The sequence below is a fragment of the Vogesella mureinivorans genome, assembly GCF_007644035.1.
GTDB lineage: Bacteria > Pseudomonadota > Gammaproteobacteria > Burkholderiales > Chromobacteriaceae > Vogesella > Vogesella mureinivorans.
This window is the reverse complement of sequence record NZ_VMTV02000291.1, coordinates 161,552-271,976: the sequence shown is the minus strand read 5'-3', so window position 1 is coordinate 271,976 and position 110,425 is coordinate 161,552. Positions and strand designations below refer to the sequence as shown.

The window sequence follows — 110,425 nt, the reverse complement described above, 5'->3', positions numbered from 1 at the left end:
CCACCTGATCCGCAGCAGCGCACCGGCTGCCTGAGCCCATACCGAATCAAGCCTCCTTGGGCGCCCTGTGGTCTTGTGACCCAGGGCGTTTTTTTTATTGCCAACGGCTATAGTGCAACGTTGGCCGCAGCGTGGCCGTGCTGGCCGGCACGCTGTGGCTGAAAGGTGTCAGCCGCTAAAAAGCGCTTCAATTTGCGGCCAACTTCAGGTAAAAAGAGCCATCACGTCATACCCGCCCGCCGGGTATGACGCTTTTTGTTTCTGGCCCGCCGCCGTATGCCGTTTTGCTGCTGCGGGCGCCACATTTTCACGAGAGGAGACCCCGTGTCCCACGGCGATACCCCATCCGATGTATTCCACCTGGGCCTGACCCGCGCCCAGCTCGAGGGCGCTACCCTGGCCATTATTCCGGGCGACCCGGCACGCGTAGAGCGCATCGCCCGCAAGCTCGACAACCCGCGCCACCTGTCTACCCAGCGCGAATTCACCACCTGGCTGGCCTATATCGATGGTAAGCCCATCGTGGTGTGTTCCACCGGTATCGGCGGCCCGTCCACGTCCATTGCGGTAGAGGAGCTGGCGCAGCTGGGCGTGCGCACCTTCTTGCGCGTAGGCACCACAGGCGCCATCCAGCCGCACATCAATGTGGGCGATGTGCTGGTGACCACCGGCGCGGTACGCCTGGACGGCGCCAGCCAGCACTTTGCACCGCTGGCCTACCCAGCCGTGGCCGACTTTGCCTGCACCACCGCGCTGGTGAACGCCGCACGCGAAGCCGGCCAGGCCGTGCACGTGGGCATTACCGCCTCGTCCGATACCTTCTACCCGGGGCAGGAACGCTACGACACCTACAGCGGCCGCGTGGTGCAGCAGTTTGCCGGTAGCATGAAAGAGTGGCAGGCCATGGGCGTGATGAACTACGAAATGGAATCGGCCACGCTGCTGACCATGTGCGCCACCATGGGCCTGCGCGCCGGCATGGTAGCGGGCGTGCTGGTGAACCGCACGCAGCAGGAAATCCCCGATAGCACGCAGATCAAGGCGTCGGAAACCACGGCGGTGGATATCGTCATCGCCGCGGCACGCCAGCTGGTGTAAGCCGCGCACGGCGGCCAACCCTGGCTGCTGCTGCAAAAAGCCCTGTCTCTGTCGAGGCAGGGCTTTTGTTTTGCGCGTGGGTTCAGCGCGGTAGTAGCCGCAGCAGCCGGCCTTGCGGCGCGTCGGTCAGCAGGTAGAGCAGGCCGTCCGGCCCCTGGCGTACGTCGCGCACGCGCTGGCCGTCGCTTACCGCCAGTTTTTCTTCCGCCACCACGCGCTGGCCTTGCAGCGTTAGCCGCGCCAGGTAGCCGAATTTCAGCGAGCCGGTAAACAGGCTGCCTTGCCATGCTGTGCCGTAGCGGGCACTGGTCAGCCACGCCAGGCCGGACGGCGCGATGGACGGCACCCAGTAGTGCAGTGGCTGCGCCATGCCCTGCTGCCGGGTGTGGCCCGCACCGATTGGCCCGCCGCCGTATTGTTGGCCGTAGGTAATTACCGGCCAGCCCTGGTTGCTACCGGCTGCCGGGCGGTTCAGCTCGTCGCCGCCTTGCGGGCCGTGCTCTACCAGCCACAGCTGGCCATCTTGGCCCAGCGTGGCGCCCTGCGGGTTGCGGTGCCCCAGGCTCCAGATGGCCGGTAGCGCGTCACTGCGGCCAATGTAGGGGTTGTCCGGCGGGATGCTGCCGTCGGGGCGTAGCCGCACCACCTTGCCCAGCGTGTTGTCCAGCCGCTGGGCGTCCTGCATGCGGCTGAAACGCTCGCCCAGGGTGAGCCATAGCGTGTTGTCGCTTTGCTGCGCGATGCGGCAGCCAAAGTGCAGGCGGCTGGCTACCGCCGGCTGTTGGCGAAAGATCACCGCGACATCCTGCAACTGCTGGCCATCGGGGCTGAGCCGGGCACGCGCCAGCGCCGTGCGGTTGCCGCCGTCGCCGGCCTCGCTGTAGCAAAAATACAGCTGGCGGTTGTCGGCAAAGCGGCGGTCGGCAACGATATCCAGCAGCCCGCCCTGGCCGCCGGCATCCACCGTCGGCACGCCCGCCACGCTTGCCACGCTACGGCCGCTGGCGTCCAACAGCCAGAGTTGGCCGCGCCGCTCGCTTACCAGCATGCGGCCCTGGTCGATAAACGCCAGCGCCCACGGGTGGTGCAGGCTGTTGTTCAGCACCTCGGTGCGTACTGGGGGTGTCTGCGCGCAGGCGAAAATCGGCAAGGCAAGCAAGGGCAGGGCGAGGCGATACATGGCGGGCTCCATTGGGCATGGCGGGCTTGTTGGACGCGATGGCCGTGCCAAAGTGCCATGGGCAAGCTGCACGGTAGTGGCCAGGCGACCGGGCCGATAGCGCGGCTGGCAAGCTTGTGAATCTGTTTGATTTTATAGAATTATTGCCGGGCTTTTAATCATGCTGATACGGCGGAACCAGTGTGCCAAAGTCATACTCTACATGGACAGAGGCTTGCCTGCTGGTGTGGTAGCCCGCTGCTGTGTGTTGGCCGTCCAGGCCGTTTTCAGGGAGAGTGATGAGCATGAACGAAGTCGTGAGTGTTGGTACGCCGTGGTTGTATGCCGGCTTTAGCGTGCTGGTGGTGGTCTTGCTGGCGGCTGATTTTCTGTTGTTGCGTACCCAGGGCAGCCACAAGGTTTCGGTAAAGGAGGCCGCGTGGTGGTCGGTGGTGTGGTTTGCCGCAGCCGCTGCTTTTGGTGCCTGGTTCTGGTGGCACCTCAACGGCCAGTTCGGCACGGCGGTGGCCAATCAGAAGACGCTGGAATACGCCACCGGCTATTTGATAGAAAAAGGCCTGGCCATTGAAAACGTGTTTGTGTGGATTACCATTTTCACCTATTTCGCCATTCCGCCAGAGTTCCAGAAGCGCGTGCTGTTATGGGGGGTGATAGGCGCCATTCTGATGCGGGCGGTGCTGATCTATCTGGGGGCGGTGCTGATACAGCAGTTTGACTGGATCTTCTACGTGTTCGGCCTGTTCCTGGTGGTAACCGGTATCAAGATGTTCCTGTTTACCGGCAAACAAAGCGACCTGGGTACCAACCCCCTGCTGCGCTGGTTACGCCAGCGCGTGCCAATGACTGACACCCTGCACGGCGAGCGCTTCATGGTGCTGGAGCGCGGGGTGAAGGTGTTCACCCCCTTGTTCGTGGTGCTGATTTTGGTGGAGGTGAGCGACCTGATCTTTGCCATCGATAGTATCCCGGCCATTTTTGCCGTGACCAAAGACCCGTTCATCGTGTTTACCGCCAACACCTTTGCCATTCTTGGCTTGCGCGCGATGTACTTCCTGCTGGCCGATGTTGCCGACCGTTTCCACCTGCTGGGTTACGGTCTGGCGGTGATTGTGACCCTGGTCGGCGTGAAAATGCTGCTGATGGATGTGTACAAGGTGCCTATCCTGTGGATGCTGGGCACGGTAGCCGTGGTGCTCGCGCTGTCCATCATTGGCAGCCTGCTGTCGCCGCGCCCGCAAGGCGATGGCAATAAGGGCAGTGCCTGAGGCCGGCCAGGCAGCCCGGTAGTGCCGCTTAAATGAGCAACCCGGCTTGCGCTGCAAGCCGGGTTTTCTATTCAGGGTTGGCCGTGGCGGTGCTGTTTGGCGTAGCTGGCGCGGGCGATCTGCTGGATCTCGCACGACACCTGCACGTCCTGCGCCGGGTCGGCGGGGCAGTGCACCAGCAGCGCGTCCAGCACCAGCTGGGCCAGGGTTTGCTGTACTGCCTCGCTGCGGCCTTCCAGGATGGCCAGCCGGGCGTGGATGAAGGCGCGCTGCGGGTCGCGGGCGGTGCCTACCTGATAGCAGCTCACCATGCTGGCGCGGCTTTTGATGTCGATTTCGCTGAACTGGCCGCTGGCTTCCAGCGCCAGGTTGGCTTGCTGCAGGGCGGTGGCGGCGTCGAAGCCGGCCAGGTTGTCGCTGTATTCCAGGTAAAGATGGGGCATGGCGTGTCGCATCGGCTAAGGGCTTGGGGTGGCCATGATACCGCAGCTGCCGCATGCGCCCGCAACTGGCCAAAACATGCGACAATCGCGCCAGTTTTTGCGGGCAGCCACGGCTGCCCGCCTTCGTTTGTTACCGGAAGCCCGCCATGTCCCAGATCGCCAGTGTGCGCGTGTTATCGCTGATCCCGCCGATGACGCAGCTGAATACGCCTTACCCGTCCACCGCCTATATCACCGGCTTTTTGCGCTCGCGCGGGGTAACGGCGGTGCAGGAAGACCTGGCGCTGGCGCTGGTGTTGCAGCTGTTTTCTACCGATGGCCTGCAGGCCATCCGCCAGCGCATCGACGCCATTGCACCGAAGAAACGCAGCGCGCAGGTACGCTTTTTTGTCGATAACTTCGACCAGTACCTGGCCACCATCGACCGCGTGATTGCCTTTTTGCAGGGGCGCGACAGCACGCTGGCGCACCGCATCTGCAGCCGTGGCCTGCTGCCCGAGGGCGCGCGCTTTGCCGCGCTGGAAAACTATGTCGACCCGGACGACCCGTACGGTGGCGACCCGCTGGCCTGGGCCTTTGGCGCGCTGGGCAGCTACGACCGCGCCCGCCACCTGGCCACGCTGTACCTGAACGACCTGGCCGATGTGGTGCGCGACGCCGCCGATAGCCGCTTCGAGTTCGTGCGCTACGCCGAATCGCTGGCCATGAGCCAGCCCACCTTCGACCCGCTGGCTGCCGGCTTGGCCGCGCCGCCTACGCTGGTAGACGACATGCTGGCCGCGCTGGCCGTGGCAGCGGTAGAGCGCCATCAGCCCGACCTGGTGCTGCTGTCGGTGCCGTTCCCCGGCTCGGTGTACGCCGCGTTCCGCATTGCGCAAACCATCAAGGCACGTTGGCCGCCTATCCGCACCGCGCTGGGCGGCGGTTTTGCCAATACCGAGCTGCGCGAGCTGAAAGAGCCGCGCGTGTTCGATTACTTTGATTTTGTCACGCTGGACGACGGCGAAAAGCCGCTGCTGGCGCTGATCGAGCACCTGCAGGGCCAGCGTGGTGTTAGCCGCCTGGTGCGCACCTATGTGCGCGAAGGCGATGCGGTGCGCTACATCAACATGATGGAAGCCGACATCCCGTTCGAAGAAGTGGGCACGCCCACCTGGGACGGCCTGCCTATCCACCGTTATCTGTCGCTGCTGGACATGCTCAACCCCATGCACCGGCTGTGGAGCGACGGCCGCTGGAACAAGCTGACCGTGGCGCACGGCTGCTACTGGAAAAAATGCAGCTTTTGCGACGTCACGCTGGACTACATCTCGCGCTACGAAACCGCGTCCGCCACCACGCTGGTAGACCGCATCGAGGCCATCATTGCCGAAACCGGTCAGACCGGTTTTCACTTTGTGGACGAAGCCGCGCCGCCCAAGATGCTGCGTGCGCTGGCCGAAGAGCTGCTGCGGCGCAAGGTGTCGATATCGTGGTGGGGCAATATCCGCTTTGAAAAATCGTTCACCCCCGAGCTGTGCCAGCTGCTGGCCGAATCCGGCTGCATCGCCATTTCCGGCGGGCTGGAGGTGGCGTCCGACCGCCTGCTGAAACTGATGAAAAAAGGCGTATCGGTAGAGCAGGTGGCACGCGTGACGCAGGGCTTTACCGAGGCCGGCATTCTGGTGCACGCCTACCTGATGTACGGCTTCCCCACGCAAACGGTGCAAGACACGGTAGACGCGTTGGAATACGTGCGCCAGCTGTTCGAAAACGGCTGTATCCAGAGCGGCTTCTTCCACCGCTTTGCCTGTACCGTGCACTCGCCGGTGGGGCAAAGCCCGGACGAGTACGGCGTCAAGCTGATCCCGCTGCCCGAGGTGACCTTTGCCAAGAACGACGTGGGTTTCATCGACCCCACCGGTACCGACCACGACACCCTGGGCCGTGGCCTGAACAAGGCGCTGTACAACTATATGCACGGCATTGGTCTGGATGCCGACGTGCGCGAGTGGTTCGATATGCGCGTGCCACGCAGCCGCGTGCCGCGCCATTTCATCAGCAAGGCGCTGCACCCGCAGCGTTAAACACTGTGGTACAGGGCGTGCGGCCAACCTAGCGCAAAGGTTGGCCGCATTTTTTTGCCACAGGGCGCAGGCCGGAGTAGGGTAACGCCCCTTGTTTGACGTTTTTGTGAAAGAACCCATGCGTTACGCCGTCTATTACGCGCCCGCGCCGCGCACCGCCCTGTGGCGGGCCGGCAGCGAATGGCTGGGCTGGGACGCCGCCCGTGGTGCGGCGCTGCTGCCGCCCGCACTGCCTGGTGGCCTGCTAGCCAGGCTGGCTCCGCTCACGCGCCGCGCCGCGCACTACGGCTGGCACGCTACGCTGAAGGCCCCGTTCCGGCTGGCCGCTGGCGTGGACGAAGCCCAGCTGCTGCAACAGGTATCCACACTGGCCACCGGCTGCACGCCATTTACCTTGCCGCTGCAGGTGGGTACGCTGCGCGACGCCACCGTGCTGCGCGTGGCGGGCGATAGCACGGCCATCGACGCGCTGGCCGAGCGCTGTGTGCGCGAGCTGCTGCCGCTGGGCGCACCCGCGCCAGACCGCCCCGGCCTGAGCCCGCGCGAGGCCGAGCTGCACGCCGCCTGGGGCTACCCCTACGTGCTGGAGCAGTTCTGCTTTCACCTGACGCTGGCGCGGTTCAGCCGCGAGCCGGCCTTGCAGGCCGCCATCGAGCGCGCGGCGGTGGCGCATTTTGACGGTTTGCTGCAGGCCGATGTGGCGGCGTTGTCGGTGTTTGTGGAAACGCGCCCCGACGAGCCCATGCGGCTGCTGGCCGAATGCGGCTTTGATGGCAGCCTCACGCGCCACCTGCGCTGATACTGCCTGGCGTAGCCATGCAAAAGCCCTGCGGCCAACCTTGTACGGGTTGGCCGCAGGGCTTTTTGGTGTGTGCTTTAGCTGGCTTGGCGCGCTGCTGCCGCTGCGTGCAGGCAGGCCGGGCACAGGCAGTCGCTGGTGGCGTCTGCGGGGCTGGCCAGTGGTGGCAGGTCGGCGCACCAGCAGCCGCCCTGGCTGCCGCCCGTGCCGCAGGCAAAGGCGCTGCCGCATTGCGTGCAGTGCAGCTGGCGCACCGGCAGCGGCTGGCGCAGGCTGGCGATGCGCTCCAGCGCGGCCTGCTTTTGTGCATTGCTGGCGCTGGACCAGCCGGTGATTTCATCCAGCGTGCGCAGGCAGCCGGTGCAATAGCGGCGGCTATCGTCCAGCTTGCATTGCTTGATGCAGGGGGAGGTGACCTCAGTCATCGGTGCTTTCCATCAGCGTGAAGCTGGCCAGCAGCAGGGTTGTGGCGGCCGTGCAGTGCAGTACCACGTCGGCGGCGTCGTCCAGCCAGCATGCTTCCATGCTCTGCAGCGCCTGGCCAGCCAGATGCAGTTGGCCGCTGGCCACGAACAGCAGGCTGCGCGGCGGCAGGGGCAGGGGGTGGCTGCCCGCCGCCAGTACCAGCTGCCGGCAGCAGTGGCTGGCCTGGCCCTGGCGTGTCATCACGTTGAAATCGCGCACCTTGCCCGCCAGGCGCAGCCCGGCCAGCGGCAGGCCGCCGTCAAAGGCCAGGGGCGCATCGCCGGGGCGCAGGGTGGCGTACAGCTGGGGCCCTTTCATTAGCACCAGGCCGTCGCCAGCCAGGATGGCCAGGCTGCGGTCTACGCCGGCAAAGTGGGAAAACGGGCCGTCGCTGTCTACTTCGGCCACGCTCACGCGGTAGGTAAAACTATCCAGGCTGGCCCCGGGTGGGTAGGCCAGTAGCTGGCGGGTACTGCCGCCGCCGTTTTTCCAGGTGCTGGGCGGGCAGTCCTGCAGTCGAATAATGTGCATGATTATTGTTTGATGTCTCTATGCCGAGGCGCGATGGTAGCATGGCTGTTTCTGCTGCTACAGGGGAGTAACCATGTCGGACATCACCTTGCGCCCGGCGCTGGCCATCGACCATGCCTTGCTAGCCAGCCTGCATGCCCGTAGCTGGCAGCATGCCTACGCCGGCCTGCTGCCAGCCGGCTTTCTGCGCGACGAGCTGGATGGCTTCATGGCGGCCAAATGGGCGGCGCGGCTGGCCGAGCCAGCGGGTACCTACTGCATCGCTATTGCCGAGGTGGATGGCGTGGCCGCCGGCTTTGTGTGCCTGTGGCCACAGGCCGAGCCGGACAAAGGCGTGTATCTGGACAACCTGCACGTGTTGCCCGCTTTTCAGGGCCTGGGGCTGGGCCGGCGCCTGATGGCATGGGCCGCGGCTGAAACACAGCAGGGTTGGCCGCAGCTGCCCATGTTTCTGTACGTACTGGCGGGCAATGGCGGGGCGCGGGCGGTGTACCAGCGCATGGGCGGATTTGAAACAATTCATCAGGATGTGCCCATGCCGGGCAATGTCACCCTGCCTGTAATGCAGGTTACGTGGCAGGATGTGCCCGGCTTGCTGGCTTTGCTGCAACGGCAGGGGTGATGCGTCAAGGCGCTTGTCGCAGCGCAATAGCAGGGTGCGTGGTAGACTTTCACCATCCGGTTTCTTCTTGCGTGCCAGCCTGTGCGGCCAACCCGTACCGCGGGCCGGCATGTTTTGCCATCACATGGAGCCCTGCATGTCCTCTTCGATTTTCGCCGCCGTAGAAATGGCACCGCGCGACCCGATTCTGGGTCTGAACGAAGCTTTTAACGCCGATACCCGCCCGGTTAAAGTGAACCTGGGTGTGGGCGTTTACTACGACGACAACGGCAAAATCCCGCTGCTGGCCGCAGTAAAATCCGCCGAAAAAGCCCGCCTGGAAGCCATGCCACCGCGTGGTTACCAGCCTATCGAAGGCCCGGCTGCCTACACCCAGGCGGTACAAAACCTGCTGTTCGGTACCGGTAGCGAGCTGGCCGAATCCGGCCGCGTGGTCACTGCCGAAGCCCTGGGTGGCACCGGCGCACTGAAAATCGGTGCCGACTTCCTGAAACGCCTGGACCCGAACGCCAAGGTATGCATCAGCGACCCGTCGTGGGAAAACCACCGCGCGCTGTTTGAATCGGCCGGTTTCACCGTAGAAAACTACCCGTACTACGACGCAGAAACCCGTGGCGTGAACTTTGCTGCCATGAAAGCCTTCCTGCTGGGCCTGGACGCCGGTTCCATCATTGTGCTGCACGCCTGCTGCCATAACCCTACCGGCGCCGACATGAGCGACGCCCAGTGGGCTGAAGTGGTAGAAGCCTGCCGCGAAAAAGGCCTGGTGCCGTTCCTGGACATGGCTTACCAGGGCTTTGCCGACGGTATCGAAGCCGACGCCGTGGCTGTGCGCCTGTTCTCTGCTTCCGGCCTGCAGTTCTTCGTGTCCAGCTCCTTCTCCAAGAGCTTCTCGCTGTACGGCGAGCGCGTGGGCGCGCTGTCCATCGTCACCGAAAGCCGCGAAGAAGCCGGCCGCGTGCTGTCGCAGCTGAAGCGCGTGATCCGCACCAACTACTCCAACCCGCCAATCCACGGCGGTGCTGTGGTCGCTGCCGTGCTGTCCAGCCCCGAGCTGCGCCAGCAGTGGGAAGACGAGCTGGCCGGCATGCGCGACCGCATCCGCGCCATGCGTACTGCACTGGTAGAAGCCATTCAGGCACAGGGCGTGGCTCAGGACTTCAGCTTTGTGATCAAGCAACGCGGCATGTTCAGCTACACCGGCCTGACCGTGGCCCAGGTAGAGCGCCTGAAAGAAGAGTTCGGCATCTACGCTGTGTCTACCGGCCGCATCTGCCTGGCCGCACTGAACAGCAAGAACATCGGCTACGTGGCCGAAGCCATTGCCAAGGTCGTCAAAGCCTAAGGCACTGTGCTGCATGAAAAACCCCCGCCTGCGCAAGCCGGCGGGGGTTTTTCATGTGCGGTAGCCCGTTTTAGCGGTGGCCGTGCCCGCGGTGTTTTTGCCAGTTTTGCTGCTGCCCCCAGGCCTTGCCGTGGCCGCGGCGCCCGTCATCGCGGCGGTATTCGGTGTGGCGGTACTCGCTGTGGCCGTGGCGCGGGCGGCGGTAATCCGGCCGGGCTTCCTGTTGTACGACCACGGTTTGCGGGCGGCTTTTGGCGGCAATGACCGCGCCGGTCGCACCGCCGATGGCACCACCGATAATGGCACCGTCACGGCCGCCTACGCTCTGGCCGATGGCCGCACCGGCCGCGCCAGTGGCAGCGCCCACAATAACGCTGTGCAGGTCGTTGGCCTGTGCCGGCAAGCTCAGGCTGGCCAGCGCCAGTGTGGTGATGGTAAGCAGTTGGCGCATGATGTGTTCCTTGTCGGTTTATCGATACCGGCAGTGTAGGCAGGTGGCGCCGGGCGATCTGCCGTGCTTTGGTGTGCGCTGTGTGACGGCGTGTGACAGGGGGCTTGACCAGCCTGCGGGGGCTGGCAAAAATATTTGCCCCATTATCTTGCTGCTGTTACAGCCCTTAGCGTATGTCTACCGTGTCTGCCTGCCAGGATTGTGGCGCTTGCTGCGCCACGTTTCGTGTGTCTTTTTATTGGGCCGAGGCCGCAGACGGCTGCGGCGGGGTGCCGGTAGCCCTTACCGAGAAGGTAGACAGCTTTCACCGCTGCATGCGCGGTACCTGGTCGGCGGCGCCGCGTTGTGCGGCACTGCAGGGCGAGGTTGGCCGCAAGGTCAGCTGTACCATCTACCCGCAGCGCCCCAGCCCGTGCCACCAGGTGGAAGAGGGCTCGGCACAGTGCCAGCGGGCGCGCCGCCAGCATGGCCTGCAGCCACTGCCCGCGCGCGTACCGGCATGAAAAAGCCCGGCCAGCCTAGGCTGCCGGGCGTGGTCTGCGTGACAGGGTCAGACTTTGTTCTGACAGGGGATGACTTCCATCTGTGTCAGCAAGTCCATGACCTCTACCGAGGCACGCTCCATGTCCTGCAGGGCGCGGGTGGCGGCGTTGAAGTCGCCGGCGTAGAAAGCCTGCAGCGCCTTGCGGCCTTGTTCGTGTACGCGTTCGTGCGGCGCATCCAGCTGGGTATAGGTGTGTGTGCCACGGCATTCGTGGTGGCCACGGCCCTCGAAATACCATTTGCCCAGGCGGCAGTTGCGGTGGCTGGAAACCTGTTCCGGGTTCAGCGTGTGGTAGCCGATGAAGGCTTTGTAGATGTCCAGCTTGAACAGCACGTGGTCCAGCTTCACCACTTCCATGAAACTGGTGTTGGTACCGGTAGCAATGGCATTGGCCATGGCCTCGCTATCGCTGACCAGCTTCTTGATGGCGGTGGCGATTTCCAGGCCGGTGTTGCGGTAGCCTTCGGCCTGCAGGGCGGCTTCGCCGACTTGTTGTTTGGTGTTGTTGGACGCGGTTTCCACGTCGGTCACCAGGCTGGCAATTTCGTTGGTGGCCTGGCTGGTGCGTTCAGCCAGCTTGCGTACTTCGTCTGCCACCACGGCAAAGCCGCGGCCTTGCTCGCCGGCGCGGGCGGCTTCGATGGCGGCGTTCAGCGCCAGCAGGTTGGTCTGGTCGGCTACATCCTTGATCAGCTGCACAAACTGGCGAATCTGACCGGTTTTGCTGCTGAGGGTATCCATCTGCTGTGCGGTCTGTTGCTGGGCGTCGGCAATGCGGGTAAAGCTTTCTGCCAGGGTATCCACGGCGCCGCGTGTGTGGTGCAGGCTGGAGATGGCGTCGGTGGCCAGGCTGAACTTGCTTTCCATCATTTCGGCCAGGGCGGCAAAAGACTGGCGGATGGTGGCGGTGCTGTCACAGAACTCGCCAAACGGCTCGCGGTAGACCGCGCGTTTGGACTGGTTGACCTGTTCTTCCTGTTGCACTTGCTGACACTGTTGGTAGGCACTTTGGCAGGCTTCCAGTTCGCGGGCCAGGCTAGCTTTTTCTTTATCCAGCTCGTCGATACGGGCTTGCAGGGCGTCTATTTTTTTACGGTTGCCAAACATGTTCTAGTGCTCCATCCAGAGTGATCGCTCGAATTCGTACTTATCATACCGACCGAGAATACCTGCACCAGCCTTCATGTGGCCAAGCTTTTATGTGCCTGCTTTGCCGTGCATCAGGTTTATTGCCATGGCATGTGGTCGGTTTTCCGAACGTACCGTACCTGCGTGTACGGCAAACCGGCGATTTTTCGATGACTTTTCTGCCTAAGCTATTGTTTTTTAATGGTTATGGGTGGGCGATAAAACCTGGCCTGCAATCTGCTTATATAAGCCCGAGCCGTGACCCGAATGCGGCCGATAAAAACACCTCGGGATAGAGCAAAACCATAATCCGGCAACGACCGGACGTCGTCGGGCCGCCTCGCAGCGGTGACAGCTGCGGGGCGGTTCACGGCCCATCTTCTCCTTCCTTACTGCGCGATCTGGCCGCTGGCTGCAGGGTGTGATAGAACGCTTGGATCTCTGCACATGCTCCGGCTATTTCTCGACATGATTACCTCCCGAATACGCAAGCCGCTGGTCTGGGTCAGCGTGCTGCTGCTATTGGTGCTGCTGTTTAGCCTGATGACGTACCGCATTTCGTTTCGTGCCGGCACCGAGGCACTGCGCGAAAGCGGCAACCGCCAGCTGGAGCTGCACGCGCGCGGGGTAGAGAGTGAAATCGAGCGCTATATCTGGCTGCCGCGCCTGCTGGGCCTGCATACCGCCACCCGCCAGCTGCTGCAGCAGGACAACCCCGGCATCCGCACCGAAGTAGATAATTTTTCCACGCTGCGGCGCGAGGTCAACGAATACCTGGACGGCATGAGCACGCGCAGCGGCACGCTGGCGCTGTTTGTGCTGGACGGCAGCGGGCGCGTGTTGGCCGCCAGCAACTGGCGGCGCCACGATAGCTCGGTGGGTGAAGACATGTCGCAGCGGCCGTATTTCGTGGAAGCCATGGCCGGTGGGCAGGGCCAGTTTTATGGCCTGGACAGCATGTCCGGCGAGCCGGGCTACTACTTGTCCAGCCCCCTGCGCATAGGCGACCGCATTATCGGCGTGGCTGTGGCCAAGGTACGGCTAAGCCAGCTGGAGCAGGGCTGGCGCAAGGCTAATTCCAACGCGCTGGTCACCGACGAAAACGGCGTGGTGATCCTGTCTACCAACCCGGACTGGTACCTGCGTGCGCTACACCCCATTAGCGCCGAGCGGCGCGAGCAGCTGGCGCGCAGCCTGCAGTATCACTGGTCGCCATTGCCCATCCTGAGCCTGGCCGAGCGCGTCACGCTATCGCCTGGCGTGGAGCAGTGGGGCGTGGGCGATGCGGCCAACCCGCTGCGCGTGCACCGCTACCTGGTGCAGTCGCGCACCCTGAACGACACGCGCTGGCAGCTCACCATGCTCAGCCCGCTAAACGATGTGCGCAGCGCAGCGCTAACGCATGCCCTGCTATCGGCGGCCATCGTGGCGTTTCTTACCCTGCTGATTATTGCCATGAACGAGCGGCGCAAGGCGCTGGCCACCAAGCTGGCGGCGCGCGAGGCGCTGGAAGAAGCCAATAGCGAGCTGGAGCGTCGGATTACCGAACGCACCGCCGACCTGAAATCCAGTAACGACCGCCTGCGTGCCGAAATCCGCGAGCGCGAGCTGGCCGAGCAAAGCCTGCGCAAAACCCAGAACGAGCTGATCCAGGCCGGCAAGCTGGCCGTGATCGGCCAGATGTCCACCAGCATTGCCCACGAGCTGAACCAGCCGCTGGCTGCGCTGCGCACGCTGTCGGGCAATACGGTGAAATTCATGCAGCGCGGTGCTTACGATGTGGCTGCGGCCAACCTGCAAACCATTGGCGAGCTGGTAGAGCGTATGGGCAAGATCACCGCCTCGCTGCGCTCCTTTGCGCGCCGCTCCGAGCACGCCGGTGGCCGCGCCAGGTTGGCCGCAGGCGTGGACGCCGCGCTGTTTTTGCTGCACCCGCGGCTAAGCCGCGAGCCGGTGACCGTTATCAACCAGCTAGAGGATGTCGAGCTGGCCATTGACCAGACGCGGCTGGAGCAGATTCTGGTGAACCTGCTGGCCAACGCCATGGACGCGCTGCAAGGCCGCGCCGAGCCCACCATCGTGCTGCGCGGCCAGGCAGAGGGCAGCCGCTACGCGCTGGCTGTTAGCGACAATGGCTGCGGCCTGCCGCAGCACGTGATGCAGCATTTGTTCGAACCGTTTTTTACCACCAAGCCTGCAGACCGTGGCCTGGGCCTGGGGCTCACGCTGTCGGCCAGCCTGGCCGCCGCCGCCGATGGCGCGCTCAGGGCCGGCGCCTCGGCCAGCGGTGGTGCCGAATTTACCCTTACCTTGCCCCTGTACGCAGGGGAGGACGCACACCATGCATGATGACCTGACCGTATTGTTTGTCGAGGACGACCCGCACGTGCTGCTGGGCTGTCAGCAGGCGCTGCTGCTGGAAGACATTCCGGTAGTGGGCTGCGCCAGTGCCGAGCTGGCGCTGCAGAAAATCGAAGCCGGCATGGTGCCCGGCATTGTCATCAGCGATATCCGCCTGCCCGGCATGGACGGGCTCACGCTGATGGACCGCCTGCTGCAGGCCGACCGCCAGCTGCCGGTGGTGCTGATTACCGGCCACGGCGACGTGGCCATGGCGGTGCAGGCCATGAAAGACGGCGCCTACGATTTTGTGGAAAAGCCGTTCTCGCCGGAAAAGCTGGTAGACGTGGCGCGCCGTGCGCTGGCGCAGCGCCGCCTTGCCCTGGAGGTGGCCAGCCTGCGCCGCCAGCTGGACGGCCGCCAGTCGCTGGAGCAGCGCATTATCGGGCGCTCTGATGGCATACGCCGCCTGCGCGAGCTGCTGCTGAACGTGGCCGATACCGCGGCCAACGTGCTGATCAACGGCGAAACCGGTACCGGTAAAGAGCTGGTGGCCAGCTGCCTGCACGATTTCAGCCGCCGCAAAGACCACCAGTACGTGGCCATCAACTGCGGTGGCCTGCCGGAAAACCTGTTCGAAAGCGAAATCTTCGGCCACGAGGCCAATGCCTTTACCGGCGCCGGCAAGCGCCGTATCGGCAAGATAGAGCACGCCAACAAAGGCACGCTGTTTCTGGACGAAGTAGAGTCCATGCCGATCAACCTGCAGATCAAGCTGCTGCGCGTGCTGCAAGAGCACAAGCTGGAACGCCTGGGCAGCAACCAGTCGGTACCGGTGGACTGCCGCCTGATCGCCGCCACCAAAGACGACCTGGACGCGCTGTCGCAGCAGGGCAAGTTTCGCTCCGACTTTTACTACCGGCTGAACGTGGTCACGCTGGAGCTGCCGCCGCTGCGCGAGCGGCGCGAGGATATCCCGCTGCTGTTCGACTGCTTTTTGCAGCAAGCCGCGCTGCGCTTCGACCGCGAGCCCAGCGGGCTGGACCGCAAAACCCAGAGCCAGCTGATGGCGCACGACTGGCCCGGTAATGTGCGCGAGCTGCGTAACGTAGCCGAGCGCTTTGCCCTGGGCCTGCCGGTATTTAAGGGTAGTGGCGGCGAAAGCGTGAACCACAGCCTGTCCGACGCGGTAGAGGCCTACGAAAAAAGCCTGATCGTGGAGGCACTGCGCCGCCACGGCGGCAATATGACCCAGGCCAGCGCCGCGCTGGGTACGCCCAAAACCACGCTGTTCGACAAGGTAAAAAAGTACGGCCTGCAAAGCAGCTAGCTGCCGTGCGCAGTAAGGCGTGCCTGCTTGGCCGCCTTGCCCAATGCATGCAAAAGCCCGCGCCATGCCAGCGCGGGCTTTTGCATGGCTGGCTGCGTACGTGCCGTGGCTGGCTTGCACGCTGGCCACGTTGCCATGGTGCCCGCACGGGCAGCTTGGCCGCATGGCTCAGGCAGCTTGCCTTTTGTATTGCCCAAATTGGGTGGCCGTGTTGTTTCGATGAAATGTGCCTGCGTCACAATCGCTGATTCCCTACTGTTCTACAGGTTGGTAGATGACGGTTTCGCAGCACATAGTACGTACCCTGCTGGCGGTGTTGCTGCCGGTGGCACTGGGCCTGGGCTGGCTGCTGCATAGCGGCTGGCAGGCCCAGCAGGCTGCCGTGCGCCAGCAGCTGGACGCCCTGGCGTTGCAGCAGCAAAGGCTGCTCGATGGCCAGCTGCGCCAGGGGCAGCGCGTCGCCGCCGCGCTGGCGGCTACCTCTTGGGTGCAGGCGCTGGATGCCCGCCGCTGCCCACCGGGTGATATGCAGCACTTTCTGCTGGGGGCGTATGGCTTCAGTAATGCGGTAACGCTGAATGCCGCGGGCCAGGTGGTGTGCTCGGTACGGCCGGTGGATGGCGCGGCGCGCTTGCGGGTGCGCCAGCTGCCCGAGCTGGCCGGCTTGCTGGCCCAGCGCCACCTTGCCGTCAGTGAGCCTATGCAGGCGCCGATTTCACGCCGCCGCGTGGTGGTGGTGTCGCACCCGATATGGGGGCCTGCCGGGCAGCTGCGCGGGCAGCTTGTCCTGCCGCTGGATTTGCAAGACCTGGCCAGCCCCGCCTTGCAAAGCGGGCTGCCCGATGGCCTGGCGTGGCGCGTCTACAGCACTGCCGGTGCGACCTTGCAGCAGTATGGTGCTGGCGACCCGGCGGATAGTCTGAGCGTGCAGCGCCAGCTGGATAACGCCCCGTGGCACGTAGCGGTGAGCGTGCCCTACGCAGCCGTGCGTGCCCAGCTATTGCGCCAGGGGCTGCCGCTGATGCTGGGCATGTTGGCCGCGATCCTGCTGGCGGTAGCGGCGGGCTGGCTGTTTGCCCGCTATCTGCTGCGCAGTATTCGCCAGCTATCCGGTTTTGTACTGCGTGTGGGGCAGGGCGAAGCCAGCCTGCGTATCGAGCCGGTAGGCCCGCAAGAGCTGGTGCTGCTGGGGCAAGAGATCAACCGCATGCTGGATGCGGCTGACTATTCCGAGTCGCGCTACCGGCTGCTGTTTGCCGCCTCTACCGATGGCGTGCTGGTGGTGAACGCGCAGATGCAGATACTGGCGGTAAACGAGCAGGGGGCCAGCATGTTTGGCTATGGCGTGGATGAGCTCACCGGCCAGTGTGTGGATGTGCTGATTCCGCAGCCGCTGCGTGCCGCACACCGCCACGTGGCGGGCGGCTATGCGGCCAACCCTGTGGGGCGCAGCATGGGCCACCGCCCTACGCTACGCGGGGTGCGCCGGGATGGCAGTGAGGTGCTGGTGCAAATTACCCTGAGCCCGCTGCCAACGGGCGGCGTGGCTGCCATCGTGCGCGATGTCAGCGAGCGCCACCAGATGCAGGCGCGCATGCAGTGGCTGGCGCAGTACGACTCGCTGACCAATCTGCCCAACCGTGTGCTGCTGGCCGACCGGCTGGAGCAAGCCCTGCGCCGGGCGCAGTTCAGCCAGCAGCCCTTGGCCCTGGTGCTGGTGGGGTTGGACCATTTCAAGCTGATCAATGAAACCTGGGGTCATGGCAGTGGCGACCGCGTGTTGTCGCAGTTTGGCCGCCGCCTGCTCGATAGCCTGGGCGAGGGCTGGACCGTGGCCCGTGTGGGCGGTGACGAGTTTGCCATTGTGGTAGAGGATGCCGCCGAGCCGCATCAGCTGCCCGGCGTGCTGGAAAAGCTGCGCCAGGCGCTGTTGGCGCCGCTGGAAGGCGCAGGCAGCAGCCGGCTGGTGGTGGGCGGCTCCATGGGCGTGGCGCTGTTTCCGGACGACGCGGAAGACGCCGGCGAGCTGCTGAAGGCGGCCGATATGGCGCTGGAGCAAGCCAAGCTGCGCCAGCGCGGCGGCGTGCGTTTTTACAGTGAGCAACACGTGCCGCGCTACCGCCAGGAGCTGGAGCTGGAAGCCCGGCTGCGCGAGGCCATTGCTGCTGATGTGCTGTTGCCGTACTTTCAGCCCATCGTGAATACCGATGGCGGGCAGATTGTCTGTGTCGAAGCCTTGGTACGTTGGCCGCAGGCAGGCGGCATGGTGTCGCCGGCGGCGTTTTTGCCGGTGGCCGAGGCGGCCGGCCTGCTGCCGGGGCTGGAGCGCCTGGTGCGGCGCAAGGCGCTGGCGGCGGTGCGTGCCTGGCACGACGAAGGCCTGCCCTTGCAGCTATCGCTGAATGTGTCAGCGGCCGAGTTCGACAGCCCGCATTTCGTGGATGACATGGCCATGCTGGTGCACGAGGCCGGGCTGCAGCCCGCCATGCTGGTGCTGGAAATTACCGAAGGCGCCGTACTGGGCAACCACGATGCCGCCCAGGCGCGCATGCAGCAGCTGCAGGCCAGTGGCTACCGTATTGCCATCGATGATTTTGGTACCGGTTATTCCAGCTTGTCCTATCTGCACAGCTACCCGTTTGACCGGCTCAAGCTGGACCGCTCGTTTGTGGCGCGGCTTACCCACGACGAGCGGGCGCGCAAGGTCACGGCGGCCATTATTGCCATGGCGCACGAGCTGTCGCTGGTGGTGATTGCGGAAGGGGTAGAGGAGGCCGATCAGCTGGCCGTACTGCAAGCCATGGGTTGCAACCAGGTGCAGGGTTTCTATCTGCACCGGCCGCTGTCGGCCCAGGCGCTGGGCGAGCTTATGCGCCACCCTCGCGTGCCGCAGCCTGCAATGCCTTGAGCTTTTCTGCCGTGCGCGTAATCAGGCCAGCCTGGGCCAGCAACAGCTGGTGGTAGCTGGCCTGTTTTTCATGGTTGACCAGCAGGCCGCCATTGGGCAGCCGTGTTACCCAGCCCGCCTCGATCAGCTGCAGTATCTTGCGGCGCACGGTTTCGCGCGGGTAGCCGGTGGCTTCGGCCAGTGAATGGATATTGGAAAACGCATAGTCTTCGGCCGCCAGGCCGTGGCGCGCCTGGGCTACCGGGTGGCGGCTGCTGATTTCGCTTAGCAGGTAGGCTTTGATCAGGTCACCGTCAAACAGCGCTACCTGGCTGCGCGCTTGTTCGGTTTGCAGGTGGTTGACCAGCGCCGCCAGGCAGGCTGCGTTATTGGTATCGACCGCAGGCTGGCGAAACTGCTGCAGGCAGCAAGCGGGGATATGCTCCTGCTGCAGGCAGGCGGGGTAGCTGCAGATGCTGGCTATCGGCCAGGTGTGTCGGCTCATGGGGTATCCGTTTTTTGGGCGGCCAAGCATGAATGGCGCCAGCTCAGTGTAGGCGTGCAAAGCGGCGGCAGTCTTAATCTGCATCAGTAGTCTGCGTGCTTGCTGCCGGCTTTGTGTGTTTGGCTGGGCGGTCGGGTGGGGGGTGTCAAATGCAGGGTGCGTGTCGGCTGGCCTTTGGTGTCTCTTCTTGACGGGCGCTGTTGATTGTTTCTAGCATGCCATGCGCGCTCATTACCCATGGCGGCCTGGCCGCGCATGTTTCGGGGTGGCTGCTGCGCTGTGCTGTGCTGGCATGGCAGTGCGGTGGGGTGTGTTGTGATGGTGGCCGCTTGGCGATGGTGCCGCGCCTGCTGTTGCAAGGTGGTGGGTGCTTGTGGGTTTTTTTGGAAATTTGGTTTAAATATAAGGCCATTTTACCATTGCCTACTATTTTATATTGAAAGGACATTGTGTGGATAGGATTTTTTCCAGCTTACTACGGCGTGCCGTTATGCAATTCACGCAAGACGCGCCCTGTTCAGGCGAGCCGGGCGCCAATATGCGGGTGTCCGGCCAAGATGCCAGTACCGTTGGCGAGCCATGGCTGCAGGAGTATCCGGCTGCATCGAACAGGGAGGCGCATTGCCCTGCCGTGCCGCGGCGCAGTGTGCTGGCTTTGGGCGCCGGGGCGCTGGCGGTGGGTTTGTTGCCCGCTTGCGCCCATTCGCAAGCTGTTCCGCCGGGGCCGGGCATGACGGCTTCTGTCACCTATCTCAACCTGCTGGCCAAGACCCCGATGTTTCGCGACATGAGCCGCGAACAGCTGCAATGGGTTATCGACCATTCGCGCGAGTGGGCGGTAGCGCCTGGCGCGCTTGTCGCCAGTAGCGAGCGGGGTGCAGACCGTTTTTGGACACTGCTGGATGGTGGCTGGCAGGTGGAGCAAGGGGGTAAGGCCTACCCGGCCGGGCACGCCGACCCGGCCAAGTGGTACGGCGGGCGCGACATGCTGGCGCTGGGGCTGGCGCCCACCCGCCTGGTAGCGACCAAGCGCAGCTACGTGATGGAAATCGAGCAGGCAGCGCTGGACGAGATGCTGCGGCGCGGTATACCGCTTGCCCCGCATTTGCGTGCCGGGCTGGATTTTTACCGCAAGCTGGCGCGCTGATGCTGCATGTTGGCCGCTTCATTCAGTAAACAGGGAGAAATGTGATGCACATGGCGATGGTGATGGGCGGTGGTGTTTTGCTGCTGGTGGTGTTTGTGATGTTCGGCTGGCTGTGGGGTGCCAGTGCGGCCGGTATGGTACTGGCTAGCAAGGTGTTTATCCCGGCGTGGCTGGTGGTGGCGCTGATCAATATGTGGGTGGGTGTCACGCACGCGGGCTATACCGTGCGCCAGGAATTGCCGATTCTGCTCATCGTGTTTGCCGTGCCGGCGGCTATTGCCGTCATCGCGGCATGGCAACTGTCGAGGAGCTGAGCGCCATGGCCATGGAGGGAGGCGCGGGTAGCCTGATTCAGGTAGTAAGCCTATTGGGCGCGGCTGTGGTGGCTGTGCCCTTGTTCAAACGTATCGGGCTGGGGGCGGTGCTGGGTTATCTGGTTGCGGGCCTGGCCATCGGCCCGTTCGGGGCCGGGCTGTTTACCGACCCGCAGGGTATTTTGCATATCGCCGAGCTGGGCGTGGTGATGTTCCTGTTTGTTATCGGGCTGGAGATGCGGCCCTCGCATCTGTGGAGCTTGCGCCGTACCATTTTCGGCCTGGGCAGCCTGCAGGGGGTGGTGTGCGGCTTGCTGCTGACGCTGGTGGGGGTGGCGTTCGGTTTTTCGTGGCCGGTGTCTTTCATTAGTGCCATGGGCTTTGTGCTGACGTCTACCGCTATCGTGATGCAGCTGCTGGGCGAGCGTGGCGATGTGGCGGCGCCGCGTGGCCAGAAAATCGTGGCCATCTTGCTGTTCGAAGACCTGCTGATCGTGCCGCTGCTGGCACTGGTGGCCTTCATGGCGCCGCAGGCTGCCGGCGAGTTGGCCGCATCGGCCAGCCAGCGCTGGGTGGCGGTAGGCACGGCAGTAGCAGCGATTGGCGTGCTGGTGGCCGTGGGGCTGTGGTTGCTGAACCCGCTGTTTCGCGTGCTTGCCAATGCCAAGGCGCGCGAGGTGATGACGGCCGCTGCGCTATTGGTGGTGCTGGGTTCGGCGCTGCTGATGCAGTTGGGCGGGCTGTCCATGGCAATGGGGGCGTTTCTGGCCGGCGTGCTGCTGTCGGAATCTACCTTTCGCCACCAGCTGGAAGCCGATATCGAGCCTTTCCGCGGCCTGTTGCTGGGTCTGTTCTTTCTGGGTGTGGGCATGTCGCTGGACCTGGCGGTGGTGGCGCGCAACTGGCAGCTTATTGCGTCCGGTGTGTTATCGCTGATGGTGGTCAAGGCGCTGTGTATCTACGGCGTGGCGCGGCTGGCGAAAAGCTCGCACGCCGACGCGCTGGATCGGGCGGTGCTGATGGCACAAGGGGGCGAGTTTGCCTTTGTGTTGTTTTCGGCGGCGCTGGCAGCCGGGGTGATCGACCCGGTAGTCAATGCCAATATGACCGCCATTGTGGTGCTGTCCATGGCGCTTACGCCGCTGATGGTGCTGCTGCATAAGCGCTTTGCCCGTCAGGCCGTGGCCTCGATGGCAGGGGTGGAGGCGGTAGCCGAGCGCACGGCCAATGTGCTTATCGTGGGTTTTGGCCGGGTCGGGCAGATCGCCAGCCAGGGCGTGCTGGCGCGTGGTGCTTCGCTGACCATTATCGATAACGATACCCAGGTTATTCGCGATGCACAGGCTTACGGCTTCAAGGTCTACTACGGCGATGGTAGCCGCGCCGACGTGCTGCATGCTGCCGGGGCGCACACTGCCAGTGCCGTGCTGGTATGCATCAACGACCGTGCCGCTGCCACGCATATTGCCGAGCTGGCCAAGCAGGCCTGCCCGCAGGCGCGCATTCTGGTGCGGGCCTTCGACCGTGAGCATGCTATCGAGCTAGCCCAGGCCGGGGCCGATTTCTTTGTGCGCGAGACCTTCGAGTCGGCCATGTTGCTGGGGCGCGAGGCGGTGCTGGCGACTGGCGCCACGGTGGAAGAGGCCGACGACATCATGGGCGAGGTACGCCGGCGTGACACCGACCGCTTTGATCTGGAGCTGGCCGGTGGCCTGTTTGCCGGGCGGGCGCTGGTATTACGCAATGAGGCACAGAAAGACGATGCAGGCGCATAGCCTGCCTGCGCGCCTGTTGCGTGGCCGTGGCTGCCCGGCGGCATAAAAAAAGACCAGCCCGGTCCAGGGGCTGGTCGCAAAATCCTGGCAGATTCCAGGGAGAGAAAACGGTAATGCCTAGTTGGCCGGTTTTTTCACCAGGCCCAGCGCCACGGCGGTCAGTACGGTGCCGGCTACCAGGGCTACCAGGTACATGCCCAGGTTGGTTACGGCGTTGGGGATAGGCAGCACAAACACGCCACCGTGCGGCACGCGCAGCTCGCAGCCAGCGGCCATGGAGATAGCGCCAGCCAGGGCGGAGCCGGCTACCAGCGCCGGGATCACGCGCAGCGGGTCTTTGGCGGCAAACGGGATGGCGCCTTCGGTAATGAAGGAAATCCCCAGTACGCCGGCAGCCTTGGCGCCTTCGCGCTCGTCCGCGCTAAAGCGGTTCTTGAACAGCAGGGCAGCCAGGGCAATACCCAGTGGCGGGGTCATGCCGGCGGCCATCACGGCGGCCATCGGGGCGTACACCTGGCTGGCCAGCAGGCCGGTGGCAAAGGTGTAGGCTGCCTTGTTGATCGGGCCGCCCATGTCGAAGGCCATCATGCCGCCCAGAATCATGCCCAGTGCCAGTGCGCTGGAACCCTGCAGGCCTTTGAGCCAGTCGGTGACCACGCCCAGCGCCGCCGCTACCGGCTGCCCCAGTACGTAGTACATCAGCAGGCCGACGATGGTGGTGCCCAGCAGCGGCAGGATCAGCACCGGCTTCAGGCCGTCGAAATTACGGCCCAGCTGGATTTTCTCGTTCAGGTATTTCACCGCATAGCCGGCGATAAAGCCCGCCACGATGCCACCCAGAAAGCCGGAACCGATAGAGCTGGCGATCATGCCGCCGGCCATGCCGGGGGCAATGCCTGGGCGATCGGCAATGGAGTAGGCGATGTAGCCAGCCAGAATCGGCACCATCAGCGCAAACGAGGCCTTGGCGCCGATATTGAACAGCGTCCAGCCCAGCGTGCCCTTGAAGGCGTCTTCGTACACGTAGATGCCACCCAGCGCAAAACCCAGTGCAATCAGCAGGCCGCCGGTCACCACAAACGGCAGCATGAAGGACACGCCGGTCATCAGGTGTTTGTAGGCGGCGCTGCGCTCGCTGTTTTTGCTGTCAGGGTTGGCCGCAGCCTGTGGCTGGGCATCGCCACCGGCCTGGTGCGGGCGGGCTTCGGCCTGGGCGCGTTTTACCAGGGCAATACCATCGTTGATGGCAGCCTTGGTGCCGCTGCTGTACAGGCGCTTGCCGGTGAAACGGTCCAGGTTGACCTGGGTGTCGGCGGCGATGATCACCAGGTCCGCAGCAGCAATCTCGGCGGCGGTCAGGGTGTTTTGCGAACCTACCGAGCCCTGGGTTTCTACCTTGATCTCGTGGCCCAGGTTGGCCGCGGCCTGGCTCAGGCCTTCGGCTGCCATAAAGGTATGGGCAATACCGGTGGGGCAAGACGTAATGCCGACGATGCGCAGCTTGCCGCTGCTGGCTGCTGCGGCAGCCGGGGCGGCGCCCAGTGCTGCGCTGATCACGGCGCCGGCGTTGGTCAGTACGGCGTCCAGGTTGGCCGCATGGCTGGCGCGGCCGTTCAGGCGGCCGGTGTCGGCATCGCCTTCGGCAATCACGATAACCGCATCGGCCGCCGCCAGCTGGGCGTCGTCCAGCCGGCCTTGCACGCTTTGTGCGTGGCGGATTTCGATAGCAATCTGGTGGCCGGCTTGCTGCGCGGCCTTGCGCAGGGCCTCGGCGGCCAGCTGCCCTTGTGCCAGCCGCTGCGGGCAGGCAATGATGGCCAGTACGTTTGACATGGTGAATCTCCTCTATGTGCCGCTGTGCGGGCTTTTCTGGTCGTGCATCCGGTGCCGCTGCGCGGCGCTGTTGTTATGGGGTCAGGGGGCTTACCTCGATACGCGCTTGCAGGCGGGCTACCTCGCTGGTGTCCGGCAGGTGCGGGCCGATGTGGGCCAGCTTGGCAGCGGCAAAGGCCATGCCCAGGCGTAGCACGTCTGGCCACGCATAGGGCTGGCCGGGGGCGGTGCCGTGCAGCGCAGCCACCAGGCCGGCAACCAGCGCGTCACCGGCGCCTACCGTGCTTTTCAGGCTGTCCAGCCGTAGCGGTGCGGCCAACCAGCAGCCCTGTTCGCAGCACAGCAGCGCGCCAGCACTGCCCAGCGATACCACCACCACGGCAATGCCACGTGCCTGCAGCGTGCGGGCCGCTTGTGCTACGGCGGCAACATCGGGCAGGGCGTGGCCCAGGTATTGTTCCAGCTCGTGCTGGTTCGGCTTGATCAGCCAGGGCAGCGCGTCGGGGGGCAGGCTGAGCGCCTGCTGCAGTGCCGGGCCGCTGGTATCCAGAATGACCTTGGCACCCAGTGCCTTCAGCTGGCGGGCCAGCTGGGCCCAGCAGCCTTCATCCACGCTGGCGGGCAGGCTGCCGGCCAGTACGGCCAGGCTGTCTTGCTCGATGTGTTCGTCCAGCAGCAGCTGCAGCTTGGCCAGCGCGCCGGTGCTGGGCTGGATGCCCGGCAGGTTGATATCGGTGGTGTCCAGTGTGCTGGCGTCCACCAGTTTGATATTGGTGCGCGTGCTACCGCCTACGCGGATAAAGGCGTCGCGGATGCCTTTGTCGGCAAACAGGTCTTCAAACGGCGTGGCGTTGTCGCGGCCCAGCAGGCCGCTGGCCACCACCGGTACGCCCCAGTCGGCCAGGCAGCTGGCCACATTCACGCCTTTGCCGCCGGCGTTGATGTGCACCTCGCTGGCCAGGTTCACCGCGCCGGGGTGCAGTGCGGGTACGGTAACGGTCTGGTCCAGCGCCGGGTTTAGCGTCAGGGTGATAACGGGCTGGCTCATGCCTGCGCCCCCTGCAAGGCGCGGACTTCGGCGGCGCTATCGCACGCCAGTGCGGCCTGGGCCAGCTGCTGCAGGGCAGCCAGGCTGGCGGCGCGTACGCTGGCCTTGGCGGCCGGGATGTCACGCGGGCTCATCGATAGCTCGGCTACGCCCAGGCCGGTGAGGATGGCCGCGCCCAGCGGGTCGCCCGCCATGCCGCCGCATACGCCTACCCAGCGGCCATGGGCCTGGGCACCGGCCACGGTCTGGGCGATCAGGCGCAGTACGGCCGGGTGCAGGCTGTCGGCTTCGGCGGCCAGCTCCGGGTGCTGGCGGTCGATGGCCAGCACGTACTGGGTCAGGTCGTTGGTGCCGACCGAGAAGAAGTCCACGTGCTCGGCCAGGCGGTCCGCCATGGTGGCGGCGGCCGGTACTTCTACCATGATGCCCAGCGGTACTACCGGTGCGTTCAGCTCGGCGCGCACTTGCTCGCACTGGGCGCGCAGCAGTTTGACCTCGGCCAGGGTGCTCACCATCGGGAACATGATGGACAGCGGGCCGTGGGCGGCGGCGCGGTACAGCGCGCGCAGCTGCGGCAGCATCAGGTCTGGGCGGCGCAGCAGCAGGCGCACGCCGCGTACCCCCAGGAAGGGGTTTTCTTCGTGCGGCAGGTGCAGGTAGGGCACCTGCTTGTCGCCGCCGATGTCCAGCGTGCGGATCACCAGCGGGCGGCCGTCCAGTGCGGCCAACATGGCGCGGTAGGTCTGGTATTGCTCTTCTTCGTCCGGCGCGCTGTCGCGTTCCAGGAACAGGAATTCGGTACGCATCAGGCCCACGCCTTCGGCACCGGCTTGCAGCGCGGCGGCCACTTGTTCCGGGCGGTTAACGTTGGCCGCCACTTCTACCTGGTGGCCGTCGGCGGTGCGGGCGGGCTGCTGGGCCTCGCGCGTGGCTTGCAGCAGCTTGTCACGCTGCGCTTGCTGCCATTGGCGGGCGCTGGCCAGGTCGGCCTCGCCGGCGTTCAGGTATACGGTGCCGCTATCACCATCCACGATCAGCGTGGTGCCGTCCTGGATATCCAGCACCGCGCTGCCGGCGGCTACCACGGCAGGCAGGTCCAGCGTGCGGGCCAGAATGGCGGTGTGCGAGGTTGGGCCGCCCTGCGCGGTAATCAGCGCCAGCGTTTGTTTGGGGTCGAGCGTGGCGGTGTCGGACGGGGCCAGGTCAGCGGCGATCAGTACTTCGTTGTCGCGCTGCGCGCCTTTGCCGGCGTCCAGTGCCAGGTCCGGTGCCAGTTTGGCCAGTACGCGGCGGCCAGCGTCGCGCAGGTCGGCGGCGCGGGCGGCCAGCAGCGGGTTGCCCAGTGCGCCCAGGCGGTCTGCCATGCGCTGCACGGCTTCGTGCCAGGCCCAGGCCACGCCGTGGCCTTCTACCATCAGCTGGCAGGTCAGGGTGATGAGGTCGGTGTCGGACAGCAGCTCGGCCTGCGCCAGGAAGATGCCGCCTTCGGTTTTGCCCAGGCGGCGGCTGGTGTCGTCGGCCAGCGCTTGCAGCTCGCTACGGGTGGTGCTGAGCGCGGTTTCCAGCAGGTCGCCGTCGTAGCCCAGGGTGCCGGGTACGTCCGGTACCTCGATCTGCTGGGCTTTCAGCACACGTGCCTGGCCAATCACCAGGCCGGGGCTGGCGCTAATGCCGCGCAGGGCCAGCAGCTTGCCGGGGGCTTGCCAGTGCTGGCGGTTGGCCTTGGCCGCGGCTTTGGCCGCGGCCTGGGCGTCGGCTACTTCCTGGGTGGTGAGCTGGTTGGCGATGGCCAGCATGGCTTGCAGTGCGGCGTCGGCGTCCGGGCCGTCGGTGGAAAGCTGCAGGGTGTGGCCGTGTTCGGCGCCCAGTTGCAGCAGGCTGATCAGGTTTTTGGCGTCGGCTACGTCGTTGCCGTTGCGTACTTGTACGGTGGCGGCAAAGCGGCGTGCTTGCTCGCTCCAGGCGCGGGCCGGGCGGGCGTGCAGGCCGTTGGGGTAGTTCAGCTGCCAGCTGGCGCTGTGCGCCAGGTCGGTGGCCGGGGCTGCCGGGGCGGCAGGCGCGGTGGCGCTGTCTTCCAGCGCGGCAATCAGGTCTTGCGCATTGCCGGTGGCAAACAGCTGGGCCAGGCGGGCTTCGTCTTGCAGCAGGCGGGTAAGGCGGCGCAGCAGGGCGATGTGTTCGTCAGACTGGGCGGCAATGGCAATCACCAGGTGTACGTGCTGGCCCGGGTTCCATTCCACCCCCTGCGGCAGCTGCAGGATGGCAATGCCGGTTTCGCGAATCAGGTGGCGGTCTTCGATCATGCCGTGCGGAATGGCCACGCCGTGGCCCAGGAAAGTATTGGCAACGGTTTCGCGGCGCAGCAGGCTATCGATGTAGGCGGGGTCGATGCGGCCGGCTTTTGCCAGCAGCTGGCCGGCAGCCTTGATTGCGCTGGTTTTTTCCTGTGCCTGGGCGCCAAGCTGAATCAGCTCGGCGCGGATGATCTGGGTACTCATGGGGTGCTGTCTCCGGTTTATTTTGCTCTGCGCTGGTTATCAATTGAAATCGATCCCACTTTTTGTGTCAATATTTCTCTCAGTTTTGGTGGTAACATTTCACCACAAGATTGCACAGGCCCAAGGTTGGCCGCATGAAATCGATTCCGGAGCAAGCAAGTGGCAAAGATCAAGGATGTGGCAGCAGCAGCAGGGGTATCCCCGTCCACCGTTTCGCGGGTGCTGTGTAACGGCCCGGTAAGCGACAAGGTGCGCAAGCGGGTAGAAGACGCCATGCGCAAGCTGGACTACCGCCCCAATATGGCGGCACGCCGCTTGCGCTCGCAGCACACCGATACCATCGGGCTGATTGTGTCCGACATCCGCAACCCCTTCTTTACCGCCGTCAGCCGCGCGGTGGAAGACGAGGCCTACCGCAACGGCATGCGCGTCATCCTGTGCAATACCGACGAAAACCCCGACAAAGAAGCCATGTACCTGCGCCTGATGCAGGAAGAGCGCGTCACCGGGGTGATTTTTGCCCCCACGCGCCAGACCGTGGCCAGCCTGGACCCGGTGGCGCTGGGCTTTCCTGTGGTGATGATCGACCGCGCTAGCCGCGACGTGATAACCGATGCCGTGGTGCTGGATAACCGCCGCGCTGCTGCCGCGCTGGTGGACCACCTGCTGGCGCAGGGCTACCGCGATATTGCTGGCGTGTTTGGCAATACCAGCAGCACCGGCATGGAACGCCACGCCGGCTTTGTCGAGGCCATGCAGCTGGCGGGCCTGCCGGCGCCGGCGCAGTTTGTGGCGCCCAGTGTGGAGGCGGCAGAGCAGGCGGTGCGGACCATGTTGGCCGCACCGCAGCGCCCGCGTGCGCTGGTGGTGAGTAACGGCGTGCTGATGCTGGGCGCGGTGCGCGCGCTGAAATCGGCCGGTTTGCAGTGGCCGCAAGACGTGGCGCTGGCCGGTTTTGATAACGATGTGTGGACCGAGCTGCTGGGCGATGGCCTGACGGTGATCGAGCAGCCGGTAGGCGAAATCGGCCGTGCTGCCATGGCCATGTTGCTGGAGCGGCTGGACGACCCCGAGCGCAGCCCGCGCATTGTGGTGCTGCAGGGCAAGCTGCTGGCGCGCGGCAGCAGCGCGCCGGCTGGCTGATGTTGCGTGGCTGGTAAATCAAGCAAAACAAAAAACCCCCGCACTGCGCAAGCAGGCGGGGGTGTTGTTTTGCCGTTTGCGGCCAACCTTGACGCGGCCGTGCCGATCTCAGTTTTCGGTATGGTGGCGCGCTACCAGCTGCTGGAATGCCGGCAGAAAGTCGGCCTGCACATACGGCTTCAGCAGGGCCAGTACCTGGCGTACGCCACGGTGGCCGGAGGCCTCGTTGATCGGGGCTTTCGGGCGGGCGGTTTGCTCGAAGGCAAACCAGAACTTCACCACCAGCCAGATGTTGACCGATACCGGCTCGATGTCTTCCAGGTCCATTTTCAGCAGGCCCAGGCGGATGAACTCGCGGAAGTGGCTTTCCAGGATGGTTTGCAGCTCGCCATTCACAAACTGGTGGTAGTCGGCCTGCAGCTGCGGGTTGCGTGCCATCAGGCCGGGCAGGTCGTAGAACATGAAGCGGAACTGCCACATGGCCTCGAACGCGGTTTCCAGGTAGTTCACCAGGTCGGCCACGTCCATCTGCCGGTCTGCCGGTACGGCCAGGCGCTCGCTGATGAAACGGCGGTAGCTCAGGAAAATCTGGTGCACGATCTCTTCTTTATTGCGGAAGTGATAGTACAGGTTGCCCGGGCTGATCCCCAGATGCGCGGCAATGTGGTTGGTGGTGATATTGCGCTCGCCGTGCTCGTTGAACAGGCTCAGGCTTTCCTGAACGATGCGGTCGTAGGTTTTGATCCGGGTCTTGGGCATGGTTTAGTCTGCGTCGGCAATCTTGTTGTTATCGGTTTCCGGGAAGCAGGCAAACATGAAGCGGCGCAGGATGGCCTGCTCGGCACGCTGGCGTTCGCGCTGCGGTACGGCGATGCGTACGATCAGGCGGTATTCTTTTTCTGATGCAGGCTGCAGGGCGATGCGCGGCTCTACCGACGGTGTGTCCATCATCAGTTTGTGCTCCAGCATGGCCATATGGTGGCGAGCGTCGCCCAGCCACGGTGCGCACACATCGCTGGCAATCTCCTGCAGCTGCCGCTCGGCGTAGGCAGGGGCGATGCGGTAGGGCAGCGGGATGGTGATGATGTGCATCACGTAGTCGCCGGTAAAGTTTTCACGCACTACCGGGTGGGTCAGCAGCAGGCTGTTGGGAAAGCTGACCGACTTGCCGGTGAGCTGGTGCGAGTCGTGGCGCGGGCCAATTTCGATAATGGTGGTGCTGAGCATGGTGATGTCCTGCACCCGCCCGCGCATGCCCTGCATCTCGATAATGTCGCCCAGCTCGTAGCTATTGGAAATGGAGCGCACCAGGCCGCCGCCCAGGCACATCAGCAGCTCCTTGGTGGCCACCACCAGCGCCGCGGCAAAGGCCACCATGGACAGCGCGATGGTTTGCAGCTCGCGCGCCCAGATAATCACGAAGCCCGCCAGGCCGATAACGATCATGGCGTTGCGCATATTGATCGTCCAGCGCCGGCGGGTGTCTACCGGTACCTGCGGGTTGGCCGCAATGGCCCGCACGATGCTGGCCTGAACCAGCAGCAATACCAGCACCAGTACGGCCGAGCGCAGCAGGTCGGCACCGTAAGCTTGCAGGATGGGGGCGAGCCAGGCGGGCATGGGCAGGTTTACCGGCATCAGTCGTTCAGTTTTACAGCGTGTTCACGGGTTTCGTGGAACACGATGTCCGGCCAGCGTTCCTGCGTCAGTGCCAGGTTCACGCGGTTCGGTGCCAGGTAGGCCAGGTTGCCGCCGGCGTCGGTGGCAATGTTCATGGTCAGCGCGTTGCCGAATTCTTCCAGCTTCTTGCGGTCGTTGCAGCTGAACCAGCGGGCCGACCAGATGCTGCACGATTCGAACACCGCGTCCACGCCGTATTCGGCGGCCAGGCGGCTGGCTACCACTTCAAACTGCAGCACGCCCACGGCGCCCAGGATCAGGTCGCCACCGTTGTGCGGCTTGAACACCTGTACCGCGCCTTCTTCGCCCAGCTGTTGCAGGCCTTTTTGTAGCTGCTTGAGCTTCAGCGGGTTCTTGATGCGCACGCTGCGGAACATTTCCGGGGCAAAGAACGGAATGCCGGTAAAGGTCAGCTCTTCGCCCTCGGAGAAGCTGTCGCCGATCTGGATATTGCCGTGGTTGGGGATGCCGATGATGTCGCCGGCAAAGGCTTCTTCCACGATTTCGCGGTCGTGCGACATGAACGTGACCACCGACGAGGCGGCGATGTCACGGTTCAGACGCAGGTGTTTCATCTTCATGCCACGCTCGAAGCGGCCGGAGCACACGCGCAGGAAGGCGATGCGGTCGCGGTGTTTCGGGTCCATATTGGCCTGGATCTTGAACACAAAGCCGGAGAACTTGCCCTCGGTCGGTGCTACATCGCGCACGGTGGCGTCGCGCAGCTGCGGGGCCGGGGCCCAGTTGATCAGCGCGTCCAGGATCTCGCGGATGCCGAAGTTATTGATGGCCGAGCCAAAGAACACCGGGGTCAGCTCGCCGGCCAGGAATTCTTCCAGGTTCCACTCGTTGGAGGCGCCTTGTACCAGCTCGATCTCCATGCGCAGCTGGGCCATTTCCAGCGGGAACAGCTCGTCCAGGCGCGGGTTGTCGATGCCCTTGATCACCTCGATATCGGTAATCAGCTTTTCGCTACCGGCTTCAAACAGGATGACTTCGTCGGACAGCAGGCTGTACACGCCGCGGAAGGCCTTGCCCATGCCGATAGGCCAGGTGATGGGCGCGCAGCGGATCTTCAGCACGCTTTCCACCTCGTCCAGCAGCTCCAGGCTATCGCGCACTTCACGGTCGTACTTGTTCATGAAGGTGACGATAGGGGTGCTGCGCAGGCGGCAGACGTTCAGCAGTTTGATGGTTTGCTCTTCCACGCCCTTGGCCGCGTCGATCACCATCAGTGCGCTATCCACCGCGGTCAGTACGCGGTAGGTATCTTCCGAGAAGTCCTGGTGGCCCGGGGTGTCCAGCAGGTTTACCGTGTGGTCGCGGTAGTCGAACTGCATCACCGACGACGCCACCGAAATGCCGCGCTGCTTTTCGATCTCCATCCAGTCGGAGGTGGCAAACTTGCCGCCCTTCTTGCCTTTTACCGTACCCGCCATCTGGATGGCGCCCGAAAACAGCAACAGCTTTTCGGTCAGCGTGGTTTTACCGGCGTCAGGGTGGGAGATGATGGCGAAGGTGCGGCGCTGCGCAACTTCTTCGGCAATACGGGTCAGTTCGGCGGACATGGATGCTCGTCTGGTAAAGATTCGGAAAAACAGGCGATTGTACTGCATTCTGGCCGTTTCATAGAAGCCGCAGCAGGCCGTGCGGCCAACCTTTTGCCGCGTAGCGCCTCGTATTTGCAGTGCAACACGGTACAATCGCGTTTTCGGATGTTTGCGGAGCCAGCAGAATGTTTACCGGTATCGTGCAGGGCATGGCCACCGTGGTGGCGGTGGAAGAAAAAAACCAGTTTCGTACCCACAAAGTGCAGCTGCCGGCGGCGCTGCTGCCAGGGCTGCAGATCGGCGCGTCGGTGGCGCATAACGGTTGCTGCCTGACCGTTACCGCCATCGATGGCGACGTGGTGAGCTTCGATCTGATCGCCGAAACCCTGCGCCTGACCAACCTGGGCCGCCTGCAAGCCGGCGACGCGGTGAACGTGGAACGCGCTGCACGCTTTGGCGACGATATCGGCGGCCACAGCATGTCCGGCCACATCATCAGCACCGCTACCGTGAGTGACGTTATCAGCAGCCCGGACAACCGCACGCTGTGGTTCACCCTGCCGCGCGAGCTGATGAAATATGTGCTGATCAAAGGCTATATCGGTGTAGACGGCTGCAGCCTGACCATTGGCGACGTGCGCGACGACAGCTTCTGCGTAAACCTGATCCCGGAAACCCTGCAGCGCACGCTGCTGGGCGTGCGCCAGGTGGGCGATATGGTGAATATCGAAATCGACCCGCAAACCCAGGCCATTGTCGATACCGTTGAGCGGGTGTTGGCCGCACGCGGTGCTTGATTGCCGGCTAGCCGGCCCCATCTATAAATGAATCACTCCTGCATGGCGCGTGGCGCCATGCTCCATAGCAGCCAGGCGCGCCGCAGGCGTGCGGGAAGGACGACACAATGAGCATTGCCCCGATCCAGGAAATCATTGCCGACATCAAGGCCGGCAAAATGGTGGTGTTGATGGACGCGGAAGACCGCGAAAACGAAGGCGACCTGGTCATGGCCGCCGAGCACGTTACCCCGGAAGCCATCAACTTCATGGCCAAGCATGGCCGCGGCCTGATCTGCCTTACCCTCACCGAAGAGCGCTGCAAGCAGCTGAACCTGCCGATGATGGCCACCAATAACGGCACCAGCTTTGGCACCAACTTCACCGTGTCCATCGAGGCCGCCGAGGGCGTGACCACCGGCATTTCCGCCGCCGACCGTGCCCACACCACGCTGGTAGCCGTGGCGCGCGACGCCCGCCCCACCGACATCGTGCAGCCGGGCCATGTGTTTCCGCTAAAAGCGCAAAAGGGCGGCGTGCTGGTGCGCGCCGGCCATACCGAAGCCGGCTGTGACCTATCGCGCCTGGCCGGGCTGGAGCCCGCCTCGGTAATCTGCGAGATCATGAACGATGACGGAACCATGGCACGCCTGCCAGAGCTGTTGGAGTTCGCCCGCGAGCACAACCTGAAAGTCGGCACCATTGCCGACCTCATCCACTACCGCAGCCGCACCGAGTGCTTTGTGGAGCAAGTCGGCCAGCGCCTGGCCGAAACCCCGTTTGGCGCCTTCCAGCTGCATGTATTCCAGGACGTACTGACCCGCGCTACCCACCTGGCACTGGTATGCGGCCAACCCCGCGCCGATAAGGAAACCCTGGTGCGCGTGCACGAGCCGCTGTCGGTGATGGACCTGCTGGACCCGCTGTCCGGCAAGCACAGCTGGACCATCCCCAACGCGCTGGAAGAAATCAGCGAGCGCGGCTGCGGCGTGGTGATCCTGCTGCACCGCCCCGAATCCGGCGCCGATATTCTGGCGCGCGCGCTGCCCGAGCAGGCCGAGCCAGGCCCGCGCCAGCGCTGGGACAGCAAGACCTTCGGCATTGGCGCGCAAATGCTGCGCGCACTGGGCGTGGGCAAGATGAAGCTGATGGCGTCGCCAGTGAGCTTGCCGTCCATGACCGGTTTCGGTCTGGAGGTGACCGGCTTTGCGCAACCTGAACACGTGCACGTGGATTTGGATTAAAATACGCCCCTTTCTAGATTTGGCTGTCGCCGCAAGGAGAACTGCATGCTGGACCAAGTAAACCGTATTACCCCTGATCTTTCCGGCAAAGGTCTGAAGATTGGCGTGGTAATGTGCCGCTTTAACGAGCTGGTTTGTCATGGTCTGCGTGATGCCTGCCTGGCCGAGCTGCAAGCACTGGGCGTGGCGCCCGCCGACGTGACCCTGGCCACCGTGCCAGGCGCGCTGGAAGCCCCGCTGGTGCTGCAAACCATGGCAAAAACAGGCCGCTTTGACGCGCTGATTGCGCTGGGCGCGGTAATTCGCGGTGAGACCTATCACTTTGAGCTGGTGTCCAATGAATCCGGCGCGGGTATCACCCGCGTGGGCCTGGATGCCGGCATCCCGATTGCCAACGCCATTCTCACCACCGAAAACGACGAGCAGGCCGAAGTCCGCATGTCGGTAAAAGGCCGTGAAGCCGCCCAGGTGGCTGTAGAGATGGTCAATCTGCACAAGACCCTGCGCGGCTAAGCTGCCGCGCCTGCTCTTTAGATACAAGGAAAGCTGTAATGAAAACCGCCCGCCGCCGCGCCCGTGAATATGCCGTACAGGGTATTTACGAGTGGCAGCTCAATGCCGACCGCCCGGCATCGCTGATTGAAAAGCACCTGCGCGAAAACGACTACTTCGTCAAAGCCGACGAAGCCCTGTTCCGCGAAATCCTGTTTGGTGTACTTCGCGATGCCGCCGACCTGTCCAAATACCTGGTGCCTTACTACGAGCGCGACGCCGCCGAAGTCAGCCCGGTAGAGCGCGCCATCATGCTGATGGCGGCTTTCGAGCTGATCTCGCACCCGCAAACCCCGTGCCCGGTCATCATCAACGAAGCCATCGAAATCGCCAAAACCTTTGGCGGCACCGACGGTCACAAATTCGTTAACGGCGTACTGGACAAGCTGGCCGCCGACGTGCGCGCCGACGAAGTCAAGGCTATCCGTAGCCGCCGCCAGGCAGACTGATACTGCGCCAGCCTGCGGGCTGTACTGCCAGAGCCCGGCCATGCCGGGCTTTTTTATTGGTTTGCTCCACGGATGCGCCTGCGGCCTAGCCGGGCTACGGTCTGATCCGGGCAATGGTTTGTCCTTGCCATGGCCGGGTGGCGGAGTAGGTTTTTTCAAAGGTTGGCCGCAAGCGGGCTTGTGGCCAGTGTGGTGATAACGGGATGACCGAATTCGATCTGATACGGCGGCACTTTACCCGCGCCGCGCCCAATGCGGTGCTGGGCGTGGGCGATGATGCTGCCATTGTGCGGCCAACCCTGGGCTGCGACTTGCACGTGTCTACCGACATGCTGGTAGAAGGGCGCCATTTTTTTGCCGATGTCTGCCCGGAGGCCTTGGGGCACAAGGCGCTGGCGGTGAATCTGTCCGATATGGCCGCCATGGGCGCCACCCCGCGCTGGGTGACGCTGGCGCTGGCACTGCCGCGGCTGGACGAAGCCTGGGCGGCGGCGTTTGCGCGCGGCTTTTTTGCCCTGGCAGCCGAGCACGGTGTGAGCGTAGTGGGCGGCGATACCACGCGTGGCCCGCTCACGCTGTCGGTAACCATTTTTGGTGAAACGCCGCACGGCCAGGCGCTGCGCCGCGACGCTGCACAAGTGGGCGACGATATCTGGGTGTCCGGCCAGCTGGGCCTGGCTGCCGCCGCCTTGCAGCAGCGGCTGTCCGGCAGCGGCGAGGCGTTGCCGGCGGATTGCCGGCTGAAACTGGAGCGCCCGCAGCCACGCGTGGCGCTGGGCCAGGCCCTGCTGGGGGTGGCGCGCGCGGCGCTGGACGTGTCCGACGGCTTTGCGGCCGACCTGTCGCACATTCTGGTGCGCTCCGGTGTGGGGGCTGAAGTGTGGGTGGAGGCCTTGCCCACGCACCCGCAGCTGGCGGCGCAGCGCGCGCGCTGGTTGCCAGCCATTGCTGCCGGTGGCGACGATTACGAGCTGTGCTTTACTGCCGCCCCGGCGCAGGCAGCGGCGGTGCAGGCTGCTGCCGCGCAGGCCGGTGTAGCGGTGCGCAAGGTTGGCCGTATCGTGGCGGGTGAGGGTTTACGCCTGCTAGCTGCCGATGGGCAGGCGGTGGCGCTGGAAAGGTTGGGTTATGACCACTTTGCCTAAGCCGGATGTGCGCTTTTTGCTGCGCCACCCGGCGCATTTTCTGGCACTGGGTTTTGGCAGCGGGCTGATTACCCCGGCGCCGGGTACCTGGGGCAGCATTGCCGCCTTGCCACTGGCAGCGGGTTTGCACCTGGCTGGCGTGCAGGGTGTGATGCTGGCCTGGCTGGCGCTACCGCTGTTTGTGCTGGGGGTGTGGGTGTGCGGCGTGACCGGCCGGGCGCTGGGCGTGGCTGATAGCGGTCATATTGTGTGGGACGAAATCGTGGCCATGCTGCTGGTGCTGGCGGCGGTGCCGGCTACGCCCATGGCGTGGTTGGCCGCATTGCTGGCGTTTCGCGTGTTCGACATCGTCAAACCATGGCCGATACGCTGGCTGGATGCCCGTGTGCACGGCGGCTTTGGCGTGATGCTGGATGACGTGGTGGCGGCACTGTTTGCCGTGCTGGTGCTGTGGTCGGTGTTGCCGTATTTGCCAGCCTGACCATTGCCATAGCTGCCTGTGATGGCGGCGATATCGATAGCCACCCCGGTCTTGCCGTGGGTGGCTTTGTTTTGTGCTGCTTTTGCATACCCAAGACAAATAAAAACCAGACAAATAAAAAACCCAGCACCAGGCTGGGTTTTTTATTTGCTGCTACAGCAAGCTTACTCGCTGCGTGGGCGACGGTCGGCGCTGCCACCCTGGCGTGGGCCGCTGCTGCTGCGGTTGCGGTCGCCGTAGCCACCGCGGTTGCCGCCGTAGCCGCCACCTGGTTTACGGTCGCCGTAGCCACCGCCGCCATTGCTGCGACGCGGGCCACCTTTGCCAGCCGGACGGCCTTTCGGTGGGCGACGGGTTGGCTCCAGGCCTTGGATCACGGCTTCGGTCAGCTGGCGCTTCAGGTACTGCTCGATACGGCGTACGCGGTGGAATTCGCGCGATTCGGCAATGGTGATCGCCACGCCGCTACGGCCAGCACGGCCGGTACGGCCAATACGGTGTACGTAGTCTTCGGCTTGTTTTGGCAGGTCGTAGTTCACCACCAGGCCAATGCCGGGTACATCGATACCGCGAGCGGCTACGTCGGTGGCTACCAGGATCTTGATGCGGCCACGACGCAGGTCGTTCAGGGTACGGTTACGCCAGCTTTGCGGCATGTCGCCGTGCAGGCAGGCAGCGCTGTAGCCCATGTCGGACAGCTTGTCAGCGATTTCTTCGGAGCCGATCTTGGTGGCGGTAAACACTACGGCCTGGTCAAAGTTGGCTTCTTTCAGGATCGCATCCAGCAGGCGCTGTTTGTGATTGTTGTCATCTGCGTACAGCAGGTGCTCTTCGATATTGCCGCTTTCCTCTTTGCGCTCGATCTCGATGCGCTGCGGGTCGCGGGTCATGCGTTCTGCCATCTTGCCTACGATACCGTCCAGGGTAGCGGAGAACAGCAGGGTCTGACGCTCGCTAGGGGTAGCGGCTACGATGGTTTCGATGTCTTCGATGAAGCCCATGTCCAGCATGCGGTCGGCTTCGTCCAGAATCAGCATTTCCAGGCGGGAGAAATCGATGCGGCCGGAGCGCATGTGGTCCATCAGGCGGCCAGGGGTGGCCACGATGATGTCAACAGGGCGCGACAGGGCGCGGGTCTGGAAGCCGAACGATGCGCCACCCACCAGGGTAACGGTACGCAGCCAGCGCAGCTCTTCGCCGTAAACCAGGGCGTTTTTTTCTACCTGCTGAGCCAGCTCGCGGGTAGGGGTCAGTACCAGAACGCGTGGGCCGTTGCCGGAGCCTTTGGAGCGCTCGCTGACACGGGTCAGTGCTGGCAGCAGGAAGGCAGCGGTCTTGCCGCTACCGGTTTGTGCCGAAACAAGCAGGTCGCGACCAGCGATGGCGGCAGGCACGGCTTCGCCTTGTACTGGGGTCGGCGTGTCGTAGCCGGCTTTTTCCAGTGCTTTGGCAATAGCGGGGGCCAGCCCCAGGTCGGAGAACTTCTGCATGGTGAATCCTTTCAGTCCGGCGTGGTGCGCCGGTTGTGAGCCCGCTTGGGGTTACAGGTCATCGAACCAACCTGACAAGCGGCGAACAGCAGTCCTGAAAGGACGAGGCGGAAACGAAGCCAAATAGGGTCAGATGCGATGAAATCGTAGAGGCCGGCAGCGCGGGTGTTACTGCCAGCAATTTCGAGAAGGGCGCATTCTAATGAAAATAATTCGATTGCGCAAGGGTTTTTAAAGTACAGGCTATGCAAGTGACTGATTTTTAAAAAGCCAGCCGGATTGTATGCAAAAAAAAGCCATCAGCCGGCGGCCAGCCAGCCGAGCGTGCTGTGGCTGGCGGCGGTGGGGCGGTATTCGGCGCCCAGCCAGCCGGTATAGCCATTTTTTTCAATAAAATCAAAATAATCACGCAAGGGCAGGGTGCCGCTGCCCGGCTCGCCACGGCCCGGGTAGTCGGCAAACTGGATATGGGCCGCTTGCGGCAGGTGGTGGGCCAGCAGGGCCGGAATATCCAGATTCATGCGTGCGGCGTGGTAAATATCGATTTGCAGGCCGATGCCCGCTTGCGGCATGCCGGCCAGCAGCTGGGCGACTTCGTCCGGCGTGCGTAGCAGAAAGCCGGGCATGTCTATGTCGTTGATGGCTTCACAGCACAGGTGCAGGCCGTGTGGGGCAAAAAAGTCGGCGGCCAGCTGCAGGTTGGCCGCCAGCGTGGCCAGGCAGGCCTGGCGGCTATGCCCTGCGGCCAACCTGCCGGGCAGGATATTCAGTAGTGGCACGCCCAGCGCTTGCGCGTAGTGCAGCGCCTGCGGCAGGGCGGCGGCAAAGGCGTCGCGGCGGTCGGGGTGGCTGGACAGGCCGGGGCCGCCTGCCATCAGGTCGCCCGCCGGCATATTGATCAGGATCACCGGCGTGCCGGCAGCGCGGGCGGCGGCGGCCAGTGTTTCGGCTGGGTGGTTGTAGGGGAACTGGATTTCCACCGCGCCAAAACCGGCCGCGGCGGCCTGGGCAAAGCGCTGCGGCAGCGGGTATTCGGTAAACAGCAGGGACAGGTTGGCCGCAAAGCGTGGCATGGTTTACTCCTGTGACAGGTAGTGCAGTATCAGGCTGCTGAGGTCGTGCTGGCCGTGGCCGGCCTGACAGTGGGCGTGCAACAGTGCCTGCGCCTGGCTGGCCATGGGCAGCGGGCGCTGCGTGGCGCTGCCCAGTGCCGTGGCGTTGTTCAGGTCTTTCAGCAGCGTGGCGGCTTTCCACTGTACCGGCGCAAACTGGCGCCCGGCCATGCGCGGTGCCAGGATCTGGAACGGCAGCGAGTCGGCAAAGCCGCCCGCGAGTGCGGGGGCCAGCAGGCTGGCATCTACCCCCGCCGCCTCGGCCAGCTGCACGGTTTCGGCGATCAGCGCGGCGGTACTGGCCACGATCAGCTGGTTGCAGACTTTGGCCACCTGGCCGGCGCCCGTGTCGCCCATGCGCGTAAGGCGCTGGCTCAGGTGCGCCAGCAGCGGGCGCAGCGCGTCGATATCGCTGGCGTCGCCACCCGCCATGATCACCAGCTGGCCGCTTTCTGCGCCCTTGACGCCGCCAGACACCGGTGCGTCTACCCAGCGCATGCCGCAGTGTGCGGCCAACCTTTGGGCAAAGCTGCGGGTGGCGTCGGGCGCGATGCTGGAAAAGTCCACCAGCAGCTGCCCGGCGCGGCCATGGCTGGCAATGCCGCCTTCGCCAAACACCACGCTTTCTACGGCAGCGGTGTCGGAGACGCACAGCATGATGACGTCGCAGCTGGCTACCAGTGCGGCCACGCTGGGCGCTACGCTAGCCCCTGCGGCCTGCAGCGCAGCCGTTTTGCCCGGGCTGCGGTTCCATATATGGAGTGGCACGCCAGCGCCCAGCAGGCGCTGGCACATCGGCTGGCCCATCAGGCCCAGGCCGATAAATCCTGTTTGTGGTGACATGGTTTCCCCTTGGCGGCTTGCCACGATGCTAGCGCAGCCACGGGGGCAGTGTCGCGCGGCAAAAAAAGCGGGCCGGCAAAGGCCGGCCCGTAAAGTAGATATTGCAACAAGGGAAGGTCGCCGGTGGCAAGGCCGCCGGCTGCACCCACGCAGAGCTTGCGAGCAAGCAAAAGCGTAGCCCTAGCTTACCTTCAGGCCATTTGCATGGCAACGGCGTGCTGTTTTGTGCGCGTGGCATGGTGGGGCGGGTGGGGGTTTGCGGTACAATCCTGCCTTTTTTTGCGAAGGGGTTGGGGTGGTGACCGATTTACATAGTGCTCGTTACCAGGCGTCGCGCCCTTGGGCCAAGCGCGTGGCGCAGCTGTTTACCCAGCTGGCAGGCCGCGAAGAGGCGTGCGCCCAGGCGGCGCAGGTGGTGCAGCGCGAGCTGGCACAGCTGGCCGAGCTGTACACCATCAATGATACCCAGCGTGAAACCGAGTTTGTGTTGGCAGAGGCTTACGGCCTGTTTGTGCGCGACGGCCGCCGCGCCATGGCCTTTGCCCCGGACCTGGCGCAGGCTTTGCAGCACACCCGGCCACTGGCGGCGCTACCGGCGGTGTTGCCGCTGCCTGCCGGTACGTTTCTGTTAAGCCTGCCCGGCGAGGCGGGCAGTGCCGCGGCCTATGTCACGCACGATGCCGCAGCGCAGCGGCTGGATATCTTGCTGCTGATGCCGGATTTTGCCCCGGCCGGCGTGCCCTGCCACCAGCGCATGGAGGCGGCATTGACGCTGGGTGTAGCTTACCCCGGCTCGGTACAGGTGCCGGATTCGCCGGCGCTGGCCAGCTGGAAGCCCTGGCTGGAAACACTGTTTGCCGGGCTGGCCATGCTGGCCCAGCCGCAGCTAACGTTGGCCGCACAGTGGCAGCCCGCCCCGGCAGCGGCCGATGCGCAGCTGCTGCACACGGGTAGCGCACGGGACAAGCAGCGCGTGCGTGCGGCCTTGCTCAAGGCGGGGGCGCAAGAGGTGCTGCTGGCGCAGCGTGCCGGCTTGCTGCCGCTAGGTGGCCAGGTGAAGGCTGGCTACTGGCGCACGCAGGCGGGCAAGGCTGGCGAGCGCCTGGTGTGGGTAGCGCCGCGCCCGGCATAAAGGGTGCCAGGCATGAAAAAACCGCAGCGCTGTGGCCTGCGGTTTTTTTGCGGCTGCTGGCAGCCAGGTGTTACAGAAACTGCACGATCAGGCTGCGCAGGGTGCTCATCTCGAATGGCTTGTCACAGATGGCCGACACGCCAGCTTCTTCCACGGCGGCCAGGCGGGTTTGGTCCTGCTCGCCAGACACCATCAGGATGGGCACCGACATTTGCGGGCTCAGCGTGCGCACGTATTCGATCAGCGCGCGGCCGTCCATCTCGGGCATGTTGTAGTCGGTAATGATCAGGTCGAATTCGGTTTCCTGCAGCAGGGGGACGGCCGACATACCGTTGGCCGCTTCTTCGATCTGGTCAAAGCCCATGCGCTCCAGCACGGTGCGCAGGTAGTGGCGCGAGGTGCTGCTGTCGTCCACCAGCAAGATACGCTTGGTGTCCAGGTCGTAGTGTTCCAGCTCGGCGCGTACTTCTTCGGTGTTCAGGTAATCCAGCGCCGAGCACAGGGCGCGGTCCAGCTGGCGGGTGGTAAAGGGCTTGGGCAGAATGGCCAGCGCCCCGGCCTGGCGGATGGCGTCCAGCTGCTGCGCGCGGGTTTCGCTGGAAATCAGCACGTAGGGCATGTCGCGAATTTCGCCATCGGCGCGCATGGTAACCACCAGCTCGGCGCCCGTCATGTCGGGCAGGTACATGGCGCTGATGGTGATATCCGGGCGCGGTAGCTCGCGCATGCGCGCCAGCCCTTGTTCGCCCGTTTCCAGCAGGTCGATATTCTCTATACCCATTTCGCGCAGGTGATTCTGGATGATGAGCCTTTGGGTGCGGGAAGGCTCGATCAGGCAGACCATCAGGTTTTGCAGATCAAACATGCTGTTTTCCTGTTTTGCTTTCTTGCAAGCATAGACACTGCGCCGCTTTAGGTCTAACCCATCTGCTGAAAACCTTATTTCTATAAGTCTGGCTTGTGGGTTTTGCCGTGATTGCGTTGCTCGTTTGCCGCAGTTTGTTCCAGCCAGTGGCAAAATGCATGAATGGTCACATCGTCTACTGCAGCGCGCGGCGCGATCCAGCAATAGTCGCGTACCGGCACCACCGGCTGCTGTAGCGGCGCCACCAGCTTGCCGCTATCCAGCGCCTGCTGTGCCATTGGCAAGGGCCCCAATACCACGCCCAGGCCATCCATGGCCGCCTGCAGCGCCAGCGAGAAACGGTCAAAATGCAGGCTGCTGGCCGGTTTTAGCTCCGGCACGCCCGCCAGGGTGAACCAGCGCTGCCACTGGGTTGGCCGCGTATCGGCGTACAGCAGGGTATGGTTTGCCAGGTCGGCCGGCTGTTGTATAGGCAGGCGGGCCAGCAGCGCCGGGCTGCACAGTGGTAGCTCCCACTCTTCCAGAAACGGCTTGGCCAGGTGGCCCGGCCAGTCGCCCGGGCCACGGCGGATGGCGATGTCAAACGGCGTGTCCAGCCGGCTGATGTCGCGGTCTGATGTCACCAGGTGCAGGTCGATATCGGGAAAGCGTGCCCGAAAGCCCTGTAGCCGTGGCAGCAGCCAGAACAGCGCAAACGTGGGGGTAGAGTTGATCGACAGCCGCCGCTGGCGGTCTGGCTGCAGTAGCTGGCTGGTGGCGTTGGCGATCAGGTCTAGCCCGTCCTGCACCTGTACCAGATAGCGCCAGCCGGTGTCGGTGAGTTTCACACGCCCGCCGCTGCGCTCGAACAGCTGCACGCCCAGCCATTCTTCCAGCTGCTTGATCTGCTTGCTCACAGCGCCATGGGTGACATGCAGCTCGTTGGCCGCAGATGAGAAGCTTTCCAGCCTTGCCGCTGCTTCGAAAATGCGCAGGCCGTTGAGAGGGGGGTAAGTATTCATGGCTGTGATTTTATCTCACAATCTATGTTTCGATTACTCGTTTGTGCATGGGTCGCCAAGGGCGTAATCTTCACGAATCATAGCCGGGAGTCGTAGTAATATCCCGGATGGTTGCCGGCAGCCCGCACCCGCTGCCGTCAGGCTGATTGCAAACAACCCAAGCAAAAAGGTCCCGAGCCATGCTAGTAGCTTACCGCCAACATGTTGCCGAGCGCGCCGCGCTGGGCATCCCGCCACTGCCGCTGACTGCCAAACAGGTAGAAGAACTGGTTGAACTGCTGAAAAACCCGCCCGCAGGCGAAGAGCAGACACTGGTAGAACTGATTACCCACCGTGTACCGCCAGGCGTGGATGACGCAGCCAAGGTAAAAGCTTCTTTCCTGGCCGCCGTTGCCGAAGGCACCGTGGCATCGCCACTGGTATCGCGCGAGCTGGCCACCGAGCTGCTGGGCACCATGCTGGGCGGCTACAACGTTAAACCGATGATCGACCTGCTGGGCGACGAAAAAGTCGGCGCCATCGCTGCCGAAGGCCTGAAGAAAACCCTGCTGGTATTCGACTTCTTCAACGACGTGAAAGAGCTGGCCGACCAGGGCAATGCCAACGCCAAAGGCGTACTGCAAAGCTGGGCCGACGCCGAATGGTTCACCAGCCGCCCTGAAGTAGCCCAGAAAATCACCGTTACTGTATTCAAGGTACCTGGCGAAACCAACACCGACGACCTGTCGCCGGCACCGGACGCCTGGAGCCGCCCGGACATCCCGCTGCACTACCTGGCCATGCTGAAGAACACCCGCCCCGATGCGGCCTTCAAGCCGGAAGAAGACGGCAAGCGCGGCCCGATGCAGTTCATCGAAGACCTGAAGAAAAAAGGCAATGTGGTTGCCTACGTCGGCGACGTGGTCGGTACTGGTTCCTCGCGTAAATCCGCCACCAACTCCGTGGTGTGGGCTACCGGCCAGGACATCCCGTTCGTACCGAACAAACGCTTCGGCGGCGTGACCCTGGGCGGCAAAATCGCCCCGATCTTCTTCAATACCCAGGAAGACTCCGGCTCCCTGCCTATCGAAGTAGAAGTGTCCAAGCTGGAAATGGGCGATGTAATCGACATCTACCCGTACGAAGGCAAAATCGAAAAAGACGGCCAACTGGTAGAAAAATTCAGCCTGAAATCCGACGTGCTGCTGGACGAAGTACGCGCCGGTGGCCGTATCAACCTGATTATCGGCCGTGGCCTCACCGCCAAAGCGCGCGAAGCACTGGGCCTGCCAGCTTCCACCGAATTCCGCCTGCCGAAAGACCCGGCCGACAGCGGCAAAGGCTTCTCGCTGGCACAGAAAATGGTTGGCCGCGCCTGTGGCCTGCCGGAAGGCCAGGGCGTACGCCCGGGTACCTACTGTGAGCCACGCATGACCACTGTGGGTTCGCAAGACACCACCGGCCCGATGACCCGCGACGAGCTGAAAGACCTGGCTTGCCTGGGCTTCTCGGCCGACCTGGTGATGCAGTCGTTCTGCCACACCGCCGCCTACCCGAAACCGGTAGACGTGAAAACGCACAAAGAACTGCCAGCCTTCATCTCCACCCGCGGCGGCGTAGCCCTGCGCCCGGGCGATGGCGTGATCCACAGCTGGCTGAACCGCCTGCTGCTGCCGGACACCGTCGGTACCGGTGGCGACTCGCACACCCGCTTCCCGATCGGTATTTCCTTCCCGGCCGGCTCCGGCCTGGTAGCCTTTGCCGCCGCCACCGGCGTGATGCCGCTGGACATGCCGGAATCGGTACTGGTGCGCTTCAAAGGCGAACTGCAGCCAGGCGTTACCCTGCGTGACCTGGTGAACGCCATCCCGCTGTACGCCATCAAGCAAGGCCTGCTGACCGTAGCCAAAGCCGGCAAGAAAAACATCTTCTCCGGCAAAGTGCTGGAAATCGAAGGCCTGCCAGACCTGAAGGTAGAGCAAGCGTTCGAGCTGTCCGATGCCTCTGCCGAGCGCTCCGCCGCCGGCTGCACCGTGCGCCTGAACAAAGCGCCAATCGTCGAATACATGAACTCCAACATCACCCTGATGAAGTACATGATCGCCGAAGGCTACGCCGACGCCCGCACTCTGGCCCGCCGCATCAGCAAAATGGAAGAGTGGATCGCCAATGGCGAGCTGCTGCAGCCGGATGCCGACGCCGAATACGCTGCCGTAATCGACATCGACCTGGCCGACGTGAAAGAGCCGATCGTGGCCTGCCCGAACGACCCGGACGACGTGAAATTCATGTCCGAAGTGGCCGGCACCCAGATCGACGAAGTGTTCATCGGCTCCTGCATGACCAACATTGGTCACTTCCGCGCCGCTTCCAAGCTGCTGGAAGGCAAACGCGACCTGCCGGTAAAACTGTGGCTGGCCCCGCCAACCAAGATGGACGCCGAACAGCTCACCAACGAAGGCCACTACGGCGTATTCGGCATGGCCGGTGCCCGCACCGAAATGCCGGGCTGCAGCCTGTGCATGGGTAACCAGGCGCAGGTACGCGAAGGCGCTACCGTGATGTCCACCTCCACCCGTAACTTCCCGAACCGTCTGGGCAAGAACACCAACGTGTTCCTGGGCTCCGCCGAGCTGGCCGCTATCTGCTCCAAGCTGGGCAAGATCCCGACCCTGGCGGAATACCATGCCAACATCGGCATCATCAACGAGAAGAGCGCCGAGGTGTACCGCTACATGAACTTTGACCAGATCAAAGACTATCAGGACGTAGCTGACACCGTTAAAGCATAATAAAATCAGTAGTTTACTGATTTGACATCTTGGGGGTTTGGTAGGGGTTTCGGCAACGATACCCTTACCAAGCCCCCAATTTTTTTGGAATGCTGGCTCGAAATGCGCTGTTTACCGGGTGTTGCGCAGATGCATAAATCGAGCGGTGATGCCTGGCTTGAGCGGTGCAAGAGCCGAAGCATGGTCAGTTGTCTGATTCGTTGCTGGCTAAATCTGCTCTGCGGCCAACCTTGATGTCTTGTCATTAGCCGTAGCCTGCTATCTCTTTTTTGTCCATTCAGCGACCGTTTTGATAACCCCACCTTCATCACGCTGGACGGCATCCCCGGCCTGCGCGAGTACGCCACCCGGCTGCGCGGCGACGTGCTGCAACGGGTAGGCATCCCCACCTGTGTCGGCATCGGCCCCAGCAAGATACTGGCGAAGCTGGCCAACCACGTGGGCGAGGTCTACCCGCGGGCGCAGGGCGTGTTTGCCTGGCACTGGCTGGCGCCGGAATGGCAAGACAAGCTGATGGCGCGCATCGCGGTGGGCGAGGTATGGGGAATAGGGCGCCGCATCGCGGAAAGGTTGGCCGCAATGGGCATCCATAGCGCGCTGGACCTGAAACACGCCGACCCGCGCGACATCAAGCGCCAGTTCAATGTGGTGGTAGAGCGCACCGTGGCCGAGCTCAACGGCATCAGCTGCCTGGCGCTGGAGGATGTGGCGCCGGCCAAGCAGCAGATCATCGCCAGCCGCAGCTTTGCCGAGCTGGTGCACGACTTCGACACCCTGGCCAGCGCCATCAGCCACCACGCCTGCCGTGCCGCCGAAAAGCTGCGCCGCCAGCACAGCCACGCCCGGCTGGTGGCGGTCAGCATCCGCACCAACCGCTTCCGCCAGCAAGACGCCCAGTACGCCGGCTGGGAGGTCTACCCGCTGATCCACCCCTCATCCGACAGCGCCACGATTACCGCCGCCGCGCTGGCCGGCCTGCGCCGCGTCTACCGCCCGGGCTACAGCTACAAGAAAGCCGGCGTGGTGCTGCTGGAAATCGGCCCCGCCGACCGCGTTCAGCCCGACCTGTTCGCTCCCACGCCCGACCTGCGCCGGGGCAGGGTGATGGCGGTAATGGACCACATCAACCGCGAATACGGCCGCGGCACGCTACGCCTGGCCAGCGAGAAGCTGCACAGCGGCTGGGCGATGCGGCAAGAAAAAAGGTCGCCACGATGGACGACCTGTTGGGGGGAGTTGCCGGTGGTGTAGCTTTTATGTTGTGAGTGATTTTTATTAGATGTCTTGCACATTATTTCCCACAGCACTTCTTGTACTTTTTAGTCGATCCGCAGGCGCATAACTCATTTCTACCTTGCTTATTGATCAGTCTTGATTGGTCCGTCATGGCTTTAAAAATGTGACCCATTAATTTAAATCTATCTGAAATTGCATTGAATAGCCGATCATCAATTTCAAAGTTAAGATAGTTTTTTGCATTAATACTACCTTCTGCGGCTGATGATTTTAATAATTGCAACCCGCGCTCTTTATCTTGGTGGGTTATTTTTCCTTCATAGAGCATCTTGCCAAGCAAAAATTTGCTGTGGCTATCATCCTTGGCAACGCCATCTTCCAAAAATTGCTTCGATTTTTCTGGCGAATAAAATGGTACATTTTCATCTTGATAGATAAGGCCTAGTGCAGCATATGCAGCTGTCTCACCTGCATGTAGGGCTTGCTCAAGTATATTCAAGCTTTCATTAAATTTACTTTCATCTCGTAGCATCTCTGCATATAAAATGTATGCCCCTGTGTACTTGCGCTTTGCACAAGCTTCTAATGCCTTAATGCCGCGAATCTGGCTCTTTTCACCTTTGTTTTCTTCGAATGTCAATCGCCCATACCGATAGAGTGCTTCGGGGTTAGCAAGTTTGAATATTGGCTCTTCATTTCCACCCAAACGATGGAGGTCATTAGAATTCAGAGAGTCGGTTCGGGCGCTAATCTCACAAGCAGACCAATACAATTCAGCTGCCATGCGTAATGTTGTTTGGTGATGAGTGTCTTCAACATTACTGATTATCAGTCTATCTTTTCTAATGGGTGCTAATGCTTGAGCTTCTAGAATAAGCCCCGCTGACATTTTTGAGTTAAAATCAAAAGTCGATACTGCTTTCCACAATATTATTTGGCTGGTGATGTCGTTAAATTCTGCTATTAATATAGTGGGAGGATTTCTGTTGTTAATAATGCTGAATATTTTTTTAAAAGCTTCTATTAGCTCAAGCCTGGTGCCTCTTGCACTATCTGCATCATTGGAATTTTCCGAAGAATTCGTATAGACAGCCCCGCCTTCTTTGTTGATTCTTGTGGTTGACTTGGCATGGACAGCGGCATTGCCTTGCTTTCTAATGTGATGAAGTTGAGAGCTTAATTCATCGTCAATCAATTTATTCTGATGTAATGCCTTGATTGCATCAAAAAGATCTATTTGGGGCGGTATGTTGAAGTGGGAGGCAAGTGTTGATGTCAAGTGCTCAATTACCTGTCTGAATTGAGATTTTGCATAGTCCGGATAAATTGAGATTACATCCAGTGCTTTTCTATAATGCTCGCCCGCTTCCATGGAGATTGATTGGCACAATTCCAAGTCGCTAATTTTTTCTTTTTCGATCATCTTTAAATTGATGGAAGTATTTGAGGAGATTCATGTTCTATATGGTCTAACTTCTTACCGGCTGCTTGTGTCGGGTGAGTAGTTTTGATGATGGTCTTATTTCACTCCTCTTCTAATAGAAGAACAGCCTCCTGCACTAACGCCTGATGCCGCAGCCAGTCTTTCACCGCTGCCGGGTTTTCTTTCAAACCCTTCTCGATGGCCAGGCTTTCCCGGTACTCGGCGGCTTTGGCTGACATGGTCCAGGAGGCGTCGATGTCGTGCTCTTCCACTACCTGACGCAGCTCTTGCAAGGGCAGGCGGAAGAACTCTTTGCGCGGGTTCACTTTATTGACCTGGGCCTGTACAAAGCGCTTGTGCAGGGTGTGCTCCAAGGCCGGGGCATCGTCGCACCAGATCATGGCGTGTACGTCGAAGGCGAAGGGGACACTGGCATCGCCCAGTTCTTTCACCCGGTCCAGTGGTTCCAGGCGCCGCGTCATGCCTACCTTGTAGATATCCTCGCCAAATGAGCCCACGTTAGAAATCACATAGACATGGCCGGCTTTGGTCTGCTGCGCCATCGATAGGGCGCGCTGGTTACGCGCCTCGGCTTCCTGCAGCTTCACTTCCAGCTCGGCCAGTTTGGCTTCCATCTCCGCACGCTGCTCCTCGGTAGCCTTAGCCACTTGAGCGCGGGCCTTTTCCATCGCCTTGTGCAGGTTTTCTTCTTCCTTTGCCGCTTCTTTCAGTGCGCGCTCGATCTCGCGGCGCGCTTTTTCCTCTTCGCGGATTTGCTCGCGGATACGTCGTTGCTCTTCCTTTTCCTGCTCGCGCAGTGCATTGACTGCGGTAAGCCATTTCAGCTCGGCCAGCCGTGCATCGAGGTACTCTGGTGCAATGCGTGCATCACGGAAGGCGCTGCCATTGTTGTTGACCAGCGCGCAGGCATCTTTGATCTGCTGTTCCAAGGTGCCGAAGTTATCGACTCTGGCGCGTGACAGGATCGAGTCCACCTTGCCGTTAAACGCATCCACTAGAAAGCGGATGGCGGTTTCCTTTCGGTGCCGTTCGACGTAGTCGCAGGTTGCGGCGCGGCCGTGCTCTACCATCAGTTTGCTGCGCTCGCGTGCCTGCTTCAGCTGCTGGCCAGCTTCATCAAAACCGTAGGCGTCGGCCAGTTCATCCAGCAGGCTGTAGGTCGGTTTCAGATAGCGGTCGCCATAGCCTTCGATGACGTTCTTCATCGCCTTGATGCTTTCTTCCAGCTGGTTGGCTTTGGAAAGCGCCACATAGGCCTCGCCAGCGATCTGCTCTGCCCGGGCATTGGCATCGCGGATGATCTGCTCGGCCTGCTGGTTGGCCAGCGCCAGCTGCACGTCAATCTTCTCGCGCTTGGTTCGGGCATCGGCATTCGCATCTTTACGGATGGTGTCTGCCTCCTGTGCGGCGATCTGCCTGGTAATGCTGGCGTCCGACTCCGCTTGCCGCCGCATCGCCGTGACGGCTTGCTCGGTGGAGGTTCTCAGCTCGGCCATGGTGTTTTGCAGCTGCTGTAGCATGGCATCGGCATCGCGCACGTTCTGAAAACGGGCGAGCGAGGCGATCTCCTGCCGCAGTGCAGCGATACGCTCTTCCAGTTCAGCCTGTTCAAGTTTCGCTTGCGCCAGATCAGCCTGCTGGGCTTCGTGTCGCTGCTGCCACTCCTGCTCCTGGCTGGCCATGGCGGCGGCGGCTTTGGCTTGCGCCTCGGCCAGTTGCTTTCTTGCTTTCTGACTTTGCAGGTAAAACACCACTGCGATGACTGCCAGCAGGAGTACGAGGCCTTCCATGGTTGATTTCCTTGCGTTATTTTCTAGTTGCTAGCTATAGAAATGAGTCAGAGGCATCCTTCAATAGCGCTGTGATCTTTACTCTTGGCTCTTGTTTGCACTTCCTGATGATGCTATGGATTTTGGAATTTTGCCGGGCTTGTCAATTTCCAGCTTGTTGCCATTTAAGTCTAGAGAAAGTTTTGAAGCACTCCCCATCAGAGCTGAGGCTAGCTCGTCAGCAGGGTGAAGAACTGCTGGAGTCGTATCCTTTCCTAAAAATAGGCCTCGGGTAAGGCTTTCAATGAGATGAGATGGTATTTCTGAGTCGGTTTCTTTTCGCCACTCAAGACAGGTCTCGACTACCCAGTTTGCACGATTAACATCGATGTGAAACTGCTTCAAGCTTTCCTCAGTATTTGCAAAAGAGGTTGCCAGTTGGTTTTGCCAGCGGATATAGTAAAGAATGGTTGCGGCCAAGCTGATCGAGATTAAGCTAAATCTAATCCACAACATTATAATTTCAGTATTGCTGCTTTGTTCTTTCGAAAGCAAGGCGGAGGCTGGTGGTAATTCGGATTGCTTGGATTGTGGTGCAGATAGTGCGGTGACTTTGTCTGCAAGAGTGGCTAGGGTGTCATATTTTTTATCACTCGTTGTCTCTGTGCGAATGATGACGATCTCAAATATTGTCAAGGCCAAAAGGAAAAACAAGAATGCTCCCAAAAGACGCATACCACCAGCCACTGGCCTTCTCGCTTCGATTGTTGCATTAGACAATCCAAAATTATTCACTCGATTTGAAACATCGTTGAGCATGCTATTTCTTATTTGCCTGCGTGCGAAGGTGTTGTCACTTTCATCTATTGACTTGCCTCTTTCGTCAAGCTCTTCTTTCAGTTTTGCCAGTGCATCTTTTTCTGCTTGAATTTCACGAGATGCTTCTGCCTGCTTTTGTTTGAATTCCTCTTGTAGTTCGAACTCCTTATTTTTTACCTGCTCGTCAAGCTGGCTTCGAAGGTTGATGGTTTGTTGAAAGACTTCTTCAAGCTGTTTCTGCAAGCGTAGAAATGAAGACTCTTGCAAAGCTCTTTGGGCTTCTAAAAGAGCTATAGGCTCAGAAGGTTTTGGAAGTTGTGTGGGTTTAAATAATGCTAAAATATAGCTTGCAATTTCAACTCTGGAGGGTTCAAAATTCTGTATGTCGATGGCTACGTCATCAAAGATTGGTGATTTTTCCCACTGACTTGTAGCACTTCCACCTCTGTAATACCAAAAAGAAACGCCATTGATGTTGCCTGATATACTGGAGATCAGCTCGCTTTTCATTGCAAGTATGGATTTAATATTTTCGCTGCTGCCATCAGGATAGGTGACTTGCCCTGTGTTAATGTCGCCAATGTAAATGTTTACATTGTAATCGCCGAATTTTTTTCCTATTCCAACGAGGTGGCCGTTAATTTGCTCATCATTTACACGCGGGATTTTATATACGGTTTGGCCCATTTGGAATTTCTTTCATTTTGGATTGCGGGATTCGGGTATGCCGAAAAAGGGAATGCAATCCGGAACGTGCTTAGCAGCATAATGAATACCCCTTTGCCACCTTCGGTCCCGGCCCTTGCCGCGGGCGCAGCGTACTGCTCACTTTGCCCTGCGCTTGCAGCTTCACCAGTACGCTCATGATCTCCGCCTTGTCGTAGGCAAATTCCAGTGCGGCTTCGATTTCACCCAAGAACAGCGCCCTAGGAGCCACGGCCAGTACGTCGCACACCTTGGCCGGTAAGGGTTTGTCTGCGCTGTTCATGCCGCCCCCTGTTGCCACTGCAGCCAGTGTTGGCCGAAGTGCAGATGTGCGGCCAGCAGCAGGGTGTCCAGGTTGCGTGCGTGCAGGCCCAGGCTGCGGGCAATCAGCTGTCGGCCAGATGCTGCCAGGTCACGTAGCGGGTGCGCAGTACGCGCCGTTCGTGTCCGGGTCGGGTGTTGATCAGGGCTTCTATCGCTTTATCGATATGCTGATCGTATCGTAATGGAAACAATTTTTCCATGTCATCATCGTGCAAATGTCGATGGCTAATGACGAGGGGGTGATGCCATTGAGGTCTCACCTGTTCGGGACACAACAGATCCATGTTGGGCAGAGTGCCGGAAGTGATGGGCGACATCACCCGAGAGTACGACCAAGCTGCGCTACGTTGTAATAACCCAGCCCTGTCGGCACAGCTCAGGTTGCTAACTGATACGCCATCGCTGGCGCCTCCCCCCCCAAAAAAAAGCCTGATGCAGCCACCGGTGCTTGCAGCACCTGGCCCCGTCGGCCCTTACCCGGCGGGTGCCTCGCCTTGCCGTGGGTGCGTTAGTGAACAGACGCGTGGCGGGTGAGGGGGGATGCTGTCCTTGGGGTAAACGCCACGCCTTCCGGTACGGCTTGCCCTGAATGAAGGAGCATCATTATGGAAAAAACCACCAAGCCCCCCGTTGCGGCTACTGCCGCTGTTGCTAGCCCGGCTAGCACCTCTGTCCATCTGCCAAGTGCTGACGAAATAAAAGGCAAATGGAAAACCTATGTTGGCGAGGCCAAGGTGCTGTGGGGCAAGCTGACCGATGATGAGCTGTTGCAAACAGAAGGCCATGTGCAGAAGCTGGCCGGGCTGGTGCAGCAACGCTACGCCATCACGCGTGAGGCTGCCGAAAAGCAGGTTCATGACTTTCTGAACAAGCACAAGTAAACCCTGGCCCGCTACGGGGGTAGCCACTACGGCTATCTGCCGCCGGCGGGCTTTTGCTGATTAGCAGGGAGCCGCTAACACAACCCCGATGCTGTCTTGCATCACGCTTGCCGGTGGCGGGCTGATAAAGGTTGGCCGCGCGGTTTTGTTAGCGGCGCGCCATCAATAGGGAATTCATCATGAAAACGCGGTTTCGCCAGCTGGCATGGCTGTTTTTGTCAGGCGGACTTTCTCTGGGCCTGAGTGCCCAGAGCTTTGCAGCCCCTACAGCACAGGAGGCAACGGATATACGGCACGAAACACAGATTTCCACTAGCTACGCCTTGAACCCGCTACTGCGTGACCAGGATATTCGTGTGACGGTGATCAACAATAAAGTCACGCTAAGCGGCACGGTAGAAGAGAGCGTGAAAAAGGAGCTGGCGCAGGAGATTGCGCTAGGCGTGGAGGGGGTGACTACGGTGGATAACCAGCTGGATGTGCGCGAGGGCTTTATGCCGCCGCCGCCGGTGCTGACGCGTGGTTACGGTGAAATGGCCGACGACGCCACCTTGAATGCGGCGGTGAAGTCGCGTTTGAAATGGAGCCGTTACGCGGACGATGTGAATGTGACGGTCAGCAGCCGCCAGGGCAAGGTAACGCTGCAGGGTACGGCCAACAGCAAGCAAAGCATGGGGATGGCCGGCATGATTGCCGCTTCTACACGCGGCGTCACCGATGTGGACAACCAGCTGCAGGTGGTGACCCCGCCGGCGTCGGCGGGTGGCATGCGTTCGGCTACGCAGGTGGAGCAAGGGTTATCGGATGCCTGGGTTACCACCAAGGTGAAGTCTACGCTGCTGTACGCGCGCAATATCGATAGCAACCGTATCAGTGTGACCACCACCATGGGGGTAGTACACCTTAGTGGCAAGCTGCACGGCCAGGCCGAGCGTGCGCTGGCGATTCAGCTAAGCAAAAACGTGCGTGGTGTACAGCGGGTAGAGGCGGGCAAGCTGCTGCCCTGAGCCCCGCACGTTTTACTGGCTAGCATGATAAAACCGCACTGTCTGGTGCGGTTTTATTGTTGCCGGTGTGGGGTTAAGCCTGCGCCACGGGGGGCTGGCTGGCCAGGTTGGCCGCATATTGCCCTAGCGCTGTTTAGCGTGCGGTTTGCTGGCGATGCCCTTTGCCTTTGCTGCGTTGTTTGGCCGCTGGGCTGGCTGGCGCTGGCACGGTTTCTGGCTGGGCAGGCAGTGCGTCTTCTGCCAGCTGGGTAGGCATGATGGCGTCCGGGTATTCGCAGAACAGCTTTTCCATCAGCTTGCTGCGTGTCTCGATATGGTGCCCCAGGCGCCAGTCTTCTAATAGCTGCATGGCAATGTTGAAGTATGAGTAATCAATTTCATACAACAGATGTACATTGAAGTCGTGTTTCAGCTGCAAAGCCAGTGCCAGCTGTTTCAGGATGTCCAGCTGGCGGCAGGCAGGGTTGTCATCCATCAGTTTCCTGATGCGTTTCGCGGCATTATTCATATCAGCAACTCCTGGTAAAAGAGCGAAGGCTGGTGTGGTGGGCTTGCCTGCGCCATGGCGCAAACGATGCCAACCCGCCCATGTTTGCGGGCCAATCTCTGCCGTGCGTGGCAGGCTGGCATCCAGCCTGATGCGGTACAGAACGCTGGCAGGTCTTGGTATGTTCTATCGAACCTTGTGAGCAATCTGTGCGGTAGCGTACATACATCGGGTGTGCGGTGCTTTTATGCTGAATCGTTTTTTTTTCACCTTTCAACACAGGCGCCATGATGACCCATCAGCCTTCCAGAGCCGGCAACGGCTTGCTACGCGCCTTGCCCGATGAGGCATGGCTGCGTATACAGCCCCACCTGCAGCGCGTAGACATGCCGCTAGGCCAGACGCTGTACCAGCCGGGAGGCAAGCTGAACCATGTTTACTTTCCGGTGGATGCCATTGTGTCGTTGCTGTACGTGATGCAAAACGGTGACTCGGCCGAGATCGCCGTGGTGGGCCACGAGGGCGTTGTCGGTATTGCCCTGTTTATGGGGGGCGAGTCCACCCCCAGTAGCGCCGTGGTACAAAGTGGCGGCTATGGCTACCGGCTGCCTTCGCGGGTGATCAAGGAAGAGTTCAATGCCTCGGTCGCCGTAATGCACCTGCTGCTGCGCTATACCCAGGCGCTGATTACACAGATGGCCCAAACCGCCGTGTGCAACCGGCACCACACGCTGGATCAACAGCTGTGCCGCTGGCTGCTGTTAAGCCTGGACCGCCTGCAGGGCAGCGACCTGGTGATGACCCAGGAGCTGATCGCCAATATGCTGGGCGTGCGGCGCGAGGGGGTCACCAATGCGGCGATGAACCTGCAGCGTGCCGGCCTGATTGCCTATGCGCGCGGCCATATCCATGTGGTAGACCGCCAGGGCCTGGAGCAGCGTACCTGTGAATGCTACGCCGTGGTCAAGCAGGAATACGACCGCCTGCTCCACCCGGACAAGCTGGCCTAGCGCTGCCCGCCGCGCCGCCATGCGGCCAACCTTTGCCCAGCGGGCCATCTGGCATGCGCCTACACCATCGCGCTGGCGTCCACCCAGGCGCTAAACTGTGTGTCGCTTATGCCGCCCACGGCGATGGCGGCCTCGCGCAGGCTACAGTCCTGCTGCTGGGCGTACTGTGCAATGACTGCGGCGCGGTCGTAGCCGATATGCGGCACCAGGGCGGTAACCAGCATCAGCGAGCGCGCTACGCTGGCCTGGATGTGCGCTTCGTTGGCGGCCAACCCGGTAATGCAATAGCGTTTGAAGCTACGCATGCCATCGGCCAGCAGGCTCAGGCTTTGCAGCAGATTCAGCAGTATCAAGGGCTTGTAGGCATTCAGCTGCAGTTGGCCGGCGGCACACGCCAGGGCAATGGTGACGTCATTGCCCATTACCTGGCAGCACAGCATGGTGATGGCTTCGCACTGTGTGGGGTTCACCTTGCCGGGCATGATGGAGCTGCCGGCCTCGTTTTCCGGCAGTAGCAGCTCACCCAGCCCTGCGCGCGGGCCGGAGGCCAGCCAGCGGATGTCGTTGGCCATTTTGTTCAGCACCGCTGCCAGCACTTTCAGCAGGCCATGGCAGGCCAGCAGATCATCGTGGGCAGCCTGGATGGCAAAGCGGTTACTGCTGGCCGACAAGGGCAGCCCGGTTTCTTCGGCCAGGCGCACAATCACGGCGCGGGCAAAATCCGGGTGGCAATTCAGCCCGGTGCCTACCGCCGTGCCGCCGATAGCCAGCGGGTACAGGTCTGGCAGCTGTCTACCCAGGCTGCGCTGCACCTGCTGCAGCTGCGTGACCCAGGCGGAGATTTCCTGCCCCAGTGTCAGCGGTACGGCATCTTGCAGATGGGTACGCCCCAGCTTCACCAGCTTGCTGTAGCACTGTTGCTTCTGTTGCAGCGCATCGATGAGCTGCTGCAGGGCGGGCAATAGCTGTGCGTGCAGCATGTCCAGTACGCACAGGTGCATGGCGGTGGGGAATACATCATTGCTGGACTGGCCCAGGTTCACGTGGTCGTTGGGGTGCACAATGCGCCGGTCGCCGCAGTCTGCGCCCAGAATCTCGGAGGCGCGGTTGGCTAGCACCTCGTTCATGTTCATGTGGCTTTGCGTGCCGGAGCTGCTTTGCCAGATATGCAGTGGAAACTGCTGGTCATGGATGCCCTGCAGCACCTCGCCGGCGGCCTGGGCAATGGCCAGTGCCAGGCGGTTGTCCAGCAGGGTCAGCTCGGCATTGACCATGGCGGCAGCGCGCTTGATGCGCGCCATGGCGTACACCGCCGGTAGCGGCATCAGTTCGCTGCCTATCTGGAAATGCAGCAGCGCGCGCTGGGTGTGCGCCCCCCACAGCACATCGGTACTGACGGCGATGGCGCCCAGGCTGTCTTGTTCGCGCCGGATGAAGGTGGTCATGCGGGCACCTGCTGCGGGGCCAGCGAGGCCTTGCTGATCAGTGTTCTCACCAGATACGGCATGAGCCCGCCGTGGCGGTAGTAGGTGGCTTCGGCTTCGGTGTCGATACGCACGCGCAGGGTGCAGCTGCGCTGCTGGCCATTCGGGTAGTAAATCTGCAGGGTAAGCAGCATGCCGGGGCGGATGCCGTCTTCGATAAACGGCAGGTCAAACAGCTCGCGCCCGTGCAGCTGTAAGGTCGCCACACTGTCCTGGCCCTGAAACTCCAGCGGCAGCACGCCCATGCCCACCAGATTGCTGCGGTGGATGCGCTCGAAGCTGCGGGCAATCACCGCCCGCACGCCCAGCAAGGCCATGCCTTTGGCGGCCCAGTCGCGGCTGGAGCCGGTGCCGTAGTTGTGGCCGGCAAACACCACCAGCGGTACCTGCTCGGTGCGGTAGCGCATGGCGATATCGTAGATAAAGCCGCGCTGGGCATCGGGCTGGTGCAGGGTAATGCCGCCTTGTGGTTCATTGTCGGGCGGCAGCATCAGGTTCCGCAGCCGCGGGTTGGCCAGGCAGCCCCGCATCATGACCTGATGGTTGCCGCGCCGGCTGCCGTAGCTATTGAAATCGGCCTCGGCGATGCCCTGCTCGTACAGGTAGCGGCCAGCGCAGCTGTCTGCCGCGATCGGGCCGGCAGGGCTGATGTGGTCGGTAGAAATGGCATCGCCCAGTAGTGCCAGGGCGCGGGCCTGGTAAAGGCCAGCGATAGCGGGGCAGGCCAGGGCAAGCTGCGCCACAAAGGGCGGGCGCACGATGTAGCTGGACGCTGGCCATGGGTAGCGTTGGCCGCTTAGCACCGGCAGGGCCGCCCACTGTGGCTGCTGCAGCGGCAGGTAGGCCTGGCGATAGGGCTGGCTATGGCTGGCCTGCTGCAGGGCCAGCCCGGTGTCTAGCGGGCTGGGCCATAGCTCGTGCAGGTACACCGGCGCGCCGGTGGCATCGTGCCCCAGCGGCTCGTGGGCCAGGTCGATATCGATACGGCCGGCCAGGGCGTAGGCCACCACCAGCGCCGGGCTCATCAGGTAGTTGGCCCGCAGGGCCGGGTGGATGCGGGCTTCAAAGTTGCGGTTGCCAGATAGCACCGCCACACACACCAGCCCTTGCTGGCTGACCTGCGCTTCCAGTGCCGGGTCCAGTGGCCCGGCATTGCCAATGCAGGTGGTGCAGCCGTAGGCCACTACCCGGAAACCCAGTATGCCCAGCGGTGCCAGCAAGTCGGCGCGGGCCAGGTAGTCGCTGACCACGCGCGAGCCAGGCGCCAGCGACGTCTTGATATGCGGCGCCACCCGCAGCCCGCGCAGCACGGCGTTGCGCGCCAGCAGGCCTGCGGCCAACATGCTGCCGGGGTTGGCTGTATTGGTGCAGGAGGTGATGGCGGCGATCAGGATATCGCCATGGCGCAAGGCGGCAGGGTTGGCCGCAAGGGGTAGCCGCGGCGCGGTAATCTGGCCAAAGCCGCCCTGGCTTACCGGCTGGCCAAGCGACAGCAGAAAGTCCTGTTTGACGATGCCCAGTGGCTTGTGTTCTTGCGGCAGGCGGGGGCCAGCCACGCATGGCTGGATACGGCTCAGGTCGATGCGCACGGTACGGCTGTAGTGCAGCATGCCGGGCAGCGGTGTGCCGAACATGTTCTGCGCCTGGTAGTAGTGGCGAAACGCCAGCTGCGTGGCTTCGTCGCGGCCGGTGGCGGCCAGGTAGGCCACGCTTTGTTCATCGGGCGGGAAAAAGGCCACGGTGGCACCGTACTCTGGCGCCATATTGGCCAGCGTGGCGCGGTCGGGCACGGTGAGGCTGGCGCAGCCGGCACCAAAGAATTCCACAAAGCAGTCCAGCACATTTTCTTCCCGCAGGATGGCGGTCAGGGCCAGCGCCAGGTCGGTGGCGCTGACCCCGTGCGGTAGCTGCTGCTCCAGCTGTACGCCTACCACATCGGGGATCAGCAGCGTCACCGGCAGCCCCAGGATGGCGGCCTCGGCCTCGATACCGCCCACCCCCCAGCCCAGCACACCCAGGGCGTTGATCATGGTGGTGTGCGAGTCTGTCCCCACCACGCTATCCGGAAAGCACACCTCGCCCCGCCGCCCCAGGCCCGGTGCCAGATGCTCCAGGTTGACCTGGTGCACAATGCCCAGCCCCGGCGGGCTGACCTGCAGCTTGTCAAACGCCTGCACCCCCCACTTGATAAAGCGGTAGCGCTCGGCATTGCGCGTGTATTCCTGCGCCATGTTCAGCGCCAGCGCATTGGCTTCACGAAAGAAATCTACCTGTACCGAATGGTCCACCACCAGGTGCACCGGCACCTGCGGCGCCAGCCAGCCGGCATCGCCACCCAGGGCGTGCACGGCGTCGCGCATGGCGGCCAGGTCGCACAGCAGCGGTACGCCGGTGAAGTCCTGCAGCAGCACGCGCGCCGGCATGAAAGGGATATCGCTATCGCGCAGCGCCTGCGGCTGCCAGCTGGCCAGCTGGCGCAGCTGCGCCTCGCAGGCCGGTGTGCTGTCGGCGTGGCGCAATAGCGACTCCAGCAAGATGCGCAGCGACACTGGCAGGCGGGAGATAGCGCCGTAGCCGTCCCGCTCTAGCGCCGGCAGCGAATACAGCTGCCCGATGACACCTGCTGCGCTGCCGAAGGTCCTTACATAGCGTTCGGAATACATAGGTCACTCTCCGGATGGGCGGTGCCGGTGCCATAGGCAAGATGCCCGGCCGCCTTTGCGCCATCAGCACACAGCATCGCGCCGGGCACCGTGGCTGTCCGTGCGCTGCCGAACCAAAGCGGCAAGCGGCCTGGCTGTTATTTCGATGAATTATGTGTGCCAGTGCACAGTCGCCCGCCGCCCGGGCGCGCACTGTAGGGCTGTACCGGGTAGCGAGCTGCAAGCCGGGCCTTTTATCCCCTTAGCCAGGAGGCATGCCATGAACGAAAGCCAGCTTTTAAAACGTATTCAGACTGTTGCAGGGCCGGATAACCGGGCGCTGCTTGCACGCTTCTGGCTGCTCATGGATGCCCGCCCTGTGGCCCCGCCGTTTACCTTTAGCGATTTTCGCCATCTGGATGCCGAGGCGCGCAGTGTGTTTCACAGCATCTTCAGCAGCTATAGCCGCGACCAGTTTGCGCCGCTGGATGCTGCGCTGGTGTCCAGCCTGCGGCAGCTGACAGTGCCGCGCGGCTATCGCGATGCGGTGCCGCATGGGCAGATGTGCGCCATGCACTACTACCCGGCACAGGAAAGCAGTTCTGCCGCTATGCGGCCAACCTTACCCGAAGGAGTCATGACATGACCAAGACCGATACCCAGCTGCAACACGATGTGCAGGCTGAGCTGATGTGGGACCCCGCCATCAACGACACGCACATTGGCGTGCAGTGCGATAAGGGGGTGATTACCTTGAGCGGCCACGTGCCGGACTTTGCCCAGAAGTGGGCAGCCGAACGCGCCGCCCTGCGGGTAGGCGGTGTCAGTGCCATGGCGGTAGAGATTCAGGTAGACCTGGTGGACCCTGGCAAATACAGCGATGCCGATGTGTCGCGCTCGGTATCCAATGTATTGCAGCTGATGGCGCCGGAATACAGCCAGCGCATCAAGGTGATGGTGGAAAAAGGCTGGCTGACGTTGTCCGGCGATGTGGAGTGGAACTTTCAGCGCAATGCCGCCGTGCGCCAGGTATCGCATGTGCTGGGTGTGAAGGGCATGAGCAACAATATCAATATCCGCCCCAAACTGATTGCCCGCGCGGTAAAAGAAGAGGTGCGTGCCGCCTTGCAGCGCAGGGCGATCCAGGACATCGACTCGATTACCATCGCCATTGATGGCCCGGATATCACGCTCAGTGGCACGGTGCATAGCTGGTCGGAAAAAGCACTGGCCAAGCACGCTGCCGCGTGCATGCCAGGGGTGCGCGATGTTATCGACAAGGTGACCGTTGTCATCTGACACGCTACGGTGCTACCACCGCGGCGGCCGGTTTGCCGCCCCCAACCCCAGCCTGGTCTGGGGTTTTTGCATGCGGCTAGGTACTCGCCCCGTCTGTGCGGGGTGCGGCAGTGCCGCATAGCTGCGCAAAACCCTGCAGTGCCAGCTGGGCGCTGTGGTGGTTGTCCAGCAGCTGGTGGTCGTGGTGGGCGCTTTGTATCAGGCCGAACAGCATGAAAGCCAGCAGGGGCACATGGCTGCCTGCGGCCAGCTCGCCGGCGTCTTGTGCGTCTTGCAGCAGGCGCTGCAGGGTGTCGCGCTGCCAGCGCTGGCCGGCCACCAGCGCGTCGCGTATGGCGCCGGGCTGGTCGTCAAACTCGTAGGCCGCGGCCAGCAGCGGGCAGCCGCCGGGCATGCTGCTGCCGTACAGGCGCATGACCCAGGCGTGAAACAGTGCGCGCAGGCGTGCCATGCCGCGCGGCTGGGTAAAGGCCGGCTTGACCACTTCTTCCACAAACTGCGCTTGTGCCGCCTGTACCACGGCCAGCTGCAGTGCTTCCTTGCTGCCAAAGTGGGCAAACAGCCCGCTTTTGGATAGCCCGCTCTGCTCGGCCAGGCTGCCGATGGTCAGGCGGCTGATGCCGATCTGGCTGGCGCTGCGCACCGCCTGTTGCAGAATGGCTTCGCGGGTAAGGGCTTTTTTACTCATGGGTGTTTGCCTGCGTGCTGTTTATGTGCAAAATAGCACGATCGTTCTTTTTTGAGTGAGTGACATGCACCCGTTTACCAAAGTAGTAGAAGTGCGCTGGTCTGATATCGACGCCAATCAACACATGCGCCATAACGCCTACGCCGACCTGTGCACCCACACCCGCATGGAATGGTTGGCCGCAGCCGGCTTTGGCATGGATGCCTTCATGGCGCACGGCTTTGGCCCGGTACTGTTTCGCGAGAGTACCGAATACCGCCGCGAGGTGCACCTGGGCGAGCGTATCACGGTTGACGTGCAGGTTGCCGCCGCCAGCCCGGATAACAGCCGCTGGAAGATCCGCCAGCAGCTGATCAAGCCCGATGGCAAGCTGGCCGCCATTTACGAGGTGGCCGGGGCGTGGATGGACCTGCGCGAGCGCAAGCTGATACCGCCGCCGCCTGCGCTGGCCGCCATTCTGGCAGATTTGCCGCGCTGCGCCGATTTCGAGCTGCTGCCGCAACCCGAACACAAATAAGGAATAGCCATGTTGCTCGCTGCCCAGATCGCCAGCGCCGTGGTGGCGCTGATTCACCTGTACATTCTGGTGCTGGAGATGTTTCTGTGGACCAAACCGGCAGGCCGCCGCGCCTTTGGGCTAACGCCAGAGTTTGCCCAGGCTAGCCGCGTACTGGCGGCCAACCAGGGGCTGTACAACGGCTTTCTGGCGGCGGGGCTGGTGTGGAGCCTGCTGCCGGGGGCGCCGGCTGGCGTGGGGGTGTTCTTCCTGAGCTGCGTGCTGGTGGCCGGGGTGTATGGCGCGGCCACGGCCAGCCGCAAGATACTGTTTGTACAGGCATTGCCGGCGGCACTAGCCCTGCTGCTGCAGGCGCTGGCCTGACGTGGTGGCTTCGGGCTTGCGCTGGGCGCCACCCAGCGCATCGCCCTCCGCCTGGCATGGGAAAACATCTCGGCCCTGCGCCTTGGCAAGAAATCGTGTTAACGAGCCGCTAAACCCTGCCGCTGGCGGGGTTGCCAGCCGCGGTGCCAGCGGTAATGCTGTGCGGCCAACCTTGTAGGAGCTTGCCATGTCTGCCGTGCTGCAAAACCTGTTAAAGCTGTGCGATACCCCGCGCGATAACGCGCTGCTGCGCTTTGGCATAGCCAATGAATACGCCAAGGCGCAAGACTGGCCGGCCGCCGCACAGCAGGCACGCGAGGCGCTGGCGCGGCAGGGGGATTTTTCGGCGGCGTGGAAGCTGCTGGGCAAGGCGCTGGCTGCAGGCGGGGAGGCCACCGCCGCGCTGGCTGCCTATCATGAGGGCATTGCCGTGGCCCAGGCCCGTGGCGACCTGCAGGCGGTAAAAGAGATGACGGTGTTTGCACGCCGCATCGAGAAGCAGTTGGCCGCAGCGGCCGGGCAGGGCGACAGCTAGCTACTGCGTTTGAGCTGGCGCATGGCCTGCTCCAGCCCTTCCAGCGTGAGCGGGTACATGCGGTTCTGCATCAGCTCGCCCACCATGCCGATGGACTGGGTGTATTCCCACGCTGCTTGCGGCATGGGGTTCAGCCACACGGCGTGCTTGAATTGATCTAGCAGGCGGCGCAGCCACACCTCGCCCGGCTCCGGGTTCATGTGCTCTACGCTGCCGCCTTTCAGGATGATCTCGTAGGGGCTCATGCTGGCGTCGCCCACAAAGATCAGCTTGTAATCCTGGCCGTAGGTGTGGATCAGGTCCCAGGTGGCGGTTTTGGCGGTGTGGCGGCGTGCGTTGTCCTGCCACACGCTTTCGTATACACAGTTGTGGAAGTAGTAGTAATCCAGGTGCTTGAATTCGCTGCGCACGGCGGAAAACAGCTCTTCGCACACGCGGATGTGGTCGTCCATGGAGCCGCCCACGTCAAACAGCACCAGCACCTTCACCGCATTGTGCAGCTCGGGCACCATCTGCAGGTCCAGCAGGCCGGCATTGCGCGCGGTGGCGGCAATGGTGCCGGGCAGGTCCAGCACCTCGGGGGCGCCGTCGCGGGCGAACTCGCGCAGGCGGCGCAGGGCTACCTTGATATTGCGCGTGCCCAGCTCCACGCTGTCGTCGAAGTTGCGGAACTCGCGCTGATCCCACACTTTTACCGCGCGGCGGTGGCGTGACTCCTGCTGCCCGATGCGGATGCCTTCCGGGTTATAGCCATACGCGCCAAACGGGCTGGTGCCGCCGGTGCCTATCCATTTGTTACCGCCCTGGTGGCGTTCCTTCTGTTCTTCCAGCCGCTGGCGCAGCGTGTCCATCAGCTTGTCCCAGCCCATGGCTTGCAGCTGCTGTTTTTCTTCCTCGCTCAGGTATTTTTCTACTTGCTTGCGCAGCCAGTCTTCCGGAATGGCGGTGTGCAGGTCGTCCAGGCTGGTTTCGATACCGTGTGCGTACTGCGCAAACACGCGGTCGAAGCGGTCGTAGTACTTCTCGTCTTTCACCAGCACGGTGCGCGCCAGGTGGTAAAACGCGTCTACGCTGGCAAACGCCAGCTTTTGCTGCAGCGCTTCCAGCAGGGTGAGGTGTTCTTTCAGGCTAACCGGCAGGCCGGCTGCACGCAGGGCATAGAAAAAGTCGAGCAACATGGCGATAAAGATATATGTGACAGGCGATGGAAATCGTAATAGAGTCTGGGCTCTAAACGGTCGTTTGCCCAAGTTCAAGGAGCATAGCATATGGATACCGCCAGCCCTATCGGTAATAGCCTGCATAGCCAGCTAGCCCACCTGCAGCAGCTGGCTGCGCTGCAGCCACCCGATTACGCTACCCGCCAACGCTGGCTGGCAGGCCTGGCCAGTATGGTAACGGCTCACCAGCAAGACTGGATAGATGCCCTGCAGGCAGATTTTGGCTGCCGCAGCGCGGTAGAAACCCGGCTGGCGGAGCTGTTCCCCTCGCTGGAGGGCATACGCCTGGCGCAGCGCAAGCTGGGCCGCTGGATGCGTGCGCAGCGGCGCGGGGTGTCGTTCTGGTTCTGGCCGGCCACGGCCCGCGTGCTGCCGCAGCCGCTGGGTGTGGCGGGCATTATCGTGCCGTGGAACTACCCGGTATTCCTGGCGCTGGGGCCGCTGACCTCGGCACTGGCAGCGGGCAACCGCGCCATGGTGAAGATGTCCGAGCTGTCGCCGCATAGCGGGGCCTTGCTGCAAAAGCTGTGCCGCCAGTACCTGGGCGACGACGTGGTACAGGTGGTGAATGGCGATGTAGCCGTGGCGCAGGCTTTTGCCGCGCTGCCGTTTGACCACTTGCTGTTTACCGGCTCCACGCGGGTTGGCCGCAGTGTGATGCAGGCGGCGGCGGCCAACCTGACCCCGGTCACGCTGGAGCTGGGTGGCAAATCACCGGTGCTGATTGCCCCCGGTTTTGACATGCGCCGTGTGGCGGCCAGCCTGATCGCCGGCAAAATGCTGAACGCCGGCCAGACCTGTGTGGCGCCCGACTACGTGCTGGTGCACCAGGACGACCGCGACGCGCTGCTGGCCGAGCTGCGCCGCCAGGCTGCGCTGGCCTATCCGGACCCGGCGGCCAACCCCGACTACACCGCCATCATCAACCAGACGCACTACGACCGCCTGCTGCGCTGGCGTGACGAGGCCGCCCAGATGGGCGCGCAGGTAGAAGTGCTGGCCGCAGGCAGTAGCGAGGCGGCGCTGGCGGCGGCGCGCAAGCTGCCGCTAACCCTTATCGACAACGCCCCGGCACACAGCACGGTGATGCGCGAGGAAATCTTTGGCCCGCTGCTGCCCATTGTCACCTACGACAAGCTGGGCAACGCGCTGGCCTATATCAATGGCCGCGACAGGCCGCTGGCGCTTTACCTGTACGACGACAACCGCCGCCGCATCCGCACGGTTCTGCAGGGCACGGTGGCCGGTGGCGTCTCGGTAAACGATACCTTGATGCACGTGGTGCAAGACCAGCTGCCGTTTGGCGGGGTAGGGCCGTCCGGCATGGGGCACTACCATGGCTACGAAGGCTTCGCCACCTTCAGCAAGATGAAGCCGGTGTTTTACCAGTCCCGTTTTGCCGGTACCGTGCTGACCCAGCCACCGCATGGCAAGCTGGTGCAATGGCTGCTGAACCTGATGCTGGGGCGGATCAAATGACCATCAACCGACGCCAGTTCATTCGCACCGGCCTGCTGGGTGCTGTAGCGCTGGGCGTGGCCGCCAGGTTGGCCGCACCGCACCCGGCCCCCGGTTTTGCTGCCAGTGCCGCAGACCGCCAGCTGATCGCCGCGCTGGGGCGGGGCATGCTGGGTAGCTTGCCGGCCACGGCGCCGATATCGTTGGTGGACAACACCCTGGCTGCCATTGCCGGCCTGCCATTGGCCAGCCAGGCCGAGCTGCGCCAGCTGTTCGACCTGCTGCAGCAGCCGCTGGCCCGTATGGCGCTGGGCCTGCGCCCCGCCTGGCCAGACGCCAGTGCCGAGCAAGTACGCGCCACGCTGGATGGCTGGCGCTACAGCCGGCTCACCCTGCTGCGCAGTGCCTATCAAGGCCTGCATGGCCTGTTGTACGCTGGCTGGTATGGCGACACCGCCAGCTGGGCCGGCATGTCGTACCAGCTGCCTGCCAGCATGAAAGGACTACTGAATGAGTAAGCTACCCGACCTGTGGCAAGACGGCCTGGCCGCTGGCTGGAAAGTTACCGACGCCAGCCAGGGTGGGCCAGACCTGAAGCTGGAGTGCGATGTGGTCATCGTGGGCAGCGGCGCCGGTGGCGGCATGGTGGCCGAGCAGCTCAGCAGTGCCGGCTTGCACGTGGTGCTGGTGGAAGAGGGCGGTTTGTACAGCTCGCGTCACTTTAACCTGCGCGAATCCGAGGCCTACCCCCAGCTGTACCAGGAGTCGGCCAACCGCCTTACCGCCGACAAAGGCATCACCATTTTGCAGGGCCGCACCGTGGGGGGCAGTACCACGGTGAACTGGACCAGCTGTTTTCGCACCCCGGCCGATACCCTGGCCTGGTGGCGTAGCCATCATGGCCTGGACGCCATGCAGGATGCCGCACTGCAACCCTGGTTCGAGCAGGCCGAAGCCCGGCTGAATGTGGGCCCCTGGCAAACCGACCCCAATGTCAATAACGCACTGCTGGCGCAAGGCTGCAACAAGCTGGGCATACCTTACTCGCCCATCCGCCGCAATGTGAAAGGCTGCTGGAACCTGGGCTACTGTGGCACCGGCTGTGCCACCAATGCCAAGCAGAGCATGCTGGTTACCACCATACCGGCGGCGCTGGCCAGCGGCGCGCAGCTGCTGACCCGCGTGCGCGTGCAGCAGTTGTTGCTATCACCTGGCCGCAGCCACGCCGAGGGCATTGTCGGGCAGGCGCTGGGGCCGGACGGCATCCAGCCTAGCGGCCGGCGTGTAGAGGTACGGGCACGCCAGGTGGTGCTGTCTGCCGGTGCCATCGGCACCCCCGCGGTGCTGCTGCGTAGCCATGCACCCGACCCGTACCGCCTGCTGGGCAAGCGTACTTTCCTGCACCCGGTTGTGATGTCGGGCGGGCTGTTCCGCCAGCGGGTAGAGGGCTATAACGGCGCCCCGCAAAGCATCTTTAGCGACCATTTCCTGCATACCCAGCCACTGGACGGCCCGCTGGGCTACAAGCTGGAGGTGCCACCGGTGCACCCGCTGATCATGGCCGCCACGCTGCCTGGCAATGGCCCAGTGCACCAGCGCCTGCTGAAAAACCTGCCGTACTGGCAAGTCAGCTTGGCATTGATGCGCGACGGCTTCCACCCGGAAAGCGTGGGTGGCAGCGTAGGCTTGCGTAGCGATGGCACGCCGGTGCTGAGCTACCCGCTGGGCGCGGTGGAGTGGGAGGCCGCGCGGCGGGCCTTGCTGAAAATGGCCGAAATCCAGTTTGCTGCCGGTGCCCGTGTGGTGTTACCGGTGCACGAAGACGCTGGCCTGGCGACCAGCTGGCGCCAGGCGCAAGACATGATCCGCCAGCTGCCCATGCAGATTCTGCGTACCCGCGTGGTGAGTGCGCATGTGATGGGCGGCGCCATGATGTCGGCCGACGAGCGCCACGGAGTGGTAGACCAGACCGGCCGCCACTGGCAGCTGGACAATGTCACGGTAATCGACGGCTCGGTGTTCCCCACCAGTATCGGCGCCAACCCGCAGCTGTCGGTGTACGCGCTGGCCTTGCGCGCTGCCGACGCGCTGCGCCGGCGGCTATAGCGCCGGGCAGGCTCGGCATGCAAAGCACAAAGCCCCGCGGATCTCCCTGCGGGGCTTTGTGTTGACGGCGTAGCCATGGGCTAGCGGATTTCCAGCAGCCCCTGTTGCAGGGCTTGCCAGCGTTCGCTGTGGCTGGCTACCAGCTGGTCCATCACATTGCTGTCTACCAGCTTTTTCAGGGCTTTGTTCAGCCGGTCGTACAGCTGTGGCGAAAAGCAGGGCGACTGGTGCGTGAGTGTCAGGTACAAGGGCTCGCGGCTTACCGGCGTGCCTGCTACACGGATATTGCGTATGCCCAGCTTGTTGGCGTAGGCCTGGCCGGGTGCCTCTTCGTAGATCAGGTAATCGGCCCGCCCCATGCTGAGCATGCGCATGGCGTTTTCCACGCTGCCGACAGTTTGCATGGTCAGGCGCAGCTCGGCAAAACGGTCGAACTCTTCACCAAAGCTGTTATTGACTACGGTAATGCCGTTGCGGCCAACCAGGTCGGCCCATTTGCCATAGGCCGGGGCCTTGTTTTCACGCATCCATACCGCGCTGCGTGTCTGGTAAAACGGCGTCTGGATGTAGCTCATGTACAGCCTGCGCGGCAGGGTATAAAACGCGCCGGCGATCAGGTCGATACGGCCGGCTTTGGCCGCTTCCTGCACGCGTGCCCACGGCCCCGCATTGCGCATCACGATGGGTATGCCGATTTCGCGCGATAACAGCTGCATCAGCTCTGCATTGGCACCGTGCAGGGCTTTGTCGTCATCGGGGGCGACCCATAGAAAAGGCGGGTATTCCGGGTTGCCCGACGCAATCAGCTGGGTGCAAGCCCGATTGGTTTGTGCTGTGGCAGCGCTGGCCAGCAAGCTGGTAGCCAGCAGCAGGGCCAGCCGGGTGGGTGTAGGGGTGGGCAGGCGGGTCATGCAGTGTTTCTGGTAGATACAGGGCAGCCGCCAGTCTATGCAGCGCGCTGTGGCTAGACAAGGGCGTGCAGTGCACTTTCTTGATTTAAATTCATCTTTTTATATAAAAAATATCGGCTTAATTTAAACATTTGTTTAATCAAACGAACTTTCCGCTGCAAGTTTGCACGGCATGGGTCGGGAAAGCGGGCAACTGCCGGTTCATACAGGTGTTTTATTTTTACCAAGGCCGGGGCATGAAAATGCCGTTTGCCATGCAATTGTCAAAAATGCTTGCCTATAATCGCCGCCCCATAACAAAAAGCAGCACTTTACACATGACACCACAAACTCCATTCCGGCTGTTGCCGCTATGCCTGGCCCTGGCCACTCCTGCGGCCTATGCCGCTTGCGGCGTGCCCGGTGCTACCCTGGTAAGCCAGGTACAAGGCAGTGCCGCCGCCACGACGATGGCAAACCAGACCGTTACCCTTGAAGGCGTCGTTACCACCGTGATGACGGGTAGCGACCAGGTAAAAGGCTTTTACCTGCAAGAAGAAGCAGCAGATCAGGACGGCAACCCCGCCACGTCGGAAGGCATTTTTGTGTACACCAACGCCATGAAGCCTGCTTTGGTGGCGGGTGACATCGTGCGTGTTACCGGTGTGGTGAAAGAATTCAACAACGAAACCCAGCTACAGCCGGCCAATATCAGCCAGATAGAAAGCTGTGGTAGCCAGGCCCCGGCTACCGCGGTGAAAGTACGCCTGCCGGTAGCCAGCCAAAGCAGCTGGGAGGCGCTGGAAGGCATGCTGGTGCAGCTGGATCAGCCGGTATACGTGGTGGCCAACTACGACTTTGCCCGCTACGGCGAGCTGACACTGTCCAGCCAGCCACGGCTGTGGACCGCTACCCAAAAACACCGCCCCGGTACACCCGAAGCCGTAGCGCTGGCTGCGGCCAACCTGCTGGACAAAATCACGCTGGACGACGGCTATAGCAACCAGAACCGTCATGCCTGGCTGCCAGGCCCCGGCGGCCTGTCTGCCAGCAACACCCTGCGGGCTGGTGACCAGCTGGGCAATGTCAGCGGTGTAGTAGGCTACAGCTTTAGCAAATACCGCCTGCACCCGGTGGCCACCCCGCAGGTGGTGGCGGGCAACCTGCGCCCGGCCGCCCCGGCACGCAGCGCCAACAGCGTGCGCCTGGCCAGCTTTAATGTGCTGAACTTCTTTAATGGCGATGGCAGCAGCAGCGATGTGCCCTTCAAGGACGCCAGCAACCGTGGCGCCAAAACCTATGCTGATTTTCTCAAGCAGCGCGCCAAGATCGTCAGCGCCATTCGTGCGCTGGACGCCGACATCGTGGGGCTGATGGAGCTGGAAAACGATGGCTTTGGTGCCCAGTCTGCGCTGCAAGACCTGGTCAATGCGCTGAACAGCGGCCAGCCGGCCGCCAAACATTACAGCTTTGGCCTGCCCGGCATGGACAAAATCGGTACCGACGCCATCCGTGTCGGCCTGATCTACCGCGCTGCGGTGGTCACGCCTGCGGCCAACCCTGAAGTAAAAGAAATCGGCGACCCCACGCGTAACCGCCCGGCACTGGCACAAAGCTTTTACTTGGGCAGCCAGGCCAGCGGCCAGCCGCTGACGGTGGTGGTAAACCATCTGAAATCCAAAGGCAGTGCCTGCGCTGGCGACCCGGATCTGGCCGACGGCCAGGGTAACTGCAACCAGACGCGCGTGGCGGCGGTAAACGACCTGACAACCTGGCTGGGCGGGCAGCGCGGCGGCCTGGGGCGCAGCATTGTGCTGGTGGGCGATTTTAACGCCTACGCCAAGGAAGACCCGATCTACCAGCTGGAGCAAGCCGGTTTCACCAACCTGCTGGCCAAAAACCACGCAGACGGCGTGTACTCCTATGTGTTCAATGGCGAATCCGGCAACCTGGACCACGGCCTGGCCACGGCTGCCGCCAGCGCCCGTGTCGTGGCCGCCGGCGAGTGGCACATCAACGCCGACGAGCCCACCGCGCTGGAATACAGCAGCGAGTTCAAATCGCTTACCCAGCAGCAAAACTACTACGCAGCCGATGCCTACCGCTCGTCCGACCACGACCCGCTGTACATCGACCTGCGTGCCGACACGCCAGCCAGTGCCACCAGCAGTAGCGAAAACGATAGCCGCCTGAGCAAGCTGGCCGCCGCGGATGGCAGCCTGCTGGGCCTGCTCGCGCTACTTGGGCTGGGGGCCATGCTGCGCCGCCAGCGTGGCTAACACCCTGCTGCTGCGCCTGGTGTGGCTCTGGCCATGCCTGCCCTGGCTGTTTGGCTGGGGCCCGGCCGCCATGCTGCGCTGGCAGGGCGACGCCGCCGCCACCCGTGCCGGGGAGTACTGGCGCCTGTTCAGTGCCAGCTGGGTACACCTGGATATGCAGCATGCCCTGCTCAATACCACCAGCCTGCTGCTGGTGTGCTGGCTGTGCCCGCCAGCCAGGCGGGCAGGGTTATGGCCGCTGGCCGTGCTGCCGGCACTGCTGCTGCCGCTGCTGGAGGCCGGCCCTTTTGCTGGTGCCTCTGGCGTAGCCTACGCCTGGGCCATGTGGCTGTTGCTGGGTTGGCCGGCGGGCCGCTGGCGCTGGCTGGCAGTGTTACTGCTGGTGGGCAAGGTGGCCTGGCAAAGCGGGCAGGGCAGCCTGCTGGCTGGCCACCCGGTGGCCCATGGTGCGCACTGGCTGGGTCTGTTGCTGGCTACCTTGCTGCATCTGGTGTGCCAGATAGCGGTGCGGCCAACCCCTCGCAAGCGCCAGCCCGGTGGGGCCTGCGCGTGAGCCAAAACACAAACCCCGTTTGCACAGCAAGCGGGGTTTGTCTTTATTGGTAACAGTGTGATGAAGCAAAAGCCGGGTGGGTAACGGGGCATGGCGTGGCTACCCGGCCACCCGGTTGCGGCCTTCCGCCTTGGCCTGGTACAGCAGGCGGTCTGCCTCGCGTACCAGCTCGTCCAGGCAGCCTGCCGCCAGGCTGGCCACGCCAATGCTGGCGGTAATGCGCACCAGCTGGCCGTGCTCGAGAACTTGCTGTGCCGCCAGGCTGGCGCGCAGTGCCTCGGCGGTGAGCAGCGCATCGGCGTGCTGGGTATCCGGCAGCAGTACGGCAAATTCTTCGCCCCCCAGGCGGCCTGCCAGCGCGCCCGCAGGGCAATGCGCTTGCAGCGTGCGGCCAACCTGCTCGATTACCCGGTCGCCCGCCACATGGCCCCACTGGTCGTTAATGGCTTTGAAATAGTCAATATCCAGCATCAGCAGTGCCAGTGGCTGCGCCTGCTGCTGCGCACGGGCTAATGCCGCATCGGCTGCCTCGTACCAGGTACGGCGGTTGTGTAGCTGGCTGAGCGGGTCGGTTGTGGCGTACAGCCAGTTTTGCCGCGCTATCTGGTAAGACTGCAAGGCCGTGCGCCGCTGTACGCTCAGAATCATCAGCATGAAAGCCATGGCCGGCATGCTGAACAGCAGTAGCTGCAGCCAGTGGCTTAGCTGGTAGCCATCCAGCCACATCACGCCACCGGCCAGCAAGACACTGGCCAGGTGCGGCCACATAAAGGCCAGCGGCGATACCAGTGGCGCAATCAGCAGCACACCCAGCATGAAATACATCAAGATCATGGGCAGGTACGACAGCCGCCCCAAGGCCATGATATTGCCGGCCATCATCACCACCATGGCCAGATTACCCAGCCACAGCACCCAGTGGATGCGGTGCGCCTCGTAGCGCGGGTGCTGCATGGCGTGTGCCATCCAGCCTATCAGCCCGCAGCCCAGTATGCTGGCCAGTACCATGCCGGCAAAACCCGCTCCCAGGCCCAGGCGCCACAAATCGGCCAGCAAAAACAGCCCGATCACCCCCATGCCGCCATAGGAAAGCTGCGCCGCACCGGGTAACAGGCGCTGGCTGTAGTAGCGTTCGTAGCTGGCGAAGTCTGCCTGGAACAGCGGTGGTTTAGTGCTTGAATCCACGATGGCGCCTAGTGATTCGTTAAGTTGTCATTATCACGCAAAACGTATGCTTTAGTGTTGTCCCCGGCGGCCTGCCATACCCCGTGACAAATCGCCAGCGTACGCTACATTTCTATAAATATACTCCCCGCCAGATTCAGCATGAAACCTGCCCTCATCGCCCTTTGTCTGGCCTGCCTTGCCACACTGCCCGCCCGGGCCGGCGACCTGGTGGCCTATACCGAGCAGCTGCCGCCGCTCAACTACCAGGACGGCGCGCAGCTCACCGGCTATGCCACCGACCTGCTACGCATGGCCGCACACGACGCCGACTTCAGCCTCAGCATAGAGCTGCAGCCCTGGGCCCGCGCCTACCGCGCCGTGCTGGATACCCCCGATAGTGTCATCTTCAGCATTACCCGCACCCCCGAACGCGAGCCGCTGTTTTACTGGGTAGGCCCCATCAGCCCGCGCCAGATCAAGCTTTACCGCCTGAACGCCCGCCGCGACATCAATATCCAGACCGAGTCAGACCTGATGCACTACACCCACGGTGCCATGTTCGAATCTGCCGCTGCCAAAAAACTGGCTGGCCTGGGGCTGCAGCCCGGCCATGGGCTGGACCTGGGCGCCACCGACGAAATTACCCTGAAAAAACTCCTGCTAGGCCGTACCGACACGGTAGCCATGCTGGACTGGGCCATGGCCTGGCAGCTGAAACAGCAGCGCCTCAAGCCGCAGCTGGTACGCCCCATCTGGCTGCTGGATGGCGGCAGCCAATACTGGTTTGCGCTAAACCGCAGCACCCCGCTGCAGAAGGTAAAACGCCTGCAAGCCGCGCTGAACCAGATCAGCGCCGACGGCCGCATGCAAGCGCTGCGGCAGAAGTACCTGGCAGAGTAGGGGGCGGCTGGCCGTTGGCCGCACCCGCAGTGGTGGGCCGTTTTTATAGAAGCAAACAGCAGGGTATACAACAGCATCTCCGCAAACGGGAGATCAATGTCATGAAACCTGCCTTATTGCCGCTGATCATCACCCTTGGCCTGACCGCCTGCAGTAGCCTGAACCCCAGCAGCGAATACCTGCGCAACCCGGCAGTAGACGCCAAATACAGCTGGACTTACTCCGACGACACCCAGGCTGGCAGGCAGCCGGACTCCGTCTCTGCCGAAACCAACTTGGTACACGCCGGCTATCGTTTCGCCTGGGCAGTAGGCAAGGCGCAGTATTACCGTGAGGTGGTGCCGTTAAACCTTGCGCAAAGCCTGCAGTACTGGGAGGTATTGGTAGCAAAGCAGGCTGCCGATTTGCATAGTGCAGCAGCAGCCCAAAAGCCACAGCATCAAGCCTTGCTGGATGACAGTAAGCGCAACCTGGCCATTCTGAAGGCGCTGGAGAAGCAAACAAAACCGGATACCCTCGCCATGCTGCAAGGGGGTGGCCTGCTGGCGTTGCCCCGCTACCAGGCATTGCAAGAAATGTGGCAATCCGGTGTCAGCTTTGCCGACCTGAGCTGCGCCCGGTTCTTTGACGCGGCCAGCCGCCAGCAAACCTCGCGTGATTTTTGGGGCAAAGAAGCACAGCTGTTGGCCGGGCTCACCTCGGCAGTGCAGGGCATCACCGGGGTGAGTGCCAAGGTGATCAGCGCGACCGCGTCGTCGTTCTCGTTTGGCCAAAGCGCCGTGAGCGCCTACGAAACCACCATGGCCCTGGCGCCCGATATCTACCTGCTGCAAAAAGCCGTGCAAGTCAAAAAGGGCAAGCAGAAAAAACAGCTCGACACGCCCACGCTGTTTGCCGGCAGCTACTACGACGTAGAGCAAGCACTGCTGACTTACGCCGAGCCCTGCACCTTTAGCGGCCTGAAAAGCATCATCAACGAAGCACTGCAGGAAAAAAACCAGAAGGACCAGTAAGCGCGGGGCTACGGGCGGGCAGGTTTGGCTGCGCTGCCAGGCAAGCAAACCGGGTTGGCCGCATCATGCGAAATGGTGCGGCCAACCCTGGCCAAACGCTGCCAGGGGGCAGCAGATTTCACGGTTTGCCGGTCTGGGCACATCACTCGCCAGCCTGCCGGTTGCCGGCAGGGGGGGCGCAGAGAGAGCGGCTATGGTGGCAGGCTTGCCAGCCCGTGCCGGGTGTATTGGTCGCGAAAGCGCTGTGGCGTGGTGTGCGCCAGGCGGGCAAAAAACTTCACAAAATTGGTGGACTCGCTAAAGCCCAGATGATGGCCAATCTCGTGAATCGACGCAGGGCTATGTACCAGCAGCCGTTTGGCCTCCAGCGCCGTGCGTTCATCCAGCAGCTGCTTGGCCGTTTTCTCTGCCATGGCCATGCATGCGCGGTTCAGCGTGCTTTCCGAATAACCCAGCTTTTTGGCATAAGCCGATACCGCCTGCCTGCGGTGGCCTTCTTCCGCCAACAGCTGCTCAAACAGCGAAAAAATAGCAGCCGCCGCATGGTTGGCCGCGCCGCGCTTGGCACGCATGGCCTGTGCTACCCGTAAAAGCGTTGCCAGCAGCGTGTGCCAAATGATGCTGATCTGCGTCTGGCTGCCATCAAAGTGCGCGATGTCAGCACGCAGCCGTGCCATATCGCACTGCACATGCTCCCGCAGCGCCGCATCCGGCACCAGTAGCGTCTGCCAGCTGTGCATGCCCAGCAGCTGCATGTCCAGCCCGGGTCGGCCAATTGCCGGGCTAAGCGCCTCTGGCTTGATCAACATGCAGTCCCCCTCCAGCCCCGCGTGCATGTGCCACTGCTGCACCTGGCCCGGCCGTACGTAAACCAGGCTGCCCGGGGCAAGCGGGTAGTGCTGGAAATCCACCGTATGCTCGCCCACCCCGGCATGCATCAACAGCAGCAAATGAAAGCCTGGCCGTTGCGGGTGAAGCAAGGTGTGCGGCGCCAGTGTACGTATGCTCTCTAGGCTCAGCACCTCGATACCCACACCGTCCAGCCGTGGGTTGTGAAAGGCAATGGGGGCAACACCAGGGGTTTTGGGCAACATGTCAGGTGCTCGGCGTGATGTAAACGATGCAGGATTTTCACCATTCTTAGCAGGGTTTCTACCTTGTTGCCAGGCCCCCGCCACCCGACACTACGACCCATGGCTGTGCCGTGGTGGCATAGCGATTTTTGCCATCGAAAGCTAAGCCATGCCAAGCCCCAGCAAGCGCATTGCCCCTGTACTGCTTTTAAGCCTTGGTGCGCAGATGGTTTTGGCCACTGCAGCGCTGGCACACACCACACAGAAGGAAACCCCCATCATGTCCCCAGCAAAACAACAAATCGTATCCCTGCTAAAAAGCCTGGAAACCGGCGAGGCCGAACCGGTAAAAGTCGTGAACCCGCACAAATACATTCAGCACAACCTGGCCGTAGGCGATGGCCTGGCCGGTTTGGGCGCAGTATTGCAGGCCGCGCCCAAGGGCTCGATTAACGTTAATACCGTACGCGTTATTCAGGATGGCAACTATGTCATTGCCCATACCGACTACAACTTTTTCGGGCCCAAAATCGGCTTTGATATCTTCCGCTTCGAAAATGGCAATGTTGTGGAGCATTGGGACAACCTGCAGGAAAAACCCGCGCAGCCCAACCCCGCAGGCCGCACCATGATCGACGGGCCCACCGACGTGGCCGATCTGCACCACACCGCCGCCAACAAAGCACTGGTGCGCGGCTTTGTCGACCAGGTACTGGTAGGCGGCCAGTTCGACAAGCTTACCGACTACATCGACCCCGATCATTACCTGCAACACAACCCGGCCATTGGCGATGGCATACCTAATCTGGCCAGCGCACTGCAAACCCTGGCACAAGCGGGCACGCCACTGAAATTCGAACGCATGCATGCCCTGTTTGGCGAAGGCAATTTTGTACTGGCCGTGAGCGAAGGCGAGTTTCTAGGCAAGCACGTAGCGTTTTACGATTTGTTCCGCGTGCAGGCAGGCAAGATCGTGGAACATTGGGACACCATTGAGCCTATCCCCCCGCGCAGCGAGTGGAAAAACACCAATGGCAAGTTCGGTTTTTAATCAAGGCTGCGGCCGGGCTACCGTCACCACGCCACCCTGATAAAGGACACCCGATGAAAACCGCTAATGTAATTGGCAATAGCTTCAAAGTAGACTTTGGCCAGCTTGCTTTCCGCCTGGACTTTCACAGCGAAACCCGAATGACATGGCAAGCGCTGAATGCCCACGGCCAGCCAGAAGGCCAGGACATGACCGTCACCATCCACCGCACCGAAGTTCGCCCCAATGTGTTCATGGTGTACTGGAGCGAGCCCGCGCTGGGTGCCACCGTTGTGCATGTGCAGGATTTCGACAACGACAAGGTCTGGACCAATATCACCACCAAGGACGGCCAGTTCATCAACCTGGCCGGTACGCTCACCCCGTACTGAGCTATCGCCCGGCACACGCCGGGCAGGGTAGCCCCCCGCCTACCGTACCGCTGCAAGCCGCCTGATATGGTGGGCGGGTTGTCATTCCGCCGCAAAACGGTGACGGCAGCCTGCCCTTCGCCACAAAGGGCAGCTGCCATCAATCAAACAAGGTTGGCCGCACGCCATCACAGCATGCGGCCAACCTTGTTATTGGGGGGAATGATCAAGTGCGGCGTATTTGGCTTGAGTGTGGCGAAGCCAAACGGTTACCGTGGCGCGGCGAACAACATTCAGCGCGTGCGGCAACGGGTGCGCGGTAAACGTTGGGCTTCATTTCATTCAGCCCAACCTACCGAGCTGAGCTATCGCCCGGCACACGCCGGGCAGGGTAGCCCCCCGCCTACCGTACCGGTGCAAGCCGCCTGATATGGTGGGCGGGTTGTCATTCCGCCGCAAAACGGTGACGGCAGCTTGTCCTTCGCCACAAAGGGCAGCTGCCATCAATCAAACAAGGTTGGCCGCACGCCATCACGGCATGCGGCCAACCTTGTTATTGGGGGGGCAAGTTCCAACGTAGGATGGGTGAAGCGCAGCGTAACCCATCAAAACAAAGCTATCTGCCATCTACGCACTGTGTGAATTATGACCTGTGCAGGTTTTTAGTGGGTCATTACAGGTCGGTCAAACAAGGTTGGCCGCAAGCCATGACGGTTTGCGGCCAGCTTTGTTATTGCGGAATGGTCAAGTGTGGCGCAGTGGCTTTGCTTGAAGGTGGCGTGGCCTGATGGTTTTCGTCGGGCAGAGCGTATTCAGAGCGCGCAGCAGATGGGGCGCGGTAAACTTTGGGCTTCATTTTATTCAGCCCAACCTGCCGAGCTTGGTCCTTGAGGCCGTCTATTTATTAACTATAGAAAATTATTCAAAAAGCTTCAGTTGGAGCTTTTCATTTATATCTCTAGTTGGAACTTTGATAGCGATTCCATCCAACGAACCAAGATGGATCAATTTGGTCCCGTCAGGTTCGTGTGAGCCAAAAGCAAAGCGATACTCATTCTGGTGTTCGTAGATGTTCCTCTTTCTGAAAATGGCCTCAAGCTCTTTGAAGCTACCGTGAAATGTGTCTGGGTCGTAGTAGTCAATTAAACCATTCCAGCAAGCAAAGTCCTTCTCTTGTGCAGCCTTCTTGATCCTGCCAATGAAGTCTTCAACCTCGTAGACAACAACTGCGAATTCGCCCAGTGATAAAATCTCATCACTCAAGGTAATTCTTTCCTTAAGCATCTGATTGATTTTCTCAACGATGGCTACTCGCTCTTCTTCTGTCTCATAGGACTCTTCAAACTCTGGAGCTTTAACCGCATACATACAGTAAAGATTTAGCCTTTCATAGCCATTGTTCTGGACTGTGACTGGACCGGCCAGCTTTTCAATTGGAAAGCTCTTTTCAATACCGTCACTATCTTTGTAGGTGATGGCTAGCTTGATCTGATCTGGTTGATACCAATCTGTGACAGCTTCAAACCTATCGCCACGCCCATCTTCCTCATCTGCCTTCTTAAAATCACCAAGAGTTCTGCAAAACAACTCACCATTCTGGATGAAGGCATCTGCGTATTCTTCTTTGTCAAAGACTTTTATCAGTAGGTAGATTTTCGTTGCCATAATTAAACAATCAAACTTTCCGGAAATTTTAGAAAGTCAGCGCAGCCCGTAGGTTAGACTGAGCTTGCAAAGCCCAACGTTTACCACGCAAGCAGTGCCGTGATGTAACAACGTTGTCTAGATTTTAAAATCTACACGTCGCTATCTTTTTTGTATATTTCGAGCGGGGGTCGTTGCGATTATAATTTGGCTCAAAATCGTACAAGTCAATAACCGTGGCTTTGCCTTGCCTATAAAAATCAAACTCGGCATGGCCAGAAACGCCAAACTTGGAAAAATCAACGAAGTAACGCCCGCTGGATAGGTGCAAGCCTTTTAAATTAAAGAATACGCTGCCGCCCTTTGGTAATTCATCGTTATAACCAATAAATAACCTGTACGAACGGCCAGAGCCATCTTTTGAAACGGACTGGATGTTAAGATCATACCCGCGCATGGGGCTAGTCAAAATGAAGCCAATTGCACAATCGGATTCAACTGGTTTCAATATTGGTACTAGCCTAGTTGATGCGTGCGAGCATGCGAAATATAAAAAGAAGAACAAAAACAATAGGGTTGTAATATATCGCATTATTTTCGCTTTTGTTCTATCAACTCGTAGGGCCGTAGGTTGGGCTGAGTTTGCGAAGCCCAACGTTTACCGCGTACGCAATATTGCCAATCCGTATGGGTGTAAATCGCGTGGTCGGCGTTGGGCTTCACTTCGTTCAGCGCCAACCTACCCAAGACTGGCTTGCTCACTAGCTCGTAGCCCGGATAAGCCAACGGCGCATCCGGGAAAGGGGCATGACAAAAAACGACCGCAGTTATTCTGGTGCTGAATAAGAAACCCCGGATGCGGCTGTGCCTTATCCGGGCTACGCGTTTGCCCACCAAGGTTGGCCGCGCTACTCCCCGCGCCAGCGCGGCAGCCGTTGCAGCGCTTCCAGTAGCGTCTGGCTGCTGCTGGCTAGCCTGTCCAGGCTGCTTTCACGCAATAGCGATAAATCTACCCCATTTGCATGGTGCATGCCAGCCCATTGTAGTAGGGCGCTGCCGGCTTGCGGGTGGTCGAACAGGCCGTGCAGGTAGCTGCCCATCACCGCGCCGTCGGGGCTGACGGCGCCGTCTACGCTGCCGTCGTTCAGCTGGAATACCGGCCGCTGGCAGTCCGGGCCATGGCTCACGCCCATGTGGATTTCGTAGCCGCTTACCGCCGCGTCGGCGTTCACGAAGCTCGTAGCCCGGATAAGCCAACGGCGCATCCGGGGATGGGGGATAAAACATGGCCGACTTCCACGGGCGCTGGTTGGCCACCCCGGATGCGGCTGTGCCTTATCCGGGCTACGCGTTTGCCTATCAAGGTTGGCCGCGCTACACCCCGCGCCAGCGCGGCAGCCGTTGCAGCGCTTCCAGCTCGTAGGTTGGGCTGAGCTTGCGAAGCCCAACGTTTACAGTGCAACTCATATTGCTCACCCGCATGGGTGTAAATCACGTGGTCGGCGTTGGGCTTCACTTCGTTCAGCACCAACCTACCCAAGACTGGCTTGCTCAGTAGCCAGTGGTTCGTAGCCCGGATAAGCCAACGGCGCATCCGGGGATGGGGGTAAAACATGGCCGATTTGCACGGGCGCGGGCGGGTAACCCTGGATGCGGCTGTGCCTTATCCGGGCTACGCGTCTAGCCATCAAGGTTGGCCGCGCTACACCCCGCGCCAGCGCGGCAGCCGTTGCAGCGCTTCCCGTAGCGTCTGGCTGCTGCTGGCTAGCCTGTCCAGGCTGTTTTCACGCAATAGCGATAAATCTACCCCATTTGCATGATGCATGCCAGCCCATTGCAGCAGGGCGCTGCCGGCTTGCGGGTGGTCGAACAGGCCGTGCAGGTAGCTGCCCATCACCGCGCCGTCGGGGCTGACGGCGCCGTCTACGCTGCCGTCGTTTAGCTGGAACACCGGCCGCTGGCAGTCCGGCCCGCTGCTCACGCCCATGTGGATTTCGTAGCCGCTTACCGCCGCGTCGGCGTTCACAAAGCGGCCTTCGCGCCGCGTTAGTGTTTTGTCGGCGGCCAGCGTGGTGTCGATGTGCAGGTAGCCCAGGCCGGCGCTGCTGCCGGGGGCGCCTTCTACGCCCAGCGGGTCGTGGATGTGGCGGCCCAGCATCTGGTAACCGCCGCAAATGCCCAGCAGGCGGCCACCGTAGCGCAGGTGGCGCTGCAGGTAGGGCGGCCAACCTTGTGCCTGCAGGAAGGCCAGGTCGGCACGGGTGTTCTTGCTGCCGGGCAAGATCACCAGGTCGGCTGGCGGTTTGGGGGCGTCGGGGCCGACAAAGTGCAGGTTCACGCCGGGGTGGGCGCGCAGCGCGTCGAAGTCGGTGTGGTTGCTGATACGCGGTAGTACCGGCACCACGATATTGAAGTCGCCGCGCTGCTGCTGGCTTTGCACTGCGTCTTCGGCGTCCAGCATCAGGCCGTGCAGCATGGGCAGCACCGCCAGCACCGGCTTGCCGGTTTTGGCTTCCAGCCAGTCCAGCCCGTCTTGCAGCAGGCTGATGTCGCCGCGGAATTTGTTGATGACAAAGCCCACCACGCGGGCGCGCTCGCTATCGCTCAGGCAATCCAGCGTGCCTACCAGGTGGGCAAATACGCCGCCTTTGTCGATGTCTGCTACCAGGATTACCGGGCAGTCCACCGCCTCGGCAAAGCCCATATTGGCGATGTCGCGGTCGCGCAGGTTGATCTCGGCCGGGCTGCCGGCGCCTTCCACCATCACCACGTCGTACTGCGCCTGCAGCCGCTGGTAGGACTGCAGCACGGCGGCCATGGCGGTGGTTTTGTACTGGTGGTAGTCGCGCGCGTTCATGTCGGCGCGCACCTTGCCGTGGATGATGACCTGGGCGCCGGTGTCGCTGCTGGGTTTGAGCAGCACCGGGTTCATGTCGGTATGCGGTGCCACGCGGGCGGCGATGGCCTGCAGCGCCTGGGCGCGGCCGATCTCGCCGCCGTCTTCGGTTACTGCGCTATTGAGCGCCATGTTTTGCGGTTTGAACGGGGCCACACGGTAGCCTGCGTCGGCCAGCAGGCGGCACAGCGCGGCCACTACCGTGCTTTTGCCGGCGTCCGAGGTGCAGCCTTGCACCATTAGCGTGGGGAAGGGCCAGGGTTGGGCGGGCATGGGGATTTCCTGATCGATAAATGTCATTTTTGCCACGAAATCCACGAAAAAACACGAAAACAAAACGAGTAGCGGCTCCGGCGTTTGGTGGGTTTCGTAATTAAAGGCATTAGCCACTAAAACCACGAAAAAACACGAAAATAAAACGGGTGCGTTGGTTGTCGCTGGTATGGCAGCAGAGTGGCCAGCGCAAACCGTTTCAGGCAAATACCTGGGCGCACACGGCTTTCATCTTTTTTCGTGCTTTTCGTGGTGTTCGTGGCCGAGTTTTTTACTCACCGCTTCGTGGCCAAAGCGCCGTTAGCCGGCGCGGTCTTCGTGCCACTGGCGGATCAGCGCCTGCAGCTGCGGCAGGCCACGGCTGATGAGCGTGGGGCCGGGGGCCAGGATGTCGGCGGATTTGATTTCGATAATATGGCCGCGCTCGGCGTTGCGCACCGCTGGTACGTTTTGCCAGCCTTCGCGCTGGGCGACCGTCTCTGGGCGGAAGCGCTTGCCGCACCAGCTGCCTACCATCAGGTCTGGCTGGCGGTCGATCACGGTTTGCGGGTCGGCTATGATGCGCTGTTTGGCGCGGGCGTGGCCGGCCAGCTCGGCAAAGGCGTCGCGCCCGCCGGCCAGCGCAATCAGCTCGCCCACCCAGCCGATGCCGCTGATGATGGGGTCGTGCCATTCTTCGAAATACACCAGCGGGCGCGGCAGGCCGGCGGCGTCGCGCGCGGCGGTTTCCAGGCGGGCGGCGCTGATCTGGCCTTCCAGCTGCTCGCACAGCAGCTCGGCGGCGTGGCGGCGGCCGGTAAGGCTACCCAGCACGCGCACCATGCGCAGCACGCCGTCTACGCTGTGGTGGTTGAAGTGCAGGATATCCACGCCGGCTTCGGCCACTTCTTTCAGCATATCGTTTTGCAGGCTGGAATAACCCACCACCAGGTCGGGCGCCACCGCCATGATTTTTTCCAGCTTGCCGCTGGAAAAGCCGCTGATTTTGGGTTTTTGCTGGCGGGCCTCGGGCGGGTAGACGGTAAAGCCGGAGATGCCTGCGATCAGGTCTTCTGCGCCCAGCAGGTACAGGGTTTCTACCGCCTCGGTACACAGGCAGGCAATGCGGTGGTAGTGCGGTGTGGTGTGGATCATGGTTTTACTTTCGCGTAGACCGCCCGTGCGGCGTCCAGGCTGCGGCACACGGCGCGGGTGCCTTGCAGGAAGCGCGGGGTGGGGCGGTTCAGGATGTCACTGTCGATCTGGTATTGCTGCTTGTACTGCACGGCGGCAATGGCGTTGATGCCGGCCCAGCGCGCCTGCAGGTCGTCTTGTTTTTTCATGCCGGCGGCCAGCATCACCTGCGGGTTGGCCGCAATGACCGATTCTTCGCTCACCACCGGGGCGGGGATGGGCAGCTGGGCAAAAATGTTCTGGCCGCCGCACAGCTCGATGGCGTCGTTCACGATGTGCTGGCCGCTTAGCGTGTACAGCGGCTTGTGCCACACCTGATAAAACACGCGCAGCTTGGGCTTGCCGGCGTACTGGCGGCGCAGCGCGGCCAGCTCGGTATCAAACTGGCGGGCGCTTTGCTCGGCGGCGGCACTGCTACCTAGCAGGGTACCCAGCTTGCGCAGGCTGGCGGGGATGTCGGCCAGGTGCTTGGGCTCGCTGTAATACATGGGGATGCCCAGCGCCTTCAGCTGCGCCAGCTGTTTTTCGGCCGGGCCGTGCAGCCACACAATCAGCAAATCGGGCTTGGCGGCAATCACGCGTTCGATATCGATACCGCGAAAGCTGCCCACCTGCGGCAGGTTTTGTGCGGCGGGCGGGTAGTTGCTGTTGGCGTCGGCGGCAATCAGCCGGCTGCCGCCACCGGCGGCGTAGACCAGCTCGGTCACGTGCGGCGCCAGGCTGATCACGCGTTTGGCCGGGGCGGGCAGGGTGAGTGTTTGGCCCTGGTCGTCGGTAACGGTAATCGGCGCGGCGCTGGCAGCCACGGCGGGCAGCGCCAGGGTGCAGGCCAGGGCAAGGGCGATGGGTTTCATAAGGTATCCGGTGCAAAGCTGGCCAGCGCGGCGGCTAGGCGCTGCCAGTGCGCCTCGCTGGCGGGCAGCCCCAGACGGAAGCGGGGCTGCGGGTCGGTAAACAGGCGGCACCAGATGTGGTGCCGCGCCAGGTGTTGTTGCAAGGCGTCGGCGTGTGTGGTGGCGCCACCGGCAAACAAGTGGCAGCCATCAGCCGGCAGGCCGTGCGCCTGCAGCAGCGCGGTCAGGCGGGTGTGGCCAGCGGCCAACTGCTGCTGTGCGGCGGCTTGCCAGGCGGTGTCGGCCAGCGCGGCGCTAGCGATGCGCGCCACCGGCGCGGGGATGGTCCACGGCCCCAGCTCGTCGTCCAGCGCCTGCAGGATGTCGCCTGCGGCAGCGACAAAGCCAAGCCGCAAACCAGCCAGGCCAAAGAACTTGCCGGGGCTGCGCAGCACCACCAGGCCGGGCTGCGTGGCCGCGTGTGTGGTCACGGACAGCTCGGGCGTCACATCGGCAAACGCCTCGTCCACCACCAGCCAGCCGCCACGTGCCGCCTGCGCCGCCGCCATGGCCAGCACAGCGTGTTGCGGCCAACGTTGGCCGCTGGGGTTGTCGGGGTTGCACAGGATCAGCACGTCCACCTGGCCCGCTTGCGCCGCCAGATCGGCGTGCGGGTAGCGGGCTACCTGGTGGCCGGCGCGGGCCCAGCGCCAGCCGTGCTCGGCGTAGCTGGGGTGCGCCACCGCCACGCTACCGGGCGCACGCAGCCGTGGCAGCGCCTGGATGGCGGCCTGGCTACCCGCTACCGGCAACAGCTTGGCCGCACCGTAGTAGGCGCAGGCGGCGGCGTGCAGGGCGGCGTCCGGCTGCGGCAGTGTGTACCACAGCGCGGGGTCGGTGGCTGCGGCCGGGTAGGGCTGCGGGTTCAGCGCGGCGGACAAATCCAGCCATTGCTCGGGCGTGCCGCCAAAGCGGGCCACGGCTTGCAGCAGGTTGCCACCGTGGACGGGGCGCAGGGCGCTCATGGGATGGGCCTTTCCATGCGGGCGTTGGCGAAGGTTTGCCCGCGCAGGCTCACGCTTTGCCGTTGCGTTACCACAAAGCCGTGGCGGGTAAACAGCGCTTCGGCGCAGAGGCTGACGTCGGCGTGCAAGCGCGGCAGCGCCCTGGCGGCGGCCTGTGTCAGCACATGCTGTAGCAAGCCGCTGCCAACGCCGCGCCCGGCAAACTGCGGGTGGACGAAACACAGGTCGATCAGCCCGTCCGGGTGCAGGTCGATGAAGCCGGCGAGGGTGTCGCCGACGCAGGCTACCCACGGCGGGTTGGCCGCCAGCCGTTGCTGCCAAGCCTCGGCATCGTACTGCGCAGGTGCCCATGCTGCGCATTGCGCTGCATTGTAATGACGGTACGCCAGCTGGTGCACAGCGGCGTGCAACAGTGCGCGCAGGGCGGCAAATTCGTGTGCTTGCGCCACGCGCAGTGTCAAGGTGTCATTCATAGCGGCAGCGCCAATAGCAGCCACAGCACGATGGCGCGGTCCATCAGCTGCGCGGCGCGGCGGATGTCGCCAGCGCGCGGGGCCGGGCCTGCGCCTAGCGCGGGCCGCGCTTCCAGCTGGCCGTGGTAGACGGCGGCGCCGCCCAGCTGTACGCCCAGCGCGCCAGCACCGGCGGCCATCACCGGCCCGGCGTTGGGGCTATCCCACAGCGGGGCCTGGCGGCGCCAGCTGGCCAGCGCCAGCCGCGTATTGCCGGCCAAGGCGTAGGCCAGCGCGGTGAGGCGCGAGGGCACGTAGCCCAGCACGTCGTCGGCGCGGGCGGCGGTTTTGCCAAAGCGCTCGAAGCGGTCGTTACGGTAGCCCCACATGGCGTCCAGCGTGTTGGCCAGGCGGTAGGCCAGCGCTGCTGGTGCGCCGCCCACGGCAAACCAGAACAGCGCGCCGAATACGGCGTCGTGGCCGTTTTCCAGTAGCGACTCGGTAGCGGCGCGGGTGATGGCGCTGTCGTCGGCCTGGCTCAGGTCACGGCTGACAATGCGCGCGGTCAGCGCCCGCGCCTCGGCCAGCTTGCCCTGCAGCAGCGCGTCGGCAATGGGGCGGGTGTGGTCGATCAGGCTCTGGCGGCCCAGCGTAAAGTACAGCACCGCCACGCTCAGCACGGTGGCGGCCAGTGTGGGCAGCTGCGCCATTAGCCAGGCCAGCAGTAGCGGCAGCGGTAGCACCAGCAGCGCCCAGGCAAAAGCGCCGCGCAGCAGGCGGCTGCGGCCAACGTTCAGGCGTTTTTCTAGCAGGTTGGCCGCATGGCCAAAGCCCACCAGCGGGTGGTAGCGTGTGGGCTCGCCCAGCAGGCGGTCGGCCAGCAGGCCGGCGGCCAGCAGCAGGCTGGTGCCTAGCATGTTGCCCCCGGCAGGAACAGCGCAGCGGCGGCGGCGGGCTGGCTGGCAAAGTAGGCGTGAAAGTAGCTGGCCTGCACGCTGCCGTGGCGGTACACCACCTCGCCCGGGCTGCCGCCGGCTTTGCGCTGGCAGGTGGCGGCGGCAGGCAGCGGGGTGGTGAACTGCGAGTAATGAAAGGTGTGGCCGCGCAGCTCGCCGGCGGGGTGCGGCCAACCCTGGCTGCCCAGCCCGGCCAGCTTGGCGGTCATGCTGACGCTACCCGGCAGGATGCCCGCCATGCGGTGCGCCTGGCCCTGGGTGTCGTGCAGCTGTTCGGTCAGCGCCATCATGCCGCCGCATTCTGCCCATACCGGTTTGCCGGCGGCGGCAAAGGCTTGCACGCTGGCCAGCCAGCGCGCGTTGCCCGCCAGCGTGGCGCCGTGCAGCTCGGGGTAGCCGCCGGGCAGCCACAGCGCGTCGGCGTCGGCCGGAATGGGGTCGTTAGCCAGCGGCGAGAAGGTGGCGATGCGCGCGCCCATGCCCTGCAGCGTGCGCAGGTTGGCCGCATAGACAAAGGCAAAGGCCGCATCGTGCGCCACGGCGATGGTTTTACCGGCCAGCAGCGGCGGCAGCGCTGCCGCAGGCGCGGCGTCTGGCGCAAAGTCTGGCAGGGCGGCCAGCACGGCGTGGTCCAGCTGCAGCGCGTCGGCCAGCGCGTCCAGCCTGGCGGCCAGGTCTGGCAGGTCGCTAGGCAGGTGCAGGCCGAGGTGGCGCTCCGGTAGCGATTCGGCCTGGCGTGGCAGGCAGCCCACTACTGGCAAGTCTGGTGTGCCGCAGGCGCGAATCATGTCGGCGTGGCCCTGGCTGGCGACGCGGTTGGCCAGCAGGCCGGCCCACGGCAGCTGGCCGTGGTCGCGCAGGCCGCGGGCAATGGCCAGCGCGGTGCCCACCATGGCGCTGCAGTCCAGCACGGCCAGTACCGGCACGCCAAATTGTTTTGCCAGGTCGGCGCTGGAAGGCTGGCCGTCGTACAGGCCCATCACGCCTTCTATCAGCACGTAGTCGGCTTCGGCGGCGGCTTGTGCCAGCAGGCTGCGGCACTGGCTTTCGGTGCACATCCACAGGTCCAGCACGTCTACCGTGCCACCGCTGGCGGCGGCCAGCAGCAGCGGGTCGATGAAGTCCGGCCCGGTTTTGAACACGCGCACGCGGTAGCCGTCGCGCACCAGGCGGCGGGCCAGGGCGGCGGTGACGGTGGTTTTGCCCTGGCCGGAGGCGATGGCGGACAGCAGAAGGGCTTTGCAGCTCATGGGGCTTTCTTTGTAAGGCGTATCAGAGAAAAACTTTATTTGCCACGGAATGCACAGAAGGCACGGACTAAAGACGGTTGTCGTCGAAGCCCGGCCTGCTGGTAGGCACTGGTATTCGGTATCGCCCGTGGCTAATCCATTCTTTTTGGCCACCGAATCCACGGAAAATACGTCAAACGCCGCGTTGGTTAGCACCTGGCTGGGTCGCGGCCGGTGGCTTTTTTCTGTGTTTTCCGTGTATTCCGTGGCGAAAGAATGCCGTGGCGGCAATCTGGCAACCGGTGCCTACCACTCCACGCCGGGCTGGGCGGCGATGCCGGCAGCGAAGGCGTGTTTGACCAGCGTCATGTCGGTGACGGTGTCGGCGGCTTCTACCACCGCGTCCGGTACGCCACGGCCTGTGACGATAACGTGCTGGTGCAGCGGGCGTGCCAGGATGTCGTCCAGCACTTGCTCTACGTCCAGGTATTTGTATTTCAGTGCGATGTTCAGCTCGTCCAGCAGTACCAGGCCAATGGCCGGGTTTTGCAGCATTTCGCGCGCTTTGGCCCAGGCTTCGGTGGCGCGGGCTACGTCGCGTTCGCGGTCTTGCGTGTTCCAGGTGTAGCCCTCGCCCATGGCGTGGAACTGCACCTGCTCGGGGAAGCGGCGCAGGAAGCGCTCTTCGCCGGTTTCCATGGCGCCTTTGATGAATTGCACCACGCCTACCTGCATGTCGTGGCCCAGCGCGCGCATCACCATGCCCAGGCCGCTGGAGCTTTTGCCTTTGCCGTTACCGGCATTCACGATAAACACGCCGCGGTGCTCGTCGGCGGCGGCAATGCGGGCGTCCATGATTTCTTTTTTGCGTGCCATGCGGGCGTTGTGGCGCTCGGTGCGGCCTTGGTCGTCGGTGTGGCTCATGTGCTGTGTCCGGGTAAAAAGCAGGGGTGGCCTGCGTGGGTGATGCGGGTAAGCGGGTAGCCCAGTACCTCTGCCAGGTGGGTGGCGCTGAGCTGGGCCAGGGGGTGCTGGCTGTGGCCGCCGGCGCCATCCAGCAGCAGGGCATGGCTGGCGATGGCAGGGGCAAACTGCAGGTCGTGGCTTACCACGACGACGGCTTTGCCCTCTGCCTGCCAGCGGCGTATCTGTACTTGCAGGGCGGCCTGGTGCGCCAGATCCAGCGAATTGGTGGGCTCGTCCAGCAGGATCAGCGGGGCGTCTTGCGCCATCACGCTGGCCAGCGCCACGCGCTGGCGCTCGCCGCCGGACAGGGCCTGCAGCGGGCGCTCGGCCAGGCGGGCCAGGTCGAAGGCGTTCAGCGCGGCGGCAATGCGGCCGGGGTTGTGGCCGTCGTCCGGCCACGGGTAGCGCGCCGCGGCCACCGCGTCGATCACGGCGTAGTCGAAGGCGTCGTGGCTGGCCTGTGGCAGCAGCGCCATGCGCTGGGCGCGCAGGCGCGGCGCGGTGGTGCCTAAAGGTTGGCCGCACAGGCTGATGCTGCCCTGTGCGGGGGCGCGCAGCCCGGCCAGCGTAGCCAGCAGCGTGCTTTTGCCGCAGCCGTTGCGCCCGGCCAGCCACCATACTTCGCCGGCCTGTACCTGCCAGCCCAGCTGGTGCAGCAGGTGACGCTGGCCTTGCAGGATGCTGAGTTTGTCTGTGTGCAGCATCATGCCAGTCTCCGGCGTGTGCGCGACAGCTGCCAGAACAGCACCGGTACGCCCAGCAGCGCGGTAAGAATGCCCACCGGCAGCTGCATGGGGGCCACCACGGTGCGCGCCAGGGTGTCGGCCAGTACCAGCAGGCTGGCGCCGGCCAGGATGGACGCGGGGATCAGCAGGCGCAGGTTGGGCCCGCACACCAGGCGGCAGGCGTGCGGCACCATCAGGCCGACAAAGCCGATGCTGCCCCCCTGGCTAACGGCGGTGGCGGTCAGGCTGGCCGCCAGCAGTAGCAGCAGGCGGCGCAGGCGCGCCAGCGGCACGCCCAGCGTGGCGGCGTGGTCGCCGTGCAGCGCCAGCAGGTTGATGGCAGGGGCCTGCCACCAGGCCAGCAGCATGGCCGGCAGCAGCACCAGCCACGGCCACGGCCGTAGCGGCGTGCCGGAGATATCGCCCACCAGCCAGAACACCATGCCGCGCAGCTGGTTGTCTTGCGCAATGGTGAGCAGCAGCGAAATCACCGCGCCGCAGGCGGTAGACAGCAGCGCGCCGGTCAGTAGCAGCAGTACGGTGCCGCTGCTGCGGCCAAAGTCGCGCCGCGCCAGCCAGAACAGCACGCCAGACAGCACCAGCGCACCGGCAACGGCCGCCAGGTCTACCTGCCATACGGCCAGCCCCAGCCACAGCGCCAGCAGGGCACCCACCGAGGCGCCGCCGGATACGCCCATTACGTAGGGGTCGGCCAGCGGGTTGCGCAGCAGCGATTGCATCAGCAGGCCGGCCAGCGCCAGCGCGGCGCCGGTAATCCAGGCGGTGAGCGCGCGTTCCAGCCGCAGCTGCAGCAGGGTGGTGGCCAGCGCATCGCCCTGGCCCTGCAGTACCTGCCAGAGCTGGCCGGGGCCCAGCGCCACGCTGCCACTGGCGCAGGCCAGCAGCAAGGTCGCCACGCTAATGCCCAGCAGCAGGGCCAGCAGGCTGGCCGGGGGCAGGCGTAGCGCAGTGTGGGCCTGGCGCGGTGATGAAAGAGAGGATATGGGCTGCACGGTGTGTCCGGTGTACAGCAGGGGCGGGCGGGCAGGGGGCTGGCCGCATGCCGCCCTCCGCAGCATGGTAAAGCGTGCGGCCAGGGTAGTTGGCCGCACATAGCGTGGCCTGGGCCGGTATCCGGGCTGGTTTCGCCACTGGCCCGCCTTCCCGTACCGGCAGGTACAGTGGCGCAGGGGCCGGGCAGCTGCGCGGGGCAGCCAGATGAAACACACCGTTGCGGGGGCAGCACAGCTTGGGGCTGTTTCCCGTTTAACTTGCCGGCCGAGCCGGGCAAGCACCTAGGCAGGGGGCGATTTTACCAGATCAGGCGCGTTTGCCTGGGGTGTTTATATTGCCATGAGAAATAAAAAAACAATAAATCAGTCTTTTTGGAAATATAAAAGCGCTGCTAAGGTAAGGGCAAATGACATTGGCAGGAGCAGCGGCATGGCACACGATTTTTCCGGTTTCGACTTTATCATCCAGCCGGGCTGGAATAACTCCGGCCCCGAGCACTGGCAAAGCCACTGGCAGCAGCTGCTGGGCGCGCAGCGCGTGGCCAACCATGAATGGCACGCGCCGCAGCTGGGCGACTGGCTGGCCGCGCTGGACGCAGCGGTAGAGGCCGCCACGCAGCCGGTGGTGGTGATTGCCCACAGCCTGGGCTGCGCCACGGTTGCGCACTACGCCGCCCGCTACGGCAACAAGCTGGCCGGCGCACTATTGGTGGCCCCGGCCGATGTAGAGCGCGCCAGCGCGCCGGCCCAGCTGCAGCCGTTTGCCCCGCTGCCGCAGGCCGCGCTACCGTTTGCCGCCCGCGTGGTAGCCAGCGATAGCGACCCGTACAGCCTGCCGCTGCGCAGCGCGCGCATGGCCGCGCTGTGGCAGGCACCGCTGGTGTGGCTGCGCGGGGCTGGCCATATCAACGTGGCGTCCGGCCATACGCAGTGGCAGGCCGGCCTGGCCGAGCTGGCGGCGCTGCTGTCGGTTATCCGGGCGGCGCAGCAGGCCGCCTGAGCGCGGCGTTTTGCCGCCTGCGGCATAGTGTCGCACCGCCTTGTGGTGCGTGCGGCCAACCTTAACAATGCCTGCCTTGTTTTGTCCTGTGCAGGAAACCACCATGGCCGTTGTTGCCGAAAAGAAAACCCCTCGCTATTACACCGTGGCCTGGCGCTGGCATTTTTATGCCGGTTTGCTGGTGGCGCCGTTCATGATCATGCTGGCCATCACCGGCATGATTTACCTGTTCAAGCCGCAGCTGGACCAGCTGATGTACGGCAAGCTGCTGAACGTACCCGCTGCCAGTACGCCGGCACACCCGGCCGACCACCTGGTGGCAGCGGTGAAAGCGCAGTACCCCGGCGCCAGCGTGCTGCGTTACCAGCCGCCGGCGGCTGCCGACGCCAGCGCCAAGGTCATCATCAAGACTGCCGACGCCAAACTGGGCGTGTACGTGGACCCCTACCAGGGCACCGTGCTGGGGGCGCTGGACGAAAACAACAATCTGCAAACCATCGTGCTGAAACTGCATGGCGAGCTGCTGATGGGCAAAAACGGCGACCTGCTGGTAGAGCTGGCCACCAGCTGGACGCTGGTATTGCTGGTGTCCGGCCTGTACCTGTGGTGGCCGCGTGGCCGCGGCAAGCTGGCGGTGTTCTGGCCGCGCTTCAGCGCCGGCGGCCGGGCCTTCTGGCGTGATATTCACGCCGTTACCGGCTTCTGGGGCGCTATCTTTTTGCTGTTCATGCTGTTGTCCGGCCTGACCTGGACCGGCTACTGGGGCGAAAAATTTGCTGCGGTGTGGAGCCAGTTCCCGGCGCAGATGTGGGACGACGTGCCCAAGTCGGACAAAAAAGCCATCAGCCTGAACAGCACCGAAGAAAAAATCGTGCCGTGGGCGGTAGAGCCTAGCCCGCTGCCCAAATCCACCGACCCGCACGCCGCGCACAAAGGCGCCACCCCGCAGGCAGCTACCCCACAGATTGCGCTGCAGCAGGTGGTGGATACGGCCAAGGCCCGTGGCGTGGTGCTGGGCTACAACATTGCGCTGCCGGATGGCGACGAGGGCGTGTTTACCGTGTCGGTGTTCCCGAACGACCCGCGTAACGAAGCCACGCTGCACATAGACCAGTACAGCGGCAAGGTGCTGGCGGATATCCGCTTCCGGGACTACGCGCTGGTGCCCAAGGCGGTGGAGTTTGGCGTGGTGATTCACGAAGGCAAGTTCTTTGGCCTGGCCAACCAGCTGCTGATGGCGGCCATCTGCCTGCTGGTGCTCATCAGCAGCATCAGCGGCCTGGTGATGTGGTGGCTGCGCAAGCCCGCAGGCCGCCTGGGTGCACCGGCCGACGCACCGGATACCCCGCTGTGGAGAGGCGCGCTGCTGATCATGCTGGCGCTGGGGCTGGCCTTCCCGCTGGTAGGCCTGTCGTTTGTCGCCATCCTGGCGCTGGACTGGCTGCTGCTGCGCCGCGTACCGGCGCTGGCTTTCCTGCGCTAAGGCACCTCTCCCGCGCGCTGCGGCCAACCCTGTGCTACCAAGGGGTTGGCCGCATTTTTGTGTCTAGCCACTACCTGTTACGCATGACATGATCGTTGCCCGGTACTAGGCCGGGGCGGATCCGAGCTGTGCCATGCAGCGCAGCCGGGCTTCTTCGGTTTCGGCGCGAAATGCACAATCGAGGGCGTGGTCATTGACCAGACCCATGGCTTGCATGAAGGCATAAGCTGTTGTGGGGCCGATGAATTGCCAGCCGCGCTTTTTGAGCTCTTTTGCCAGGGCTATGGATTCACTGGAGGTAGATGCCGATTGCGGCGGGTGCAAGCTGCCCGGCGGCGGCGCGTATCGCCAGACAAAGGCTGCCAGCGAGCCTTCTTTTTCGATAAGCTCCAGGGCGCAGCGGGCATTGTTGATCACTGCTGCGATCTTGCCACGGTGCCGGACGATGCCTTCATCCTGCAGTAAACGTGCCATGTCCTGCTCGGTGTAGCGGGCAATGCGCGCCATGTCGAAATGGTGGAAGGCCTGGCGAAAGTTGTCCCGTTTGGCCAGGATGGTGCGCCAGCTCAGCCCCGACTGGAAGCACTCCAGGCAGAGTTTTTCAAACAGATGCTGGTCGTTGGCAACGGCTTGCCCCCATTCCTGATCGTGATAGGCCAGAAATTCAGGGGCCGCCATACTCCACCGGCAGCGTGCCTTGCCATCGGCACCTTTGATCGTGTCGTTCATCCCGTTGGGCTCCTCTGCTGAATAGCCATGCCTAGGCCAGCAAGAAAGACAGTGTGTCGGCGGTTTTGCCTGGGTTTATCGACATGACCTCGGTGGTCACGATACCAGCCTGTACGAAGGGGTCGGCGGCCAATCGTTCGGCCAGCTGCTCGCGTGTGGTCTGGTGTGCCAGCATCGCGCCGCCCTGGTTGGTTTCCAGGCTGCCCGCCAACAGAAAAACGCCATCGTCGAAACCACGTTCCAGCCAGGCACGATGTGCCGCCAGCCATGACGCCGCCTGTGCCTTGTTGTCGGAAAACCTGAGCAGTACGATAAACATGTCGTCATCCTTTCTGGTGGGGTTTCAGGGTGTTGCCTTGTCTGGCGGTTCGGCCAGGCAGCGCTCCAGCCAGGCAAAAAACTGCGTGACTTCGCGCTCTACAAAGAGTTCGTCCTTGAAAGCGTGGGCCAGGGTGGCAATGCCTTGGCTGCGCATCAAGGCATGCATGGCCAGATCGTCCGCATCGACTTGCCTGCCAAGTGCATGGAACTGCTCGCGTAGCCAGCCACGAAACAGAGAGAAAAGGGCATTGGCCTGATCTTGTGCCGGGTGCCCAAGCTTGGCCAACTCGGCGCAGAGCGTGCCGACCGGGCAGCCGGACAGCATGATCTGCGTGCGGTTGGCGGTGAGCATGCAGATGAATGCGTGGATACGGGCCTGGGGTGTTTCAGACGCGGCGGTCCATTGCGCTAGCATGGCCTGGGTGCCTTGCTGCCGGTAGTCGATCACGGCTGCGAGGATGTCGTCCTTGGTTTTGAAATGATGGTAAAAGTTGCCGCGCGAAATTTTCACCGCATCGGCAATGTCGGTGAATGAGGTGTGCTGGTAGCCCTGCCGGTAAAACAGCTGGTCTGCCGCCTCGACAATATAGTCGCGCGTGGATTTGTCTTTCATGTGCGGGCTTTCTATTTGTTTCGGTTGGCGTGTAGCGGCATCCGGGGCCGGCTTGCCTTGTCTGCCATGCATGGCAGCAGGTTTTCACGCTGGTGTTTTATCAGTGGCAGCGTGTTTGCCACGGTGTGTTCGTCCTGAATGTCAGTCATTGTTTAGGATTGTCATCCTAGTTAGGTTTTAAAGTAGGATTGCCGTCCTACCGCGTCAAGCATCCTGGGTAGAAACATCGACTGGTTGAGGGCTATGTTCGGCCAAAAACAACAGCCATGGCAGCATGCAGTGGTCGTACTGGTGTGCTAGCCAATTTTTAATGGGGTTTCGCCATGCACCTGCTGGCTTTTGTAAACCGTGTAGAAAGCGACATCATCACCCCCGCACTGGACCGCCGCTTTGGCGTGAGCCAGGTCAGCCTGCTGTGCCACCGCAGCGAGCTGGGGCTGGCTACCGATATCGCCGGGGTGTGCCGCAGCCTGCACCTGCCGGCCAATGTGGTAACGCTGGCGGCCGATACCCAGCCGCTGGCGCTGCGCCAGCAGTTGGCCGTACTGGCGCAGGGGGCGGTGGCGTTTAATATCAGCGCCGCGTCGCCGGTGCAGGCGGCGCTGGCCTACGACCTGGCGCGCGAGCGCCAGCTGCCGCTGATGAGCATTGCCCCGCACAGCGACCGCCTGATCTGGCTGCTGGGCGGCGAGCACACCGGCCTGCGCACCGGCGCTGATATTGCCGATGGCCTGACGCTGGCGGCCTACTTTGCGCTGTACGGTAGCCGTATCGAGCACATCCATTACCGCCTGGCCCAGCGCCCGCAGCGGCTGGAAGCGCTGGCTGCCGGCCTGGCCCAGCTGGCCGCGCAGCGCCCGGCGGCGCTGTCGCTGCTGAACCGCTTGTGCACAGACCTGGATGCCCGCCAGTACAGCCGCCAACCCTTGCCGCGCGGCGAGCGGGCGCTGCGCCACTGGCTGGCCAGCTGCGGCCTGGTAGATATCGATCAGGCTGGCCACGTGCGCTGCCACGACGCCTCGGTGCGCTTTTTTCTGGGCGGTGGCTGGCTGGAGGTGTGGCTGCTGTCGCAGGTAGCGGCGCTGCGGCCAACCTTGCCCATCAGTGATGCGGCGGTAGGGGTGAAGGTGGTACACGACGGCGTAGCCAACGAATACGACGTGGCGATCTTGTGCAATAACCAGCTCTACCTGGTGGAGTGCAAAACCACGGCGCCCACCGCGCTGCACCAGCGCGGCATCGGGCTGGATAAGCTGTTCAAGCTCGATAGTGCTGCCAGCCTGGGCGGCCTGCACGCCCACGCCATGCTGGCCACGCTGTACCCGGCTACCGACAGCGAAGCAGCCCGGGCACAAGCACAGGGCATTGCCTTGTTATCCGGCCCGGCGCTGGCCCAGGTGCAGCCTGTATTGCGCCAGTGGCTACACACAGGGTGACGCGAATGTGATGTGGCGCAGTCTTTTCTGTAATACCTATAGAAACATTATGGTTATTAAGTATGATTTACTAAATATCCACTGGTTTTGGCCGTATGAACGCTTACCCGCCACGATCCTGCCCCCTCAGCCGCCGCCAGCTGCTGCAAGCCGGCCTTGCCGCGCTGGCACTGGCTGGCTGCAGTACGCCAGAGCCACTGCTGCGCATCGGCAGTAACGGCTGGCCAGGCTATCTGTTTATTTCCTGGGCTGCCGATACCCATGTGCTGAACCGCAAGCAGGTACGCCTGCTGCACATCAGTTCGTCTACCAGCAGCCTGCGGGCGCTCAGTGCCGGCATGCTGGATGGTGCCTGCCTGACGCTGGATGAGGTCATCAGCGCGCTGGCCGAGGGCATTCCGCTAAAAGTAATTGCCGTGCTGGATGTGTCGCACGGCGGCGACGTGGTGCTGGCACGTAGCAGTATTACCAGCCTGGGCCAGCTGGCGGGCCGCCGTATTGGCGTGGAAGCCAGTGCCGTGGGGGCGGTAATGCTGGACGCCATGCTGCAGCGTGCCGGCCTGAGCCGTGAGCAGGTGATACCCGTACCGCTGCTGCTGGACCAGCACGAAGCCGCGTTTGACTTTGGCAGTGTCGATGCGCTGGTCACCATGGAGCCGCAGGCCAGCCGCCTGCGTGCGGGGGGCGCGCGCGTGCTGTTCAGTAGCGCCGATATCCCCGGGCGTATCGTGGATGTGCTGGCCGTGCGCGAAGATGCCTTGCTAAACACTCGTCAGGCCTTGCAGGCGCTGGTGGATAGCCACTTTGCCATGCTGGACAAATTCAGCCGCCAGCGCGCTGAAGCCTATGCCTATATGGCCGCGCAGATGGGGGTGAATCACGCCGAGCTGACGCCGATATTTGCCGGGCTGCGCCTGCCGGGGCGGCAGGAAAACCTGCGCTGGCTAGGCGGGCGGCTGGACGACGAAGCCCGTAACCTGGCCAATGTGATGTCGCGTGCCGGCCTGCTGCCCAAACCGGTACAGCTAGGCCGTCTGGCGGTGCCGGATTTTGTGGAAGGGGGGCGGTAATGCGCTTGTCCCTGAAAAGCCTGCTGCCCATGGTGGTGCTGTTTTTCCTGCTGCTTACCCTGGCGGGTGCCTACGGTGTGGCCGAGCAGGGCCGCAGGCAGCAAGCCTTCCGTGACGCCAGCCTGGTGGCGCAGAAAGACGCCTACCACCTGCTGCAGGAGCTGTCGCAGTCTGGCCCGCTACGTGTGAGTGAAGAGCTGATGCTGCTGGCGACCGATGCCCGCCTGGCGCAGGCCGTGGTGGCCAATAGCCGCGGGCTGATCGCCCACGCCATGCAGCAGCAAGACGTTGGCCGCAGCATCGATACCCTGCCAGGTCTGCCCGCCGGCCTGTTGCAGCAGGCCTGGCAGCATAGCCTGGCCATCCTGCACCCCGATTACGACAAGCAGTACCTGTATCTGGCGGTGTCGGTGCCCGACCAGGAAGACCAGGAGCTGCGCGGCGTGCGCAAAGGCATGGTGGTGCTGGCCTACGACCTGGGGCCGCAGCTGGCGCTGGAGCGCAGCCGGCTGCAGCAAAGCTTTGTGCTGCCCTGCGTCATGCTGTGCTGCCTGCTACTGGTGCTGTACCTGCTGGTGTGGCTGTACGTGGCGCGCCCGCTGGCCAACCTGCAGGCCGCGGCGCTGCAGCTGGCGCAGCAGGGCCACGCCCCCGTGCTGCCTTTGCAAGGGGTAAGCGAAACGCGCGCCGTGTGCGAGGCATTCAACACCATGCAGCGGCAGCTGCAGCACACGCTGGGCGAGCTGGCCGAGCGCGAGCGTCGCGCCAGCAACCTGGCCAAGGAGCAAGAGGCGCTGCTGCAGGCCATTCCCGACCTGCTGTTTGAAATGAGCGCCGACGGGCGCTACCTGCAAGTGTGGTCGCATACCGCCAGCGACAAGCTGGTCTCGCCACGCGAATACCTGCTGGGCAAGCACGTGCACGAGGCCATGCCGGCAGAGCAGGCGGCCATTATTCACAGCGTGATTGTCGAGGCGCTGTGCCACGGCGAATCCAGCGGCAAGCAGATCATGCTGCTGCTGCCCGACGGCCCGCACTGGTTCGAGCTGTCGGCCGCACGCAAGGTGGCGGCCAACGGTAGCGAAACCTGCATCATGGTGTCGCGCGACATTAGCCAGCGCCACCGCGACGAGGGCGCGCTGCAGCTATGGGCACGCGTGATGGCCGCCGCGCATAACGGCATCCTCATCACCGACGGCCAGCAGCGTATTGTGGATGTGAACGCAGCCTTTACGCGCATTACCGGCTATAGCCTGGAAGACGTGCGCGGGCAGCGCCCCAGCCTGCTGTCGTCGGGTAGCCAGGACCAGGCGTTTTACCAGCGCATGTGGCAAGACATCGACGAGCACGGCTACTGGCAGGGCGAAATCTGGAACCGGCGCAAGGACGGCGGCGTGTTTCCCGAGTGGCAGTCCATTTCCAGCGTGCGTGGCGAAGACGGCCAGATCAGCCACTACATCAGCGTGTTCAGCGACATCAGCAGCCAGAAAGAATCCGAAGCCTATATCCGCCGCCTGGCCTACTACGACAGCCTTACCGGCCTGGCCAACCGCGCACTGCTAAGCGACCACGCCGGTCTGGCGCTATCCGCCATGCGTAGCAACGGTACCAGCCTGGCGCTGATGTTCATCGACCTGGACCGCTTCAAGAACATTAACGACACCCTGGGCCACAGCGTAGGCGACCAGCTATTGCAAGAGGTTGGCCGCAGGCTGGCCCGCTGTGTGCGCGAGCGCGATACGCTGTCGCGGCTGGGCGGCGACGAATTCATTGTGCTGCTGCCGGAAACCACGGCGCCAGAGGCGGCGCACTGGGCCGAACACGTACTGGCGACCCTGGGGCAGCCTTACGAGATTGCCGGCTACGATATGGTGGTGACGCCATCCATTGGCATTGCCATGGCCCCCACCGACGGCGACACGCTGGAGGTGCTGCTGCGCTGTGCCGATGCGGCCATGTACCGCGCCAAAGACGAAGGGCGCAATACCTTCCGTTTCTTTGCGCAGCATATGCAGCAGCGCACGGTTAGCCGCCTCAAGCTGGAATCCGACCTGCGCAGCGCGCTGGACAACCAGCAGCTGCTATTGCACTACCAGCCGCAGTGCACGCTGGATGGCCGGCTGGTGGGGGTAGAGGCGCTGGTGCGCTGGCAGCACCCCACGCTGGGCATGGTGTCGCCGGGCGAGTTCATCCCGCTGGCCGAGGAAAGCGGCCTGATTGTGCCGCTAGGGGCCTGGGTGATGCGCGAGGCGATCGGCCAGTTGGCCGCATGGCACGCCGCCGGGGTGGCGGTGCCGCAGGTGGCGGTGAACCTGTCTGCCCTGCAGTTCCGCCAGCCGGGGCTGGTGCAGCAGGCCGCACAGTACCTGGCCGACGCCGGGGTGGCCCCGGCCTGCCTGGAGCTGGAGCTGACCGAAAGCGTGGTGCTGGACAACCCGGACGATGCCTTGCTGGTGATGGAGCGCTTGCACGCGCTGGGCGTGCGTTTGTCGATAGACGATTTCGGTACCGGGTATTCGTCGCTGAACTACCTGCGCCGCTTCCCGATAGACCGGCTCAAGATCGACCGCAGCTTTATCCTGGACCTGGACAACGACCCGCGCGGGGCGGCCATTATCGAAGCCATCATCAGCCTGTCGCGCTCGCTGGGCTTTGTCACCATTGCCGAAGGCGTGGAAACCGCCAGCCAGCTGGCCCAGCTGCACGCGCTGCGCTGCGACGAGGTGCAGGGCTATTTCTACGGCCGGCCCATGGCGCCACCGCAGCTGCAGGACTGGCTGGCGCAGCGCAAGCAGCCGGTAGCGGGCGAGGCCTGAGCCATGAAAAAGCCCGCCAATGGCGGGCTGGGAAAAGGTTGGCCGCAGCGCTGTGCTGTCAGGCGTCCAGGCCGCTTTGCACCAGCTGGGCGGCGCGCACCACGGCGCGGGCCTTGTTTTGTGTTTCTTCCCATTCCGACTGCGGTACCGAGTCGGCCACCACGCCCGCGCCAGACTGCACGTACAGCACCTCGTTCTTGATCACGGCCGTGCGGATGGCAATGGCCAGGTCCATGTCGCCGGTAAAGCCCAGGTAGCCAACGGCGCCGCCGTACACGCCACGTTTGGTGGGCTCGAACTCGTCGATGATTTCCATGGCGCGCACCTTTGGCGCGCCGGACAGGGTGCCGGCCGGGAAGGTGGCTTTCAGGATGTCGATATTGGACACGTCCGGTTTGACCGTGCCTTCTACGCTGGACACGATGTGCATCACGTGCGAGTAGCGCTCGATCACCATATTGTCGGTGATCTTCACGCTGCCGGTATCGGCCACGCGGCCAACGTCGTTGCGGCCCAGGTCCATCAGCATCACGTGCTCGGCGATTTCTTTCGGGTCGGCCAGCAGGTCTTCTGCCAGCGCCTGGTCTTCTTCACGGGTCTTGCCGCGCGGGCGGGTGCCGGCGATGGGGCGCACGGTCACGGTGTCGTTTTCGCGGCGCACCAGGATCTCCGGCGAGGCGCCTACCACGTGGAAGTCGTCAAAGTGGTAGAAGAACATGTACGGCGACGGGTTCAGGCTGCGCAGCGCACGGTATAGCGACAGCGGCGAGTCGCTGAACGGCATGCTCATGCGCTGGGCCAGCACCACCTGCATGATGTCGCCGTCCAGAATGTAGTTTTTGGCGTTGGCGACGTCGCGCTTGAAGGCTTCTTCGCCGTATTCGCTCTGCGCGGCGGTGGCGGTGGACGGCAGCGACAGCGGAATGGCTACGTTGTCGCGCAGGCGGGCGCGCAGCTGCGCCAGGCGGGCATTGGCCTTGGGCAGGGCGTTGGGCACCGCCGGGTCGGCGTACACCACCAGGTAGAGCTTGCCTGACAGGTTGTCGACCACAGCCAGCTCTTCGGACAGCATCAGCAAAATATCGGGCGTGCCTACCGGGTCGGGCTTTTGCGTGGCCGCCAGGCGGCGCTCTACGTAGCGCACGGTGTCGTAGCCAAAGTAGCCCACCAGGCCGCCGGTAAAGCGCGGCAGGCCGTCGATAGGCGGGGTGTTGAAGCGCTGGCTGAATTCTTCGATAAAGGTCAGCGGGTTGCCTTCGTAGCGCTCGATGACTTTGTCACCGTATTCCACCTGCACGCTGTGGCCTTGCACGCGGATACGCGTGGTGGCTGGCAGGCCGATGAACGAGTAGCGGCCCGAGCGCTCGCCGCCCACGACCGATTCCAGCAGGTAGGAGTAGGGCTGGTTGGCCAGCTTCAGGTACACCGACAGCGGGGTGTCCAGGTCGGCGAACAGTTCGAGGGTAACGGGGATGCGGTTATAGCCGGCCTGGGCCAGCTCGTTGAAAGCTTGCGGTGTCATGCGGGTGTCCAATGGTGTCAGTTCGGTTCGTGGGATGAGCGGCGGCGGGCTGGGCTTTGCCATCGCCAGCTGGCACGATTGGGCAGGAATTTCATGATGTCGGCAGCGGGGGAATGTTGTCGGTATGCGGGGCTATTGTGTCGCAAAAGCCGGCCGCCGTACAGGCGGCGCGGCGCTGCAGCATTACATGCGCACGTTGGCGTGCGGGTCGGCCGATTTTTTCAGCAGGGCAAACAGGTCTACCAGGCTGTCTACTACCAGGTCGGCACCCAGCTTGGCCGCATCGCGGTAGCCGTAGCTTACCGCCACCGCCAGTGCACCGGCTTTGTTGGCACACAGGATGTCGTTTTCCGAGTCGCCGACCATGATCATCTCTTGCGGCTTCACGTTCAGTACGGCGGCGGCGTGCAGCAGCGGCAGCGCCGACGGTTTTTTCTCGGCCAGGCTGTCGCCGCCCAGAATCATGCTGAAGGCCGTATCGATGCCCAGCTCGGCCAGCAGCGGCACGGCCAGGCGGTGCGATTTGTTGGTAATCACCACCAGCGGCAGCTCCAGGCTGCGCAGCAGGTTCAGGCTTTCTGCCACGCCGGGGTACATGCGGGTGTGGGTGGTGAGGTTGGCGCGGTAGTGCTGGATAAACAGCGTAAAGCCTTGCGCCCACAGCGCTTCGTCGGCCTGGCCGTCTTTGTCGTCGGTGATGGCACGGTGCACCAGGCTGGCGACACCATCGCCCACGTGGCTTTTGATGCGCTCGGCGTCCAGCGGTGGCAGGCCCAGTGCCTGGCGCATGGCGTTGGCGCTGGCGGCCAGGTCGGCTATGGAATCAACCAGGGTGCCGTCCAGGTCGAAGGCGATGGCTTTGATGTGTTTCAGGTTCATGGCAGTGCAGGGTGGCAATAGAAATGGCCATCATTGTACAGGATGCCCGCCGTCGCGCCTTGTGCCGGCGCGGTGGCTTCTTTATGATGCGCACTTTCTTTTGTCATGGTGGCGCGGCCTGGCCCGCACTGCTGCCCTGGAGAGTGTCATGCCTTTTATTACCCGAATCTGCCTGCCCGTAGCGGCCAGCCTGGCGCTGGCCGGCTGCGCCACGTCGCCGCTGGCCAACAAGACGGCAGACGATGCTGCCATCTACACCCTGCAGCACAGCAGCCTGGACGCGCGCTACAACTTTGACGGCACCCTGCGCATCAGCAACCTGGACATCCCGGCCGAGCTGGGCAGCCTGGCCAACCCGGATCTGGTAAAAGACGTGGCGCGCTCGTTCAGCTTCGACATGCGCGGCGCGGTAGACATGCCGGCCAGCCGCATCGAGCTGGTGCCAACCTTCCGCTTTGCGCGCCCCAATGTGGAAAGCTGGGTGCGCGTGCCCATGCTGTTCCAGCTGAATACCCTGACCGCCTGGGTGGATGCCTCGGCGCTGGACCTGGCGCTGCCACAGCTGCACGGCAAGCTGCTGAAGCTCAATGTGCCGCAGGATAAGGTAGCGGATATCCCGGTGGATGCCGTGATGCGCGACCTGCCGCTGATCATTCGCGAGGCATACTCCGCGGTGGACAAAAAAGCGTTTACCTTCCAGCCGCTGAGCGAGAGCGACCGCCAGAAGGGCGCCAGCTATCGCATCCGCCTCACGCTGGACCCGGCCGCCGATGCGCAGCTGGGCCGTGTCATGCTGCAAGAAGTGGCCGCCCGCGTGAAGCGCTACAGTGCCAGCAAGGAGGTGCAGGCACTGGCTGACAAGCTGTCCGAGGAGGTGGCCAAGACGCAGGGCGAGCTGGCATCTGACAGCCAGACCGAGCTGCTGGTGGATAGCCAGGCCAAGCTGCTGGCCATGGAAGAGCAGCGCACGCTGCGTGTTCCCAAGCTGACGGGTTTCAGCATGACCCTGCGTACGCAGATGGCCGTGCGCAACCACGGCCAGCCGGTGTTCACCGTGGTGCCCACTGCGGCCAACGTGCTGACGCTGGACGAGCTCAAGGCGCCGTCGTGGTTTGCTGGCGTGACGGGCAAGCATGATGGCGAAGAAGCGACCGAAGCCGCCGAGCCGGAGGCAGATGCTGCCGAAGCCGCCGCCCCGGCCGAAGCCGTGCCGGTACCGCCCAAGGCTGCAGCCAAGGCCAAGCCGCGCAAGCCGCAGGCTAAAAAGTGAATTAAGCTATCGCCAGCGTAAAAAAGCCGCCTACTGGGCGGCTTTTTTTGTGCGGTGCTGGCACTTTACAGTAGGCGGATATCCGCTACCGCCTGCTGGCCGAAGTTGCTGCCATGCAGGTAGCGGCAGATTGCCGCGGCGCAGTCGGCGGGCTGGGTCAGCTGGCCTTCGGCCTTCAGCGCGGTAAAGCGCGGCAGGTTGGGGAAATGCGCCGGGTCGGCGGCGCGAATCTCACCCTGCATGCCGGTATCCACTACGCCGGGGTACAGCGACACGGCTAGCACAGGGTTGGCCGCAGCCTGCTGTTCTAGCGCCAGGGTGCGGGTGAAGTGGTCCAGCCCCGCCTTGCTGGCGCAGTACACCGCCCAGCCGGGGTAGGCGTTGGCCGCGGCACCCGACGAGATGTTCAGCACGCGGCGCTGGCCGCCAAAACCGGCAGTGTGTGCCACAAAGGCATTGCACAGCACGATGGGGGCGGTCAGGTTCAGCGCCAGGGCCTGCTCGGCCACGCCGTCGGCAAAGCTGCCGATGCTGGCGATGGGCTGCACGGTGCCGGCGTTGTTGATCAGCGTCAGGCTGCTACAGCTGGCCAGCTGCGCCAGTGCGCGCTCGGCCAGCAGTGGCAGCAGGTGGCTATCGGCCAGGTCGGCGTCGATGGTGGCCAGCTGCGGGTGGGGTGGCAGCGGGCTGCAGTCACGGGCAATGGCTACCACGTGGCCGCCGTCGGCCAGCAGCTGCGCCACCAGCGCAGCGCCTAGCCCGCGCGAGGCGCCGGTGACGATGTAGCCGTTCACGCGCGGCCAACCTTGGCCAGCTCGGCGCGCATGGCATCGATGGTGGCTTTGTAGTCTGGCGTGTTGTAGATGGCGCTGCCGGCGACAAAGGTGTCGGCACCGGCGGCGGCAATCTCGGCGATATTGTCCACTTTCACGCCGCCGTCCACTTCCAGCCAGATTTCGCCGCCGTGCTTGGCGGTGTATTCGTCGATGCGCTGGCGGGCGGCACGCACTTTTTCCAGCGCGTGCGGGATGAACTTCTGGCCGCCAAAGCCTGGGTTCACCGACATGATCAGCACCATGTCGATTTTGTCCATCACGTGGTCTAGGTAGCTCAGCGGGGTGGCCGGGTTGAATACCAGGCCGGCTTTACAGCCTGCTTCCTTGATCAGGCCCAGGGTGCGGTCGATGTGCTCGGAGCCTTCCGGGTGGAAGGTAATGATGTCGGCGCCGGCCTTGGCAAACGCGGCAGCCAGTGCGTCTACCGGCTTTACCATCAGATGCACGTCGATAGGGGCGCTGCTGTGCGGGCGAATCGCCTCGCAGAACATCGGGCCCATGGTGAGGTTGGGTACGTAGTGGTTGTCCATCACGTCGAAGTGGATGATGTCGGCGCCAGCGGCAATGACATTGCGCACTTCCTCGCCCAGGCGGGCAAAGTCGGCAGACAGGATGGACGGTGCAATACGGAATTGGCTCATGGCGTTATCGTGGGCAGGGCTGGAAATGGGCGCATTGTAAGCGATCGCCCCCGCCGGCGCGATGCGTGGCGTACAATTAGCCTTCGTATCGCGCTGTGGCGGCCAGTAGTTGGCCGCCCGCATCAAAGGACTTATCGTGAGCCAGAAATACCATATCACCGTATCGGCCGAGGTTATCTACCAGGAGCAGCATTCCAGCGTGGCGGCAGACCGCTACGCGTTTGCTTACCGCATCACCATCAAGAACACGGGCGAGCTGCCGGCCAGGCTGCTGTCACGCCACTGGGTGATTACCGACGCCAACGGCAAGGTGCAAGAGGTACGCGGCATGGGGGTGGTGGGCGAGCACCCGCACCTGCAGCCGGGCGAAAGCTACACCTATACCAGCGGCTCGGCGCTGACGACCCCGTATGGCACCATGCGCGGCAGCTACCAGATGGAAGCCGACGATGGCCATACCTTTGATGCCGAGATCCCCGAGTTTCACCTGATTGCCCCGCGCGTGCTGCATTAAGCCGCACCGCTATCACCGAAAGCCTGCATGCGTCATTTTGCCCACGGCAATACCCCGCCGCCTACCGACCGTAACGACCTGAAAACCCTGAAGACCCTGCTGCCGTACCTGTGGCGTTTCAAGCTGCGCGTGCTGCTGGCGCTGACCTGCCTGATTGCGGCCAAGGTGGCGGGTGTGACCACGCCGCTGTACCTGAAAGATATCGTGGACCAGCTGTCGCTGCCGGCCACCATGGCGGTGGTGCCGCTGCTGGCTTTGGCGGGCTATGGCCTGGCGCGGTTGCTGTCCAGCGTGCTGGGCGAGCTGCGCGATGCCATTTTTGCCCGCGTTGTGCAGGGGGCGGTGCGCACGGTGGCGCGCGAGGTGTTCTCGCACTTGTTCCGCCTGAGCCTGCGTTTTCATCTGGAGCGCCAGACTGGCGGCATGAGCCGTGATATCGAGCGCGGCACCAAGGGCATCGGCTTTTTGCTGAACTTTACCGTGTTCAACATCCTGCCCACGCTGGTGGAAATCGGGCTGGTGATCGGCATTCTGCTGCATCGTTACAATGCCTGGTTTGCCGTGGTGACCTTTGCCACCATTGCTATCTATATCGTGTTTACCCTGGTGATTACCGAGTGGCGCACGGTGTTCCGCCGCAGCATGAACGACCTGGATTCCAAGGCCAACAGCAAGGCGATTGATGCGCTGATCAACTACGAAACGGTCAAGTACTTTGGTAACGAGGGCTACGAAACCCGCCGTTACGATGGCAACCTGGCGTCGTGGGAACAATCTGCCATCAAGAACCAGGTGTCGCTATCGTTCCTTAACGCGGGGCAGGGCGTGATCATTGCCACCGGTGTCACGCTGATCATGTGGTTGGCCGCACGCGGCGTAAACCAGGGCGAGATGACGGTGGGCGATGTGGTGCTGGTGGCCACCTTTATTACCCAGCTGTGGGCGCCGCTGCATTTCCTGGGCTTTGTTTACCGCGAAATCCGCCATTCGCTGGCGGATATGGAGCGCATGTTCACCCTGCTGAATGTGGGGGCCGAGGTGGCAGACCGCCCGTCGGCGCAGCCCTTGGCTAACCGGGAAGTGGCGATCCGTTTTGATGCTGTGGGTTTTGGCTACGACGCCAAGCGCACCATCTTGCACGATGTCAGCTTTGACATCCCTGCCGGCCATACCGTGGCGGTGGTGGGGGCCAGCGGCGCGGGCAAATCCACGCTGTCGCGCTTGCTGTTCCGTTTTTACGATGTCAGCAGCGGGGCGATCCGCTTTAACGGCACGGATGTGCGCGAGCTCAGCCAGGACAGCCTGCGCGCGCATATCGGTATCGTGCCGCAGGATACCGTGCTGTTCAACGACAGCATCTACTACAACATTGCTTACGGCCGGCCCGATGCCACGCGCGATGAGGTAATAGAAGCCGCCCGCTCGGCGCACATTCACGATTTTGTCATGGGGCTGCCGGATGGCTACGACACCACGGTGGGCGAGCGCGGGCTCAAGTTGTCGGGCGGCGAGAAGCAGCGCGTGGCCATTGCCCGCACCATTCTGAAAAACCCGCCGGTGCTGATTTTTGACGAGGCCACCAGCGCGCTGGATTCGCGTACCGAAAAGGCCATCCAGGCCGAGCTGCTCAGCATTGCGGCCAACCGTACCACGCTGATCATTGCGCACCGCTTGTCCACCATTGCCGAGGCCGACTGCATTCTGGTGATGGATGGCGGGCGTATTGTGGAGCGCGGCACACACCGCGAGCTGCTGGCGCAGGGTGGGCGCTATGCGGAAATGTGGCGTTTGCAGCAAGAGGGCGAGGCGATAGAGCCAGCTTGATGACAGCCGCCCTGCCGCCAGGCAGGGTAGCAGGGCAAAGCAAAAACCCCGCACAGTAACTGTGCGGGGTTTTTGGTATTGGTGCCGGAGAAAGGAGTCGAACCCTCGACCTTCTGATTACAAGTCAGCTGCTCTACCAACTGAGCTACACCGGCGAAGGAGGCAAATTATGCCGTCACTTTTTCTGCTTGGCAAGATGCTGCCGCGTCTTTTTTACAGCCTTGTTGTGTTTTGCCGCTTTTTTGCTAGCTTGCACCTGGCGGCTGTTTGCTTTTAGCGAGCGGGCACTCTGGCGGGTTTTCTGGCGTTTTGCCTCGCGCACGGCTTTGGGTTTCAGTAACGTTGCTTTTTTGCTACGTACATTCTGGCGGGCCTTGGTCTGGCTGCGCAGCGTGGTTTTCTGGCGTTTGGCCACTGCCTTGCTTGCCTGGGCGCGCTTTTTGCTAGCTTTTTGCGTACGGGCTACTTGTGTTGCCTTGCGTGCTTTGCTGCCGGGTTTGTTGGCTTGTGGCTTGTTTTTGCTGGCTTTCTTGCTGCTGTCGCTGGCTTTTTTTGTGGTTTTTGTCTGGTTTGCCTGCTGCTGTCGCGTCTCGCTGCGTTTTTCAGGCGCAGGGGCGGGGCTGGCGGGTGGCAAGTTCAGCGGTTTGGCTTTGGGTGCCTTGGGAAGAGGTGCCGGCTGGAAATCGCCCGGAAGCGGGGCGTCTTCACCCTCTGCGAAGCTGGGGGTGGCAGAAAATGCCACGGCAGCGATGAGGATGGAAGCAATGGTGCGGGTTAATTGCATTTGAATGATTCTGTTCGGTTGGCCCGGGGGTTTTTCGCATTGTAGCCCCAGTTTGAGGTTGTTATATTAGCACGCAGCCCAATCCCAAAAGGAAATGGGCTCAGCGCAGGAAATCAAGGAGATTAGGGATGAAACAAACGAGAAGAACATTGCTGGCGGGTATGCTGTTGTCTGCTTTTGCCTTGTCTGGTTGCGGCCAGAAGGCACCAGAGGCAGCCGGGGCTTCGGCGCCTGTGGCAGAAGCGTCTGCAGCGGGGGGGGATGTCAAAGAGTACGTAGTGGGCACGGATGCCAGCTATGCGCCGTTTGAATTCCAGACTGACAAAGGTGAAATCGTCGGCTTTGATGTCGAAGTGCTCAGCGCTGCGGCGGCTAAAGGTGGCTTCAAGGTGAAGTTCATCAATACCCCGTGGGAGGGCATGTTTGCCACGGTGGATCAGGGCGATCGCGATATCCTGTCGTCGGCCATCACCATTACCGACGAGCGCAAGCAGAGCATGGATTTTTCCGATCCGTACTTTGAAGCGCGCCAGCTGATTGCTGTGGCCAAAGGTGTCTCGGACGTGAAAACCTTTGAGGACCTGAAAAACAAGAAAGTAGCCGTGCAGACCGGTACCACCGGTGACGAGGTGGTGCAAAAGCTGCTGGGTAAGACCAACCCGAATATCAAGCGCTTTGAAAACATGCCGCTGGCCCTGAAAGAGCTGGAAACCGGTGGTGTGGATGCAGCGGTAGGTGATAACGGCGTGGTGATCAACTACGTTAAAAACAACCCGCAACACGGCATGACGACGGTAGAAGATACCAAGAGCTTTGCGCCAGAGTACTACGGCTTTGCTGTGAAAAAAGGCAATACCGAGCTACTTGGCAAGGTGAATGCCGGCCTGAAAGCCATCAAGGCTGATGGTACGTACGACCAGATTTTCAATAAATACTTCGGCGCCAAATAACAAAACGGGCAGCGGCGGGTCTGCGGGCAGATCCGCCGTTTTCTTTTTATAAAGCCGGGAGCAGAGCATGGATTTCCGTTGGGGCATGATTGCCGATTACGCACCTTTGTTTATCGAGGGTGCAAAGATGACCGTAGGTATTACCCTGGTTGCCGTGGTGTTGGGTACCTTGATCGGTCTGTTTATGGGTATGGCACGCCTGGCAGAGGCCAAGCATGGCGCCGCCAAGTATCTGTTGAAGTTTGGCGTGCGCTGGCCTTCTGCCGCGTACGTAGCGTTTTTCCGTGGCACGCCGCTGTTTGTGCAGATTCTGCTGGTGCATTTTGCCTTGATGCCCATGCTGATTCACCCGGTGGATGGCGTGTTGATCGACGGCGAGCTGGCGCGTGAGCTGCGTCAGAACTATGGCGCCTTCCTGTCTGGCCTGCTGGCGCTGACGCTAAACGCTGGTGCTTATATCACCGAGATTTTCCGTGCCGGCATTCAGTCCATTGACCGTGGCCAGATGGAGGCGGCGCGCTCGCTGGGTCTGAGCTACGGCCAGACCATGAAGTTTGTTATCGTGCCGCAGGCTTTCCGCCGCATGCTGCCACCGCTGGGTAACGAGGCCATCATGCTGCTGAAAGACAGCTCGCTGGTGTCGGCTATCGGTCTGGCCGAGCTGGCCTATGCGGCGCGGACTGTGGCCGGCGTGTACTCGCGCTACTGGGAGCCGTACCTGACGATTTCGTTCATCTACCTGGCACTGACCATGCTGATGGCGTGGGGCATTTCCCGCCTGGAGAAAAAGCTGCACATCGGCACGCGCTAAGCGCCTGCCAGGCAAGAGAAGCCCCCTGTTGCGATGACCAGGGGGCTTTTGCATGGTGCGTGCTGCGTGATGTGCCGCAAAAAGCGCTTGCGCTATTTTTGCATGCCCTCTGCGTGCCGCCAGGGCTTGCCGGACATGGGTTTGTGGTAGAATGGGCGATATTTTTTGCCTCTGATACGGATTTCCATGACCGACCAGCTTTTTGCCAAGGAAACGCTTCCCATCAGCCTCGAAGAGGAGATGCGTCGTTCTTATCTCGATTACGCCATGAGCGTCATCGTGGGCCGTGCCCTGCCGGACGTGCGCGACGGCCTGAAGCCGGTACACCGCCGCGTGCTGTTTGCCATGCACGAACTGTCGAACGACTGGAACCGTGCCTACAAGAAGTCTGCCCGTATCGTGGGTGATGTGATCGGTAAATACCACCCGCACGGCGACAGTGCGGTGTACGACACCATCGTGCGTATGGCGCAGGACTTCAGCCTGCGCTACCCGCTGGTAGACGGCCAGGGTAACTTTGGCTCGGTGGATGGCGATAACGCCGCCGCGATGCGTTATACCGAAATCCGCATGTCGCGCATTGCGCACGAGCTGCTGGCTGATATCGACAAGGAAACCGTCGA

106 protein-coding genes, 1 tRNA gene and 1 riboswitch (2 of these 108 cut by a window edge) are annotated in these 110,425 nt (G+C 62.7%); of the genes, 54 read left to right on the top strand and 53 right to left on the bottom strand.

Annotation, left to right across the window (positions count from 1 at the left end; all coding sequences use genetic code 11):
- Both ahpF and udp read left to right on the top strand, forming a co-directional pair.
- Window positions 1-34 carry the 3' portion of an alkyl hydroperoxide reductase subunit F gene (gene ahpF / locus FLQ44_RS09700; RefSeq protein ID WP_147694226.1) on the top strand. 1,541 nt of this gene lie to the left of the window's left edge, so 34 of the gene's 1,575 nt are visible here — the last part of the coding sequence; its start codon lies off the left edge, out of view; the stop codon is at window positions 32-34.
- 290 nt (window positions 35-324) lie between these two features.
- On the top strand, window positions 325-1,098 hold the full coding sequence (gene udp / locus FLQ44_RS09695) for a uridine phosphorylase (RefSeq protein WP_147694225.1): 774 nt from the start codon (window positions 325-327) through the stop codon (window positions 1,096-1,098).
- An 82-nt stretch (window positions 1,099-1,180) separates the two neighbouring features.
- On the opposite strand, the gene FLQ44_RS09690 is transcribed toward udp, so the two are convergent.
- Window positions 1,181-2,278 (bottom strand): PQQ-dependent sugar dehydrogenase, encoded by a 1,098-nt coding sequence (locus FLQ44_RS09690; protein ID WP_206208783.1) that lies wholly within the window; start codon window positions 2,276-2,278, stop codon window positions 1,181-1,183.
- A 284-nt stretch (window positions 2,279-2,562) separates the two neighbouring features.
- On the opposite strand from FLQ44_RS09690, the gene FLQ44_RS09685 reads away from it, so the two are divergent.
- Window positions 2,563-3,543, top strand: coding sequence for a TerC family protein (locus FLQ44_RS09685; protein ID WP_147694224.1), 981 nt, complete (start codon window positions 2,563-2,565; stop codon window positions 3,541-3,543).
- Window positions 3,544-3,614: 71 nt separating this feature from the next.
- On the opposite strand, the gene FLQ44_RS09680 is transcribed toward FLQ44_RS09685, so the two are convergent.
- Window positions 3,615-3,986, bottom strand: a complete 372-nt coding sequence (locus FLQ44_RS09680; RefSeq protein ID WP_147694223.1) for a 5-carboxymethyl-2-hydroxymuconate Delta-isomerase — start codon at window positions 3,984-3,986, stop codon at window positions 3,615-3,617.
- Window positions 3,987-4,132: 146 nt separating this feature from the next.
- Between FLQ44_RS09680 and FLQ44_RS09675 the strand changes: the two genes are divergently transcribed.
- Together FLQ44_RS09675 and FLQ44_RS09670 are read left to right on the top strand one after the other, a co-directional pair.
- Window positions 4,133-6,052 carry a B12-binding domain-containing radical SAM protein gene (locus FLQ44_RS09675; RefSeq protein WP_147694222.1) on the top strand — a complete coding sequence of 640 codons (1,920 nt, stop codon included), beginning with the start codon at window positions 4,133-4,135 and terminating at the stop codon, window positions 6,050-6,052.
- A 118-nt stretch (window positions 6,053-6,170) separates the two neighbouring features.
- Entirely contained in the window at window positions 6,171-6,851 is a 681-nt protein-coding gene (locus FLQ44_RS09670) for a DUF1045 domain-containing protein (protein ID WP_147694221.1), read from the top strand.
- A gap of 77 nt (window positions 6,852-6,928) precedes the next feature.
- Here the strand turns inward: FLQ44_RS09670 and FLQ44_RS09665 are convergent, their stop codons facing one another.
- Together FLQ44_RS09665 and FLQ44_RS09660 are read right to left on the bottom strand one after the other, a co-directional pair.
- The gene (locus tag FLQ44_RS09665) at window positions 6,929-7,276 is read right to left on the bottom strand and encodes a DUF1289 domain-containing protein (RefSeq protein ID WP_147694220.1); all 348 of its coding nucleotides are present in this window, start codon (window positions 7,274-7,276) and stop codon (window positions 6,929-6,931) included.
- Window positions 7,269-7,847, bottom strand: coding sequence for a HutD/Ves family protein (locus FLQ44_RS09660; RefSeq protein ID WP_147694219.1), 579 nt, complete (start codon window positions 7,845-7,847; stop codon window positions 7,269-7,271). Before FLQ44_RS09660 ends, FLQ44_RS09665 begins: the two co-directional genes overlap by 8 nt.
- A 73-nt stretch (window positions 7,848-7,920) precedes the next feature.
- On the opposite strand from FLQ44_RS09660, the gene FLQ44_RS09655 reads away from it, so the two are divergent.
- The gene (locus FLQ44_RS09655; RefSeq protein ID WP_147694218.1) at window positions 7,921-8,469 is read left to right on the top strand and encodes a GNAT family N-acetyltransferase; all 549 of its coding nucleotides are present in this window, start codon (window positions 7,921-7,923) and stop codon (window positions 8,467-8,469) included.
- 136 nt (window positions 8,470-8,605) lie between these two features.
- On the top strand, window positions 8,606-9,814 hold the full coding sequence (locus FLQ44_RS09650; RefSeq protein ID WP_147694217.1) for an amino acid aminotransferase: 1,209 nt from the start codon (window positions 8,606-8,608) through the stop codon (window positions 9,812-9,814).
- Between the two features lie 70 nt (window positions 9,815-9,884).
- On the opposite strand, the gene FLQ44_RS09645 is transcribed toward FLQ44_RS09650, so the two are convergent.
- On the bottom strand, window positions 9,885-10,265 hold the full coding sequence (locus tag FLQ44_RS09645) for a YMGG-like glycine zipper-containing protein (RefSeq protein WP_147694216.1): 381 nt from the start codon (window positions 10,263-10,265) through the stop codon (window positions 9,885-9,887).
- A 173-nt stretch (window positions 10,266-10,438) separates the two neighbouring features.
- On the opposite strand from FLQ44_RS09645, the gene FLQ44_RS09640 reads away from it, so the two are divergent.
- Entirely contained in the window at window positions 10,439-10,768 is a 330-nt protein-coding gene (locus FLQ44_RS09640) for a YkgJ family cysteine cluster protein (protein ID WP_147694215.1), read from the top strand.
- Window positions 10,769-10,815: 47 nt separating this feature from the next.
- Here the strand turns inward: FLQ44_RS09640 and FLQ44_RS24580 are convergent, their stop codons facing one another.
- Window positions 10,816-11,916, bottom strand: coding sequence for a methyl-accepting chemotaxis protein (locus tag FLQ44_RS24580; RefSeq protein WP_147694214.1), 1,101 nt, complete (start codon window positions 11,914-11,916; stop codon window positions 10,816-10,818).
- 468 nt (window positions 11,917-12,384) lie between these two features.
- Here FLQ44_RS24580 and FLQ44_RS09630 point away from each other — a divergent pair, with 468 nt between their 5' ends.
- From FLQ44_RS09630 to FLQ44_RS09620, 3 genes are all read left to right on the top strand, one after another.
- Window positions 12,385-14,286 carry a sensor histidine kinase gene (locus FLQ44_RS09630; RefSeq protein WP_206208781.1) on the top strand — a complete coding sequence of 634 codons (1,902 nt, stop codon included), beginning with the start codon at window positions 12,385-12,387 and terminating at the stop codon, window positions 14,284-14,286.
- Window positions 14,279-15,607, top strand: a complete 1,329-nt coding sequence (gene aauR / locus FLQ44_RS09625; RefSeq protein ID WP_147694213.1) for a two-component response regulator AauR — start codon at window positions 14,279-14,281, stop codon at window positions 15,605-15,607. The genes FLQ44_RS09630 and aauR overlap by 8 nt, the downstream gene beginning before the upstream one ends.
- Before the next feature lie 274 nt (window positions 15,608-15,881).
- Window positions 15,882-18,515: a bifunctional diguanylate cyclase/phosphodiesterase gene (locus FLQ44_RS09620; RefSeq protein WP_147694212.1), complete on the top strand. Its 2,634-nt coding sequence runs from the start codon at window positions 15,882-15,884 to the stop codon at window positions 18,513-18,515.
- Here FLQ44_RS09620 and FLQ44_RS09615 read toward each other — a convergent pair.
- Window positions 18,475-18,999 (bottom strand): helix-turn-helix domain-containing protein, encoded by a 525-nt coding sequence (locus FLQ44_RS09615; RefSeq protein WP_206208780.1) that lies wholly within the window; start codon window positions 18,997-18,999, stop codon window positions 18,475-18,477. The genes FLQ44_RS09620 and FLQ44_RS09615 overlap by 41 nt on opposite strands.
- A gap of 730 nt (window positions 19,000-19,729) precedes the next feature.
- Here FLQ44_RS09615 and FLQ44_RS09610 point away from each other — a divergent pair.
- The 3 genes from FLQ44_RS09610 to FLQ44_RS09600 are packed head-to-tail and all read left to right on the top strand — an operon-like array spanning window position 19,730 to window position 22,235.
- Window positions 19,730-20,146 (top strand): hypothetical protein, encoded by a 417-nt coding sequence (locus FLQ44_RS09610; RefSeq protein WP_147694211.1) that lies wholly within the window; start codon window positions 19,730-19,732, stop codon window positions 20,144-20,146.
- 44 nt (window positions 20,147-20,190) lie between these two features.
- Window positions 20,191-20,460 carry a hypothetical protein gene (locus FLQ44_RS09605; protein WP_147694210.1) on the top strand — a complete coding sequence of 90 codons (270 nt, stop codon included), beginning with the start codon at window positions 20,191-20,193 and terminating at the stop codon, window positions 20,458-20,460.
- Window positions 20,439-22,235 carry a monovalent cation:proton antiporter-2 (CPA2) family protein gene (locus FLQ44_RS09600; RefSeq protein ID WP_240801231.1) on the top strand — a complete coding sequence of 599 codons (1,797 nt, stop codon included), beginning with the start codon at window positions 20,439-20,441 and terminating at the stop codon, window positions 22,233-22,235. The genes FLQ44_RS09605 and FLQ44_RS09600 overlap by 22 nt, the downstream gene beginning before the upstream one ends.
- A 117-nt stretch (window positions 22,236-22,352) precedes the next feature.
- On the opposite strand, the gene FLQ44_RS09595 is transcribed toward FLQ44_RS09600, so the two are convergent.
- The 3 genes from FLQ44_RS09595 to ptsP form a co-directional block, all read right to left on the bottom strand.
- Window positions 22,353-24,068: a PTS fructose transporter subunit IIC gene (locus tag FLQ44_RS09595; RefSeq protein ID WP_147694208.1), complete on the bottom strand. Its 1,716-nt coding sequence runs from the start codon at window positions 24,066-24,068 to the stop codon at window positions 22,353-22,355.
- A 73-nt stretch (window positions 24,069-24,141) separates the two neighbouring features.
- Window positions 24,142-25,116 carry a 1-phosphofructokinase gene (gene pfkB / locus FLQ44_RS09590; RefSeq protein ID WP_147694207.1) on the bottom strand — a complete coding sequence of 325 codons (975 nt, stop codon included), beginning with the start codon at window positions 25,114-25,116 and terminating at the stop codon, window positions 24,142-24,144.
- A complete protein-coding gene (gene ptsP / locus FLQ44_RS09585; protein WP_147694206.1) occupies window positions 25,113-27,614 on the bottom strand; it encodes a phosphoenolpyruvate--protein phosphotransferase in 2,502 nt (833 codons plus the stop codon). The genes pfkB and ptsP overlap by 4 nt, the downstream gene beginning before the upstream one ends.
- Window positions 27,615-27,773: 159 nt before the next feature.
- Between ptsP and FLQ44_RS09580 the strand changes: the two genes are divergently transcribed.
- Window positions 27,774-28,757: a LacI family DNA-binding transcriptional regulator gene (locus FLQ44_RS09580; RefSeq protein WP_147694205.1), complete on the top strand. Its 984-nt coding sequence runs from the start codon at window positions 27,774-27,776 to the stop codon at window positions 28,755-28,757.
- 108 nt (window positions 28,758-28,865) lie between these two features.
- Here the strand turns inward: FLQ44_RS09580 and FLQ44_RS09575 are convergent, their stop codons facing one another.
- From FLQ44_RS09575 to FLQ44_RS09565, 3 genes are read right to left on the bottom strand one after another with little or no spacing between them, the layout of a single operon-like run.
- Window positions 28,866-29,516 carry a TetR/AcrR family transcriptional regulator gene (locus tag FLQ44_RS09575; RefSeq protein WP_147694204.1) on the bottom strand — a complete coding sequence of 217 codons (651 nt, stop codon included), beginning with the start codon at window positions 29,514-29,516 and terminating at the stop codon, window positions 28,866-28,868.
- A 3-nt stretch (window positions 29,517-29,519) separates the two neighbouring features.
- Entirely contained in the window at window positions 29,520-30,395 is an 876-nt protein-coding gene (locus FLQ44_RS09570) for a mechanosensitive ion channel domain-containing protein (RefSeq protein WP_147694203.1), read from the bottom strand.
- The gene (locus tag FLQ44_RS09565; RefSeq protein WP_147694202.1) at window positions 30,395-32,005 is read right to left on the bottom strand and encodes a peptide chain release factor 3; all 1,611 of its coding nucleotides are present in this window, start codon (window positions 32,003-32,005) and stop codon (window positions 30,395-30,397) included. The genes FLQ44_RS09570 and FLQ44_RS09565 overlap by 1 nt, the downstream gene beginning before the upstream one ends.
- A gap of 167 nt (window positions 32,006-32,172) precedes the next feature.
- Between FLQ44_RS09565 and FLQ44_RS09560 the strand changes: the two genes are divergently transcribed.
- From FLQ44_RS09560 to FLQ44_RS09535, 6 genes are all read left to right on the top strand, one after another.
- Window positions 32,173-32,784: a riboflavin synthase subunit alpha gene (locus FLQ44_RS09560; protein WP_147694201.1), complete on the top strand. Its 612-nt coding sequence runs from the start codon at window positions 32,173-32,175 to the stop codon at window positions 32,782-32,784.
- A gap of 107 nt (window positions 32,785-32,891) precedes the next feature.
- Window positions 32,892-34,007 carry a bifunctional 3,4-dihydroxy-2-butanone-4-phosphate synthase/GTP cyclohydrolase II gene (gene ribBA, locus FLQ44_RS09555; protein ID WP_147694200.1) on the top strand — a complete coding sequence of 372 codons (1,116 nt, stop codon included), beginning with the start codon at window positions 32,892-32,894 and terminating at the stop codon, window positions 34,005-34,007.
- A 45-nt stretch (window positions 34,008-34,052) separates the two neighbouring features.
- Window positions 34,053-34,520 carry a 6,7-dimethyl-8-ribityllumazine synthase gene (gene ribH / locus FLQ44_RS09550; RefSeq protein WP_017509400.1) on the top strand — a complete coding sequence of 156 codons (468 nt, stop codon included), beginning with the start codon at window positions 34,053-34,055 and terminating at the stop codon, window positions 34,518-34,520.
- 38 nt (window positions 34,521-34,558) lie between these two features.
- Window positions 34,559-35,008, top strand: coding sequence for a transcription antitermination factor NusB (gene nusB / locus FLQ44_RS09545; protein ID WP_017509401.1), 450 nt, complete (start codon window positions 34,559-34,561; stop codon window positions 35,006-35,008).
- Window positions 35,009-35,211: 203 nt separating this feature from the next.
- Window positions 35,212-36,153 carry a thiamine-phosphate kinase gene (gene thiL / locus FLQ44_RS09540; protein ID WP_147694199.1) on the top strand — a complete coding sequence of 314 codons (942 nt, stop codon included), beginning with the start codon at window positions 35,212-35,214 and terminating at the stop codon, window positions 36,151-36,153.
- Window positions 36,137-36,634, top strand: coding sequence for a phosphatidylglycerophosphatase A family protein (locus FLQ44_RS09535; protein ID WP_147694198.1), 498 nt, complete (start codon window positions 36,137-36,139; stop codon window positions 36,632-36,634). Before thiL ends, FLQ44_RS09535 begins: the two co-directional genes overlap by 17 nt.
- A gap of 164 nt (window positions 36,635-36,798) precedes the next feature.
- On the opposite strand, the gene FLQ44_RS09530 is transcribed toward FLQ44_RS09535, so the two are convergent.
- The 3 genes from FLQ44_RS09530 to FLQ44_RS09520 all read right to left on the bottom strand — a co-directional run bounded on the left by FLQ44_RS09530 (window position 36,799) and on the right by FLQ44_RS09520 (window position 40,079).
- A complete protein-coding gene (locus FLQ44_RS09530) occupies window positions 36,799-38,124 on the bottom strand; it encodes a DEAD/DEAH box helicase (RefSeq protein ID WP_147694197.1) in 1,326 nt (441 codons plus the stop codon).
- 299 nt (window positions 38,125-38,423) lie between these two features.
- On the bottom strand, window positions 38,424-39,197 hold the full coding sequence (locus tag FLQ44_RS09525; protein ID WP_147694196.1) for a hydroxypyruvate isomerase family protein: 774 nt from the start codon (window positions 39,195-39,197) through the stop codon (window positions 38,424-38,426).
- A 3-nt stretch (window positions 39,198-39,200) separates the two neighbouring features.
- The gene (locus FLQ44_RS09520) at window positions 39,201-40,079 is read right to left on the bottom strand and encodes an NAD(P)-dependent oxidoreductase (protein ID WP_147694195.1); all 879 of its coding nucleotides are present in this window, start codon (window positions 40,077-40,079) and stop codon (window positions 39,201-39,203) included.
- A 298-nt stretch (window positions 40,080-40,377) separates the two neighbouring features.
- On the opposite strand from FLQ44_RS09520, the gene FLQ44_RS09515 reads away from it, so the two are divergent.
- Complete coding sequence (locus tag FLQ44_RS09515) at window positions 40,378-41,211, top strand: hypothetical protein (protein WP_147694194.1); 834 nt, start codon at window positions 40,378-40,380, stop codon at window positions 41,209-41,211.
- A gap of 70 nt (window positions 41,212-41,281) precedes the next feature.
- Here FLQ44_RS09515 and FLQ44_RS09510 read toward each other — a convergent pair whose 3' ends face one another.
- Together FLQ44_RS09510 and gcvA are read right to left on the bottom strand one after the other, a co-directional pair.
- Window positions 41,282-42,076, bottom strand: coding sequence for a response regulator (locus FLQ44_RS09510; protein ID WP_147694193.1), 795 nt, complete (start codon window positions 42,074-42,076; stop codon window positions 41,282-41,284).
- An 80-nt stretch (window positions 42,077-42,156) separates the two neighbouring features.
- Entirely contained in the window at window positions 42,157-43,077 is a 921-nt protein-coding gene (gcvA, locus tag FLQ44_RS09505) for a transcriptional regulator GcvA (protein WP_147694192.1), read from the bottom strand.
- A gap of 179 nt (window positions 43,078-43,256) precedes the next feature.
- Between gcvA and acnB the strand changes: the two genes are divergently transcribed.
- Together acnB and FLQ44_RS09495 are read left to right on the top strand one after the other, a co-directional pair.
- Window positions 43,257-45,848, top strand: coding sequence for a bifunctional aconitate hydratase 2/2-methylisocitrate dehydratase (gene acnB / locus FLQ44_RS09500; protein ID WP_147694191.1), 2,592 nt, complete (start codon window positions 43,257-43,259; stop codon window positions 45,846-45,848).
- 363 nt (window positions 45,849-46,211) lie between these two features.
- Window positions 46,212-47,099, top strand: coding sequence for a DUF4113 domain-containing protein (locus FLQ44_RS09495; protein WP_240801230.1), 888 nt, complete (start codon window positions 46,212-46,214; stop codon window positions 47,097-47,099).
- A gap of 40 nt (window positions 47,100-47,139) precedes the next feature.
- Here the strand turns inward: FLQ44_RS09495 and FLQ44_RS24090 are convergent, their stop codons facing one another.
- The 5 genes from FLQ44_RS24090 to FLQ44_RS23615 all read right to left on the bottom strand — a co-directional run bounded on the left by FLQ44_RS24090 (window position 47,140) and on the right by FLQ44_RS23615 (window position 52,345).
- The gene (locus FLQ44_RS24090) at window positions 47,140-48,507 is read right to left on the bottom strand and encodes a DUF4145 domain-containing protein (protein ID WP_206208788.1); all 1,368 of its coding nucleotides are present in this window, start codon (window positions 48,505-48,507) and stop codon (window positions 47,140-47,142) included.
- A 101-nt stretch (window positions 48,508-48,608) separates the two neighbouring features.
- Window positions 48,609-50,318: an SNIPE associated domain-containing protein gene (locus tag FLQ44_RS09485; RefSeq protein WP_147694190.1), complete on the bottom strand. Its 1,710-nt coding sequence runs from the start codon at window positions 50,316-50,318 to the stop codon at window positions 48,609-48,611.
- 78 nt (window positions 50,319-50,396) lie between these two features.
- The gene (locus tag FLQ44_RS09480) at window positions 50,397-51,803 is read right to left on the bottom strand and encodes a hypothetical protein (RefSeq protein WP_147694189.1); all 1,407 of its coding nucleotides are present in this window, start codon (window positions 51,801-51,803) and stop codon (window positions 50,397-50,399) included.
- Window positions 51,804-51,873: 70 nt separating this feature from the next.
- Window positions 51,874-52,104 (bottom strand): hypothetical protein, encoded by a 231-nt coding sequence (locus FLQ44_RS09475; RefSeq protein ID WP_147694188.1) that lies wholly within the window; start codon window positions 52,102-52,104, stop codon window positions 51,874-51,876.
- Between the two features lie 103 nt (window positions 52,105-52,207).
- A complete protein-coding gene (locus FLQ44_RS23615; RefSeq protein ID WP_170252910.1) occupies window positions 52,208-52,345 on the bottom strand; it encodes a hypothetical protein in 138 nt (45 codons plus the stop codon).
- Between the two features lie 405 nt (window positions 52,346-52,750).
- Between FLQ44_RS23615 and FLQ44_RS09470 the strand changes: the two genes are divergently transcribed.
- Window positions 52,751-53,026 (top strand): CsbD family protein, encoded by a 276-nt coding sequence (locus FLQ44_RS09470; protein WP_206208779.1) that lies wholly within the window; start codon window positions 52,751-52,753, stop codon window positions 53,024-53,026.
- A 179-nt stretch (window positions 53,027-53,205) separates the two neighbouring features.
- A complete protein-coding gene (locus FLQ44_RS09465; protein ID WP_147694187.1) occupies window positions 53,206-54,033 on the top strand; it encodes a BON domain-containing protein in 828 nt (275 codons plus the stop codon).
- A 133-nt stretch (window positions 54,034-54,166) separates the two neighbouring features.
- Here the strand turns inward: FLQ44_RS09465 and FLQ44_RS09460 are convergent, their stop codons facing one another.
- Window positions 54,167-54,541 (bottom strand): hypothetical protein, encoded by a 375-nt coding sequence (locus FLQ44_RS09460; RefSeq protein ID WP_147694186.1) that lies wholly within the window; start codon window positions 54,539-54,541, stop codon window positions 54,167-54,169.
- A gap of 266 nt (window positions 54,542-54,807) precedes the next feature.
- Here FLQ44_RS09460 and FLQ44_RS09455 point away from each other — a divergent pair, with 266 nt between their 5' ends.
- A complete protein-coding gene (locus FLQ44_RS09455) occupies window positions 54,808-55,530 on the top strand; it encodes a Crp/Fnr family transcriptional regulator (protein WP_147694185.1) in 723 nt (240 codons plus the stop codon).
- Window positions 55,531-55,589: 59 nt separating this feature from the next.
- Here FLQ44_RS09455 and FLQ44_RS09450 read toward each other — a convergent pair whose 3' ends face one another.
- Entirely contained in the window at window positions 55,590-56,975 is a 1,386-nt protein-coding gene (locus FLQ44_RS09450; RefSeq protein WP_147694184.1) for a class II fumarate hydratase, read from the bottom strand.
- On the bottom strand, window positions 56,972-59,677 hold the full coding sequence (gene acnA, locus FLQ44_RS09445; RefSeq protein ID WP_147694183.1) for an aconitate hydratase AcnA: 2,706 nt from the start codon (window positions 59,675-59,677) through the stop codon (window positions 56,972-56,974). The genes FLQ44_RS09450 and acnA overlap by 4 nt, the downstream gene beginning before the upstream one ends.
- 259 nt (window positions 59,678-59,936) lie before the next feature.
- Between acnA and FLQ44_RS09440 the strand changes: the two genes are divergently transcribed.
- Window positions 59,937-60,302 (top strand): hypothetical protein, encoded by a 366-nt coding sequence (locus tag FLQ44_RS09440; protein WP_147694182.1) that lies wholly within the window; start codon window positions 59,937-59,939, stop codon window positions 60,300-60,302.
- On the top strand, window positions 60,299-60,955 hold the full coding sequence (locus FLQ44_RS09435; RefSeq protein ID WP_147694181.1) for a BON domain-containing protein: 657 nt from the start codon (window positions 60,299-60,301) through the stop codon (window positions 60,953-60,955). Before FLQ44_RS09440 ends, FLQ44_RS09435 begins: the two co-directional genes overlap by 4 nt.
- 76 nt (window positions 60,956-61,031) lie before the next feature.
- On the opposite strand, the gene FLQ44_RS09430 is transcribed toward FLQ44_RS09435, so the two are convergent.
- Window positions 61,032-61,643, bottom strand: coding sequence for a TetR/AcrR family transcriptional regulator (locus tag FLQ44_RS09430; protein ID WP_147694180.1), 612 nt, complete (start codon window positions 61,641-61,643; stop codon window positions 61,032-61,034).
- 64 nt (window positions 61,644-61,707) lie between these two features.
- On the opposite strand from FLQ44_RS09430, the gene FLQ44_RS09425 reads away from it, so the two are divergent.
- The 3 genes from FLQ44_RS09425 to FLQ44_RS09415 all read left to right on the top strand — a co-directional run bounded on the left by FLQ44_RS09425 (window position 61,708) and on the right by FLQ44_RS09415 (window position 63,058).
- Window positions 61,708-62,160: an acyl-CoA thioesterase gene (locus tag FLQ44_RS09425; protein ID WP_147694179.1), complete on the top strand. Its 453-nt coding sequence runs from the start codon at window positions 61,708-61,710 to the stop codon at window positions 62,158-62,160.
- 9 nt (window positions 62,161-62,169) lie between these two features.
- The gene (locus tag FLQ44_RS09420; RefSeq protein WP_147686970.1) at window positions 62,170-62,523 is read left to right on the top strand and encodes a DUF1304 domain-containing protein; all 354 of its coding nucleotides are present in this window, start codon (window positions 62,170-62,172) and stop codon (window positions 62,521-62,523) included.
- Between the two features lie 187 nt (window positions 62,524-62,710).
- Entirely contained in the window at window positions 62,711-63,058 is a 348-nt protein-coding gene (locus tag FLQ44_RS09415; RefSeq protein ID WP_147694178.1) for a hypothetical protein, read from the top strand.
- Here the strand turns inward: FLQ44_RS09415 and FLQ44_RS09410 are convergent.
- A complete protein-coding gene (locus FLQ44_RS09410) occupies window positions 63,055-64,236 on the bottom strand; it encodes a vWA domain-containing protein (RefSeq protein ID WP_147694177.1) in 1,182 nt (393 codons plus the stop codon). The genes FLQ44_RS09415 and FLQ44_RS09410 overlap by 4 nt on opposite strands.
- Window positions 64,237-64,326: 90 nt before the next feature.
- Between FLQ44_RS09410 and FLQ44_RS09405 the strand changes: the two genes are divergently transcribed.
- From FLQ44_RS09405 to FLQ44_RS09395, 3 genes are read left to right on the top strand one after another with little or no spacing between them, the layout of a single operon-like run.
- Window positions 64,327-65,757: a coniferyl aldehyde dehydrogenase gene (locus FLQ44_RS09405; RefSeq protein WP_147694176.1), complete on the top strand. Its 1,431-nt coding sequence runs from the start codon at window positions 64,327-64,329 to the stop codon at window positions 65,755-65,757.
- Window positions 65,754-66,254: a hypothetical protein gene (locus FLQ44_RS09400; RefSeq protein ID WP_147694175.1), complete on the top strand. Its 501-nt coding sequence runs from the start codon at window positions 65,754-65,756 to the stop codon at window positions 66,252-66,254. Before FLQ44_RS09405 ends, FLQ44_RS09400 begins: the two co-directional genes overlap by 4 nt.
- Window positions 66,247-67,842: a GMC family oxidoreductase gene (locus FLQ44_RS09395; RefSeq protein WP_147694174.1), complete on the top strand. Its 1,596-nt coding sequence runs from the start codon at window positions 66,247-66,249 to the stop codon at window positions 67,840-67,842. The genes FLQ44_RS09400 and FLQ44_RS09395 overlap by 8 nt, the downstream gene beginning before the upstream one ends.
- A gap of 80 nt (window positions 67,843-67,922) precedes the next feature.
- Here the strand turns inward: FLQ44_RS09395 and FLQ44_RS09390 are convergent, their stop codons facing one another.
- Window positions 67,923-68,753, bottom strand: a complete 831-nt coding sequence (locus FLQ44_RS09390) for a substrate-binding periplasmic protein (RefSeq protein ID WP_147694173.1) — start codon at window positions 68,751-68,753, stop codon at window positions 67,923-67,925.
- A gap of 317 nt (window positions 68,754-69,070) precedes the next feature.
- Between FLQ44_RS09390 and FLQ44_RS09385 the strand changes: the two genes are divergently transcribed.
- Together FLQ44_RS09385 and FLQ44_RS09380 are read left to right on the top strand one after the other, a co-directional pair.
- Window positions 69,071-71,011, top strand: coding sequence for an ExeM/NucH family extracellular endonuclease (locus tag FLQ44_RS09385; protein WP_170252908.1), 1,941 nt, complete (start codon window positions 69,071-69,073; stop codon window positions 71,009-71,011).
- The gene (locus tag FLQ44_RS09380) at window positions 71,004-71,564 is read left to right on the top strand and encodes a rhomboid family protein (protein ID WP_147694171.1); all 561 of its coding nucleotides are present in this window, start codon (window positions 71,004-71,006) and stop codon (window positions 71,562-71,564) included. Before FLQ44_RS09385 ends, FLQ44_RS09380 begins: the two co-directional genes overlap by 8 nt.
- Before the next feature lie 99 nt (window positions 71,565-71,663).
- On the opposite strand, the gene FLQ44_RS09375 is transcribed toward FLQ44_RS09380, so the two are convergent.
- Entirely contained in the window at window positions 71,664-72,749 is a 1,086-nt protein-coding gene (locus FLQ44_RS09375; RefSeq protein ID WP_147694170.1) for a GGDEF domain-containing protein, read from the bottom strand.
- 141 nt (window positions 72,750-72,890) lie between these two features.
- Here FLQ44_RS09375 and FLQ44_RS09370 point away from each other — a divergent pair, with 141 nt between their 5' ends.
- Window positions 72,891-73,631 (top strand): substrate-binding periplasmic protein, encoded by a 741-nt coding sequence (locus FLQ44_RS09370; RefSeq protein ID WP_147694169.1) that lies wholly within the window; start codon window positions 72,891-72,893, stop codon window positions 73,629-73,631.
- Window positions 73,632-73,732: 101 nt separating this feature from the next.
- Window positions 73,733-74,644 (top strand): hypothetical protein, encoded by a 912-nt coding sequence (locus FLQ44_RS09365; protein WP_147694168.1) that lies wholly within the window; start codon window positions 73,733-73,735, stop codon window positions 74,642-74,644.
- 191 nt (window positions 74,645-74,835) lie between these two features.
- Here the strand turns inward: FLQ44_RS09365 and FLQ44_RS09360 are convergent, their stop codons facing one another.
- The gene (locus tag FLQ44_RS09360; RefSeq protein ID WP_147694167.1) at window positions 74,836-75,738 is read right to left on the bottom strand and encodes a helix-turn-helix domain-containing protein; all 903 of its coding nucleotides are present in this window, start codon (window positions 75,736-75,738) and stop codon (window positions 74,836-74,838) included.
- Window positions 75,739-75,997: 259 nt separating this feature from the next.
- Here FLQ44_RS09360 and FLQ44_RS09355 point away from each other — a divergent pair, with 259 nt between their 5' ends.
- Together FLQ44_RS09355 and FLQ44_RS09350 are read left to right on the top strand one after the other, a co-directional pair.
- A complete protein-coding gene (locus FLQ44_RS09355; protein WP_147694166.1) occupies window positions 75,998-76,768 on the top strand; it encodes a nuclear transport factor 2 family protein in 771 nt (256 codons plus the stop codon).
- Between the two features lie 53 nt (window positions 76,769-76,821).
- A complete protein-coding gene (locus FLQ44_RS09350) occupies window positions 76,822-77,139 on the top strand; it encodes a MoaF-related domain-containing protein (RefSeq protein WP_147694165.1) in 318 nt (105 codons plus the stop codon).
- Between the two features lie 897 nt (window positions 77,140-78,036).
- On the opposite strand, the gene FLQ44_RS09345 is transcribed toward FLQ44_RS09350, so the two are convergent.
- From FLQ44_RS09345 to FLQ44_RS09335, 3 genes are all read right to left on the bottom strand, one after another.
- Window positions 78,037-78,783 (bottom strand): hypothetical protein, encoded by a 747-nt coding sequence (locus tag FLQ44_RS09345; protein ID WP_147694164.1) that lies wholly within the window; start codon window positions 78,781-78,783, stop codon window positions 78,037-78,039.
- Window positions 78,784-78,907: 124 nt separating this feature from the next.
- Window positions 78,908-79,270 carry a hypothetical protein gene (locus FLQ44_RS09340; RefSeq protein ID WP_147694163.1) on the bottom strand — a complete coding sequence of 121 codons (363 nt, stop codon included), beginning with the start codon at window positions 79,268-79,270 and terminating at the stop codon, window positions 78,908-78,910.
- Between the two features lie 400 nt (window positions 79,271-79,670).
- Window positions 79,671-79,994, bottom strand: a complete 324-nt coding sequence (locus tag FLQ44_RS09335) for a hypothetical protein (protein WP_206208778.1) — start codon at window positions 79,992-79,994, stop codon at window positions 79,671-79,673.
- A 53-nt stretch (window positions 79,995-80,047) separates the two neighbouring features.
- Between FLQ44_RS09335 and FLQ44_RS23610 the strand changes: the two genes are divergently transcribed.
- Entirely contained in the window at window positions 80,048-80,185 is a 138-nt protein-coding gene (locus tag FLQ44_RS23610) for a hypothetical protein (RefSeq protein ID WP_170252906.1), read from the top strand.
- A 279-nt stretch (window positions 80,186-80,464) separates the two neighbouring features.
- Here FLQ44_RS23610 and FLQ44_RS09330 read toward each other — a convergent pair whose 3' ends face one another.
- The 10 genes from FLQ44_RS09330 to FLQ44_RS09285 all read right to left on the bottom strand — a co-directional run bounded on the left by FLQ44_RS09330 (window position 80,465) and on the right by FLQ44_RS09285 (window position 90,303).
- Window positions 80,465-81,931: a cobyric acid synthase gene (locus FLQ44_RS09330; protein WP_147694162.1), complete on the bottom strand. Its 1,467-nt coding sequence runs from the start codon at window positions 81,929-81,931 to the stop codon at window positions 80,465-80,467.
- A gap of 300 nt (window positions 81,932-82,231) precedes the next feature.
- Window positions 82,232-83,065 carry an ABC transporter substrate-binding protein gene (locus FLQ44_RS09325; protein WP_147694161.1) on the bottom strand — a complete coding sequence of 278 codons (834 nt, stop codon included), beginning with the start codon at window positions 83,063-83,065 and terminating at the stop codon, window positions 82,232-82,234.
- Complete coding sequence (locus FLQ44_RS09320) at window positions 83,062-83,958, bottom strand: cobalamin-binding protein (RefSeq protein WP_147694160.1); 897 nt, start codon at window positions 83,956-83,958, stop codon at window positions 83,062-83,064. Before FLQ44_RS09320 ends, FLQ44_RS09325 begins: the two co-directional genes overlap by 4 nt.
- Window positions 83,955-84,962, bottom strand: coding sequence for a threonine-phosphate decarboxylase CobD (cobD, locus tag FLQ44_RS09315; RefSeq protein WP_147694159.1), 1,008 nt, complete (start codon window positions 84,960-84,962; stop codon window positions 83,955-83,957). Before cobD ends, FLQ44_RS09320 begins: the two co-directional genes overlap by 4 nt.
- Window positions 84,959-85,435 (bottom strand): GNAT family N-acetyltransferase, encoded by a 477-nt coding sequence (locus FLQ44_RS09310; protein ID WP_147694158.1) that lies wholly within the window; start codon window positions 85,433-85,435, stop codon window positions 84,959-84,961. The genes cobD and FLQ44_RS09310 overlap by 4 nt, the downstream gene beginning before the upstream one ends.
- Entirely contained in the window at window positions 85,432-86,331 is a 900-nt protein-coding gene (gene cbiB / locus FLQ44_RS09305; RefSeq protein ID WP_147694157.1) for an adenosylcobinamide-phosphate synthase CbiB, read from the bottom strand. The genes FLQ44_RS09310 and cbiB overlap by 4 nt, the downstream gene beginning before the upstream one ends.
- Window positions 86,325-87,620, bottom strand: coding sequence for a cobyrinic acid a,c-diamide synthase CobB (locus FLQ44_RS09300; protein ID WP_147694156.1), 1,296 nt, complete (start codon window positions 87,618-87,620; stop codon window positions 86,325-86,327). Before FLQ44_RS09300 ends, cbiB begins: the two co-directional genes overlap by 7 nt.
- A 285-nt stretch (window positions 87,621-87,905) precedes the next feature.
- Window positions 87,906-88,523 (bottom strand): cob(I)yrinic acid a,c-diamide adenosyltransferase, encoded by a 618-nt coding sequence (cobO, locus tag FLQ44_RS09295; RefSeq protein WP_147694155.1) that lies wholly within the window; start codon window positions 88,521-88,523, stop codon window positions 87,906-87,908.
- Window positions 88,520-89,272 (bottom strand): ABC transporter ATP-binding protein, encoded by a 753-nt coding sequence (locus tag FLQ44_RS09290; protein ID WP_147694154.1) that lies wholly within the window; start codon window positions 89,270-89,272, stop codon window positions 88,520-88,522. Before FLQ44_RS09290 ends, cobO begins: the two co-directional genes overlap by 4 nt.
- Window positions 89,269-90,303 carry a FecCD family ABC transporter permease gene (locus FLQ44_RS09285; protein WP_206208777.1) on the bottom strand — a complete coding sequence of 345 codons (1,035 nt, stop codon included), beginning with the start codon at window positions 90,301-90,303 and terminating at the stop codon, window positions 89,269-89,271. Before FLQ44_RS09285 ends, FLQ44_RS09290 begins: the two co-directional genes overlap by 4 nt.
- Before the next feature lie 95 nt (window positions 90,304-90,398).
- A riboswitch (cobalamin riboswitch) is annotated at window positions 90,399-90,604 on the bottom strand.
- 129 nt (window positions 90,605-90,733) lie between these two features.
- Between FLQ44_RS09285 and FLQ44_RS09280 the strand changes: the two genes are divergently transcribed.
- Window positions 90,734-91,303 carry an RBBP9/YdeN family alpha/beta hydrolase gene (locus tag FLQ44_RS09280; RefSeq protein WP_147694152.1) on the top strand — a complete coding sequence of 190 codons (570 nt, stop codon included), beginning with the start codon at window positions 90,734-90,736 and terminating at the stop codon, window positions 91,301-91,303.
- Window positions 91,304-91,406: 103 nt separating this feature from the next.
- Window positions 91,407-92,786 carry a PepSY-associated TM helix domain-containing protein gene (locus FLQ44_RS09275; RefSeq protein ID WP_147694151.1) on the top strand — a complete coding sequence of 460 codons (1,380 nt, stop codon included), beginning with the start codon at window positions 91,407-91,409 and terminating at the stop codon, window positions 92,784-92,786.
- 105 nt (window positions 92,787-92,891) lie between these two features.
- Here the strand turns inward: FLQ44_RS09275 and FLQ44_RS09270 are convergent, their stop codons facing one another.
- The 3 genes from FLQ44_RS09270 to FLQ44_RS09260 are packed head-to-tail and all read right to left on the bottom strand — an operon-like array spanning window position 92,892 to window position 94,449.
- On the bottom strand, window positions 92,892-93,515 hold the full coding sequence (locus FLQ44_RS09270) for a DNA-3-methyladenine glycosylase I (protein ID WP_147694150.1): 624 nt from the start codon (window positions 93,513-93,515) through the stop codon (window positions 92,892-92,894).
- 31 nt (window positions 93,516-93,546) lie between these two features.
- A complete protein-coding gene (locus FLQ44_RS09265) occupies window positions 93,547-93,834 on the bottom strand; it encodes a YciI family protein (protein WP_147694149.1) in 288 nt (95 codons plus the stop codon).
- 24 nt (window positions 93,835-93,858) lie between these two features.
- Window positions 93,859-94,449 carry a TetR/AcrR family transcriptional regulator gene (locus FLQ44_RS09260; RefSeq protein WP_147694148.1) on the bottom strand — a complete coding sequence of 197 codons (591 nt, stop codon included), beginning with the start codon at window positions 94,447-94,449 and terminating at the stop codon, window positions 93,859-93,861.
- Between the two features lie 323 nt (window positions 94,450-94,772).
- On the opposite strand from FLQ44_RS09260, the gene FLQ44_RS09255 reads away from it, so the two are divergent.
- The 3 genes from FLQ44_RS09255 (at window position 94,773) to FLQ44_RS09245 (ending at window position 99,771) form a co-directional block, all read left to right on the top strand.
- On the top strand, window positions 94,773-95,885 hold the full coding sequence (locus tag FLQ44_RS09255; RefSeq protein ID WP_147694147.1) for a Card1-like endonuclease domain-containing protein: 1,113 nt from the start codon (window positions 94,773-94,775) through the stop codon (window positions 95,883-95,885).
- 95 nt (window positions 95,886-95,980) lie between these two features.
- On the top strand, window positions 95,981-96,955 hold the full coding sequence (locus tag FLQ44_RS09250) for an ABC transporter substrate-binding protein (RefSeq protein ID WP_147694146.1): 975 nt from the start codon (window positions 95,981-95,983) through the stop codon (window positions 96,953-96,955).
- Window positions 96,955-99,771: a putative bifunctional diguanylate cyclase/phosphodiesterase gene (locus FLQ44_RS09245; RefSeq protein WP_147694145.1), complete on the top strand. Its 2,817-nt coding sequence runs from the start codon at window positions 96,955-96,957 to the stop codon at window positions 99,769-99,771. Before FLQ44_RS09250 ends, FLQ44_RS09245 begins: the two co-directional genes overlap by 1 nt.
- Window positions 99,772-99,829: 58 nt before the next feature.
- On the opposite strand, the gene trpE is transcribed toward FLQ44_RS09245, so the two are convergent.
- Together trpE and FLQ44_RS09235 are read right to left on the bottom strand one after the other, a co-directional pair.
- Window positions 99,830-101,293, bottom strand: coding sequence for an anthranilate synthase component I (trpE, locus tag FLQ44_RS09240; RefSeq protein ID WP_147694144.1), 1,464 nt, complete (start codon window positions 101,291-101,293; stop codon window positions 99,830-99,832).
- Between the two features lie 183 nt (window positions 101,294-101,476).
- The gene (locus FLQ44_RS09235) at window positions 101,477-102,172 is read right to left on the bottom strand and encodes a phosphoglycolate phosphatase (RefSeq protein WP_147694143.1); all 696 of its coding nucleotides are present in this window, start codon (window positions 102,170-102,172) and stop codon (window positions 101,477-101,479) included.
- 148 nt (window positions 102,173-102,320) lie between these two features.
- Here FLQ44_RS09235 and FLQ44_RS09230 point away from each other — a divergent pair, with 148 nt between their 5' ends.
- Window positions 102,321-103,442 carry a hypothetical protein gene (locus FLQ44_RS09230; protein ID WP_147694142.1) on the top strand — a complete coding sequence of 374 codons (1,122 nt, stop codon included), beginning with the start codon at window positions 102,321-102,323 and terminating at the stop codon, window positions 103,440-103,442.
- Window positions 103,443-103,507: 65 nt separating this feature from the next.
- Here the strand turns inward: FLQ44_RS09230 and FLQ44_RS09225 are convergent, their stop codons facing one another.
- Window positions 103,508-104,236: an SDR family NAD(P)-dependent oxidoreductase gene (locus tag FLQ44_RS09225; protein ID WP_147694141.1), complete on the bottom strand. Its 729-nt coding sequence runs from the start codon at window positions 104,234-104,236 to the stop codon at window positions 103,508-103,510.
- Window positions 104,233-104,919: a ribulose-phosphate 3-epimerase gene (gene rpe, locus FLQ44_RS09220; protein WP_147694140.1), complete on the bottom strand. Its 687-nt coding sequence runs from the start codon at window positions 104,917-104,919 to the stop codon at window positions 104,233-104,235. Before rpe ends, FLQ44_RS09225 begins: the two co-directional genes overlap by 4 nt.
- 136 nt (window positions 104,920-105,055) lie before the next feature.
- Between rpe and apaG the strand changes: the two genes are divergently transcribed.
- On the top strand, window positions 105,056-105,433 hold the full coding sequence (apaG, locus tag FLQ44_RS09215) for a Co2+/Mg2+ efflux facilitator ApaG/CorD (protein ID WP_240801229.1): 378 nt from the start codon (window positions 105,056-105,058) through the stop codon (window positions 105,431-105,433).
- Between the two features lie 27 nt (window positions 105,434-105,460).
- On the top strand, window positions 105,461-107,257 hold the full coding sequence (locus FLQ44_RS09210; RefSeq protein WP_147694139.1) for an ABCB family ABC transporter ATP-binding protein/permease: 1,797 nt from the start codon (window positions 105,461-105,463) through the stop codon (window positions 107,255-107,257).
- 79 nt (window positions 107,258-107,336) lie between these two features.
- Here the strand turns inward: FLQ44_RS09210 and FLQ44_RS09205 are convergent.
- Both FLQ44_RS09205 and FLQ44_RS24085 read right to left on the bottom strand, forming a co-directional pair.
- Window positions 107,337-107,412: transfer RNA gene (locus tag FLQ44_RS09205), tRNA-Thr, on the bottom strand.
- A gap of 20 nt (window positions 107,413-107,432) precedes the next feature.
- Window positions 107,433-107,579: a hypothetical protein gene (locus FLQ44_RS24085; RefSeq protein ID WP_206208776.1), complete on the bottom strand. Its 147-nt coding sequence runs from the start codon at window positions 107,577-107,579 to the stop codon at window positions 107,433-107,435.
- Between the two features lie 52 nt (window positions 107,580-107,631).
- Between FLQ44_RS24085 and FLQ44_RS09200 the strand changes: the two genes are divergently transcribed.
- From FLQ44_RS09200 to gyrA, 4 genes are all read left to right on the top strand, one after another.
- Window positions 107,632-108,045 (top strand): hypothetical protein, encoded by a 414-nt coding sequence (locus FLQ44_RS09200; RefSeq protein ID WP_206208775.1) that lies wholly within the window; start codon window positions 107,632-107,634, stop codon window positions 108,043-108,045.
- Window positions 108,046-108,169: 124 nt separating this feature from the next.
- The gene (locus FLQ44_RS09195) at window positions 108,170-108,991 is read left to right on the top strand and encodes a basic amino acid ABC transporter substrate-binding protein (protein ID WP_147694137.1); all 822 of its coding nucleotides are present in this window, start codon (window positions 108,170-108,172) and stop codon (window positions 108,989-108,991) included.
- Between the two features lie 67 nt (window positions 108,992-109,058).
- On the top strand, window positions 109,059-109,802 hold the full coding sequence (locus tag FLQ44_RS09190) for an amino acid ABC transporter permease (protein WP_147694136.1): 744 nt from the start codon (window positions 109,059-109,061) through the stop codon (window positions 109,800-109,802).
- A gap of 186 nt (window positions 109,803-109,988) precedes the next feature.
- Window positions 109,989-110,425, top strand: the start of a protein-coding gene (gene gyrA / locus FLQ44_RS09185; RefSeq protein ID WP_147694135.1) for a DNA gyrase subunit A. Its footprint extends 2,254 nt past the window's final position; 437 of the gene's 2,691 nt are visible here — the first part of the coding sequence; the start codon lies at window positions 109,989-109,991; the stop codon falls past the right edge of the window.

Bases quoted from the DNA above. Each gene is read 5' to 3' on its own strand.
- FLQ44_RS09690 (WP_206208783.1), bottom strand. From the start codon at position 2,278: ATGTATCGCCTCGCCCTGCCCTTGCTTGCCTTGCCGATTTTCGCCTGC.
- FLQ44_RS09685 (WP_147694224.1), top strand. From the start codon at position 2,563: ATGAACGAAGTCGTGAGTGTTGGTACGCCGTGGTTGTATGCCGGCTTT.
- FLQ44_RS09680 (WP_147694223.1), bottom strand. From the start codon at position 3,986: ATGCCCCATCTTTACCTGGAATACAGCGACAACCTGGCCGGCTTCGAC.
- FLQ44_RS09675 (WP_147694222.1), top strand. From the start codon at position 4,133: ATGTCCCAGATCGCCAGTGTGCGCGTGTTATCGCTGATCCCGCCGATG.
- FLQ44_RS09670 (WP_147694221.1), top strand. From the start codon at position 6,171: ATGCGTTACGCCGTCTATTACGCGCCCGCGCCGCGCACCGCCCTGTGG.
- FLQ44_RS09665 (WP_147694220.1), bottom strand. From the start codon at position 7,276: ATGACTGAGGTCACCTCCCCCTGCATCAAGCAATGCAAGCTGGACGAT.
- FLQ44_RS09660 (WP_147694219.1), bottom strand. From the start codon at position 7,847: ATGCACATTATTCGACTGCAGGACTGCCCGCCCAGCACCTGGAAAAAC.
- FLQ44_RS09655 (WP_147694218.1), top strand. From the start codon at position 7,921: ATGTCGGACATCACCTTGCGCCCGGCGCTGGCCATCGACCATGCCTTG.
- FLQ44_RS09650 (WP_147694217.1), top strand. From the start codon at position 8,606: ATGTCCTCTTCGATTTTCGCCGCCGTAGAAATGGCACCGCGCGACCCG.
- FLQ44_RS09645 (WP_147694216.1), bottom strand. From the start codon at position 10,265: ATGCGCCAACTGCTTACCATCACCACACTGGCGCTGGCCAGCCTGAGC.
- FLQ44_RS09640 (WP_147694215.1), top strand. From the start codon at position 10,439: ATGTCTACCGTGTCTGCCTGCCAGGATTGTGGCGCTTGCTGCGCCACG.
- FLQ44_RS24580 (WP_147694214.1), bottom strand. From the start codon at position 11,916: ATGTTTGGCAACCGTAAAAAAATAGACGCCCTGCAAGCCCGTATCGAC.
- FLQ44_RS09630 (WP_206208781.1), top strand. From the start codon at position 12,385: ATGCTCCGGCTATTTCTCGACATGATTACCTCCCGAATACGCAAGCCG.
- aauR (WP_147694213.1), top strand. From the start codon at position 14,279: ATGCATGATGACCTGACCGTATTGTTTGTCGAGGACGACCCGCACGTG.
- FLQ44_RS09620 (WP_147694212.1), top strand. From the start codon at position 15,882: ATGACGGTTTCGCAGCACATAGTACGTACCCTGCTGGCGGTGTTGCTG.
- FLQ44_RS09615 (WP_206208780.1), bottom strand. From the start codon at position 18,999: ATGAGCCGACACACCTGGCCGATAGCCAGCATCTGCAGCTACCCCGCC.
- FLQ44_RS09610 (WP_147694211.1), top strand. From the start codon at position 19,730: ATGACGGCTTCTGTCACCTATCTCAACCTGCTGGCCAAGACCCCGATG.
- FLQ44_RS09605 (WP_147694210.1), top strand. From the start codon at position 20,191: ATGCACATGGCGATGGTGATGGGCGGTGGTGTTTTGCTGCTGGTGGTG.
- FLQ44_RS09600 (WP_240801231.1), top strand. From the start codon at position 20,439: ATGGCAACTGTCGAGGAGCTGAGCGCCATGGCCATGGAGGGAGGCGCG.
- FLQ44_RS09595 (WP_147694208.1), bottom strand. From the start codon at position 24,068: ATGTCAAACGTACTGGCCATCATTGCCTGCCCGCAGCGGCTGGCACAA.
- pfkB (WP_147694207.1), bottom strand. From the start codon at position 25,116: ATGAGCCAGCCCGTTATCACCCTGACGCTAAACCCGGCGCTGGACCAG.
- ptsP (WP_147694206.1), bottom strand. From the start codon at position 27,614: ATGAGTACCCAGATCATCCGCGCCGAGCTGATTCAGCTTGGCGCCCAG.
- FLQ44_RS09575 (WP_147694204.1), bottom strand. From the start codon at position 29,516: ATGCCCAAGACCCGGATCAAAACCTACGACCGCATCGTTCAGGAAAGC.
- FLQ44_RS09570 (WP_147694203.1), bottom strand. From the start codon at position 30,395: ATGCCGGTAAACCTGCCCATGCCCGCCTGGCTCGCCCCCATCCTGCAA.
- FLQ44_RS09565 (WP_147694202.1), bottom strand. From the start codon at position 32,005: ATGTCCGCCGAACTGACCCGTATTGCCGAAGAAGTTGCGCAGCGCCGC.
- FLQ44_RS09560 (WP_147694201.1), top strand. From the start codon at position 32,173: ATGTTTACCGGTATCGTGCAGGGCATGGCCACCGTGGTGGCGGTGGAA.
- ribBA (WP_147694200.1), top strand. From the start codon at position 32,892: ATGAGCATTGCCCCGATCCAGGAAATCATTGCCGACATCAAGGCCGGC.
- ribH (WP_017509400.1), top strand. From the start codon at position 34,053: ATGCTGGACCAAGTAAACCGTATTACCCCTGATCTTTCCGGCAAAGGT.
- nusB (WP_017509401.1), top strand. From the start codon at position 34,559: ATGAAAACCGCCCGCCGCCGCGCCCGTGAATATGCCGTACAGGGTATT.
- thiL (WP_147694199.1), top strand. From the start codon at position 35,212: ATGACCGAATTCGATCTGATACGGCGGCACTTTACCCGCGCCGCGCCC.
- FLQ44_RS09535 (WP_147694198.1), top strand. From the start codon at position 36,137: ATGACCACTTTGCCTAAGCCGGATGTGCGCTTTTTGCTGCGCCACCCG.
- FLQ44_RS09530 (WP_147694197.1), bottom strand. From the start codon at position 38,124: ATGCAGAAGTTCTCCGACCTGGGGCTGGCCCCCGCTATTGCCAAAGCA.
- FLQ44_RS09525 (WP_147694196.1), bottom strand. From the start codon at position 39,197: ATGCCACGCTTTGCGGCCAACCTGTCCCTGCTGTTTACCGAATACCCG.
- FLQ44_RS09520 (WP_147694195.1), bottom strand. From the start codon at position 40,079: ATGTCACCACAAACAGGATTTATCGGCCTGGGCCTGATGGGCCAGCCG.
- FLQ44_RS09510 (WP_147694193.1), bottom strand. From the start codon at position 42,076: ATGTTTGATCTGCAAAACCTGATGGTCTGCCTGATCGAGCCTTCCCGC.
- gcvA (WP_147694192.1), bottom strand. From the start codon at position 43,077: ATGAATACTTACCCCCCTCTCAACGGCCTGCGCATTTTCGAAGCAGCG.
- acnB (WP_147694191.1), top strand. From the start codon at position 43,257: ATGCTAGTAGCTTACCGCCAACATGTTGCCGAGCGCGCCGCGCTGGGC.
- FLQ44_RS24090 (WP_206208788.1), bottom strand. From the start codon at position 48,507: ATGATCGAAAAAGAAAAAATTAGCGACTTGGAATTGTGCCAATCAATC.
- FLQ44_RS09485 (WP_147694190.1), bottom strand. From the start codon at position 50,318: ATGGAAGGCCTCGTACTCCTGCTGGCAGTCATCGCAGTGGTGTTTTAC.
- FLQ44_RS09480 (WP_147694189.1), bottom strand. From the start codon at position 51,803: ATGGGCCAAACCGTATATAAAATCCCGCGTGTAAATGATGAGCAAATT.
- FLQ44_RS09475 (WP_147694188.1), bottom strand. From the start codon at position 52,104: ATGAACAGCGCAGACAAACCCTTACCGGCCAAGGTGTGCGACGTACTG.
- FLQ44_RS23615 (WP_170252910.1), bottom strand. From the start codon at position 52,345: ATGGAAAAATTGTTTCCATTACGATACGATCAGCATATCGATAAAGCG.
- FLQ44_RS09470 (WP_206208779.1), top strand. From the start codon at position 52,751: ATGGAAAAAACCACCAAGCCCCCCGTTGCGGCTACTGCCGCTGTTGCT.
- FLQ44_RS09465 (WP_147694187.1), top strand. From the start codon at position 53,206: ATGAAAACGCGGTTTCGCCAGCTGGCATGGCTGTTTTTGTCAGGCGGA.
- FLQ44_RS09460 (WP_147694186.1), bottom strand. From the start codon at position 54,541: ATGAATAATGCCGCGAAACGCATCAGGAAACTGATGGATGACAACCCT.
- FLQ44_RS09455 (WP_147694185.1), top strand. From the start codon at position 54,808: ATGATGACCCATCAGCCTTCCAGAGCCGGCAACGGCTTGCTACGCGCC.
- FLQ44_RS09450 (WP_147694184.1), bottom strand. From the start codon at position 56,975: ATGACCACCTTCATCCGGCGCGAACAAGACAGCCTGGGCGCCATCGCC.
- acnA (WP_147694183.1), bottom strand. From the start codon at position 59,677: ATGTATTCCGAACGCTATGTAAGGACCTTCGGCAGCGCAGCAGGTGTC.
- FLQ44_RS09440 (WP_147694182.1), top strand. From the start codon at position 59,937: ATGAACGAAAGCCAGCTTTTAAAACGTATTCAGACTGTTGCAGGGCCG.
- FLQ44_RS09435 (WP_147694181.1), top strand. From the start codon at position 60,299: ATGACCAAGACCGATACCCAGCTGCAACACGATGTGCAGGCTGAGCTG.
- FLQ44_RS09430 (WP_147694180.1), bottom strand. From the start codon at position 61,643: ATGAGTAAAAAAGCCCTTACCCGCGAAGCCATTCTGCAACAGGCGGTG.
- FLQ44_RS09425 (WP_147694179.1), top strand. From the start codon at position 61,708: ATGCACCCGTTTACCAAAGTAGTAGAAGTGCGCTGGTCTGATATCGAC.
- FLQ44_RS09420 (WP_147686970.1), top strand. From the start codon at position 62,170: ATGTTGCTCGCTGCCCAGATCGCCAGCGCCGTGGTGGCGCTGATTCAC.
- FLQ44_RS09415 (WP_147694178.1), top strand. From the start codon at position 62,711: ATGTCTGCCGTGCTGCAAAACCTGTTAAAGCTGTGCGATACCCCGCGC.
- FLQ44_RS09410 (WP_147694177.1), bottom strand. From the start codon at position 64,236: ATGTTGCTCGACTTTTTCTATGCCCTGCGTGCAGCCGGCCTGCCGGTT.
- FLQ44_RS09405 (WP_147694176.1), top strand. From the start codon at position 64,327: ATGGATACCGCCAGCCCTATCGGTAATAGCCTGCATAGCCAGCTAGCC.
- FLQ44_RS09400 (WP_147694175.1), top strand. From the start codon at position 65,754: ATGACCATCAACCGACGCCAGTTCATTCGCACCGGCCTGCTGGGTGCT.
- FLQ44_RS09395 (WP_147694174.1), top strand. From the start codon at position 66,247: ATGAGTAAGCTACCCGACCTGTGGCAAGACGGCCTGGCCGCTGGCTGG.
- FLQ44_RS09390 (WP_147694173.1), bottom strand. From the start codon at position 68,753: ATGACCCGCCTGCCCACCCCTACACCCACCCGGCTGGCCCTGCTGCTG.
- FLQ44_RS09385 (WP_170252908.1), top strand. From the start codon at position 69,071: ATGACACCACAAACTCCATTCCGGCTGTTGCCGCTATGCCTGGCCCTG.
- FLQ44_RS09370 (WP_147694169.1), top strand. From the start codon at position 72,891: ATGAAACCTGCCCTCATCGCCCTTTGTCTGGCCTGCCTTGCCACACTG.
- FLQ44_RS09365 (WP_147694168.1), top strand. From the start codon at position 73,733: ATGAAACCTGCCTTATTGCCGCTGATCATCACCCTTGGCCTGACCGCC.
- FLQ44_RS09360 (WP_147694167.1), bottom strand. From the start codon at position 75,738: ATGTTGCCCAAAACCCCTGGTGTTGCCCCCATTGCCTTTCACAACCCA.
- FLQ44_RS09355 (WP_147694166.1), top strand. From the start codon at position 75,998: ATGTCCCCAGCAAAACAACAAATCGTATCCCTGCTAAAAAGCCTGGAA.
- FLQ44_RS09350 (WP_147694165.1), top strand. From the start codon at position 76,822: ATGAAAACCGCTAATGTAATTGGCAATAGCTTCAAAGTAGACTTTGGC.
- FLQ44_RS09345 (WP_147694164.1), bottom strand. From the start codon at position 78,783: ATGGCAACGAAAATCTACCTACTGATAAAAGTCTTTGACAAAGAAGAA.
- FLQ44_RS23610 (WP_170252906.1), top strand. From the start codon at position 80,048: ATGGCCGACTTCCACGGGCGCTGGTTGGCCACCCCGGATGCGGCTGTG.
- FLQ44_RS09330 (WP_147694162.1), bottom strand. From the start codon at position 81,931: ATGCCCGCCCAACCCTGGCCCTTCCCCACGCTAATGGTGCAAGGCTGC.
- FLQ44_RS09325 (WP_147694161.1), bottom strand. From the start codon at position 83,065: ATGATCCACACCACACCGCACTACCACCGCATTGCCTGCCTGTGTACC.
- FLQ44_RS09320 (WP_147694160.1), bottom strand. From the start codon at position 83,958: ATGAAACCCATCGCCCTTGCCCTGGCCTGCACCCTGGCGCTGCCCGCC.
- cobD (WP_147694159.1), bottom strand. From the start codon at position 84,962: ATGAGCGCCCTGCGCCCCGTCCACGGTGGCAACCTGCTGCAAGCCGTG.
- FLQ44_RS09310 (WP_147694158.1), bottom strand. From the start codon at position 85,435: ATGAATGACACCTTGACACTGCGCGTGGCGCAAGCACACGAATTTGCC.
- cbiB (WP_147694157.1), bottom strand. From the start codon at position 86,331: ATGCTAGGCACCAGCCTGCTGCTGGCCGCCGGCCTGCTGGCCGACCGC.
- FLQ44_RS09300 (WP_147694156.1), bottom strand. From the start codon at position 87,620: ATGAGCTGCAAAGCCCTTCTGCTGTCCGCCATCGCCTCCGGCCAGGGC.
- cobO (WP_147694155.1), bottom strand. From the start codon at position 88,523: ATGAGCCACACCGACGACCAAGGCCGCACCGAGCGCCACAACGCCCGC.
- FLQ44_RS09290 (WP_147694154.1), bottom strand. From the start codon at position 89,272: ATGATGCTGCACACAGACAAACTCAGCATCCTGCAAGGCCAGCGTCAC.
- FLQ44_RS09280 (WP_147694152.1), top strand. From the start codon at position 90,734: ATGGCACACGATTTTTCCGGTTTCGACTTTATCATCCAGCCGGGCTGG.
- FLQ44_RS09275 (WP_147694151.1), top strand. From the start codon at position 91,407: ATGGCCGTTGTTGCCGAAAAGAAAACCCCTCGCTATTACACCGTGGCC.
- FLQ44_RS09270 (WP_147694150.1), bottom strand. From the start codon at position 93,515: ATGAACGACACGATCAAAGGTGCCGATGGCAAGGCACGCTGCCGGTGG.
- FLQ44_RS09265 (WP_147694149.1), bottom strand. From the start codon at position 93,834: ATGTTTATCGTACTGCTCAGGTTTTCCGACAACAAGGCACAGGCGGCG.
- FLQ44_RS09260 (WP_147694148.1), bottom strand. From the start codon at position 94,449: ATGAAAGACAAATCCACGCGCGACTATATTGTCGAGGCGGCAGACCAG.
- FLQ44_RS09255 (WP_147694147.1), top strand. From the start codon at position 94,773: ATGCACCTGCTGGCTTTTGTAAACCGTGTAGAAAGCGACATCATCACC.
- FLQ44_RS09250 (WP_147694146.1), top strand. From the start codon at position 95,981: ATGAACGCTTACCCGCCACGATCCTGCCCCCTCAGCCGCCGCCAGCTG.
- FLQ44_RS09245 (WP_147694145.1), top strand. From the start codon at position 96,955: ATGCGCTTGTCCCTGAAAAGCCTGCTGCCCATGGTGGTGCTGTTTTTC.
- trpE (WP_147694144.1), bottom strand. From the start codon at position 101,293: ATGACACCGCAAGCTTTCAACGAGCTGGCCCAGGCCGGCTATAACCGC.
- FLQ44_RS09235 (WP_147694143.1), bottom strand. From the start codon at position 102,172: ATGAACCTGAAACACATCAAAGCCATCGCCTTCGACCTGGACGGCACC.
- FLQ44_RS09230 (WP_147694142.1), top strand. From the start codon at position 102,321: ATGCCTTTTATTACCCGAATCTGCCTGCCCGTAGCGGCCAGCCTGGCG.
- rpe (WP_147694140.1), bottom strand. From the start codon at position 104,919: ATGAGCCAATTCCGTATTGCACCGTCCATCCTGTCTGCCGACTTTGCC.
- FLQ44_RS09210 (WP_147694139.1), top strand. From the start codon at position 105,461: ATGCGTCATTTTGCCCACGGCAATACCCCGCCGCCTACCGACCGTAAC.
- FLQ44_RS09195 (WP_147694137.1), top strand. From the start codon at position 108,170: ATGAAACAAACGAGAAGAACATTGCTGGCGGGTATGCTGTTGTCTGCT.
- FLQ44_RS09190 (WP_147694136.1), top strand. From the start codon at position 109,059: ATGGATTTCCGTTGGGGCATGATTGCCGATTACGCACCTTTGTTTATC.